This is a genomic window from Streptomyces lusitanus, from assembly GCF_042647945.1.
Taxonomy (GTDB): domain Bacteria; phylum Actinomycetota; class Actinomycetes; order Streptomycetales; family Streptomycetaceae; genus Streptomyces; species Streptomyces pseudogriseolus.
The window spans coordinates 1-111,543 of sequence record NZ_JBHRWL010000033.1 but is presented as its reverse complement, the minus strand read 5'-3'; the positions used below and the strand labels follow the sequence as shown (position 1 = coordinate 111,543).

The 111,543-nt window shown below is 71.3% G+C and carries 108 protein-coding genes, 2 tRNA genes and 4 pseudogenes (1 of these 114 only partly in view); 74 read left to right on the top strand and 40 right to left on the bottom strand.

What is annotated here, in order from left to right; all coding sequences use genetic code 11:
• From ACFOSY_RS32395 to ACFOSY_RS32385, 3 genes are all read right to left on the bottom strand, one after another.
• Window positions 1-137: the beginning of a TerD family protein gene (locus tag ACFOSY_RS32395; RefSeq protein WP_394313893.1), read on the bottom strand. It extends 448 nt beyond the left edge of the window; 137 of the gene's 585 nt are visible here — the first part of the coding sequence; it begins with the start codon at window positions 135-137; the stop codon falls past the left edge of the window.
• 125 nt (window positions 138-262) lie between these two features.
• On the bottom strand, window positions 263-1,030 hold the full coding sequence (locus tag ACFOSY_RS32390; protein ID WP_394313891.1) for a polysaccharide deacetylase family protein: 768 nt from the start codon (window positions 1,028-1,030) through the stop codon (window positions 263-265).
• 243 nt (window positions 1,031-1,273) lie between these two features.
• Window positions 1,274-1,444 (bottom strand): hydrophobic protein, encoded by a 171-nt coding sequence (locus tag ACFOSY_RS32385; protein WP_394313889.1) that lies wholly within the window; start codon window positions 1,442-1,444, stop codon window positions 1,274-1,276.
• A gap of 136 nt (window positions 1,445-1,580) precedes the next feature.
• Between ACFOSY_RS32385 and ACFOSY_RS32380 the strand changes: the two genes are divergently transcribed.
• Window positions 1,581-1,754, top strand: coding sequence for a CsbD family protein (locus tag ACFOSY_RS32380; RefSeq protein ID WP_394313887.1), 174 nt, complete (start codon window positions 1,581-1,583; stop codon window positions 1,752-1,754).
• 405 nt (window positions 1,755-2,159) lie between these two features.
• On the opposite strand, the gene ACFOSY_RS32375 is transcribed toward ACFOSY_RS32380, so the two are convergent.
• Complete coding sequence (locus ACFOSY_RS32375; protein WP_394313885.1) at window positions 2,160-2,894, bottom strand: translation initiation factor IF-2; 735 nt, start codon at window positions 2,892-2,894, stop codon at window positions 2,160-2,162.
• A 368-nt stretch (window positions 2,895-3,262) separates the two neighbouring features.
• Between ACFOSY_RS32375 and ACFOSY_RS32370 the strand changes: the two genes are divergently transcribed.
• Window positions 3,263-3,928, top strand: a complete 666-nt coding sequence (locus ACFOSY_RS32370; RefSeq protein WP_394314482.1) for a fascin domain-containing protein — start codon at window positions 3,263-3,265, stop codon at window positions 3,926-3,928.
• Between the two features lie 177 nt (window positions 3,929-4,105).
• Window positions 4,106-4,609 carry a lamin tail domain-containing protein gene (locus tag ACFOSY_RS32365; RefSeq protein ID WP_394313883.1) on the top strand — a complete coding sequence of 168 codons (504 nt, stop codon included), beginning with the start codon at window positions 4,106-4,108 and terminating at the stop codon, window positions 4,607-4,609.
• A gap of 79 nt (window positions 4,610-4,688) precedes the next feature.
• On the opposite strand, the gene ACFOSY_RS32360 is transcribed toward ACFOSY_RS32365, so the two are convergent.
• A complete protein-coding gene (locus ACFOSY_RS32360; protein WP_394313881.1) occupies window positions 4,689-6,596 on the bottom strand; it encodes a TerD family protein in 1,908 nt (635 codons plus the stop codon).
• 207 nt (window positions 6,597-6,803) lie between these two features.
• Between ACFOSY_RS32360 and ACFOSY_RS32355 the strand changes: the two genes are divergently transcribed.
• Entirely contained in the window at window positions 6,804-7,085 is a 282-nt protein-coding gene (locus ACFOSY_RS32355) for a hypothetical protein (protein ID WP_394313879.1), read from the top strand.
• The gene (locus ACFOSY_RS32350) at window positions 7,082-7,480 is read left to right on the top strand and encodes a PIN domain-containing protein (RefSeq protein WP_394313876.1); all 399 of its coding nucleotides are present in this window, start codon (window positions 7,082-7,084) and stop codon (window positions 7,478-7,480) included. The genes ACFOSY_RS32355 and ACFOSY_RS32350 overlap by 4 nt, the downstream gene beginning before the upstream one ends.
• Before the next feature lie 65 nt (window positions 7,481-7,545).
• Here the strand turns inward: ACFOSY_RS32350 and ACFOSY_RS32345 are convergent, their stop codons facing one another.
• Complete coding sequence (locus ACFOSY_RS32345; protein ID WP_394313874.1) at window positions 7,546-8,265, bottom strand: 8-oxoguanine DNA glycosylase OGG fold protein; 720 nt, start codon at window positions 8,263-8,265, stop codon at window positions 7,546-7,548.
• A gap of 80 nt (window positions 8,266-8,345) precedes the next feature.
• Window positions 8,346-8,837 (bottom strand): annotated as a pseudogene (locus ACFOSY_RS32340) (HAD-IA family hydrolase); the annotation flags it as partial.
• Window positions 8,838-9,146: 309 nt separating this feature from the next.
• Between ACFOSY_RS32340 and ACFOSY_RS32335 the strand changes: the two are divergent.
• Together ACFOSY_RS32335 and ACFOSY_RS32330 are read left to right on the top strand one after the other, a co-directional pair.
• Complete coding sequence (locus ACFOSY_RS32335) at window positions 9,147-10,403, top strand: hypothetical protein (RefSeq protein WP_394313872.1); 1,257 nt, start codon at window positions 9,147-9,149, stop codon at window positions 10,401-10,403.
• A gap of 128 nt (window positions 10,404-10,531) precedes the next feature.
• Window positions 10,532-11,098, top strand: coding sequence for a DM13 domain-containing protein (locus tag ACFOSY_RS32330; RefSeq protein ID WP_394313870.1), 567 nt, complete (start codon window positions 10,532-10,534; stop codon window positions 11,096-11,098).
• A 31-nt stretch (window positions 11,099-11,129) separates the two neighbouring features.
• On the opposite strand, the gene ACFOSY_RS32325 is transcribed toward ACFOSY_RS32330, so the two are convergent.
• Complete coding sequence (locus ACFOSY_RS32325; RefSeq protein WP_394313868.1) at window positions 11,130-11,651, bottom strand: nitroreductase family deazaflavin-dependent oxidoreductase; 522 nt, start codon at window positions 11,649-11,651, stop codon at window positions 11,130-11,132.
• 171 nt (window positions 11,652-11,822) lie between these two features.
• On the opposite strand from ACFOSY_RS32325, the gene ACFOSY_RS32320 reads away from it, so the two are divergent.
• A complete protein-coding gene (locus ACFOSY_RS32320) occupies window positions 11,823-12,911 on the top strand; it encodes a PP2C family protein-serine/threonine phosphatase (RefSeq protein ID WP_394313866.1) in 1,089 nt (362 codons plus the stop codon).
• Between the two features lie 38 nt (window positions 12,912-12,949).
• Window positions 12,950-13,486: a MarR family winged helix-turn-helix transcriptional regulator gene (locus tag ACFOSY_RS32315; protein ID WP_394313863.1), complete on the top strand. Its 537-nt coding sequence runs from the start codon at window positions 12,950-12,952 to the stop codon at window positions 13,484-13,486.
• A gap of 63 nt (window positions 13,487-13,549) precedes the next feature.
• Here the strand turns inward: ACFOSY_RS32315 and ACFOSY_RS32310 are convergent.
• Window positions 13,550-13,624, bottom strand: a tRNA-Trp gene (locus tag ACFOSY_RS32310).
• 323 nt (window positions 13,625-13,947) lie between these two features.
• Here ACFOSY_RS32310 and ACFOSY_RS32305 point away from each other — a divergent pair.
• The gene (locus tag ACFOSY_RS32305) at window positions 13,948-14,406 is read left to right on the top strand and encodes an SRPBCC family protein (protein WP_394313860.1); all 459 of its coding nucleotides are present in this window, start codon (window positions 13,948-13,950) and stop codon (window positions 14,404-14,406) included.
• 101 nt (window positions 14,407-14,507) lie between these two features.
• Here ACFOSY_RS32305 and ACFOSY_RS32300 read toward each other — a convergent pair whose 3' ends face one another.
• Both ACFOSY_RS32300 and ACFOSY_RS32295 read right to left on the bottom strand, forming a co-directional pair.
• A complete protein-coding gene (locus ACFOSY_RS32300; protein WP_394313858.1) occupies window positions 14,508-15,359 on the bottom strand; it encodes a hypothetical protein in 852 nt (283 codons plus the stop codon).
• Between the two features lie 404 nt (window positions 15,360-15,763).
• Window positions 15,764-15,907, bottom strand: a pseudogene (locus ACFOSY_RS32295) (GntR family transcriptional regulator); the annotation flags it as partial.
• A gap of 72 nt (window positions 15,908-15,979) precedes the next feature.
• Between ACFOSY_RS32295 and ACFOSY_RS32290 the strand changes: the two are divergent.
• A complete protein-coding gene (locus tag ACFOSY_RS32290; RefSeq protein ID WP_394313855.1) occupies window positions 15,980-16,372 on the top strand; it encodes a VOC family protein in 393 nt (130 codons plus the stop codon).
• A 46-nt stretch (window positions 16,373-16,418) separates the two neighbouring features.
• Window positions 16,419-16,609: pseudogene (locus ACFOSY_RS32285) on the top strand (tyrosine-type recombinase/integrase); the annotation flags it as partial.
• 76 nt (window positions 16,610-16,685) lie between these two features.
• Here ACFOSY_RS32285 and ACFOSY_RS32280 read toward each other — a convergent pair.
• Both ACFOSY_RS32280 and ACFOSY_RS32275 read right to left on the bottom strand, forming a co-directional pair.
• Window positions 16,686-16,997 (bottom strand): hypothetical protein, encoded by a 312-nt coding sequence (locus tag ACFOSY_RS32280; RefSeq protein WP_394313853.1) that lies wholly within the window; start codon window positions 16,995-16,997, stop codon window positions 16,686-16,688.
• A gap of 111 nt (window positions 16,998-17,108) precedes the next feature.
• Window positions 17,109-17,182, bottom strand: a tRNA-Gly gene (locus ACFOSY_RS32275).
• Between the two features lie 593 nt (window positions 17,183-17,775).
• On the opposite strand from ACFOSY_RS32275, the gene dcd reads away from it, so the two are divergent.
• Together dcd and ACFOSY_RS32265 are read left to right on the top strand one after the other, a co-directional pair.
• Window positions 17,776-18,351 (top strand): dCTP deaminase, encoded by a 576-nt coding sequence (dcd, locus tag ACFOSY_RS32270; protein ID WP_394313851.1) that lies wholly within the window; start codon window positions 17,776-17,778, stop codon window positions 18,349-18,351.
• Window positions 18,348-18,845 carry a phosphoribosyltransferase gene (locus ACFOSY_RS32265; RefSeq protein ID WP_394313848.1) on the top strand — a complete coding sequence of 166 codons (498 nt, stop codon included), beginning with the start codon at window positions 18,348-18,350 and terminating at the stop codon, window positions 18,843-18,845. Before dcd ends, ACFOSY_RS32265 begins: the two co-directional genes overlap by 4 nt.
• A gap of 74 nt (window positions 18,846-18,919) precedes the next feature.
• Here ACFOSY_RS32265 and ACFOSY_RS32260 read toward each other — a convergent pair whose 3' ends face one another.
• The 3 genes from ACFOSY_RS32260 to ACFOSY_RS32250 form a co-directional block, all read right to left on the bottom strand.
• Entirely contained in the window at window positions 18,920-22,171 is a 3,252-nt protein-coding gene (locus ACFOSY_RS32260; RefSeq protein ID WP_394313846.1) for an FG-GAP-like repeat-containing protein, read from the bottom strand.
• Between the two features lie 203 nt (window positions 22,172-22,374).
• Window positions 22,375-23,388 carry a Yip1 family protein gene (locus tag ACFOSY_RS32255; RefSeq protein WP_394313844.1) on the bottom strand — a complete coding sequence of 338 codons (1,014 nt, stop codon included), beginning with the start codon at window positions 23,386-23,388 and terminating at the stop codon, window positions 22,375-22,377.
• Window positions 23,389-23,589: 201 nt separating this feature from the next.
• Window positions 23,590-25,872 carry a (Fe-S)-binding protein gene (locus ACFOSY_RS32250; RefSeq protein WP_394313842.1) on the bottom strand — a complete coding sequence of 761 codons (2,283 nt, stop codon included), beginning with the start codon at window positions 25,870-25,872 and terminating at the stop codon, window positions 23,590-23,592.
• 305 nt (window positions 25,873-26,177) lie between these two features.
• Between ACFOSY_RS32250 and ACFOSY_RS32245 the strand changes: the two genes are divergently transcribed.
• The 7 genes from ACFOSY_RS32245 to ACFOSY_RS32215 all read left to right on the top strand — a co-directional run bounded on the left by ACFOSY_RS32245 (window position 26,178) and on the right by ACFOSY_RS32215 (window position 34,028).
• A complete protein-coding gene (locus ACFOSY_RS32245; protein WP_394313840.1) occupies window positions 26,178-27,215 on the top strand; it encodes an undecaprenyl/decaprenyl-phosphate alpha-N-acetylglucosaminyl 1-phosphate transferase in 1,038 nt (345 codons plus the stop codon).
• A gap of 93 nt (window positions 27,216-27,308) precedes the next feature.
• On the top strand, window positions 27,309-29,153 hold the full coding sequence (gene dnaK / locus ACFOSY_RS32240) for a molecular chaperone DnaK (protein ID WP_394313838.1): 1,845 nt from the start codon (window positions 27,309-27,311) through the stop codon (window positions 29,151-29,153).
• Entirely contained in the window at window positions 29,150-29,821 is a 672-nt protein-coding gene (grpE, locus tag ACFOSY_RS32235) for a nucleotide exchange factor GrpE (protein ID WP_394313835.1), read from the top strand. The genes dnaK and grpE overlap by 4 nt, the downstream gene beginning before the upstream one ends.
• A 36-nt stretch (window positions 29,822-29,857) precedes the next feature.
• Complete coding sequence (gene dnaJ / locus ACFOSY_RS32230; protein ID WP_006134639.1) at window positions 29,858-31,030, top strand: molecular chaperone DnaJ; 1,173 nt, start codon at window positions 29,858-29,860, stop codon at window positions 31,028-31,030.
• A gap of 4 nt (window positions 31,031-31,034) precedes the next feature.
• Window positions 31,035-31,487: a heat shock protein transcriptional repressor HspR gene (locus tag ACFOSY_RS32225; protein WP_006134641.1), complete on the top strand. Its 453-nt coding sequence runs from the start codon at window positions 31,035-31,037 to the stop codon at window positions 31,485-31,487.
• A gap of 272 nt (window positions 31,488-31,759) precedes the next feature.
• Window positions 31,760-32,866: a sugar ABC transporter substrate-binding protein gene (locus ACFOSY_RS32220; RefSeq protein ID WP_394313831.1), complete on the top strand. Its 1,107-nt coding sequence runs from the start codon at window positions 31,760-31,762 to the stop codon at window positions 32,864-32,866.
• Window positions 32,867-32,996: 130 nt separating this feature from the next.
• A complete protein-coding gene (locus tag ACFOSY_RS32215) occupies window positions 32,997-34,028 on the top strand; it encodes a helix-turn-helix transcriptional regulator (RefSeq protein ID WP_394313828.1) in 1,032 nt (343 codons plus the stop codon).
• On the opposite strand, the gene ACFOSY_RS32210 is transcribed toward ACFOSY_RS32215, so the two are convergent.
• Window positions 33,991-34,989, bottom strand: coding sequence for a helix-turn-helix transcriptional regulator (locus ACFOSY_RS32210; protein WP_394313826.1), 999 nt, complete (start codon window positions 34,987-34,989; stop codon window positions 33,991-33,993). The two genes, ACFOSY_RS32215 and ACFOSY_RS32210, sit on opposite strands and share 38 nt — an antisense overlap.
• Window positions 34,986-35,981 carry a helix-turn-helix transcriptional regulator gene (locus ACFOSY_RS32205; protein ID WP_394313825.1) on the bottom strand — a complete coding sequence of 332 codons (996 nt, stop codon included), beginning with the start codon at window positions 35,979-35,981 and terminating at the stop codon, window positions 34,986-34,988. The genes ACFOSY_RS32210 and ACFOSY_RS32205 overlap by 4 nt, the downstream gene beginning before the upstream one ends.
• 155 nt (window positions 35,982-36,136) lie before the next feature.
• Between ACFOSY_RS32205 and ACFOSY_RS32200 the strand changes: the two genes are divergently transcribed.
• Together ACFOSY_RS32200 and ACFOSY_RS32195 are read left to right on the top strand one after the other, a co-directional pair.
• Window positions 36,137-36,292 (top strand): hypothetical protein, encoded by a 156-nt coding sequence (locus ACFOSY_RS32200; protein ID WP_394313822.1) that lies wholly within the window; start codon window positions 36,137-36,139, stop codon window positions 36,290-36,292.
• 2 nt (window positions 36,293-36,294) lie between these two features.
• Window positions 36,295-36,630 (top strand): Rieske (2Fe-2S) protein, encoded by a 336-nt coding sequence (locus ACFOSY_RS32195; RefSeq protein WP_006134649.1) that lies wholly within the window; start codon window positions 36,295-36,297, stop codon window positions 36,628-36,630.
• Window positions 36,631-36,856: 226 nt separating this feature from the next.
• On the opposite strand, the gene ACFOSY_RS32190 is transcribed toward ACFOSY_RS32195, so the two are convergent.
• On the bottom strand, window positions 36,857-37,273 hold the full coding sequence (locus ACFOSY_RS32190) for a pyridoxamine 5'-phosphate oxidase family protein (RefSeq protein ID WP_394313820.1): 417 nt from the start codon (window positions 37,271-37,273) through the stop codon (window positions 36,857-36,859).
• A 131-nt stretch (window positions 37,274-37,404) separates the two neighbouring features.
• Here ACFOSY_RS32190 and clpB point away from each other — a divergent pair, with 131 nt between their 5' ends.
• From clpB to ACFOSY_RS32175, 3 genes are all read left to right on the top strand, one after another.
• Complete coding sequence (gene clpB, locus ACFOSY_RS32185; protein WP_394313818.1) at window positions 37,405-40,002, top strand: ATP-dependent chaperone ClpB; 2,598 nt, start codon at window positions 37,405-37,407, stop codon at window positions 40,000-40,002.
• A 211-nt stretch (window positions 40,003-40,213) separates the two neighbouring features.
• The gene (locus tag ACFOSY_RS32180) at window positions 40,214-40,744 is read left to right on the top strand and encodes a YbjN domain-containing protein (RefSeq protein WP_048457056.1); all 531 of its coding nucleotides are present in this window, start codon (window positions 40,214-40,216) and stop codon (window positions 40,742-40,744) included.
• Window positions 40,745-40,916: 172 nt separating this feature from the next.
• Complete coding sequence (locus ACFOSY_RS32175) at window positions 40,917-41,363, top strand: Uma2 family endonuclease (RefSeq protein WP_394313814.1); 447 nt, start codon at window positions 40,917-40,919, stop codon at window positions 41,361-41,363.
• Here ACFOSY_RS32175 and ACFOSY_RS32170 read toward each other — a convergent pair.
• Both ACFOSY_RS32170 and ACFOSY_RS32165 read right to left on the bottom strand, forming a co-directional pair.
• Window positions 41,360-42,010 carry an SCO4225 family membrane protein gene (locus tag ACFOSY_RS32170; protein ID WP_394313812.1) on the bottom strand — a complete coding sequence of 217 codons (651 nt, stop codon included), beginning with the start codon at window positions 42,008-42,010 and terminating at the stop codon, window positions 41,360-41,362. The genes ACFOSY_RS32175 and ACFOSY_RS32170 overlap by 4 nt on opposite strands.
• Window positions 42,011-42,075: 65 nt before the next feature.
• The gene (locus ACFOSY_RS32165; RefSeq protein ID WP_394313807.1) at window positions 42,076-42,570 is read right to left on the bottom strand and encodes an ATP-binding protein; all 495 of its coding nucleotides are present in this window, start codon (window positions 42,568-42,570) and stop codon (window positions 42,076-42,078) included.
• A gap of 177 nt (window positions 42,571-42,747) precedes the next feature.
• Between ACFOSY_RS32165 and ACFOSY_RS32160 the strand changes: the two genes are divergently transcribed.
• From ACFOSY_RS32160 to ACFOSY_RS32145, 4 genes are all read left to right on the top strand, one after another.
• Window positions 42,748-43,662 carry a helix-turn-helix domain-containing protein gene (locus ACFOSY_RS32160; protein ID WP_394313804.1) on the top strand — a complete coding sequence of 305 codons (915 nt, stop codon included), beginning with the start codon at window positions 42,748-42,750 and terminating at the stop codon, window positions 43,660-43,662.
• Window positions 43,619-43,750, top strand: a complete 132-nt coding sequence (locus ACFOSY_RS32155; protein ID WP_394313802.1) for a DUF397 domain-containing protein — start codon at window positions 43,619-43,621, stop codon at window positions 43,748-43,750. The genes ACFOSY_RS32160 and ACFOSY_RS32155 overlap by 44 nt, the downstream gene beginning before the upstream one ends.
• A gap of 436 nt (window positions 43,751-44,186) precedes the next feature.
• On the top strand, window positions 44,187-44,552 hold the full coding sequence (locus ACFOSY_RS32150; protein WP_189405462.1) for a hypothetical protein: 366 nt from the start codon (window positions 44,187-44,189) through the stop codon (window positions 44,550-44,552).
• A complete protein-coding gene (locus tag ACFOSY_RS32145) occupies window positions 44,549-44,884 on the top strand; it encodes a type II toxin-antitoxin system PemK/MazF family toxin (RefSeq protein ID WP_228730907.1) in 336 nt (111 codons plus the stop codon). Before ACFOSY_RS32150 ends, ACFOSY_RS32145 begins: the two co-directional genes overlap by 4 nt.
• Before the next feature lie 7 nt (window positions 44,885-44,891).
• On the opposite strand, the gene ACFOSY_RS32140 is transcribed toward ACFOSY_RS32145, so the two are convergent.
• Window positions 44,892-46,085, bottom strand: a complete 1,194-nt coding sequence (locus ACFOSY_RS32140) for a pyridoxal phosphate-dependent aminotransferase (RefSeq protein WP_394313800.1) — start codon at window positions 46,083-46,085, stop codon at window positions 44,892-44,894.
• 842 nt (window positions 46,086-46,927) lie between these two features.
• Here ACFOSY_RS32140 and ACFOSY_RS32135 point away from each other — a divergent pair.
• The 21 genes from ACFOSY_RS32135 to ACFOSY_RS32035 all read left to right on the top strand — a co-directional run bounded on the left by ACFOSY_RS32135 (window position 46,928) and on the right by ACFOSY_RS32035 (window position 68,032).
• Entirely contained in the window at window positions 46,928-47,461 is a 534-nt protein-coding gene (locus ACFOSY_RS32135; protein ID WP_394313798.1) for a DUF2617 family protein, read from the top strand.
• Between the two features lie 59 nt (window positions 47,462-47,520).
• The gene (locus ACFOSY_RS32130; protein WP_394313796.1) at window positions 47,521-49,227 is read left to right on the top strand and encodes a polyamine aminopropyltransferase; all 1,707 of its coding nucleotides are present in this window, start codon (window positions 47,521-47,523) and stop codon (window positions 49,225-49,227) included.
• Window positions 49,228-49,313: 86 nt separating this feature from the next.
• Window positions 49,314-50,306, top strand: a complete 993-nt coding sequence (locus ACFOSY_RS32125) for an SRPBCC domain-containing protein (RefSeq protein ID WP_394313795.1) — start codon at window positions 49,314-49,316, stop codon at window positions 50,304-50,306.
• Window positions 50,307-50,389: 83 nt separating this feature from the next.
• A complete protein-coding gene (locus tag ACFOSY_RS32120) occupies window positions 50,390-51,178 on the top strand; it encodes an aldose epimerase family protein (protein WP_394313794.1) in 789 nt (262 codons plus the stop codon).
• A gap of 10 nt (window positions 51,179-51,188) precedes the next feature.
• The gene (gene pyrE / locus ACFOSY_RS32115) at window positions 51,189-51,737 is read left to right on the top strand and encodes an orotate phosphoribosyltransferase (protein ID WP_394313792.1); all 549 of its coding nucleotides are present in this window, start codon (window positions 51,189-51,191) and stop codon (window positions 51,735-51,737) included.
• Between the two features lie 157 nt (window positions 51,738-51,894).
• On the top strand, window positions 51,895-52,926 hold the full coding sequence (gene fbaA / locus ACFOSY_RS32110; protein ID WP_394313789.1) for a class II fructose-bisphosphate aldolase: 1,032 nt from the start codon (window positions 51,895-51,897) through the stop codon (window positions 52,924-52,926).
• A 118-nt stretch (window positions 52,927-53,044) separates the two neighbouring features.
• Complete coding sequence (locus tag ACFOSY_RS32105; protein WP_394313786.1) at window positions 53,045-54,514, top strand: MFS transporter; 1,470 nt, start codon at window positions 53,045-53,047, stop codon at window positions 54,512-54,514.
• A 17-nt stretch (window positions 54,515-54,531) separates the two neighbouring features.
• Window positions 54,532-54,945, top strand: coding sequence for a DUF3151 domain-containing protein (locus ACFOSY_RS32100; RefSeq protein WP_006135091.1), 414 nt, complete (start codon window positions 54,532-54,534; stop codon window positions 54,943-54,945).
• A gap of 165 nt (window positions 54,946-55,110) precedes the next feature.
• Window positions 55,111-55,941, top strand: coding sequence for a tryptophan 2,3-dioxygenase family protein (locus ACFOSY_RS32095; RefSeq protein WP_369157010.1), 831 nt, complete (start codon window positions 55,111-55,113; stop codon window positions 55,939-55,941).
• Window positions 55,934-57,166, top strand: coding sequence for a kynureninase (kynU, locus tag ACFOSY_RS32090; protein ID WP_394313783.1), 1,233 nt, complete (start codon window positions 55,934-55,936; stop codon window positions 57,164-57,166). The genes ACFOSY_RS32095 and kynU overlap by 8 nt, the downstream gene beginning before the upstream one ends.
• Window positions 57,167-57,566: 400 nt before the next feature.
• Window positions 57,567-58,436 (top strand): alpha/beta hydrolase, encoded by an 870-nt coding sequence (locus tag ACFOSY_RS32085; protein WP_394313781.1) that lies wholly within the window; start codon window positions 57,567-57,569, stop codon window positions 58,434-58,436.
• Between the two features lie 167 nt (window positions 58,437-58,603).
• Window positions 58,604-59,620: an alpha/beta hydrolase gene (locus ACFOSY_RS32080; protein ID WP_394313778.1), complete on the top strand. Its 1,017-nt coding sequence runs from the start codon at window positions 58,604-58,606 to the stop codon at window positions 59,618-59,620.
• Window positions 59,617-60,804 carry an acyltransferase family protein gene (locus ACFOSY_RS32075; RefSeq protein ID WP_394313775.1) on the top strand — a complete coding sequence of 396 codons (1,188 nt, stop codon included), beginning with the start codon at window positions 59,617-59,619 and terminating at the stop codon, window positions 60,802-60,804. The genes ACFOSY_RS32080 and ACFOSY_RS32075 overlap by 4 nt, the downstream gene beginning before the upstream one ends.
• A complete protein-coding gene (locus ACFOSY_RS32070; RefSeq protein WP_394313773.1) occupies window positions 60,797-62,155 on the top strand; it encodes a sensor histidine kinase in 1,359 nt (452 codons plus the stop codon). Before ACFOSY_RS32075 ends, ACFOSY_RS32070 begins: the two co-directional genes overlap by 8 nt.
• A complete protein-coding gene (locus ACFOSY_RS32065) occupies window positions 62,152-62,814 on the top strand; it encodes a response regulator (protein WP_394313771.1) in 663 nt (220 codons plus the stop codon). The genes ACFOSY_RS32070 and ACFOSY_RS32065 overlap by 4 nt, the downstream gene beginning before the upstream one ends.
• Window positions 62,815-62,842: 28 nt before the next feature.
• Window positions 62,843-64,285: a sensor histidine kinase gene (locus ACFOSY_RS32060; RefSeq protein WP_394313769.1), complete on the top strand. Its 1,443-nt coding sequence runs from the start codon at window positions 62,843-62,845 to the stop codon at window positions 64,283-64,285.
• Window positions 64,282-64,947: a response regulator gene (locus tag ACFOSY_RS32055; protein ID WP_394313767.1), complete on the top strand. Its 666-nt coding sequence runs from the start codon at window positions 64,282-64,284 to the stop codon at window positions 64,945-64,947. The genes ACFOSY_RS32060 and ACFOSY_RS32055 overlap by 4 nt, the downstream gene beginning before the upstream one ends.
• Before the next feature lie 32 nt (window positions 64,948-64,979).
• On the top strand, window positions 64,980-65,414 hold the full coding sequence (locus ACFOSY_RS32050) for a VOC family protein (RefSeq protein WP_394313765.1): 435 nt from the start codon (window positions 64,980-64,982) through the stop codon (window positions 65,412-65,414).
• A gap of 53 nt (window positions 65,415-65,467) precedes the next feature.
• Entirely contained in the window at window positions 65,468-66,691 is a 1,224-nt protein-coding gene (locus ACFOSY_RS32045) for a cytochrome P450 (protein ID WP_394313763.1), read from the top strand.
• An 87-nt stretch (window positions 66,692-66,778) separates the two neighbouring features.
• The gene (locus ACFOSY_RS32040) at window positions 66,779-67,375 is read left to right on the top strand and encodes a Uma2 family endonuclease (RefSeq protein WP_394313761.1); all 597 of its coding nucleotides are present in this window, start codon (window positions 66,779-66,781) and stop codon (window positions 67,373-67,375) included.
• 72 nt (window positions 67,376-67,447) lie between these two features.
• Window positions 67,448-68,032 carry a Uma2 family endonuclease gene (locus ACFOSY_RS32035; RefSeq protein WP_394313758.1) on the top strand — a complete coding sequence of 195 codons (585 nt, stop codon included), beginning with the start codon at window positions 67,448-67,450 and terminating at the stop codon, window positions 68,030-68,032.
• 9 nt (window positions 68,033-68,041) lie between these two features.
• Here ACFOSY_RS32035 and ACFOSY_RS32030 read toward each other — a convergent pair whose 3' ends face one another.
• Together ACFOSY_RS32030 and ACFOSY_RS32025 are read right to left on the bottom strand one after the other, a co-directional pair.
• A complete protein-coding gene (locus ACFOSY_RS32030; RefSeq protein ID WP_394313757.1) occupies window positions 68,042-69,646 on the bottom strand; it encodes an ABC transporter permease in 1,605 nt (534 codons plus the stop codon).
• The gene (locus ACFOSY_RS32025) at window positions 69,643-70,539 is read right to left on the bottom strand and encodes an ABC transporter ATP-binding protein (protein WP_394313755.1); all 897 of its coding nucleotides are present in this window, start codon (window positions 70,537-70,539) and stop codon (window positions 69,643-69,645) included. The genes ACFOSY_RS32030 and ACFOSY_RS32025 overlap by 4 nt, the downstream gene beginning before the upstream one ends.
• A gap of 114 nt (window positions 70,540-70,653) precedes the next feature.
• Here ACFOSY_RS32025 and ACFOSY_RS32020 point away from each other — a divergent pair, with 114 nt between their 5' ends.
• Both ACFOSY_RS32020 and ACFOSY_RS32015 read left to right on the top strand, forming a co-directional pair.
• Window positions 70,654-71,151, top strand: coding sequence for a GbsR/MarR family transcriptional regulator (locus tag ACFOSY_RS32020; protein WP_394313752.1), 498 nt, complete (start codon window positions 70,654-70,656; stop codon window positions 71,149-71,151).
• A gap of 52 nt (window positions 71,152-71,203) precedes the next feature.
• Entirely contained in the window at window positions 71,204-71,815 is a 612-nt protein-coding gene (locus ACFOSY_RS32015) for a Uma2 family endonuclease (protein WP_394313750.1), read from the top strand.
• A gap of 1 nt (window position 71,816) precedes the next feature.
• On the opposite strand, the gene ACFOSY_RS32010 is transcribed toward ACFOSY_RS32015, so the two are convergent.
• Entirely contained in the window at window positions 71,817-72,689 is an 873-nt protein-coding gene (locus tag ACFOSY_RS32010; RefSeq protein WP_394313748.1) for a diacylglycerol kinase family protein, read from the bottom strand.
• Between the two features lie 186 nt (window positions 72,690-72,875).
• Between ACFOSY_RS32010 and ACFOSY_RS32005 the strand changes: the two genes are divergently transcribed.
• Window positions 72,876-74,159, top strand: a complete 1,284-nt coding sequence (locus tag ACFOSY_RS32005; RefSeq protein ID WP_006135111.1) for an adenylosuccinate synthase — start codon at window positions 72,876-72,878, stop codon at window positions 74,157-74,159.
• Between the two features lie 111 nt (window positions 74,160-74,270).
• Window positions 74,271-74,561, top strand: coding sequence for a hypothetical protein (locus tag ACFOSY_RS32000; RefSeq protein ID WP_394313744.1), 291 nt, complete (start codon window positions 74,271-74,273; stop codon window positions 74,559-74,561).
• Window positions 74,562-74,564: 3 nt separating this feature from the next.
• Here the strand turns inward: ACFOSY_RS32000 and ACFOSY_RS31995 are convergent, their stop codons facing one another.
• From ACFOSY_RS31995 to ACFOSY_RS31985, 3 genes are all read right to left on the bottom strand, one after another.
• On the bottom strand, window positions 74,565-75,215 hold the full coding sequence (locus ACFOSY_RS31995) for a hypothetical protein (RefSeq protein ID WP_394313741.1): 651 nt from the start codon (window positions 75,213-75,215) through the stop codon (window positions 74,565-74,567).
• A gap of 71 nt (window positions 75,216-75,286) precedes the next feature.
• On the bottom strand, window positions 75,287-76,057 hold the full coding sequence (locus tag ACFOSY_RS31990; RefSeq protein WP_394313739.1) for a GntR family transcriptional regulator: 771 nt from the start codon (window positions 76,055-76,057) through the stop codon (window positions 75,287-75,289).
• Window positions 76,058-76,233: 176 nt separating this feature from the next.
• A complete protein-coding gene (locus tag ACFOSY_RS31985) occupies window positions 76,234-77,589 on the bottom strand; it encodes an aspartate aminotransferase family protein (protein ID WP_394313737.1) in 1,356 nt (451 codons plus the stop codon).
• A gap of 197 nt (window positions 77,590-77,786) precedes the next feature.
• Between ACFOSY_RS31985 and ACFOSY_RS31980 the strand changes: the two genes are divergently transcribed.
• From ACFOSY_RS31980 to ACFOSY_RS31965, 4 genes are all read left to right on the top strand, one after another.
• A complete protein-coding gene (locus ACFOSY_RS31980) occupies window positions 77,787-78,392 on the top strand; it encodes a type 1 glutamine amidotransferase family protein (RefSeq protein ID WP_394313735.1) in 606 nt (201 codons plus the stop codon).
• Window positions 78,389-78,859: a MarR family winged helix-turn-helix transcriptional regulator gene (locus ACFOSY_RS31975; RefSeq protein ID WP_394313733.1), complete on the top strand. Its 471-nt coding sequence runs from the start codon at window positions 78,389-78,391 to the stop codon at window positions 78,857-78,859. The genes ACFOSY_RS31980 and ACFOSY_RS31975 overlap by 4 nt, the downstream gene beginning before the upstream one ends.
• Window positions 78,860-78,945: 86 nt before the next feature.
• On the top strand, window positions 78,946-80,904 hold the full coding sequence (locus tag ACFOSY_RS31970) for a serine/threonine-protein kinase (protein WP_394313731.1): 1,959 nt from the start codon (window positions 78,946-78,948) through the stop codon (window positions 80,902-80,904).
• A gap of 136 nt (window positions 80,905-81,040) precedes the next feature.
• The gene (locus ACFOSY_RS31965; protein WP_394313728.1) at window positions 81,041-82,750 is read left to right on the top strand and encodes a substrate-binding domain-containing protein; all 1,710 of its coding nucleotides are present in this window, start codon (window positions 81,041-81,043) and stop codon (window positions 82,748-82,750) included.
• A gap of 288 nt (window positions 82,751-83,038) precedes the next feature.
• Here the strand turns inward: ACFOSY_RS31965 and ACFOSY_RS31960 are convergent, their stop codons facing one another.
• Window positions 83,039-83,746, bottom strand: a complete 708-nt coding sequence (locus tag ACFOSY_RS31960) for an SLATT domain-containing protein (protein WP_394313725.1) — start codon at window positions 83,744-83,746, stop codon at window positions 83,039-83,041.
• Window positions 83,747-84,067: 321 nt separating this feature from the next.
• Between ACFOSY_RS31960 and ACFOSY_RS31955 the strand changes: the two genes are divergently transcribed.
• The 3 genes from ACFOSY_RS31955 to ACFOSY_RS31945 all read left to right on the top strand — a co-directional run bounded on the left by ACFOSY_RS31955 (window position 84,068) and on the right by ACFOSY_RS31945 (window position 85,742).
• Window positions 84,068-84,409: a YbaB/EbfC family nucleoid-associated protein gene (locus ACFOSY_RS31955; protein WP_394313723.1), complete on the top strand. Its 342-nt coding sequence runs from the start codon at window positions 84,068-84,070 to the stop codon at window positions 84,407-84,409.
• Between the two features lie 81 nt (window positions 84,410-84,490).
• Window positions 84,491-85,090 (top strand): recombination mediator RecR, encoded by a 600-nt coding sequence (recR, locus tag ACFOSY_RS31950; RefSeq protein WP_031066804.1) that lies wholly within the window; start codon window positions 84,491-84,493, stop codon window positions 85,088-85,090.
• The gene (locus ACFOSY_RS31945; protein ID WP_394313718.1) at window positions 85,083-85,742 is read left to right on the top strand and encodes a DUF5063 domain-containing protein; all 660 of its coding nucleotides are present in this window, start codon (window positions 85,083-85,085) and stop codon (window positions 85,740-85,742) included. Before recR ends, ACFOSY_RS31945 begins: the two co-directional genes overlap by 8 nt.
• 33 nt (window positions 85,743-85,775) lie before the next feature.
• Here ACFOSY_RS31945 and ACFOSY_RS31940 read toward each other — a convergent pair whose 3' ends face one another.
• Window positions 85,776-86,048 (bottom strand): hypothetical protein, encoded by a 273-nt coding sequence (locus tag ACFOSY_RS31940; RefSeq protein ID WP_394313716.1) that lies wholly within the window; start codon window positions 86,046-86,048, stop codon window positions 85,776-85,778.
• A 97-nt stretch (window positions 86,049-86,145) separates the two neighbouring features.
• Window positions 86,146-86,619 carry a hypothetical protein gene (locus ACFOSY_RS31935; protein ID WP_394313714.1) on the bottom strand — a complete coding sequence of 158 codons (474 nt, stop codon included), beginning with the start codon at window positions 86,617-86,619 and terminating at the stop codon, window positions 86,146-86,148.
• Window positions 86,620-87,209: 590 nt separating this feature from the next.
• Between ACFOSY_RS31935 and ACFOSY_RS31930 the strand changes: the two genes are divergently transcribed.
• The 4 genes and pseudogenes from ACFOSY_RS31930 (at window position 87,210) to ACFOSY_RS31915 (ending at window position 91,607) form a co-directional block, all read left to right on the top strand.
• Window positions 87,210-88,487, top strand: a complete 1,278-nt coding sequence (locus ACFOSY_RS31930) for an aspartate kinase (RefSeq protein WP_394313711.1) — start codon at window positions 87,210-87,212, stop codon at window positions 88,485-88,487.
• A complete protein-coding gene (locus ACFOSY_RS31925; RefSeq protein ID WP_394313709.1) occupies window positions 88,487-89,563 on the top strand; it encodes an aspartate-semialdehyde dehydrogenase in 1,077 nt (358 codons plus the stop codon). The genes ACFOSY_RS31930 and ACFOSY_RS31925 overlap by 1 nt, the downstream gene beginning before the upstream one ends.
• A gap of 398 nt (window positions 89,564-89,961) precedes the next feature.
• Window positions 89,962-90,576, top strand: a pseudogene (locus ACFOSY_RS31920) (SigE family RNA polymerase sigma factor); the annotation flags it as partial.
• 77 nt (window positions 90,577-90,653) lie between these two features.
• A complete protein-coding gene (locus tag ACFOSY_RS31915) occupies window positions 90,654-91,607 on the top strand; it encodes a hypothetical protein (protein ID WP_394313708.1) in 954 nt (317 codons plus the stop codon).
• 10 nt (window positions 91,608-91,617) lie between these two features.
• Here ACFOSY_RS31915 and ACFOSY_RS31910 read toward each other — a convergent pair whose 3' ends face one another.
• The 3 genes from ACFOSY_RS31910 to ACFOSY_RS31900 all read right to left on the bottom strand — a co-directional run bounded on the left by ACFOSY_RS31910 (window position 91,618) and on the right by ACFOSY_RS31900 (window position 94,037).
• Window positions 91,618-92,088, bottom strand: coding sequence for a hypothetical protein (locus ACFOSY_RS31910; protein WP_394313706.1), 471 nt, complete (start codon window positions 92,086-92,088; stop codon window positions 91,618-91,620).
• An 80-nt stretch (window positions 92,089-92,168) separates the two neighbouring features.
• Complete coding sequence (locus tag ACFOSY_RS31905) at window positions 92,169-93,071, bottom strand: hypothetical protein (protein WP_394313704.1); 903 nt, start codon at window positions 93,069-93,071, stop codon at window positions 92,169-92,171.
• A 126-nt stretch (window positions 93,072-93,197) separates the two neighbouring features.
• Window positions 93,198-94,037, bottom strand: coding sequence for an SURF1 family protein (locus ACFOSY_RS31900; protein WP_394313702.1), 840 nt, complete (start codon window positions 94,035-94,037; stop codon window positions 93,198-93,200).
• 233 nt (window positions 94,038-94,270) lie between these two features.
• Between ACFOSY_RS31900 and ACFOSY_RS31895 the strand changes: the two genes are divergently transcribed.
• Window positions 94,271-96,118 (top strand): S9 family peptidase, encoded by a 1,848-nt coding sequence (locus ACFOSY_RS31895; protein ID WP_394313699.1) that lies wholly within the window; start codon window positions 94,271-94,273, stop codon window positions 96,116-96,118.
• 506 nt (window positions 96,119-96,624) lie between these two features.
• On the opposite strand, the gene ACFOSY_RS31890 is transcribed toward ACFOSY_RS31895, so the two are convergent.
• Window positions 96,625-98,514: an NAD-binding protein gene (locus ACFOSY_RS31890; RefSeq protein ID WP_394314480.1), complete on the bottom strand. Its 1,890-nt coding sequence runs from the start codon at window positions 98,512-98,514 to the stop codon at window positions 96,625-96,627.
• Between the two features lie 727 nt (window positions 98,515-99,241).
• Here ACFOSY_RS31890 and ACFOSY_RS31885 point away from each other — a divergent pair.
• Window positions 99,242-100,447 carry a cation:proton antiporter gene (locus ACFOSY_RS31885; protein ID WP_394313697.1) on the top strand — a complete coding sequence of 402 codons (1,206 nt, stop codon included), beginning with the start codon at window positions 99,242-99,244 and terminating at the stop codon, window positions 100,445-100,447.
• 3 nt (window positions 100,448-100,450) lie between these two features.
• Here the strand turns inward: ACFOSY_RS31885 and ACFOSY_RS31880 are convergent, their stop codons facing one another.
• The 3 genes from ACFOSY_RS31880 to ACFOSY_RS31870 form a co-directional block, all read right to left on the bottom strand.
• Window positions 100,451-100,945, bottom strand: coding sequence for a cation:proton antiporter regulatory subunit (locus ACFOSY_RS31880; RefSeq protein ID WP_394313694.1), 495 nt, complete (start codon window positions 100,943-100,945; stop codon window positions 100,451-100,453).
• A 219-nt stretch (window positions 100,946-101,164) separates the two neighbouring features.
• Window positions 101,165-102,337 carry a serine hydrolase domain-containing protein gene (locus ACFOSY_RS31875; protein WP_394314478.1) on the bottom strand — a complete coding sequence of 391 codons (1,173 nt, stop codon included), beginning with the start codon at window positions 102,335-102,337 and terminating at the stop codon, window positions 101,165-101,167.
• A 71-nt stretch (window positions 102,338-102,408) separates the two neighbouring features.
• Window positions 102,409-103,752, bottom strand: a complete 1,344-nt coding sequence (locus tag ACFOSY_RS31870) for a transcriptional regulator (RefSeq protein ID WP_394313692.1) — start codon at window positions 103,750-103,752, stop codon at window positions 102,409-102,411.
• Window positions 103,753-104,007: 255 nt separating this feature from the next.
• Between ACFOSY_RS31870 and ACFOSY_RS31865 the strand changes: the two genes are divergently transcribed.
• The 4 genes from ACFOSY_RS31865 (at window position 104,008) to ACFOSY_RS31850 (ending at window position 107,023) form a co-directional block, all read left to right on the top strand.
• Window positions 104,008-104,499, top strand: a complete 492-nt coding sequence (locus ACFOSY_RS31865) for an ATP-binding protein (RefSeq protein WP_394313690.1) — start codon at window positions 104,008-104,010, stop codon at window positions 104,497-104,499.
• Between the two features lie 280 nt (window positions 104,500-104,779).
• Window positions 104,780-104,947 carry a hypothetical protein gene (locus ACFOSY_RS31860; RefSeq protein WP_394313688.1) on the top strand — a complete coding sequence of 56 codons (168 nt, stop codon included), beginning with the start codon at window positions 104,780-104,782 and terminating at the stop codon, window positions 104,945-104,947.
• 88 nt (window positions 104,948-105,035) lie between these two features.
• Window positions 105,036-106,232 (top strand): JmjC domain-containing protein, encoded by a 1,197-nt coding sequence (locus tag ACFOSY_RS31855; protein WP_394313686.1) that lies wholly within the window; start codon window positions 105,036-105,038, stop codon window positions 106,230-106,232.
• Entirely contained in the window at window positions 106,166-107,023 is an 858-nt protein-coding gene (locus ACFOSY_RS31850) for an aldo/keto reductase (RefSeq protein ID WP_394313683.1), read from the top strand. Before ACFOSY_RS31855 ends, ACFOSY_RS31850 begins: the two co-directional genes overlap by 67 nt.
• On the opposite strand, the gene ACFOSY_RS31845 is transcribed toward ACFOSY_RS31850, so the two are convergent.
• Window positions 107,011-107,868 (bottom strand): hypothetical protein, encoded by an 858-nt coding sequence (locus ACFOSY_RS31845; protein ID WP_394313681.1) that lies wholly within the window; start codon window positions 107,866-107,868, stop codon window positions 107,011-107,013. The two genes, ACFOSY_RS31850 and ACFOSY_RS31845, sit on opposite strands and share 13 nt — an antisense overlap.
• 488 nt (window positions 107,869-108,356) lie before the next feature.
• On the bottom strand, window positions 108,357-108,686 hold the full coding sequence (locus ACFOSY_RS31840; RefSeq protein ID WP_394313678.1) for a hypothetical protein: 330 nt from the start codon (window positions 108,684-108,686) through the stop codon (window positions 108,357-108,359).
• 773 nt (window positions 108,687-109,459) lie between these two features.
• On the opposite strand from ACFOSY_RS31840, the gene ACFOSY_RS31835 reads away from it, so the two are divergent.
• Both ACFOSY_RS31835 and ACFOSY_RS31830 read left to right on the top strand, forming a co-directional pair.
• Window positions 109,460-110,599: a DUF262 domain-containing protein gene (locus ACFOSY_RS31835; protein ID WP_394313676.1), complete on the top strand. Its 1,140-nt coding sequence runs from the start codon at window positions 109,460-109,462 to the stop codon at window positions 110,597-110,599.
• A 7-nt stretch (window positions 110,600-110,606) separates the two neighbouring features.
• Window positions 110,607-111,329: a HEPN domain-containing protein gene (locus tag ACFOSY_RS31830; protein WP_394313673.1), complete on the top strand. Its 723-nt coding sequence runs from the start codon at window positions 110,607-110,609 to the stop codon at window positions 111,327-111,329.
• Window positions 111,330-111,543: the final 214 nt, after the last annotated feature.

The window sequence follows — 111,543 nt, the reverse complement described above, 5'->3', positions numbered from 1 at the left end:
TCCGTACCGGTCTTGCGGCGCAGCTTGCCCAGCACTCCGCCGCTGGCGCCTGCGGTCGGGTCCCAGGAGACACCGATGGAGAGGTGCGTGACCCCGTCCAGGTCCGCGGGGCCGTCTTCCTTGGTCAGCGTGATCATTGAACGAGCCATCCTTCGTCGACGGGTGTACGGCCTTGAGTCTGCCTGGCAACGGTCCATCCTGAACAGGCGGGTCTGCCCGGAAACGCGAGCGTTGCGGGCGGCCGGCGCGCCAGGGCGGGCGGTCAGCGCACCGGGAAGCCGAAGGAGTAGCCCTCTTCCTTCAGCCAGGGCAGCACGCGGCGCAGCGCCTCGACGGTCTGCGCGCGGTCGCCGCCGGCGTCGTGGAAGAGGATCGTCGGCCCGTTGGACAGCTCCCGCTGCACGGTCTCGACGATGGCGTCCGCGCCCGGCTGCTCGAAGTCCTTGGTGTCCACGTTCCAGCCCAGCGGGCGCATGCCGCGGGAGGCGGCGACCGCGCGGCTGTGCGGGGTGAACGCCCCGCCGGGCGCCCGGTAGTAGAGGGGACGGACGCCGCCGGACGCCTCGGTGATCATGCGCTCGGCGTCGAGGATCTCCTTCGACTGGTACGCCTCGGACTTGCGGTCCATGGAGGTGTCGTGGGAGACGGAGTGGTCGCACAGCACGTGCCCCTCCGCGACGATCTCCTTGACCAGGTCGGGGTGGGCCTGCGCCTGGACGCCGGTCAGGCAGAAGGTGGCCTTCACGCCCTCCTCGCGCAGCAGGTCCAGCACCTGGGGCGTCCAGCGCGGGTCGGGTCCGTCGTCGATGGTGATGTTGACGCCGCGCGGGCCCGCGTCGGAGGCGTGCGCGATCGTGGGGGAGACCCGCTTCACGGCGGCCGGCTTCGCGGACGCGTTGGCTCCCGGGTCGCCGCTCACGACGTCGGCCTGGGCGGTGTACACCGAGGCGCCGACGGCGAGCACCGTCACCCCGAGCGCGGCCCCGACCACCTTGCCGTACCAGCTCCGTCCACCGCCGTGCCGCGCCATGTCCCGCCCCGCTTTCCCTGTCGCTCGTCGTCGCCCGCCCGTGTCCCGGAACTCCCGGAACTCTGCGGACCACTGGACAGGACGGGACGCGGACGTCCCCGGATGCGTCCGTTACGGATCACGGACATATCCGGGGACGTTCGCGGACAGAACGACGGGGCGGGGCGTCCGCGACGGACCGGGGGCCCGGTCACCGCGGTGACCGGGCCCCCGGGGGCTGGTGAGGCGTCGGGACGCGGCGCGTCACCAGCGGTACCAGCGGCCGCGACCACCGCCCGAGTGGCTGGAGCGCATGACGAAGCCGAGCAGCCAGACCACGAGGACCGCGATGGCGATCCACCACAGGATCTTCACGGCGAAGCCGGCGCCGAACAGGATCAGGGCAAGAAGCAGAACGAGCAGCAAGGGAACCATAGTTATCGACCTCCTGCCGCACCGTTTGCCCTCGACCCACAGCCGTACACCTCCCCGCCGCCTTGTTTGTGAAGGAGAAGTGGGGGCACTCGTGAGCCACGACGCAGTGCCCGAACGCTACAGGGAGGCATGTTCCGTGAGTGCCGGTGAGAAGGCCAAGGCGAAGACCGAGCAGGCGCAGGGCAAGGCCCAGGAGGCCCTGGGACGCGCCACCGGTGACGACCGCATGGAGGCGGAGGGCCAGGCCACGAAGAGCAAGGGCGACGCCCGCCAGGCCAAGGAGAAGACGAAGGACGCGTTCAAGCACTGACCCTGCTTCCACACGTTTTACCCGCCCGCGTGGGGCCGCCCCGGATGTGCACCGGGGCGGCCCCACGCGGGCGCGTGCGTCTCAGGTGCGCCGGGCGGCGAGCCGGTACACGCCGTAGGCGATGCCGAGGACGACGTCGACGGCGGCCCAGACGAGGAAGACGATCTGGACGGCCAGGAAGACCCAGAGGAACACGCGGCGCCTCTTCCCGGGCGGTGGCTGGGGCGGCGGACCGAACCCGGCCGGAGCCGGCCGACGGTGGTTCCCGGGCGGGGCCGGCTGCGGTGAACGCGGCCCCCGGTGCGGCTCCTGAGCGCGGTGTCGTCGGCCCATGACACCCTCCTCGTCCTGCCGGCACTTCAGCATGCGCCCGCCGGGGCACGACCGCTCGACGAGGAGCCGTGATCAGTGCGGCGGTGGCGCCGGGTGCAGGGCGTTGTCGGCCGAGCAGCCGCCTTCGCCGGGCATGCGTTGGATGCGGGAGGGCATCCAGACGTTCGTCTCGCCGGGTTCCACGACGGCCAGGACGCAGTCGATCGGTTCGTACCGGTACATCGGCGGGGAGAGAAGGATGCCGACGCGTCCGTCCTCCGTCTTCACCTCCGTGGTGATCTCCGGATCCATGTCCAGCCCGTCCAGCACCCGCCGTACCTCGGCCTCGTCCACGCGGCCGCCCGCCGGGACGCGCGGCAGCTTCGCCTCGAGCGCCGCGTACGGCACCTCGGGCGGCTCCGGAGGCGGCGGGAAGCGGAGGGGAGGGCCGTCGGGGCAGTCGATGTCCCGTGCCTCCTCGCCCCACTCCAGCGACGGGGACACCCGCACGGTGAAGCAGCGCCGTACGGTGACCGTCTGCGGGTCGAGTCCCGACTCGGGCGCCGAGCCGGACGTGCGGACGATCAGCTCCACCCCGTCCCCGTCGTTCGTGGCGGTGCCCGTGACCCGCAGCACCTCCACCCCGTCCAGGACCGACGCCGCATAACCCACTTCATCGGCCGTGCGCGGCAGTTGACTGTCCAGGCGCTTGCCGACGTTCGTGGCTTCCTCGCGCGCGGCGTCGGTCGCCTTCTCGTCGCCCGACTGGATCACCCCGCACCCTGTCAGGGCCAGCAACACCGGTGCGAGCAGCAGAAGTCGACGCATGCGCTCACCCTCCCCCGCGCCCCGCACGACGCACATCCGTTCAGCTACTCAGATCCCAACCGTGACGTCGGCCCCGCCTCGGCCTCGCCGCCGTAGCGACCCTGAACACTTCGGGAAGGGTCGTGATCGAAAGGTGAACCCCCACGCAAATGGACACGAAGTCACTTCCGGAACACACGCCCCCCTTGTTTCCATGATCTCTGCCGCGTCACAAGACGCGGGGGACCGCCGACGTGCCTGGGGAGAGGCGCCGACCGCGGTCCGCAAGGGGGGGCGAGAGATACGGGAAGGGGCTCCTGCGCGGCCCCGCCGTCTCGCCGCACCCGGATTCCGTTCCGAGAAGGGTGAGGAAAACAGCCATGAGACGTGTGACCCCCGTACTTCTGCCCCTCGCTGCCCTGCTGGCCGCCTCCGCGTGGACCGCGCCGACCGCCGGGGCGACCCCGTCGGCCGCCGGCCCGTCGGTGACCGTCCCCAGCGGCTGGGAGAAGGTCGACGCGGACGAACTGTCGGCCGTCGCGCGCGACGCCGACGCCCGTGAGGCGCCGCTCGCCGCCGGCGACGGCGTCTCCGCGCAGGCCGAGGAGCCCGAGCTGCTGGCCGTGCAGTCGCTGGTCAACGACCGTTTCGTCGCCACGGAGAAGTCGTACCCGGCGCCCAACACCGGTGTCCTCCGCGCCCGCTCGGACGCCTACAACGGCTCCTGGGAGGGCTTCGCCTTCGAGTGGGACGAGGCCACCGCCACGTACGCGCTGAAGTCCCTGGCCAACAACCGCTATGTGGCGGTCGAGAAGAACTACACCGGCAACGCCCAGAACGTGCTGCGCGCCCGCTCCACGAGCGTGGGCGGCTGGGAGCGGTTCGCCCTCTACTACAACGAGACCGAGGACCGTTACGCGTTCCAGTCCACGCTGAACGGCCTCTTCGTCACGATGGAGAACAGCTACACCGGCTCGCTCCAGTACGTGCTGCGCGCCCGCTCCACCGACATCGGCGGCTGGGAGCAGTTCGCCCTCTGGGGCATCGAGGGCTGACAGCCCCGACGCACGGTCCCAGCGGTCCCGCCCACCCCTCGTCCCGGGGTGGGCGGGACCGCGCGTTGGGGCGCGTGGATACATGGGCGATTACATGTTCTTCACATCAGCATCATCATATGAACACCTCTCGGTATGCTCCGGATGCTCCATCCGCACCACTGAGGGGGGAACCTCATGCGCATCCGGCGCACCCTGACCGTCACCGCCACCACCGCGGCCGTCGCCGCGCTCGCGTTCACGGGGGCCGTACCGGCGCAGGCGGCCGAGTACTCCTCGGTCCTGAAGATCAAGGGCGTGCGGTACGACGCCCCCGGCCGGGACTCCAACAAGTGCTCGGGCGGGAACACCAGGAACGAGTACCTGACGATCAAGAACTACTCGAAGAAGACGAAGGTCAACCTGAAGGGCTACAAGGTCAGGGACCGCGTCGGCAACACCTTCGTCTTCCGGTCCAACCACATCCTCGAGCCGGGTGACTACGTCCACCTGCGCGGCGGCCGGGGCACCGACTCCGACGGCGGCAATGTCGTGTACCGCCAGAACTGCAACTTCATCTGGAACAACGACAAGGACACGATCTACCTGTACCTGCCGACCGGTAGGCCCGCCGACATCCACGCCTACACCAGGTCGGCGAACGACAGGGACGGCAACGGCTACATCACGTACCACGGCTGACGGCACGCCGGCCTGCACACGGCGGAAGGGGCCCGGGGCGGACACCGCCCCGGGCCCCTTGCGTGCCTGACCCCGGCGTTCAGTCGGCGACGTCCACCCCGTACCCGCGGGCGAGGGCGTCGAGGCCGTGGTCGTAATCCTGGCCGACGGCGCGGAGACGCCAGAGCGGGCCACGGCGGTAGATCTCGGCGAGCAGCAACGTGCGTTCGGTGGTGGCGGCGTCCAGCGTGGCCCGGGCCACGGGCGCCCCGCTGCTGCCGGGGGCCGCCCCGATCTGGATCGCGCCGACCGTGCCGAAGGTGGCGGCGCCGTCGACGGCCGCGGCGACGACGACCTTCCGCGTCGCGGGCGGCAGGGACGCCAGGTTCAGGGCGATGGTCTGCTCGGCGGGCCCGCCGGTCAGCAGACGCACCGTCCCGGCGGGGTTCTCCGGGGCTCCGTAGAACACGAAGTCCTCGTCGAAGGCGACCTGCTCGTCCTCGTCGAGGAGGAAGGCGACCACGTCGATCGCGCAGTCGGACCGCGACGCCCAGCCTGCGGTGACGTACCACTCCGGCGCGGGCCCGGCCTGCGGCATGGGCAGGTCGACGACACCGCCCCTCGGCAGCACCTGCGGCTCCTGGGACCTGGGCGCCGCGGAGGGCCGGTCCGCCGGGGTGGGGGCGTCCAGCCAGTGCGGCTCGTGCACGGGCAGTTCGAGCGCGCCGATGCGCTTCATGCGCCGGTCCTTCTCCCCTCCCGGCAGGAGGACGACGTCGGTGACGCTGGCGGAGAGGTTGATCGCGGCGGACCCGCCCAGCTCGACGACCCGGACACGGGCGGCGGCGGCCTGGGCGTGGACGCCGCCGAGCACGAGCACGCGGTGTCCGGCGAGCGGTTTGTCGGCGGCGCGGGGGGAGGGCTTCGGGCGGCGGGGTGAGGGGACGGCCGGGGAGGGGACGGCCACGGAGGTTTCTGTGACCGGGGCCTGGTCTGTGGCCGGTACCGGGACCTGGTCCGTTGCCGGCGCGGTCACCGGAGCCGCAGCCGGAGCGGGCACCGGGGCGGAAGGCGAGGTCGTGCCCGCGTGGGCCGTCCCCGGCCGTACGTCGTCGAGCAGCCGCAGGAAGGTCGGCTCGTCGATGACCGGCACGCCTTCGGCGAGGGCGCGTCGGGCCTTGGCCGAGGTGGACGCGGGCTCGTTGGTGACCAGCACACTGGTGTGCCGGCTGACCGAGCTCATCATGTTCAGCCCGGCGGCGACCGCCCGCCCGACCAGCTCCGCGCGTGCGTGGGCGGTCTCCCCTGTGATGGCGACCTTCATCCCCTGCTGGAGCGGACCGCCGGGCGTCAGACGCCCAGGATTGCGGTAGGCGCACGGCGTCTTCGGCGGATTCGGGGTGAACTGGGACTCCGCGCGGGGCGGGCAGGTCACCAGCGGCAGAGGAAGGTCGAGCCGGGCCGCCTCACGCAGGGACGCCCGCAGCACGCCGGCGAGCACCCGGGTGTCGTCGAGCGCGTCGTGGGCGCGCTGCTGGGGGATGCCGTAGTGGGCGGCGAGGGTGCCGAGCTTCATGTCGTCGGTGGGCGGGTCCACCTGACGGTTCAGGGCGAGGGTGCACAGCCGCTGCGACACGGGGAGCCACATCCGGGCCCGGGCGAACTCGTGGGCGAGGAAGTCGTAGTCGAACTGGGCGTTGTGGGCGACGAGAACCCGGTCCTGGAGCATCGCCCCGATCCGCCCGGCCACCTGGTCGAAGGTGGGCGCGCCCTCCAGCACGTCCGGGGTGAGCCCGTGCACCTCGACCGGCCCCGGGTCGCATCCCGGATTGACCAGCGTCGAGAACTCCCCGGTCTGCTCACCGTCGGGCCCCACCGTGATCACCGCGACGGACAGCACCCGGTCCCGCCGCGGCACGAGCCCCGAGGTCTCCACGTCGACCAGGGCGAAGTCGTAGGCGTAGTCGCCCGTGACGGGCACGTCCGGAAGGCGGGAGGCGAGAGTCATGCCGCACAGCATGATCGGATATGCGCCGCTCCTTCAACCTAGATGGTGATATCCGCACACGGGGGAGGGGGGAAGGGGCGAGGTAGGGCGCGGCACATCACCGCGTATCCGCCGGAAATGAACAGAATCGCACGTACGCGCCTGAGAGCCGGCCCTCTGCCGGCACAGGTGCCGCCGTTGTGCTATTCCTCATGGCATACTTGGAGTGTGACTGACGACGACGTCGACTTCCAGCCCGGTGACGGCCCCACCAGCGGCATCTCCGTAACCCTCACCGCCGGGACTCTCCAGGCCATCCGTGAGCGGGTCGGCAAGCGAGGTGTCTCGGCATACCTGGAGAAGGCGGCCCAGCGGCAGATTGAGCGCGACAACCTCGACGAGCTGATCGCAGATTTCGACAAGGTGCACGGCCCTGCCGACCCCGAGGCCGTGGCGGCCAAGCGTGCCCGGCTGACCGGAAGTGCCGGGAACGCCGGGGCGGCCGCGTGAGCGGTGCCCTTGTCCTGGACAGCGAGGGCCTGGCGAAGGCCGTGCAGCGTGACCGGGAACTCCATGAGTGGTTGACGGCGGCTCGCGACGCGGACCTGCCTGTGATCACCTCGGCGGCCGTGCTGGTCGAGGTGATCCACCCGAAGATCAACGACGCGGCACTGAAGTGGACTCTGTCCCGCTTGAGCGTCGAGCCGGTGACGCAATCCGTCGCGCAATCCGCCGCCGCCTTGCTCCGGGCGGCGGGACTGCACGGCCACAAGTACGCCATCGACGCCATGTTGTGCGCGACCGCCTTGCAGCATCCGGGCCGCGTGACGATTTTGACGTCGGACGTGGAAGACATCGGTCTGCTCACCGCCGGGCACCCGCGCCTGAGCGCGGAGAAGGTCTGAGTCTCGACGCCGCAGGGAAAGACGGTGCCCGCCGACGGACCTGCCCGCATCCGGGCGACGCTCACCTACTTGCGTGCCTGACCGCCGCCCGAGTCGAACAGCCAGCGCTCGATCTCATCGACCCCGACGTCCCGCCCGAGCCGCTCGCTCTCCTCGGCGGCCCAGCGGGCCAGAAGCGTGCAGTACCGCCCGTAGGTGCGTGTCGGCCAACGGCCGTTCCCGAGCGAATCCCACCCACAGGACTTCTTGAGCGTCGCGGCCACGCGCGAGTCAAGGATGGCGCAGGGATGACGGACCGAGCCCGCGCCGGCGAAGTACAGAAGCTTGGTCGAGAACGCGGGGCCCAGGTAGCGAACGGCGCTGCGGCCTTCCGGATGCATCACTTCGTAGGCCTGCGCCGCATCCACAGGGGCGGCAGCGAGAGCCGACCGCAGCGTCTTCACGACATGGGTTGTGTCATGTGCCACGGCTCGAATACGCCTCCGATTGAGCCGAAGCTTCATGCCGCTGCCCCAGGCGAGGACACGCCATGTGAACCGAAGAAGCTCCTCGTCGGACAGCGCAGGCAGCTTCGCTGCGTCGGTGAACAAGTCGCCGCGACGGAGGTGCATGACCCGCCGACCGGTGACAGGCGCTCCAGGCAGACGCACGGCGGCAACCTCGGCATTCCACCAAGCCGCGGCTATGGGAACGGCGTGGTCGTTGACCCTCTCCGTCCGGGGCGCGCGAAGAGCCTCTCGACAGGCGGTCGGCAACGGCAAACGGGACAGGTCGGTGGGCGCCATGCGGCAATCCTGCCGCGCCGGGACGACAAGCACCCCCGGCATCGCCGGCGCGGAAGCGATCCGTCGGCTGGACGTCGCCCCTAGACGAAAGGCGCGGCGCTCACGCCGAGCAACGCCTCGAGCTCGGCCACGGTTGCGGCTTCGTCTGTCGCGAGGACGGTGGTGATCCCCAGGGCCTCGGCGGGGGGCAGATTCCGAGGGTGGTCGTCGACGAACACGCAGGCCTGCGCGGGCAGCCCGAGACGCTCCAAGGTCAGCTCGTAGATGGCAGGGTCGGGTTTCGCGACGCGGACCTGTTCGGAGATGACGTGCACGTCGAACAGGTCCCAGATCCCTGCCCGCCTGTACGGGTTGAAGGGGTCCGTGCCGAAGCTGTTGGACAGGAGAGCGAGACGGTACCCCGCGTTCTTGGCCGCGCGTGCGAGCGCGGCCATGCGTCGGGCTGGGGACACCGCCGCCCAGGCGCGCCCCATCAGGTTGTCCGGTGCGACATGCGCACCGAGGAGGGCTGCGGTGCGCATGTTCCACTCCGCCTGGTCGATCTCACCGACTTCCAACGCCGCATACAACCGTCCCCTCCCTCGGCCTCACGGACGTCACCACGCACGCCACCCATTCACCCTCACGTATGTACGAAAACGACCACCGGCATGTCCCGGTATCAGAGATCATCTGATGACATGAGCCAGAGTGAGTCGCATGGGTAAGCGCCAGCGCCGGCGCCGGCGGGAACAGGCGAAGAAGAAGCTGACCGCTCCCTCTCCCCTCGTCATCGAGTTCCCACCCGGCGAGCCGCGCATCCGTGCCGTCATCAAGGCCGACTGCCCCCAGCAGGCACAGGAAGTCGCCGCCCAGTACTGGGAGATCACGGAGGAGGGCACATGGCCCGCGCGGTGGGCAGCATCGGTGACCAGCAATGGGCCGCGGCGACGGCCACGTCCGTCTCGCACGCCGTCCTGCTCAACTCGCTCTGCCTGCACTGTGATGAACCCCTCCGAGTCACCAACCGGTCGTGGGCCGTCAGGGTCGGCGGCAGGTACTTGGACCGGCTCAATGACCGATACCTGTGTCCGGAGTGCAGCGACGTCCAGCGGCAGGACGAGGAACGTGAGCGTGAGCAAAGCCTGCGGGCGGCGCGCGCCGAAGCGGAGCGGAAAAGGCTGAAGGCCGAGGAAGAGGCGCGGACCGTCGCCGCATTCCTCGCCGGCGAACAGGCGAAGGACGGATCGACGAGCCATCTGCCCTACCGCCGTCCGACCGCTCTCGCCCTGTACCTGGTCCTGGTCAACCACGCCGTCCACAACCCCGGCAAGCCCTTGCCCAGCGTGGCCGACCTGGGAGCCCTCGGATGGACGGGCGACACGGAAAGGGACACAGAGGCCCTCTTCGACATGTACCGCGCCCACCTCATCGCCATCTCCTCCGAGACACCGAGGCAGGCATTCGACATCTCCGACGAGGACGGCGAACTTCGCTTTTTTGCTACGGAGCTGAAGTGGCGCCTGGTGGGCGGCGGCCCGATGGTCACGGCCCACGAGCGCGCTGTCAGGACGCACTTCATGACCGCTCCCGGCCAGGAAGCTCACGACGACCGTCAGGCACTGGCCGAGCTCGTCGACCGCATGGAGGTCATCAACGTCATCTCCTACCTCGACGGCCTTCTGACCAAGAAGTACGACTACCCCGCCGTGCCGGAAGGGCGGCGCCAGGAACTGGCCGACGTCGTCAGGAAGGGCTTCGCGGCGGGTTTCACGCCGGGGCAGATGATCTGCTTCGCCTGGCGGGCAGCGGACTCGGCCGCGGCCTGGAAGGAGCGCAACGCGCACATGGGCCCGCCCGAGGCGTCCTCCGGTACGGTCACCATCCTCAACAGCAAGATCGACACCGCGATCGAGGTTCACCACGCCGTCCCGGAGTACGACCCGCCGCGCTGGCACCAACAGCCGGTCGGGCTGGCCGTGCTCAGGCAGTTGGACGCCGAGGTCAAGCGAGTCCGGGACCGCTCCGTGATCAGCGCCTGCGCCCAGTGCGACCACCAGGGCCTGCGTGAGACGGACACGGGAGCCCTGGTCCGCTGCGTCCACACGGCGGCCGTCCCTGAGCAACCCGAAGCACAGGAGTATCCGGCCGAAGCCTGACCAGCGGCCGGGCACGCGCACGCGGACACCCCGGCGACGTAAGCCTTTCGTCATCCGTCTCGGAGCACGGACCGCCCCCGTACGGCCGTTGAATGAAGCGGAGGAAGCACTCAGGGAGCGAGGCGAGCATGGCGCGTGGACGCGGGCGGCTGAGCAGGCCGCTGGTCATCGGGGTACTGGTGGCGGCGGTCGCCGGTGTCGGACTGGGGCTGTACTGGTTCCAGCCGTGGAAGCTGTGGCAGGACGAAACCGTGCGGGAGGCCCTGCCGGGTGTCGTGACCCCGGCCTCGACGACCCCTCCGGCCGGAGCGCCGTCCGCGTCGCCGGCGCCGCCTCCCCGGCCCCGGACGCTTGCGGACGGCGAGCTGATCAGCCACGAGCACGCCACCTCCGGCCGTGTGCGGCTGCTCCGGCTCGCCGACGGCTCCCACGTCGTACGGCTGGAGGACCTCGACACCAGCAACGGCCCGGACCTGCGCGTGTGGCTGACCGACGCGCCGGTGAAGGAGGGGCGGGCCGGCTGGCACGTCTTCGACGACGGGGCGTACGTGAGCCTCGGCAAGCTCAAGGGCAACAAGGGCAGCCAGAACTACACCGTGCCCGCCGGCACCGACCTCTCCCGGTACACCAGCGTGACCATCTGGTGCGACCGCTTCGACGTGTCCTTCGGCGCGGCCGAACTGGCCCGCGCCTGACGCCCCGTTCACGGGGGCCCGGGTGCCCGGTTCACGGGGGCCCGGGTGCGTCCCGGTCGTCCCGGCCGGCGGCTTCGAGCCGAACGAAGGGGATGGCCTTTCCCGCCTCGCGGAACGACGCCTCACCGCCGTCGACGGGAAGCCCCATGAAGCCGCACAGGCGGCGGGCGGTGCGGGGGTGCCGGCGCGCGTAGTCGGCCATGATCCCGGCGCCGTCCTCGGACGGCAGGAAGCGCGCGGTGACCGCGTGCGGCCGGTTGCCGAAGCGGATCAGGGTCTTCGGCTGGGCACGCAGGTTCAGATACCAGTCGGCCCGCGGGCCGAAGCCGGAGGCCACGGTCCAACTCGCCTCGGCCGGGTCGTGGGACACGACCTCGAGGACCGTCATGCGGTCGAGGTTGGAAACCCGGCCGGTGTGGTGCAGCAGCAGGAGCCGCTTTCCGAAGAGGGAGCCGAGTCCGGCGCGATACGCCAGGATCGGCAGGCGCAGGGCCAGGCGTCGCCATCCCGCGGGAGGTCCGGGACGGCTGTGCGCGGTGTCTTCGTCGGTCATGGCCGGACCTTCCACGTGTCGGGAATGTCGTCTCTCGGACTCGATTGGATAAAGACCCCGGAACGGGGAGCCTGTCGCGGAAGCCACCTTTGCATAGTCTAAAGGTTGGGGGAGGGAGCCTGCGGGGAAGACCGGCGGCTCTCGACAGCCGCGACATCGCAGGAGTGCCGCATGACCGAACGGAAGCCGCCGTCCAGCTGGACGCTGCTGTCCCGTATGCCGGTGGTGGTGATGGCGGTGGTCGCGGTGACGGATGTCGTGGCGGGTCCGAGTGTCGGCTTCCTGCCGCTGGTCTCCCTCGGACCGGCCTTCGCCGGCCTGGTCGGGGGATGGCGCCGTACGGCCTGGTTCGGGCTCGCGGCCCTCGTCCTGTGTGTCGCGCTCGGGCTGTACGACGGGCTGTTCGACGGGCGCCGGGGATATACCGCGCTGGCCTCGGTGGCCGGTGTCACCGGTGTGGGTGTCGCGGCCGCGGTGATGCGCTCGCGCCGGGAGGCGGAGCTGGCCAGTGTGCGGTCGATCGCGGAGGTCGCCCAGCGGGTGCTGCTGCGGCCGGTGCCGTTGACCGCGGGCCCGCTGCAGGCGGCGGTCTCGTACACGTCGGCGGTCGCCGAGGCCCGGATCGGAGGCGACCTCTACGAGGTGGTGGCCTCCCCGCACGGCGTGCGGGTCATCGTCGGAGACGTCCAGGGCAAGGGCCTGGCCGCGGTGGAGACGGCGGCCGTGGTGCTGGGCGCCTTCCGGGAGGCGGCGTACGACGAGACCGACCTGTCGGGGCTGGGCGACCGCCTGGAGCGAAGTGTGGCCCGGGAGCTGGAAGGGGAGAAGTTCGTCACCGCGATCCTCGCCGAGATCGGCACGGCTCACGAGGCGGTCTTCCTCAACTACGGGCATCCGGCCCCGATGCTCGTACGCGCGGACGGCACGGTCGACTTCCCGCAACCGCACTCCTTCGCGCTGCCGCTGGGCCTCGGCGCGCACGGCAGCGAGGACCCGAAGCCCTACCGGGTGGGCTTCGCCCCGGGTGAGCAGCTCCTGCTGTACACCGACGGCGTCACCGAGGCCCGCGACGGGCAAGGCCGCTTCTACCCCGTCGGTGAGCGGGCCCACCTGCTGAAGGACCCGGACGCGCACCGAGCCCTGGAAGCCCTGCGGGAAGACCTCGCCCAGCACTCCGTCGGACCGCCGCACGACGACGCCGCGATGCTCCTGCTGCGCTACCTCGGGCACGGGGAAGGAAGATCTGCCCCCACCCCATGACTGAGCGGGCACTCCCGCACGCACGGTAGAAAGGACGCATGCCGGAGCGTGAGCCCCCCGCGGGGACGACGGACGACGTGGACCTGGTGACCCGGTCGGTGCTGACCGCGTCGCGCCTGCTGGTGGGGATCTCGGCCCGCTCTCTCGCCGCTGTCGAGGAGCGGGTGACGCTGCCGCAGTTCAGGATGCTCATGGTGCTGTCCACGCGCGGCGCCACCAAGCTCGTCACGCTGGCCGACCTCCTCCAGGTCGCCCCGTCCACGGCCATGCGGATGGTCGACCGGCTGATCGCCGCGGGGCTCGCCGACCGGAAGCCCAACCCCGGCAACCGCCGGGAGACGCTGCTCCAGCTCACGGACGAAGGCCGCCGCACGGTCGCGGACGTCACCGCCCGCCGTCGCACGGCGATCGCCGAGATCGTGGAACGGCTCACCCCGACACAGCGACTGGCCCTCATCGAGGCTCTGGCGGCCTTCAACGAAGCCGGAGGCGAGCCTCTCGCTCCGGCACGGGACGACACGGAGCCGCATCCGCTGGGATGGGCGATGGACATGCCCGCCGCCGGCGAGGGCTGATCCTGGTCGAGTCCGTCGCCGACTCGTTGCTCTCCGGGCCCAGTCGCTTCGGTGAGGCACGGGCGAAACCGGCCGGATTCGAACCGGCGTCCTCGCGATTGTGGAGACCGCGCGCGACGACCTCTGCGCTACGGCTCCGCCCGGCGAGGATCCTAGCCCGTCGCATACCGGCGCAGCAGCAGCACAGTAAGGGTCGGTCAGCTGTCGACACCGCCTGACCGCGCGGGACCGGGCGGCCACCTGGTGATGACCCTGGACGGCATCGGCGACGCCGTCCACACCGGCCTGGACATCTCACGCTGGGACCTCCGGTCGGCGACCAGGGCCCGCCCGGGGCAAGTTCAGGTGTGAGCGGGCGGAGGGTACGGTGCGGTGCCGGGACGCGGGGTTGCAGCGCCCTGTACCGCCGCCCGGGTGGGAGGATCACCGCGCCGGCGCGCCGTTTCGAGGAGGGGGCCGAGGTGCCGTCCACCGAGCTGAAGCACACGTTCCGTATCGCCGCGCCGCCTGAGGCGGTCTTCGCGCACCTGGCCGAGCCGTCGCACTACGTCGGCCTGTCGCCGCTCGTCGTCGCCGTCCGCGATGTGCGCCGCGACGGCGGCACCGTGCACTACACGGCCGTGGAACGTTTCCGCTTCCTGGGCGTCGTGCGGCACGACAACCTCATCGACGTCACGCTCACCGCCGTCCCGGACGGCCTCCCGCACTCCGCCGAAATCGTCGGCGAGGTCCGCAGCCCCGCCCGGGTCCGCATGAGCTACCGCTTCACCATCGACCGCCACGAGGCCGGCAGCGTCGTCACCGACATCCTGCGCCTACGGACGCCCCCAGGCCTGCTGCGCTTCGCCGCCTCCCAGGCGGGAGCGGTCCAGCGGACCCGAGCCCGTGTCCTGGCGGACCGTCTGGCCCGACCCGCCTGACGGCTGCGCTCAGGGTCCTGTACCTGTCGCCCGGGCGCGACGAAGAAGGCCGGAGACGGTGCCGGCGGGTCAGGTGCTCATGCTCCCGCCCCTGGGGCCGCTCAGCTTCCCTGTGCGCCGTCCGCGAGCGCGATGGTGTCTTCGCTCGGCGGGATCTTGATGGACACGGGTTGATTGATATCGAGGAAGGTGATGGTCAGGTCGAGTGGCCCGCCGCCGGTGCCGGCCTGCTTGTCATCGGACGCGGCGGGCATGCGGAACTGCTTGGCATGGTCGTCACTGTCGATCCACAGGTCCATGGTGAGTGTGTCGGAGACGCCCAGCCCCATGAACTGATCGAGGCTCTGGATCAGTCGCTCCCGGGTCGCTTCGTCCACGGCGCCTTCACGGGCGGCAAGCAGGCCGCGGCTGGTGACCGTTCCCTTGTAGTGCCTGGTCCTGGTGCCGTCGACCGTCTCCGTCCCGATCATCCGCAGGTCCTTGGACCCGGTCAGGAGTGTGGACTGCAGGACAGGGCTTCCCTCGATCTGGCGAGGCAGTACGCCGTAGGACTGGTTGTCCACCACACCGCGTCCCCATGCGGCAGGGTCGGCTCTGAACCAGCTCTTGCCGCCGAGCTTCTCGGAGTCGACCGCACTCCCGCGGACGTACATCACCTCGTCCACGAACCGGACCTTCAACCGGCTGTCCCCGCCCTGGTCGGCAGCGGTCATCTTCAGGCTCATGGCCAACGGTTCCGTGTTCATGGAAGCCTCGGCCTCCAGACGGCCCTTCTCCGGCACGGTCCCGGTGATCCGATAGTGGAGCGACCTGATGTCCTCGGAGTTCGCCGCCGCCTTCGCCACGGCCGTCGCGGGGGTCACCTTGGGCGGGTCTTCATTCGCGGAATCACTCCCGGAGCTTCCTCCGCAGGCAACCGTTCCCCCGGCGAGCAGCACGGCGGCGAACACCACGCTCGTCACCCTGCGCGGTACGGAACCACGCGCTGAAATCCCCACGATCCCCCCCGGAATCAGGTGGCTGGCCCATGGCTGACCCACGCCAAGGCTGTGAGCCTATCCGGGCAGGTGTCCTGTGATCCGCTGGGTTCATGCAAGGCATGCGTGACAGACCACACACGCGGCGTTGGACGTCAGCGGAGCCCCGGGACTGGGCATGCCTCCAACGGTTCCTCGGGCCGGTCCGCCCACCTCCACCACGCGTGCCGATCGGCGCACCGCCAGAGGGACCGGCAAGCTCTCCGGCCGTCGTCGTCCCGTCCGGACAGCACGAGACCGCCCGGCATCAGGAGCTGGCTGCACTCAGGACAGGACGGGGAGTCGTCGACCATACGACGAACCCTAAGCGGGGCCATCACTCGATTGATCGGAATCTCGTGGACGATCTCGCAGAGAGCGGCGGGCACGATGATGTCCGTGGTCTCCAAGGGTTGCCCCTGGGACGCGCCCTTCTGGATGCCCAGGAGCGAGGCCTCCTCGGCGGTCGCTTGCGATCCACGCGGTGTCCCGGGGACACCACGCCGCTTACGCACTTCCGATGGCGTCCGCCGCTACGCTCGGTGAGGATCACCCGCATGGTTTCGACAGTGGTGAACATGACAGTGGACTGTGCGAACGCTTACCAACTGGCCCAGTTCTGGAGTGAGGTGACCGGTCGTCGGCTCGACCCCGAGGACGAACCGGGCGACGACGAGACGGAGATCATGCTGCCGGGCGGCCTGGCCCTGCACTTCAACGAGGTACCGGAACCGAAGGCAGGCAAGAACCGGCTCCACCTGTGCTTGCGTCCCGACACCTCGCGGGACGCGGAGGTCGAACGGCTGCTGGCGCTGGGCGCCTCCCTGGTCGCCGATCACCGAAAGCCCAACGGCTGGGGGTGGGTCGTGCTCGCCGACCCGGAGGGCAATGAGTTCTGCATCCTCCTGGCCGAATCCGAACGAGCCGCACTGGTTCCGGTGTCCCCGTAGTCCAGTAGTGGGTGCTCCTGCGTGCAGCGCAGAGACGGCCCGAGCGGATATGGGGGCTTCGTTCCGGCGCAGTACCTTCGGGCGGAAGTGGCGGCGGGCGCGGAAGGTCTAGGGATGCCTGAGGGCTTGAAGGCGGCGCTGATCTACGAGCACTCCGACGACGAGCGACAGCAGGAAGTCTCTGCGGGGCTCGACGCGACTGTCCGCAAGGCACGTCAGGCCGCACGGGAATCCGCTGACGTGCCAGATACGTCAAAGAAGCGCCAACTCGCCAAGGCGCATGGTTCCGGACGCTTGGCGGACACGACGGTAGTCAGATGCCGGCGAATGCGGACAGCAGAGTGTCGGTTCGGAGCTGGAGCTCAAACGTCTCGACTCCGGTGACACTGACGGACATCACCTCGCTGCCGACAGAGCGGGCGAGGCCGACTTCCAGGGTGGCGCTCGCGCCGGCGAGCGGATACGAGTACCAGCCGTCGGACTTCTCGTCGTCGGTGTCCCGGACACCGTCTTCGATGGTGTCCCAGTCGGTGTCGTCGAATGCATAGTCGACGTAGCGGGACAGCAGCTCCAGGAAGGCGCGCAGGTTGCGATCCATGATCCATCCGGCGATCTGCTTGCTCATGTTCTCCCCCAGCGATCCAGGCGATCAGTGTTTCTGGCGCGAATCCGGCACGCGGCTACTGATCACAGCGCACAACAAAAGGGCCCAGGTCTCCGACCTGGGCCTTCTTCGTGGAGCGGGTGACGAGAATCGAACTCGCGCTCTCAGCTTGGGAAGCTGATGTTCTACCATTAAACTACACCCGCGCAAGATCCAAACCCTCCCCACCGGGAGTGATCCGGACGCTCGCTCACTCTACCTCATCGCAGGCCCCCGGTGTCCAAGACCCGGGGGCCTGACGGTGTTTCATGGTGTGGAAGCGGCTGCGGCGGGCATGCGGCGGGGCGTACCGTGTGGCCGTCGGCGGGCGTCCGGGGTGCCGCCTGGAGGGTCGTTCCATTCATCCCGTAACGTGGCTTTTGTCGTCAGGGCAGCAAGCCAGACGCGGCTCTTGGGGAAGGGACTCTTGGACTTGATGGAGCGCACCGTCGTCCGCTGTGCCGATGGGCACGTATTCACCGCCGCCTCGTTCCCGATGCAGCAGGCCGAGCGCCTCGGCCCCGGCCGGCTGCTGCGGTGTCCGCGCTGTGCGCGGCTTCGCAGCGTCGTGCCGGTGACCTTGCAGAAGCGGTAACGGAAAACACGCACGCGGGCAGCCGCCGAGCAGGCAAGCGGCAAGCCAGCGGCAAGGCATCAGCAAGACAGCGGCAAGGAAGCGGCGGGAAACCGCAGACAGAGGGCACAGGCGCGTGCGGCGGCCGGATTCGGTCGCCGCACGCGCCTTGCGTATTCTCGGGGCGTGCTTCTCTCAGACAAGGACATCCGGGCCGAGATCGACGCCGGGCGGGTGCGGATCGATCCCTACGACGCATCCATGGTGCAGCCGTCCAGCATCGACGTACGTCTCGACCGCTACTTCCGGGTGTTCGAGAACCACCGCTACCCCCACATCGACCCCTCCGTGGAGCAGGTGGACCTCACCCGGCTCGTGGAGCCGGAGGGGGACGAGCCGTTCATCCTGCATCCGGGCGAGTTCGTGCTGGCCAGCACGTACGAGGTCATCACGCTGCCCGACGACCTCGCCTCGCGGCTGGAGGGCAAGAGCTCGCTGGGGCGGCTCGGGCTGGTGACCCACTCCACCGCCGGGTTCATCGACCCCGGGTTCTCCGGGCACGTGACGCTGGAGCTGAGCAACCTCGCCACGCTCCCCATCAAGCTGTGGCCCGGTATGAAGATCGGACAGCTCTGCATGTTCCGGCTCAGCTCGCCGGCCGAGCACCCGTACGGCAGTGAGCGGTACGGCTCCCGCTACCAGGGGCAGCGCGGGCCCACGGCCTCGCGGTCCTACCTGAACTTCCACCGGACGCAGGTGTGAGCGGCATGCGGGAGAACCTCAGCTACGAGCAGTTCGGCGTCGCCGTGCGCGAGCTCGCGCAGACGATCGCCGACGACGGGTATCAGCCCGACGTGGTGCTCAGCATCGCCCGCGGCGGGGTCTTCGTCGCGGGAGGGCTCGCGTACGCGCTCGACTGCAAGAACATCCACCTGGTCAACGTCGAGTTCTACACCGGCGTCGGGACCACCCTCGAGATGCCGGTCATGCTCGCGCCCGTCCCCAACGCGATCGACTTCACCGACAAGAAGGTGCTGATCGCCGACGACGTCGCCGACACCGGCAAGACCCTCAAGCTGGTCCGCGACTTCTGCCTCGACGCCGTCGCCGAGGTGCGCAGCGCCGTCATCTACGAGAAGACGCAGTCGCTGGTGAAGTGCGAGTACGTGTGGCGGCGGACCGACGAGTGGATCAACTTCCCGTGGAGTGTTCAACCGCCCGTCGTACGCCGGGACGGGCAGGTGCTCGACGCCTGAGGGCGGCCCCCGGCCCGGACGCCGGAACGTCACGCCGGGGGCCGCCCCCGTCCACCCGTCTCACCGCCCTCGGGTCAGTACAGGCCCTTGAACGTGTTCCACCCGCCCGAGCCGACCAGCACCCGGCTGCTGTACGAGCCGGCGCCGGTGGACGCGTACCGCCACAGCTTCCCGGCGGTGTCGCGGGCCAGCAGGTCGGTGCGGCCGTCGCCGGAGAGGTCGCCGGTGCCGACGAGGGCGGAGTAGGCGTTCCAGCCGCCGCCGACCCGCTCCCGCCTGGTCACGCTGCCGGCGGCGGTGCCGTAGTACCGCCACAGGACGCCGGCGGAATCCTGGCCGAGCAGGTCGCCGCGGCCGTCGCCGTTCAGGTCACCTGCGCCGGTGATCCACTTGTACAGCTTCCAGTTCGTCTGGATCTTCACCCGGGCCTTGAGGTGGTGGTCCGCCGTGCCCGCGTAGAAGTAGATGTCGCCGGTGGTCCTCTGGCGGGCGATCAGGTCGACGCGGCCGTCGCCGTTCAGGTCGCCCGGCGACGTCAGCTGGTCGTACTGGCCCCAGCCCAGGCCGATCACCGTGTACGGCGAGGTGGCGCCGACGACCTTGCCGCAGCCGGGGCGGTAGGCGCGCAGCTCGTTGCCCACCCGGACCAGCACGTCGGCGCACCGGTCGCCGTCCACGTCGCCGACGGGCACGAGCACCGTGCCGGCGGGGAACGCCCCGGCGGTCCCGGCGGTGCGGGAGGTCACCCCGCCGGTGCCGTTGCCCCGGTACATCCACACGACCCCGGCGGAGTCCGTCGCCAGCAGGTCGCCGAAGCCGTCGTCGCCCGCCAGGTCCCGCCACACGGCGGCGCCGCCGGTGACCGGCACGGTCCCGGAGACGGACAGGTCGGCGCCGGCGCCGTCGGCGGGCTTCGCGGTCAGGGTCCAGGTGTAGCGGCCGTTCGGGACGTACCGCCCGGCCGCGTCCTTGCCGTCCCAGGAGGCCGACAGGAAGCCGCGCACCTCGCCGCCGGTCAGGGTGCGCACGGTCGTGCCGCTCGCCTTGTTCCTCAGGGTCAGCGTCCAGGAGGCGGCGGGCTTCGACAGCCACCAGCGCGACGTCCAGGTCTCCCCGGCCTTGACGGCCAGGGTGGACGACGTCTCCGCGTCGATGACGGCGATCGCGGAGGCCGGGACGCCCGACGGGACGATCCGCACCCGGCGGTCGGCGCCGACGTAGGCGACGTGGCCGCCGAAGCGGTCCACGGTCCAGCCGGCCCGGGGCACGGTCCGGTCGCCCAGCTCGGCGGCGGTGACGAGCACGCGCCGGGGCAGGTCCGCCTCGGTGGCGCCGGCCTGGAGGCCGCCGTGCAGGTCGACGAGGGTCAGGCCGGTCGTGTCCGACTGGCGGACCAGGTAGCCGTCGCCGAGGAGCGCCTTGTCGGTGCCGAGCTTCAGGGAGCGCTTGGCCTGCCGGTCGTAGACGCCGCCGCCCCGGTAGTTGGGCCAGGAGTCGTCGCACTGCCAGTACACCCAGCGCCCCACGGCCTGGAGTTCGCGGGGGACGCAGCCGGCGTCGAAGGTCTCGCCGGCGGCGCCCGTCGACAGGTTCTTCGCCGTCACCGTGGTCGGGAGGTCCTGGCCGGGGTCGTCCCAGCTGCCGGTGGCGCTCCACAGGGTGTTGCCCCAGACCGCCGACGCGACGATGTCCCGCTTCTCGAGGACGCTGCCGGTGTCGCCGTCCTCGAAGCGCAGGACGGCCTGCGAGCCGCCCCAGGCCTGATTCACCACGCCGTACCGGCCGGACAGGTCGACGAGTTCGGGGCTGCCGAGTCCGGAGGTCACCCGCGGGCCCCAGGCGGGGTCGCCGTTGCGGTGGAGCATGGTGACGTCCTGCTCGGTGGCGGCCTCGCGACCGTGGTGCCCGTCGCCGGAGGCGAACATGGTCACGCAGTAGCCGTTCTCGCTGTCGCCGCAGTCGCTGTCGCGGCCGCTGACGAGGCCGTCGACGGTCGAGTTCAGCTCCTCGGGGCGGCCGGAGGTGGTCAGCCAGGTGCTGCGGTAGGCGCCGACGTAGGTGCCCGGCATGTAGAGCTTGGAGTCGTCGGCGGTGGTGAGGATGCCGCTGCCCAGCGAGATGCCGTACGGCTGGGCCTCCCGGTCCTCGATGTCCGCGACGCGCCTGCGGGTGACGCTGCCGTCGGCGGCGGGCGTGAGGAGGTAGTAGCCCCAGTCGAGCGGGCCGTCGTCGGTGTCGTTCTCGGCGCCGGTCACCAGCAGGGAGCCGTCGGGCGTGCGGTGCAGCGAGGGGGAGGCGACGGTCAGCAGGGACTGCCAGTGGCCGTCGGTGTCCTCCAGGGCGAGGTGGTTGCCGCGGTACTCGTTGTCGCCGGGGTTGGGCGGGGTCACGGTGGCGAAGCCGCCGGCGAAGGGCAGGATCGTGTCGCCGTAGGCGCCGACGTCACGCAGGTCGAGGGTGGTCGGCTCCGCCTCCAGGTCGTCGCGGCGGTACACCTGGGCGGCGTAGGACTCCGGGGCGCCGAGGTGGAAGACGGTGTCCTGGTCGAAGGTGACGCTCTCGCCGTGCGGGGAGAGGGTCTTCACCGTGCCGGTGGCGAGGTCGACGACCCACCACCCCTGGGACATGGTGGTGTCCTCCCACTTGATGCCGCGGACGGCCACGGACCGGGAGTCGCCGCTGCCGACGCTGAGGTTCCAGCCTTCCGGCAGGCCTTCCAGCTTCTGGTCCCGCACCTCGCCGTTCTCCAGGCGCAGCAGATGCAGATTCGTTTCCGCGTTCTCGGGGCCGGTGCGGGTGACGACGGTGTCGCCGTACGTCGCGACGTACGACTGGCCCTCCGGGATCGGGACCGTGACCGTCGGTCCGTCGCCTGCCCGCTGCTGGAGCGTCACGTGCGGGGACGGGGACGTCGCGTGAATGGCGACGGTGTCGGAGCCGTGGCCGAATTCCCCGGGGTGGCCGGAGATGCGGAGGTCGTCCACGTCGTAGGTGAAAGGCTTCGGCAGCCGGTGGTCGAGGACGGTCGTGGCGCCGGTGGTGTAGTCGATCCAGCGGAGGCGGTCGTCGCCCTCCTGCGCGGTCAGGAAGCCGGTCTCGCCGGTGTTCAGGACGACGGTGGCGCGGGGCACGAAGCGGGCGCCGGGGCTGATGACGACGGGTTCGGCGGACGCCGTGGTGGTGCCGGCGGCCGTGGTGGTGCCGGCCGCGGTGGCCGTTCCCGTGGCGGCGCCGATGCCGGCGGTCACGGCGAGCGTGACGGTGAGAGCGATACGGCCGAGCGCACGCCGACGGCGCACGGCCCGCTTGTCCAGCGGACGATTCACGTGTGAGGTCCCTCCCCAGGGCGCTGCGCAGGGGGGCGTTTCACGATGTCGCCGCTCGTCCTGCGCGAGCAGGGCGACAGTAGCAGCAGGTGATCACGGAACGGCAGGGGTGGGCCCCCGGCGTGACGTGCACACCGGGGGCCTGATCGGGCAGGTCAAGGAGCCGGACCGGGCCGGACCGGGAGGTCCAGGGGCCGGCAGGTCTAGAACGTGCCGAGCTTCACGATCGACAGCAGCGCGATCAGCTGGATGGACGACGCCCCGAGCGCCTTCGGCCAGGGCAGGTCGTGCGAGCGGCTCACCATCAGGGTGAGGAGCGCGCCGCCCGCCACCCAGGTGGCCCAGCCGAGCAGCTGCACGAACATCGCGTCGCCGCCCGCGAACATGGCGAAGACCAGGCGCGGGGCGTCGCTGAGGGACATGATCAGCATGGACAGGCCGACCGTGGGCTGCCAGGCGCCGTTGCCGCCGAGCTGGCGGGCCAGCGTGTGGGTGACCACACCGAGGACGAACGCGCTGATCACCATCGCCACGGCCGTCGTCAGCACGATCGGGATCGCGTTGGACAGCGTCGCGTTGATGGCGTCCTCGCGGGCGCCGTCGAAGCCGAAGACGGCGAGCAGACCGTAGAGGAAGGTGACGATGAGGGCGGGGCCCCACATCGTGTAGTCGCGCATCCGCAGGAACGTCTGCTGCGGCGACAGGACGACGCCCTTCAGCAGGTCCTTCCAGTGCAGCCGGGGGCCGACCGGGCCGGGCGGCGGCGCCTGGTAGGCGTCGTCCTGGTGGTACGGGTCGTCGATGGAGAAGGCCTGGGTGTGACCGGGGTTGTTGGCCGCGTACGGGTCGTGCGGGGCGCCGTGCGGTGCGGCGGGGTAGCCGCCGTCGCCGAAGTACTCCGGCTCGCCGTGCCCACCGTGACCGCCGGGGCCGCCGTAGCCGCCCGGTCCGCCGTGACCGGCGTGCGGCTGCGGCCAGGGGCTTCCGCCGCCCGTGCCCTGTCCGTAGGTCGGCGGCTGCGGCGCCGGCGGGTAGCCGTACGACGGCGGTGCCTGCCGCCCGTGCGGGGGGTGGGGCGGTCGCCCCTGGGGGGCGCCGTCGTTGTTCCGTCCGCGTCCGATCCTGAATCCAGCCACGTCCCTGAAAGTACCTGGTCCCGGACGGCCGTGTGCCGGGGCCCGGCCACGCGGCAGGGCATTGCTGCCGAGCTGTGACATCCCCTAAGGGGAGTACCCCGATCCGTACTCAGGGCGGCCCGTCGGGCACCGCCACGGCGGCCGGACACGCACCGCCACGGCGGCCGGACACCCACCGCCACGACGGCCGGACACCCACCGCCACGGCGGCCCGACAGCCACCGTCGCAGCGGAGTACGCCGAAGGGGCCGCCCCTCAGGACGGCCCCTTCCGCGCCAGGCGTTACTTCACCGGCTCCGGCTCGGGAGCCGGCTCCGTCTCCTCCTCGCCCGCCGGGTCGATCGGGGTCTTGACCGACTCCAGCAGCAGCTGGGCGACGTCGACGACCTGCGTCGACTCCTTGGCCTTGCCGTCGTTCTTCTTGCCGTTGACCGAGTCGGTCAGCATGACCAGGCAGAACGGGCAGGCGGTGGAGATGATGTCCGGGTTCAGGGAGAGGGCCTCGTCGACGCGCTCGTTGTTGATGCGCTTGCCGATCCGCTCCTCCATCCACATCCGGGCGCCGCCGGCGCCGCAGCAGAAGCCGCGCTCCTTGTGGCGGTGCATCTCCTCGTTGCGCAGGCCCGGGACCTTGCCGATGATCTCGCGCGGGGGCGTGTAGATCTTGTTGTGGCGGCCCAGGTAGCACGGGTCGTGGTAGGTGATGAGGCCCTCGACCGGGGTGACCGGGATCAGCTTGCCCTCGTCCACCAGGTGCTGGAGCAGCTGCGTGTGGTGGATGACCTCGTAGTCGCCGCCGAGCTGCGGGTACTCGTTGCCGATCGTGTTGAGGCAGTGCGGGCAGGTGGCGACGATCTTCTTCGCCGACCGGGGCTTCGCCGACTCCGGCGTCACCTTGCCGTCGTCGTCCATCTCCTCGCCGAACGCCATGTTGAGCGCCATGACGTTCTCCATGCCGAGCTCCTGGAACAGGGGCTCGTTGCCGAGGCGGCGGGCGGAGTCACCGGTGCACTTCTCGTCGCCGCCCATGATCGCGAACTTGACGCCCGCGATGTGCAGCAGCTCCGCGAAGGCCTTGGTGGTCTTCTTGGCGCGGTCCTCCAGGGCGCCGGCGCAGCCGACCCAGTACAGGTACTCGACCTCGGTCAGGTCCTCGATGTCCTTGCCGACGACCGGGACCTCGAAGTCGACCTCCTTGAGCCATTCGAGGCGCTGCTTCTTGGCCAGGCCCCAGGGGTTGCCCTTCTTCTCCAGGTTCTTGAGCATCGTGCCCGCCTCGGACGGGAACGCGGACTCGATCATCACCTGGTAGCGGCGCATGTCGACGATGTGGTCGACGTGCTCGATGTCGACGGGGCACTGCTCGACGCAGGCGCCGCAGGTGGTGCAGGACCACAGGACGTCCGGGTCGATGACGCCGTTCTCCTCGGCGGTGCCGATCAGCGGCCGCTCGGCCTCGGCGAGCGCGGCGGCGGGCACGCCGGCCAGCTGCTCCTCGGACGCCTTCTCCTCGCCCTCCATGGTCTTGCCGCCGCCGGCCAGCAGGTAGGGGGCCTTGGCGTGCGCGTGGTCGCGCAGCGACATGATCAGCAGCTTGGGGGAGAGCGGCTTGCCGGTGTTCCAGGCGGGGCACTGCGACTGGCAGCGGCCGCACTCGGTGCAGGTGGAGAAGTCCAGCAGGCCCTTCCAGGAGAACTGCTCGACCTGGGAGACGCCGAAGACGTCGTCGTCACCGGGGTCGGTGAAGTCGATCGGCTTGCCGCCGGAGGTCATCGGCTGGAGGGCGCCCAGGGCGGTCCCGCCGGTGGCCTCGCGCTTGAACCAGATGTTCGGGAAGGCGAGGAAGCGGTGCCAGGCGACGCCCATGTTGGTGTTGAGCGAGACGACGATCATCCAGATGAACGACGTCCCGATCTTGATCATGGCGGTCAGGTAGACCAGGTTCTGGAGCGTCCCGACGGACAGCCCGTCGAAGGCCTGGACCAGCGGGTACGAGGCGAAGTACGACGCGTCGTAGCTGTCGACGTGGTGCAGGGCGCCCTCGAGGCCGCGCAGCACGTAGATGGCGAGGCCGATGGTGAGGATCACGTACTCGACGAAGTACGCCTGGCCGGCCTTGGAGCCGGTGAAGCGGGACTTGCGGCCGGGCCGGCCCGGCAGGCTGAGCAGGCGGATCACGATCAGCACCGCGATGCCCAGGACCGTCATGACACCGATGAACTCGGTGTACATCTCGAACGGCAGGAAGTCGCCGATGACCGGCAGCACCCAGTCGGCCTGGAAGAGCTGGCCGAAGGCCTGGGCGAGGGTCGGCGGCAGGGTCAGGAAGCCGACGGCGACGAACCAGTGGGCGACGCCGACGATGCCCCACCTGTTCATGCGGGTGTGGCCGAGGAACTCCCGCACCAGGGTCACACTGCGCTGGTAGGGGTTGTCGGTCCGGGTGCCGGCCGGGACGGGCTGGCCCAGCTTGAAGTACCGGACGAACTGGCCGATCGCGCGTGCGAGCAGCGCAACGCCGACCACGGTCAGGACCAGCGACACGATGATCGCGGCGAGTTGCATGGGGGCTCCTCGGGCCTGCGAGGGTTTCAGGAGGGATGTGGGGACTTCGCCGGGGGCTCCACCACGGCTTCCCCGAGATTACTAAGCGGTAACTTATGTAGTCCGTCTGAGACTACCCCCATCTCAGGCCGCACTGTAGCCGGGCGCGGGGTGATCTGAATCGCTGAGGGTTGCCTATGGAGGGCGCCTCGAGGGGCGCCCCGGACGGTGTCCCGGACGGTGACTCGGGCGGAGTCCCGGATGGCGTCCGGGATCCGATCGTGTTATTCACGCCAAATCGTGCCATACGCCCCTAACTTATATCCGTGCTCTACGGGATCGCCGCCGCCGCCACCGCACTGCTGCTCTCCGCCTTCCTCACCGGAGTGCTGCGGGTCCCCGCCCTGCGTCTCGGGATCACCGACCGCAGGCGGCGCCGGCCCCTGCCGCTGTCCGGGGGAACGGCGGTCGCGCTGGCCACCGCCCTGGTCGCGGCGGCCGCCGACGCCACAGGCCTGGTGCCCCTCGGCGCCGGGGTCGGCCGGGTGGTGGTGGCCGCCGGCTGTGTCGCCCTGCTCGGGCTGGCCGCCGACCTCCGGCGGCTGCGGTGGTGGGTCACGCCGGCCGGTACGGCGGTCGCCGCGGGCTTCGTCGTGCCGTACGAGGAGACCGGCGTGGCCGCCGGGGTCGCGGCGGTCGGGTGGATCGTGGTCGCGACCGTCGCCTTCCGGGGGCTGGACCACGCCGACGGGCTGGCCGGGACGGCCGGCGCGGTGGGCGCGTTCGGGCTCGCCGCCTGTGCCACGGCGGAGCTGATGGACGGGCCGGCCGCGCTGCTGGGCGTGCTGGCCGCCGCGCTCGCCGGCTTCCTGCTGCACAACTGGTTCCCCGCGCAGGCGGGCCTCGGATCCGGCGGCGCGCTGTTCACGGGGTTCGTGCTGGCCGCGTCGGCGGTGTTCGTACGGGCCGGGCAGGGAATCGGCGCCGGGGCCGCCGTGCTGTACGCGCTGACGGCCCTCGGGTGTGCGGACGCCGTTCTGGTGGTACTCGGGCGGCTGCTCGACCGCCGTGCGGTGACCCGCGGGCGGCCGGACCACTTCGGGCACCGGCTGCGGCGGCTGGGTCTCGCTCCCCGCGCGGTGCCGGTGCTGCTGGGCGCCGGGTCCGCGGCAGCGGCGGTTGTCGCGGTGTGCGTGCACACCGGCAGGCTGGCCCCCGGTGCGGTGGGGTGGGTCGCGGCGGCCTCCGCGGTGCTCGTCCTGATGCTGGTGCGGCGTCCCGTCACCCCTGTTTTCCGTCCGCGTCAACGTGTCGCCAGTGCGTCGTCGCAGGTCAGCGAACGGTTGCGTGTAAGGAGCGGATAAGAGTTGAGTCGGCTCGACTCAGCTCTGTTGACCCGGCGGCGGCCGTCATGCATGCTTGAGTCTGTTCCACTCAAGTCAGCTGGAGGAATCGAAATGGCACGTGCGGTCGGCATCGACCTGGGCACGACTAACTCCGTCGTCAGCGTTCTGGAGGGCGGCGAGCCCACCGTCATCACCAACGCCGAGGGCGCCAGGACCACGCCTTCCGTCGTCGCCTTCGCCAAGAACGGTGAGGTGCTGGTCGGCGAGGTGGCCAAGCGCCAGGCCGTGACCAACGTCGACAGGACCATCCGGTCGGTCAAGCGCCACATGGGCACCGACTGGAAGATCAACCTGGACGGCAAGGACTTCAACCCGCAGCAGATCAGCGCCTTCGTGCTGCAGAAGCTGAAGCGGGACGCCGAGGCGTACCTGGGCGAGAAGGTGACCGACGCGGTCATCACCGTCCCGGCGTACTTCAACGACGCCGAGCGCCAGGCGACCAAGGAGGCCGGCGAGATCGCCGGTCTGAACGTGCTGCGCATCGTCAACGAGCCGACGGCCGCCGCCCTGGCGTACGGCCTCGACAAGGACGACCAGACGATCCTCGTCTTCGACCTCGGTGGCGGTACCTTCGACGTCTCCCTCCTGGAGATCGGCGACGGTGTCGTCGAGGTGAAGGCCACCAACGGTGACAACAACCTCGGTGGTGACGACTGGGACCAGCGCATCGTCGACTACCTGGTCAAGCAGTTCCAGGCCGGTCACGGCGTGGACCTGGCCAAGGACAAGATGGCGCTCCAGCGTCTGCGCGAGGCCGCCGAGAAGGCGAAGATCGAGCTGTCCTCGTCCACCGAGACCTCGATCAACCTCCCCTACATCACGGCCTCCGCCGAGGGCCCCCTGCACCTCGACGAGAAGCTGACCCGCGCCCAGTTCCAGCAGCTGACCGCGGACCTGCTCGAGCGCTGCAAGACCCCGTTCAACAACGTGATCAAGGACGCCGGCATCTCCGTCAGCGAGATCGACCACGTCGTCCTGGTCGGCGGTTCGACCCGTATGCCCGCCGTCGCCGAGCTGGTCAAGGACCTCACCGGCGGCAAGGAGGCCAACAAGGGCGTCAACCCGGACGAGGTCGTCTCCATCGGCGCCGCGCTCCAGGCCGGTGTCCTCAAGGGCGAGGTCAAGGACGTCCTCCTGCTCGACGTCACCCCGCTGTCCCTCGGCATCGAGACCAAGGGCGGCATCATGACCAAGCTGATCGAGCGCAACACCACGATCCCGACCAAGCGCTCCGAGATCTTCACCACGGCCGAGGACAACCAGCCGTCGGTGCAGATCCAGGTCTACCAGGGCGAGCGCGAGATCGCCGCGTACAACAAGAAGCTCGGCATGTTCGAGCTGACCGGTCTGCCGCCGGCGCCGCGTGGCGTCCCGCAGATCGAGGTCTCCTTCGACATCGACGCCAACGGCATCATGCACGTCACGGCGAAGGACCTCGGCACCGGCAAGGAGCAGAAGATGACCGTCACCGGCGGTTCGTCGCTCCCGAAGGACGAGGTCGAGCGGATGCGCCAGGAGGCCGAGAAGTACGCGGAGGAGGACCACGCCCGCCGCGAGGCCGCCGAGACCCGCAACCAGGGCGAGCAGCTCGTCTACCAGACCGAGAAGTTCCTCACGGACAACGCGGACAAGGTGCCCGGCGAGATCAAGACCGAGGTCGAGGCCGCCGTCGCCGAGCTGAAGGAGAAGCTCAAGGGCGAGGACACCGCCGAGATCCGCACGGCCACCGAGAAGGTCGCCGCCGTCTCGCAGAAGCTGGGCCAGGCGATGTACGCCGACGCCCAGGGCGCGCAGGCCGCGGGCGGCGCCTCCGACGGCGCCGGTGAGGCCAAGGCCGACGACGACGTCGTCGACGCCGAGATCGTCGACGAGGACCGCAAGGACGGTGCGGCGTGACGGAAGAGACCCCGGGCTTCGACGAGCAGCAGCCCGATGTCCCTTCCGGCGCACCGTCCGACGACGCCGAGCCGCAGGCCGCCGCTCCCTCCCCCGAGGAAGAGGCGGCCCCGGCCGGGGACACCGAGCAGAACGCCGCTCTGGTGGCCCAGCTGGACCAGACCCGCACCGCGCTGAACGAGCGCACCGCGGATCTCCAGCGCCTCCAGGCGGAGTTCCAGAACTACCGCCGCCGTGTCGAGCGGGACCGGGCAGCCGTGAAGGAGACCGCCGTGGCGAATCTCCTGACCGAACTGCTCCCGGTGCTGGACGACATCGGCCGCGCGCGGGAGCACGGCGAGCTGGTCGGCGGCTTCAAGTCGGTCGCGGAGTCGCTGGAGACCACGGCGGCCAAGCTGGGCCTCCAGCAGTTCGGCAAGGAGGGCGAGCCCTTCGACCCGACGATCCACGAGGCCCTGATGCACTCCTACGCGCCGGACGTCACCGAGACGACGTGCGTGGCGATTCTCCAGCCGGGGTACCGCATCGGCGAGCGCACCATCCGCCCCGCGCGGGTGGCCGTCGCCGAGCCGCAGCCCGGCGCGCAGACGGTGAAGCCGGCCGAGGAGAGCACCGAGGCGCAGGCCGACGCGGAGAACAAGGAGAGCGGTGGCCCGGAGGAGGGCTGACGTAAGAGCTGACGCAGGGAAGGAGGGACGTCGGGGATGAGCACCAAGGACTTCATCGAGAAGGACTACTACAAGGTCCTCGGCGTCCCCAAGGACGCCACCGAGGCCGAGATCAAGAAGGCGTACCGGAAGCTCGCCCGCGAGTTCCACCCGGACGCCAACAAGGGGAACGCCAAGGCGGAGGAGCGGTTCAAGGAGATCTCCGAGGCGAACGACGTCCTCGGCGACCCCAAGAAGCGCAAGGAGTACGACGAGGCGCGCGCGCTGTTCGGCAACGGCGGTTTCCGTCCGGGGCCGGGCGCGGGCGGCGGCTCGTTCAACTTCGACCTGGGTGACCTCTTCGGGGGTCAGGCCGGCGGCCAGGGCGGCTTCGGCGGCGGGCTCGGTGACGTCTTCGGGGGCCTGTTCAACCGGGGCGGCCCGGGCGCCGGCACGCGCACCCAGCCGCGCCGGGGCCAGGACATCGAGTCCGAGGTGACGCTCAGCTTCACCGAGGCGATCGAGGGCGCGACGGTCCCGCTGCGGATGTCGTCGCAGTCGCCCTGCAAGGCCTGTTCGGGCACCGGCGACAAGAACGGCACGCCGCGTGTGTGCCCGACCTGCGTCGGCACCGGCCAGGTGGCGCGGGGCTCCGGCGGCGGCTTCTCGCTGACCGACCCCTGCCCGGACTGCAAGGGCCGCGGTCTGATCGCGGAGGAGCCCTGCGAGGTCTGCAAGGGCAGCGGCCGGGCCAAGTCCTCGCGGACGATGCAGGTGCGCATCCCCGCGGGGGTCAGCGACGGCCAGCGGATCCGGCTGCGCGGCAAGGGCGCGCCCGGTGAGCGGGGCGGCCCCGCGGGCGACCTGTACGTCGTCGTGCACGTCGGCGCCCACCCGGTGTTCGGCCGCAAGGACGACAACCTGACGGTCACGGTGCCGGTGACGTATCCCGAGGCGGCCCTCGGGGGCGAGATCCGGGTCCCGACGCTGGGCGGTCCGCCGGTGACGCTGAAGCTGCCGCCGGGCACACCCAACGGGCGCACCCTGCGGGCGCGCGGCAAGGGAGCGGTCCGCAAGGACGGCACGCGCGGCGATCTGCTGGTCACCGTCGAGGTGAGTGTTCCCAAGGACCTGACGGGGAAGGCTCGTGACGCCCTGGAGGCGTATCGCGAGGCGACCGCGGACCAGGATCCGCGGGCGGAGCTGTTCCAGGCCGCGAAGGGAGCTTGATGCGATGGACGGCCGTCGACGCAACCCGTACGAACTGACCCAGGACACCCCGGTCTACGTCATCTCGGTGGCGGCCCAGCTCTCCGGCCTGCACCCGCAGACGCTGCGTCAGTACGACCGTCTGGGGCTCGTGTCGCCGGACCGTACGGCGGGCCGGGGCCGGCGTTACTCGGCCCGTGACATCGAACTGCTCCGTCAGGTGCAGCAGTTGTCGCAGGACGAGGGCATCAACCTGGCCGGAATCAAGCGCATCATCGAACTGGAGAACCAGGTCGCCGCCCTCCAGGCCCGTGTGGCCGAACTGGAGGACGCGCTCGACGGCGCGGCGGCGGCCATGCGGCAGCGCGAGGCCGCCGTGCACGCCTCGTACCGCCGTGACCTGGTGCCTTATCAGGAGGTGCAGCAGACCAGCGCGCTGGTGGTCTGGCGCCCCAAGCGCCAGCAGCAGTCCGACTGACCGCGCGCGACGCCGGGAAGGGCCCGTGGGTTCGCAGAACCCACGGGCCCCTTGGCTTATGTACGACCACACCTGTGGCTATGGTATGCCTGCGTGTCCAGGTGATCCCCGCGGCGTGTCCGCGAGACTTTCACGAGTTCAGCGCTCCGTGTCGTGTTCATCTCGTTAAGTGGCTGCCTCTTGACTCGATGGACGCCGAAGCGTTGTCTTTTCAGTCACATGGGCCGCAAAGCTGTGCCCACGTCCAAAACGCACCTGAAGTGAGCCCTCGCATGCGTCGTATCGCCATATCCGTGGCCGCCGTCTCCATGTCCGTCACGCTCGCCGGCTGCGGCATGCTCGACGCGACGGGCAGCAGCGACGACGCGAGCCCCGCCAAGGGTGACGACATCACGGTGGGCCTGCTCCTCCCGGAGAAGGCCAACACGCGCTACGAGCAGTTCGACTACCCCATCTTCAAGAAGAAGGTGGAGTCGCTCACCGACAACAAGGGCAAGGTCGAGTACGCCAACGCCGAGGCGGACGCGGACAAGCAGGCCGGCCAGATGCAGCGCATGATCGAGAACAAGGTCGACGTCATCGTGCTGGACGCGGTGGACGCGCACGGCATCGCGGAGAGCGTCGCCAAGGCCAAGGACGCCGGCATCCCGGTCATCGCCTACGACCGGCTCGCCGAGGGCCCGATCGACGCGTACATCTCCTTCGACAACGCCCTCGTGGGCGAGGTGCAGGGGCGCTCCCTGCTGGAGGCGCTCGGCGGTGACCTGAGCATCACCGACAAGATCGTGATGATGAACGGCTCGTCCACCGACCCCAACGCCAAGCAGTTCAAGGCCGGCGCGCTGTCCGAGCTCAAGGGCAAGGTCACCATCGCCAAGTCCTTCGACACCAAGGACTGGGACCCCAAGAACGCCGAGAAGAACATGGCCGAGGCGATCGACGAGATCGGCCTGGACAACATCGAGGCGGTCTACTCCGCCAACGACGGCATGGCGGGCGGCATCGTCAAGGCGCTGCGCGCCGCCGGCGAGACCAAGCTGCCGCCCATCACCGGCCAGGACGCCGAACTCTCCGCGGTGCAGCGGATCGTGACCGGCGAGCAGTACATGAGCGTCTACAAGTCCTACCCGGAAGAGGCCGAGAACGCCGCCGAGATGGCCGTGGCGCGGGTCCAGGGCCGGGACATCCAGTTCGACGCGCTCACCCGGGACCGCGTCGACAGCCCCACCGACCAGGACATTCCGGCGCAGCTGGTGCCGGTGGTCGCGCTCACCCAGGACAACATCGAGGACACCGTCATCGCCGACGGCTTCTTCCAGGTGTCCGACATCTGCACCGCCGAGTTCAAGGACGCGTGCGCGGAGATCAACCTCAAGTAGGCCCCGTACGAATTCGGCCACCGGCCGGTCCTGGAGGCCGGCGCGGTGGTCCGCCCCGTGTTGCACAGCAGGTTCCGGCCGCGCATAGTTGCGGCTGCGGAAGGACGCTGAACCGGGGGTGGGATGGGCGATGGCCGGGCACGGGGCGGACGAGCATCCGCACGGTGCTGACCGACTGTGCGAGGCCGGGGACCGCGTGTACTCCCGGGCCGTACGGCGCGGACGGCTGCCGCGCCGGGAGGCCGAGCGGGTGCCCTGCCTGCTGGAGCTGGCCCTGCTGCACCCCGACCCGGACGACATGGACTGGCTGGTCCCCACCTCCCCGCAGGAGGTCATGACCCGGCTGCTGCGCGGCATGTACGACGAGGTGAGTGCCAGTCAGCGCCGGGTCGGCTCGGCGGTCGCCGCCTTCGAGTGGTACGCCGGTCTCGGCCGCCAGGTGCCGGCCCCGGGGGCGTCGGCGGAGGGCCCGGCGATCCGTGTGCTGGACGGACTGGCCCGGATCCAGGCCGCGATGGACGAGGCGACGCAGGCCTGCACCAGCGAGGTGCTCACCGTGCAGCCCGGCGGCATCCGGCGCGAGGCCGAACTGTCCGAGGGCCTGCACCGGGCGATGGCGCTGCGCGGGCGGGGCGTGCGGATGCGGGACCTCTACACCCATGTCGCCCGGCACGGGCACGGGCTGCTCAGCTATCTGGAGCTGATGGGCGACGCGGTGGAGGCGCGCACGCTGGACGAGGTCGTGGAGCGGCTCATCCTCTTCGACCGCACGGTCGCCTTCATCCCCGCCAACGCCGAGCGCACGATGGCGCTGGAGCTGCGCCACCCGGCGCTGGTGGAGTACCTGGGCACGGTCTTCGAGCGGCTGTGGCGGCTCGCCATCCCGCTGACCGCCCCGCTCCCGGACACCGGCATCGAGGGCATCTCGCACCGCGAGCAGTCCATCGCCGCGCTCCTCGCGGAGGGCCACCAGGACGCGGTGATCGCGGAACGCCTCGGCATCAGCGTCCGCACCTGCCGGGCCCACATCGCCCGCCTCTCCGAGACGCTGGGGGCGGTGAGCAGGACGCAGCTGGGGGTGCGGATCGCGCAGGCGGGGCTGGACAAACCCCGCGGCCCCGCGGTCACTCTGTCCGGTCGAGAATCCCGGACTGCCCGATGAGGTAGCCGAGTTGGGCACGGCTCTGACTGCCCAGCGTCGCGGCGAGCTTGGCGATGTGGACGCGTGCGGTGCGGACGTTCATGCCCAGCCGGTCGGCGATGACGGCGTCGGTGTGCCCCTCGACCAGAAGCCGCGCGATGGCCCTCTGCCGGGCGGTGACACCGCCCAGGGAGGGCGGCTGGACGGTCTGGGGATGCATGGGGGTGGCGAGGCGCCAGAAGCGGTCGAACATGTTCACCAGGTAGTCGACGACCGCCGGGTGCCGGATCTCCAGCGCGATGTCGGAGTGCCCCTCCTTGTCACCGGGAATGAAAGCGACCGCCCGGTCGACGATGATCATGCGGCGGGTCACCTCGTCCAGGGTGCGGGCCTGGGCGTCACCCCTCAACTGCTCGTACCGGGCGACGACCAGGGGGATGTGCCGCTGGGTGTGCGGGTAGATCACGCGGATCTTGCCGCCGCGGTCGAGGAACTGCTGGTCGCGGACCATGGCCGCGGCCTGGGCCGTTCTCGCGTACTCGGACGTCTGGTAGTTGTTGGGCGGCTGGATGCAGAGGACTTCGCTCGAGCCTTCCGCGAGTGCCTGCGCGATGGCGCCGTTGATCCGGTCCAGGCCGCTGAGCAGGGAGAGTGTGGGCGTGCCGGCCACCTCGTCGGGCCCGTCACCGGTGCGCATGAGCGCGTGGAAGGTTTCGGTCAGCCACTCCTCCCGGCGCCGCTCCACCGCGATGCGCTCTCCGGAGAGGCGCAGCAGCCGTTGGAGGGCGACCGCCGGCGGCAGCGGCTCCAGGGCGTCCAGGTCGTCCACGGCGGGCCGCAGCAGACCGAGGTCGACCGCGCAGGGAGCCGTCCGGGCCTCGTCGGCGTTCAGCCGGCCTTCGCGCAGCGCCCGCTCGTACAGCCCGGTCCCCGCCGGGCACAGTTCGTCCGCTCCGTGCTCCGTGTGCGGCGCGCCGGTCACCGGGGGATGCCGTCCTCGTCGAGGATTCCGGACTGGGCGATGAGATAACCCAGTTGGGCGCGGCTGCCGCTGCCGAGAGCGGTGGCCAGCTTCGCTATGTGCGCCCGGCAGGTGCGGACGTTCATGCCGAGGCGACGGGCGATCGCTTCGTCCACGTGACCTTCCACGAGCAACTTGGCGATGGAGTGCTGGATCTCGGTGATGCCGTCGGGTGCGGTCTCGTAGGGGGCACCGGCGGTCAGCGGAACGGCCCGGCTCCACATGAACTCGAAGACCTTGATCAGGTAGCGCACCAGCCCCGGGTGCCGGAGCTCCAACGCCACTTGGCGGTCTTCCCGGATGGGGATGAAGGCGACGCTCTCGTCGCAGATGATGAGCCGCTCGACGAGCTCGTCGATGGTGCGGTACTCCACCTTGCCGTCGGTGAAGTGGTCGATGTAGGCCAGCCGGTCGGGACTGAAGCGAGCGGTGTGCTGATAGAGGGTCCGTATGCGTACTCCGCGCTCGATCAGCGGTCTGTCCCTCTCCAGTGCCTCCAGCAGGCGGTTCTCGGGGCGGCGGTGGGCACTCGGCTGCACCGTCAGCATCTCGGAGTGGCACTGGGAGATCGCCAGGTCGAGGGCGGAGTTGATGCGGTCGAGGCCCTCCAGCACCGTGATGGAGTGGGTGGGGCTGGTCTCCTGTGTGGTGATGTCCATGAACGGTTCGAAGGCCTCGGCGAGCATGATGGACATGCGCCGCTGCTCGGTGATCTCGCGTTCGATGGGGTTGAGCCGCTGTGCCAGGGCCACCGACGGCGGTACGGGCCGCAGCCGCGTGGGGTCGTCGGGGTCGGGGTGGAGGAGGGCGAGTTCCATCAGGCAGGGGGCGGGCTCGGCGTCCGTACGTGAGATGCGTCCGGCACGGAGAGCGTCCGCGTAGAGGCGGCTCCCCTCCGGGCACAACTCGGTCACGGAATGGGGATGTGTCGCCTTAGTCCCATTTTTAGCCAAATCTCCACCCCCCAGGGTCCTGAACGTGCAGGAACATGATGCACCGATTGTGTGGCCATGACGTGCCTGAATGAGCCATCGTCTTATCTGACGGGGGAAGAGGGGACCTTCAAGTGAGGACGAAGCCGACTATGCGTAAGAGAATGCTTCGCTCGGTGCTTGTCGCCGCCTTCTCCGCCGTTGTGGCCTTCGGCACCCTGGCCGGCCTCTCCGACGCGGAGAGCGACGCACACCATGTGGGCAGCGCTCTGTCTTCCCTGGCCGTCGACCAAGAGCCGCTGGCCTTCCCGGCCGACAGCACCTGGGATTGATGATGACCACACCACCCGACGACCGTTCCTTCCGGCGCGAGATGGCGACCGCCTACCGGTCGGGATGGCACTTCATCGACCTGGTCACCGCCATCCCCCACAGCGGTGACTCGTTGATGGTGACCGTCTTCGGTGAGCCCGTGGTCGTCACCCGCGAGGAGGACGGCGACGTACGGGCGTACCGGTGCCTGCGCCGGCCCAGGGGGGCGCCGAAGCCCGTCCGGTGTGCCATCCGGTACGGCATGATCTTTGTGAACCTGGACCAGCGGGACCACCGGCAGGTGGAGTCCGACTCCCCGGCCCCGCGGACCATCTCGGCCACCCCCCGCAGTGCCTGACGCGATTCCCCCGTCGTAAAAGATCGCGCAGGTGCTTCCCCCCGCAGCGGCGTCACCGTGACCTGAACACGGTGACGCCGCTGCAGTTTCCGGGGACATTTCCGGGTATCGCCCGGATCGGGTGATGGCCGGAAGCCATCGCTTCCCGTGCGAATCGAGGCGCCTTCCAGCGCGCCTCCTGGCCGCCCGCGGCAGCGCGCCTCCTGGCCGCCCGCGGCAGCGCTCCTCAGCCGCGCCCCATCGCCCGCGTGAGCGCGATCTCGATGACGACCCGGTCCGGGTTGGGACCCGGCATCCGCCCGTACCGCTCCGCGTACCTGCGCACCGCGTCCTCGACGCGCTCCGCCTCCGTGCGCACCCGCGCGCGCCCCTCCAGCGTCGCCCACCGCCTGCCGTCCACCTGGCAGACCGCGACGGGCGCGCCCTCGTCCCCCGCCGCCCGCACATGGCGGGCCTTCGCACTGGTCCGGTTGGTGATCACCCGGGCGAGCCGCTGCCCGGGGTCGTAGGTGACGCCGACGGGTACCAGGTGCGGGGTGCCGTCCGGACGGAGCGTGGTCAGCGTGCACAGGTGCCGCTCGCGCCAGAAGCTGAGGTACGAGGCGTCCGGATCGCCCGGATCCACCGAATACGTGAGGGTCATGACCCGGAACTTAGCCCTGAGGCCCTCGCGGGTATCACCTTGAGTGGAATAGACTCAAGTTTGTGGACGTTGGCGGAGTCAGCCACGCACACGCAGAGGGTCACGAAGGGCACAAGGAGGAGAACGGACACGTGGACGCCGAGCTGACCAACCGGAGCCGGGACGCACTGGCCGCCGCCGGCAACCGGGCCGTGACCGAGGGACACCCCGACCTCACCCCCGCGCACCTGCTGCTCGCCCTGCTCGCCGGGCAGGAGAACGAGAACATCACGGACCTGCTCGCCGCGGTCGACGCCGACCAGGCCGCCGTACGCGCCGGGGCCGAGCGTGTCCTCGCCGGGCTGCCCAGCGTCACCGGATCGACGGTGGCGCCGCCCCAGCCCAACCGTGAGCTGCTCGCCGTCGTCGCGGACGCCCAGTCCCGCGCGAAGGACCTCGGCGACGAGTACCTGTCCACCGAGCACCTGCTGATCGGCATCGCCGCCAAGGGCGGGGCCGCCGGGGAGGTACTGTCCCGGCAGGGCGCCACCGCGGACAAGCTGCAGGAGGCCTTCCAGAAGGCGAGGGGAGCGCGCCGGGTGACCACTCCCGACCCGGAGGGCCAGTACAAGGCCCTCGAGAAGTTCGGCACCGACCTGACCGCCGCCGCCCGCGAGGGCAGGCTGGACCCCGTCATCGGACGGGACCAGGAGATCCGGCGGGTGGTGCAGGTGCTGAGCCGCCGTACCAAGAACAACCCCGTGCTGATCGGTGAGCCGGGCGTCGGCAAGACCGCCGTCGTCGAAGGGCTCGCCCAGCGGATCGTCAAGGGCGACGTGCCCGAGTCGCTGAAGAACAAGCGGCTGGTCGCGCTCGACCTGGGCGCGATGGTCGCGGGCGCCAAGTACCGCGGCGAGTTCGAGGAGCGGCTGAAGACCGTGCTCGCGGAGATCAAGGACTCCGACGGGCAGATCATCACCTTCATCGACGAGCTGCACACCGTCGTGGGCGCGGGCGCTGGCGGCGACTCCGCCATGGACGCCGGCAACATGCTGAAGCCGATGCTCGCCCGCGGCGAGCTGCGCATGGTCGGCGCCACCACCCTGGACGAGTACCGCGAGCGGATCGAGAAGGACCCGGCGCTGGAGCGGCGCTTCCAGCAGGTGCTGGTCGCCGAGCCGTCCGTGGAGGACTCCATCGCGATCCTGCGCGGCCTCAAGGGCCGCTACGAGGCGCACCACAAGGTGCAGATCGCCGACAGCGCCCTGGTCGCCGCGGCCACCCTCTCCGACCGGTACATCACCTCCCGCTTCCTCCCCGACAAGGCCATCGACCTGGTCGACGAGGCCGCCTCCCGGCTGCGCATGGAGATCGACTCCTCGCCCGTCGAGATCGACGAGCTCCAGCGCGCCGTGGACCGGCTGCGCATGGAGGAGCTGGCGCTGAGCAAGGAGACGGACCAGGCATCCAAGGAGCGCCTGGAGAAGCTGCGCCGCGACCTCGCCGACAAGGAGGAGGAGCTGCGCGGCCTCACCGCCCGCTGGGAGAAGGAGAAGCAGTCCCTCAACCGGGTCGGTGAGCTCAAGGAGAAGCTGGACGAACTGCGCGGCCAGGCCGAACGCGCTCAGCGCGACGGCGACTTCGACACCGCCTCCAAGCTGCTCTACGGCGAGATCCCGGCCGTCGAGCGCGACCTGGAGGCCGCCTCCGAGGCCGAGGAAGAGGTCGCGAAGGACACCATGGTCAAGGAGGAGGTCGGCGCCGACGACATCGCCGACGTCGTCGCCTCCTGGACCGGCATCCCGGCCGGCCGCCTGATGGAGGGCGAGACGCAGAAGCTGCTGCGCATGGAGGACGAGATCGGCAGGCGGCTGATCGGGCAGACCGAGGCCGTGCGCGCCGTCTCCGACGCGGTGCGGCGCTCGCGGGCGGGGGTGTCCGACCCGGACCGGCCCACCGGCTCCTTCCTGTTCCTCGGCCCGACCGGCGTCGGCAAGACCGAGCTGGCCAAGGCGCTCGCGGACTTCCTCTTCGACGACGAGCGGGCGATGGTCCGCATCGACATGTCGGAGTACGGCGAGAAGCACAGCGTGGCCCGTCTGGTCGGCGCGCCCCCCGGCTACGTCGGCTACGAGGAGGGCGGCCAGCTCACCGAGGCGGTGCGGCGCCGGCCGTACAGCGTGGTGCTGCTCGACGAGGTGGAGAAGGCGCACCCGGAGGTCTTCGACATCCTGCTCCAGGTGCTCGACGACGGCCGCCTCACCGACGGCCAGGGCCGCACGGTGGACTTCCGCAACACCATCCTGGTGCTGACGTCCAACCTGGGCAGCCAGTACCTGGTCGACCCGCTGACCGGCGAGGCGGAGAAGAAGGAGCAGGTCCTGGAGGTGGTCCGGTCCTCCTTCAAGCCGGAGTTCCTCAACCGTCTGGACGACCTGGTCGTCTTCTCCGCGCTCTCCAAGGCCGAGCTGGAGCGGATCGCGAAGCTCCAGATCGACGCGCTGGGCCGTCGGCTCGCCGAACGGCGGCTCGCCCTGGAGGTCACGCCCGAGGCGCTGCAGTGGCTGGCCGAGGAAGGCCTGGACCCGGCGTACGGCGCGCGGCCGCTGCGCCGTCTGGTGCAGACCTCGATCGGCGACCGGCTCGCCAGGGAGATCCTGTCCGGCGAGATCAAGGACGGCGACACGGTCCGGGTGGACCGTTTCGGTGACGAGCTGATCGTCGGCCCGGCCACGGGCAAGACGCTCTGAGCCGCTCGGGGAGCCGCTGGAGTCGCGATTCCGGTTCCCGGGCCCGATGTGACGTGCGGATTGTCCGTACGCACGTTGGGCCCGGAGCCTTTCCGGGTACCCCGCACCTGACCGGATCGAGTCAGCCCTCGGCTGACAGGCCCGTCGGGGCTTGCCACCCCCCTCCCCGCATGGGGGAGGATGGCGGGATCCGTACGAAGGGAAATTCACGGTGACCATCGACCCGTCCTCGATTCCGAATTTCGGGGGCCAGCAGCCGGAGCCGCAGCCCCAAGGACCGGCGGGCCCCGTCGTCCCGGATCAGGACCTGGTGAAGCAGCTCCTCGACCAGATGGAGCTCAAGTACGTCGTCGACGACGAGGGTGACCTCGCGGCGCCGTGGGAGCAGTTCCGCACGTACTTCATGTTCCGTGGGGAAGGCGACCAGCAGATCTTCTCCGTCCGGACGTTCTACGACCGGCCGCACCAGATCGACGAGAAGCCCCAGCTGCTCGAGTCCGTCGACGACTGGAACCGGCGCACGCTGTGGCCCAAGGTGTACACGCACACCCATGACGACGGCACGGTCCGTCTCATCGGTGAGGCGCAGATGCTGATCGGCATGGGCGTGAGCCTGGAGCACTTCGTCTCCTCGACGGTCAGCTGGGTGCGGGCCGCCATCGAGTTCGACAAGTGGCTCGTCGAGCAGCTCGGCCTGGAGCAGGAGATCAACGACGCGGACAAGCCCGACGACGACGCGTAGGCGCGTATGCGCGTTCGCGCGCGAGAGCGGCGGTGCCGGCCAGGCGCGCGCCGCAGGGAGCCCAGCCCGGCCCGAAGGCCGGCCCACGCGGCCGGTCACGGTGCCGGGCTCTCTCATGTCCGGACGTGACACTGCCCGTCGTAGCCTGACCCCACACGGGAAGGAGCCGTCCATGAGCGTCGACGCGATCGTGCACACCGAGTCCAGCACCATCAGGTCGATGCAGATCGACTCCGCTCTCACTCTCGGCCGTCACGCGAAGAACTCCGCCCCCGACTTCGCGATCCTGCGTGAGGACGCGCGCAAGGAAGGCAAGCGCTACAGCTTCGAGGACGTTCTGCTGATCTCCGAGGTCGTCTCGACCTCTTCCGCACGCAAGGACTACGACGACTGCACCGCGAAGTACGGTCGCTACGGCATCCCGGTCTACCTGATCGTGGACCCCTACGCCCAGGAAGTCGTCCTTCACACCCAGCCGACCGCCACCGGCTACATCGCGGCGCACACGCACAAGTACGGCACCGGCAAGCTTCCCGTCCCCCTGGCCGACGGCCGCACCTTCACCCTCGACCTCGATGAACTCCCGCGCCCGGAGTCCGAGGCGGACGCCTGCGGCTAGCGGCTCAGCGGGTTCCCCACCCTGTGGGCGAGGCGCCCGATCAGCACGGCGTTGACCAGGCCCGCCAGGACCACGCCGGCGGTGAAGACGAGCGTGCCGAGCCAGGGGAGCGAGTACTCGGCGGGCGCCGACACCGCCAGGGCGACGAAGCTGAGCGGCGCCGCCGCGAGGATGGGCCAGATGCCCGCGAACCCGGGGTCGGGCGACAGCAGCACGGCGTACAGGAAGGTGCCCAGGGCCGCGGCGACCACGGCGACGTAGGCCCGCGCGGGCCAGTTGTCCACGGCGGCCGCGAGCGGCGTCCGCCGGACCGGGTGCGCCGACGGCGCGGGTCCCGGTCTGCGGGCGAGCGCGCCGAACGCGGCGGCGTTCACCAGGGCGCACAGCAGCAGCCAGCACCCGTACAGCACGGCCGCCGTCACCCCGGCCGCCCCGCCTCCCGCGCCGCCGGCCCCGAAGGGGAGTACCACCGGCAGGAACGACAACGGCGCGGTCAGCACCGCCGGCGCCATGGCGTACGGGCTGTCCGGGGCGATGAGCAGCACAGCGACGCCGAGGGCGACAAGGCCCAGGTAGGCGCGGGCGGGCAGGCTGTCCGTGGCGAGTGCGAGGAAGTGCCGCACACGGCGGCGGGGAGAGGTCGGCATGGGAGGCCCTTCCTGGAGCGGGTACGGTCGGTGACCACCACGGTGACCGGCGAGGCCGGGCCTCGTCATGAGTACCGGTACTCACCGCCGGCGCGACGGCACCCATCCGGCCGGCCCCGGCCGCCCAGCGCGCACTCCGCCCACACCGTCTTGCCCACGGGTTCACGCGGCTCCCAGCCCCAGCGCTCGGCCAGGACGTCCACCAGGAACAAGCCCCGGCCGGACTCGCCCTCGGGCGGCACCAGGGGCGTGGCCGCGGCCGGCTTCTTCCCGCCGGCCGCGTCCGCCACCTCGGCCCGCACCAGGCCCGCCGCCTCGTCCAGCACGAGCCGCAGACCGAAGTTCCGGCCCGGCACCCGACCGTGCCGCACGGCGTTCGCCGCCAGCTCCCCGACGACCAGGGCGACCGTGCACGACGCGTCCGACTCCGGCGGGTGGCCCCACGCCTCCAGGCACCGCACGGCGAACCGCCGGGCGAGCCGCGCGCCGTGCGGCGAGGAGGGGAACTGCGCGGCGGCCGTCGGCAGTTCCCGGTCCGGGGCAATGGTTCCAGTGAGCACGGCGTGGTCCGTCCTTCTCCGTCGAGCCGGTTGATCTCGTGACGTGCACGAGTCGTCGCTTTCCGTGGTCAAGGGTCGTCGGCGCGCCCTACTCTCAAAAGGGGGCGCGGGCTTACCTTTCAGCCCATAAGGAACGGAAGTGACGCTTTGGCCAACGGAATTGATCCCAGTACGTCGATGGCCGCGCTGTTCGGCGCGCGGGTCCGCAGACTGCGCACGGCGGCCGGGCTGACCCAGGCCGAACTCGGCGCGCTGACCCACGTGGTGAGCACGCGGATCACCCAGATCGAGCGAGCCTCGGGAGCGAAGCCGACGCTGGAGCTGGCGCGGGCACTGGACGCGGCGCTGAGTGCGGACGACCTGCTGGTCGAGCTGTGGCCGTACGTGTACCGGGAGGCGTTCCCGGACTGGTCACGGAAGTTCATGGAGTACTCGGAGCGGGCGGTGGGCGTACGGCAGTACGCGGCGCATGTGGTGCCGGGTCTGTTGCAGACGGAGGACTATGCGCGGGCCGTCCTGGGCCTGGACGCCCTGCTCACCAGTGAGGAACAGTTGGAGGAACGCGTCGCAGCCCGCATGGGACGGCAGGACCGGCTGGCATCACCTGACCGGCCGGAGCTGTGCGTAATCCTGGACGAGGCGGTGCTGAGACGTCCGATCGGCGGCCCCGCGGTGATGCGGAAGCAACTGAGGCGGTTGCTTGACGCCGCCGAGGAACGGCATATCACCGTGCAGGTGCTGCCGTTCGACCAAGGCGGGCACGAGGCCATGGGCGGCTCACTGACGGTGCTGTTGCTTCCGGACGGTTCGGAGGTGGCCTACACGGAAGGCGCGGACTACGGCCAACTCATCGAGGAACCGTCCAACATCGGGCGCTACAAACTGATTTACGATCGCCTCAGGGCGGCAGCCCTGCCCCCGATCATGTCGCTCGACATGGTCCGGTCCGCGATGGAGGGCAACTACCGTGGAGCGAACGTCCCGTCCCGATCTGAGCGTCGTCGCGTGGCGCAGGAGCAGCTACAGCAATCAAGCAGGGGGCGACTGCGTGGAGGTGGCCGACGGCCTCCCCGGCCTCGTCCCCGTCCGTGACAGCAAGGCCCCGCAGGGGCCGGCCCTCTGCTTCGAGCGGGCGTCCTGGGCCGCCTTCATAGGCGACCTGAAGTCCCCCCGTTCCTGAGCGCAGCGGCCCACCGCTCCCTCGTCCACGAGGGGCCGGTGGGCCGCTGACCTGCCCGAAACCACGCCGGACGGCGCGCTTCACTCGTGCGGGTGACCGGCTTGCAGGCGCGGAATTCGGGCCGTTAGGTTCGCCGCTGCAAGCGCAGACGGTACTCACGGCAGGGCTTCCCGGCCGTTTCCAGACCCGTCCGGCGGGCATCCTCGCGTTCCGCATCCGGGAAATCCGCCTGCGCGCGCCGCCGCCCCCGCAGTTCCTCGGCCGTCCAGCCGAGCCGCCCTTCCAGACCTGCGAAGGCTGCGACCGCGCCTTCCGTGCCCCGCAACCGGGCCAGTGCCGTGATTGCCGCTCGGTGCGGAGCGTGAGCGCTTGACCGGCCCGGACGCACGGAGGAAACTGGATGTATTACATCTGTCATACACGAGGGGAGGCGAGGATGGCCGCCAAGACACAGCGAAAGGGCCATGCCGCGACCGCCACACCCGGGAACCGCGTCTCGGCCGGGCCCCGGACGTCGCAGGCGCGGCGCAAGCAGGGTGACAGCGGCGCGACCAGCGTGGCCCAGGTGCGGCTCCGCCCCGACGAGTTGGCGGATCTGCACCAGGTGATGCGGACGCTCCAGCTCGGCTCGCTCTCCGAGGCGCTGCGTGAGGGCCTGCGCCTGCTTTCCCGGGAGGCCGCCGAGGTCGCCGCTTCCCAAGAGATCCGCGACTTCTATGACGGTGCCCAGGCGCCTACTCCCGAAGGCGTCCGGCCGGCCACGGAGGACGAACTGGCGGCGGCGGACGAGACCGAGTGGTGACCGTCGGTTCGCCGCTCCGGGGTGAGGTGTGGGGGTGCGCGCTCCCCGCCCCCGTCGGCCCGCACCCCGTGGTCGTCCTGACGGTCAACAGGATCGCCGAGCCGCTGTCGGCCCTGACCGTCGCCGTGATCACGGGGACGCCCGGCCCGGCCTCCACGCATGTTCCGGTCGGGCCCGACTGCGGGGTCACCAAGTACGACGAGTCCTACGTCAACTGCACGGACCTGCACACCGTGGACAAGCCGAGGCTTCGCCGGCGCCTCGGCCTGCTGGCGCCGAGCGAGCTGCGCAGCGTGGAAGAGCGCCTGCGCGTCATCCTCGGGCTGGTCTAGGCGCAGATCAGCGGGTGCCCGCGCTCTTGAGACGTGCCGCCGCCTCCTCCAGGACGTGCCGCTGCTTGCAGAAGGCGAAGCGGACGAAGGGGGCGCCCATGTCGCGGTGGTCGTAGAAGACGGCCGTGGGGATGGCGACGACGCCCGCGCGTTCCGGGAGGGCGCGGCAGAAGGCGATGCCGTCGGACTCGCCCAGGGGGCGGATGTCGGCGGTGATGAAGTAGGTGCCGGACGGGCGGTACACCGTCAGGCCGGCCTCCTCCAGGCCCGCCGCCAGGACGTCCCGCTTGGCGAGCATGTCCGCGCGGAAGCCGGTGAAGTACGACTCCGGCAGGGCGAGCGCCTCCGCGACCGCGTACTGGAACGGCCCCGCGGAGACGTAGGTGAGGAACTGCTTGGCCGAGCGGACGGCCGTGACCAGCTCGGACGAGGCGGTGATCCAGCCGACCTTCCAGCCGGTGAAGGAGAACGTCTTGCCCGCGCTGGAGATGGTGACCGTGCGGTCCCGCATGCCGGGGAAGGACGCCAGGGGGATGTGCTCGGCGTCGTCGAACACCAGGTGCTCGTAGACCTCGTCGGTGACGACGAGAAGGTCCCGCTCGACGGCCAGCTCGGCGATCGACGCCAGCTCCTCGCGGGTGAGGACGGTGCCGGTCGGGTTGTGCGGGGTGTTGATCAGCAGCAGCCGGGTGCGGTCGGTGACGGCGTCGCGCAGCTCGTCCAGGTCCAGCCGGAAGCGGCTCCCGTCCGGCCGGAGCGTGACGGGGACGCGGGCGCCGCCCGCCATGGCGATGCAGGCCGCGTAGGAGTCGTAGTACGGCTCCAGGGCGATCACCTCGTCGCCGGGCTCGACGAGCGCCAGCAGCGAGGCGGCGATCGCCTCGGTCGCGCCGGCGGTGACCAGCACCTCCGTGTCGGGGTCGACGGACAGGCCGTACCGGCGCTGCTGGTGCGCGGCGACCGCGGTGCGCAGCTCGGGGATGCCGGGCCCCGGCGGATACTGGTTGCCGCGCCCGTCGCGCAGCGCCCGCACGGCGGCCTCCCTGACCTCCTCGGGGCCGTCGGTGTCGGGGAATCCCTGCCCGAGGTTGATGGCCCCGGTGCGCAGGGCCAGGGCCGACATCTCGGCGAAGATCGTCGTCCCGAACTCCGCGAGCCGGCGGTTGAGAAGAGGGCGATCACTGGAGGTCATGCGGGCCATCCTCCGCCGGATCGGGGGCGTCCTCAAGCATGGGCCGGCCGACGCGTCGCCCTCCGCGCCGGGGTGGCGGGCGATGACGAACCTCTGGAGTTGCTCAACTCTGCTTTGGCCCGGAAACGGGGAGGGCATGTCCCGGTCACACCGTGAACCGGGCACCCACGGGGGGATGCCGCGGGGGATCACGGGGGAACGGGAAGGAGGGTGGCGCCATGCTGGTCGGCATCATCCTGGTCGTGGTGTTCGTCCTGCTCGTGACGTACGCCGTGCGGGCGTCCCGGGGCGCCGGGGCGTCGTCGGGGGGCAGCGGCTACTCCGGGGGAGGCTCCGGCGGGAGCTCCGGCGGTTGGTGGGCCGGTGACGGCGGGAGCAGTTGTGGATCGTCCTCCGGTGGAGGCTCGTCCTGCGGAGGCGGGTCGTCCTGCGGAGGGGGCGGATGCGGCGGTGGAGGCGGCTGACACGGGGCAGCGCGGCTCCACTTCGGGAGAACGCATCCGCGGCAGCGGGGTCCGCACCTGGGGCGGGCCCCGCTGTGGTGTCTCCGGAGGGGATGAACCCTCCGGTTCCGGATACCGAGTTGTGCGCCGGATCGCGCCGAAACCCGGGGCGTACGCCGTAGTTGAACACGTGAGCTGGGGAGCCCCCAAGGGATGGAAAGCTGACGAATTTGGGTAAAAACGCTGTGGTGGCGGCACAGTTCATGATTCCCTATAAATCACCAGCGCAGCCATCGGATCTCCCCGCGGACCTCTTTCCGGCCGGGCGACCGGGCTGACGGGCCGAGTCCCCGGTCCCCGGGGTGCGCGGACCTGTATCTCTCTCCTGTGTGCTTGCGGAGCCGATCCATGCTCACGACCCTGAACACCGCCTATTCCGATACGCGCGCGGCCGATCTCGCCTGGGCTCTGGGCCGCGAGGCGCTTCCGGCGCTGGCCACCCTCGACCTGGAACTCCAGGGAGCGAAGCTCCAGTTGCGGCTGCTCGGCGCCTCCCACCAGGTGCTGCTCCAGGAGGAGCGGGGCCTGTGCTCGGAGACGGTGGCGTGCATCCCGGGCAGCAGTACGCCACTCCCGCTGGGTGTGGCCAAGCGGGTGGACGACTGGGAGTACGAGTTCGCCGCCCGGGTGGAGGTCCTCCCTCCGGGCGCCTTCGCCGGCCGGGCGCAGGAGCTGCTCGCCCTGGTCTCCGACCATCCGCAGGGGCTGGCCGGGGTCTTCCCCGGCAGCCCGCACGCGTTCACGGCGATGCTCGCCCGCTGTCACGAGGGCCAGTTCCACTGGCGTACCTGGCACGCCTACCCGCAGGACGGCCAGCTCGTGGCCACCCGGACCCGGGTCGGAGCGCGTGTCGCGGCGCACGCCGGTGCGGTGCGGGCGTAAACAAAAATCACGCGTGTGGGTGACGTTGTGCGATGAGTGCGTGACGTAACGTCCCTGAGGTGATCGATCCGCAGGCCTCCGCCCCGCCAGGCTCCCCGCAGCCCTGGGACGGGCCGGACGGCCCCCGGCGGGACGGTGCCGGTGACGCGGTGAGCGCGGGCGAGCCGGCGAGCGCGGTGCCGCTGCCCGTGCGGCAGGGCACCGGGCGGTGGCTGGTCCTCGCCGGGGTGTTCGTCTGCGCGGCCTGTGGACTCGTGTACGAGCTCGAACTCGTCGCGCTCGCCGCCTACTTGATGGGCGACTCGGTCGCCCAGACGTCCGTCGTGCTGTCCGTCATGGTCTTCGCGATGGGCATCGGCTCGCTCGCCGCCAAGCGGCTGCGGCGGCGCGCGGCGGCCGGGTTCGGCGCGGTCGAGGCGGCGCTCGCGCTGGTCGGCGGGTGCAGCGCGATGGCGCTGTACGCGGTGTTCGCGTGGACCGGCGACTGGGGCGGGGTGTGGGCGAGCGGCCCGCGCTGCCTGCTCGTCGCGTTCTCCCTCGCCACCGGGCTGCTCATCGGCGCCGAGGTGCCGCTGCTGATGGAGCTGATCCAGCGGATCCGCCGGCAGGACGCGGGCGGCGCGGTGGCCGACCTGTCCGCCGCGGACTACGTGGGTGCGCTGGTCGGCGGACTCGCCTTCCCCTTCCTGCTCCTGCCCGTCCTGGGCCAGTTGACGGGCGCCCTCATCACCGGCGCGGTCAACGCGGTCGTCGGCGGCGCGCTGGTCCTCGGTCTCTTCCGGCGCGACCTCACCCCGCGCGCCCGCCGCCTGCTGCTCACCGCCAACGTGTGCGTGCTCGCGCTGCTCGCCTCGGCGGCCGTCCTCGTCGACGACTTCGAACGGGCCGCCCGGCAGGCGCTGTACGGCCCGGACGTACGGGTCGCCGTGCACACGGACGTGCAGGAGGTGCTGCTCACCGGCGGGCGGCACGGGCGGCCGCTCAACCTGTTCCTCGACGGGCGGCTGCGGGTCGACGGACGGGACGAACGCCGGTACCACGAGGCCCTCGTGCACCCCGCGATGACCGGACGCCACGCGCGCGTGCTGGTCCTCGGCGGCGGTGACGGGCTCGCCGTCCGCGAGGTGCTGCGCCATCCCGGCGTACGGCGGGCGGACGTCGTCGCGCTCGACGCGGGCCTGGTGCGGCTGGCCCGCACCGACCCCGCGCTGTCCCGGCTCAACGCGCACTCCCTCGACGACCCGCGCGTCCGCGTGATCACCGCCGACGCCTTCGACTGGCTGCGGACGGCGCCCGCCGCCGCGTACGACGTCGTGGTGGCGGACCTGCCGCACCCCGCGATCACCGCCAGCACCAAGCTGTACGCACAGGAGTTCTACGGGCTGGCCCGGCGGGCGCTCGCCCCGGGCGGGCGGCTCGTGGTGCACGGCGGGGCGGTGGAGTCCCGGCCGCGCGACTTCTGGACCGTCGACGCCACCCTGCGCGCGGCCGGGCTGCGCACCACCGCGTACCGGGTGCGCGGCCGGCGGACCGCGTTCGCCGCCGGACCCGACCGGGGGCCCGTGGACACCGCCGGCGCCCACCGCGACTGGGGGTTCCTGCTGGCCGCCGACCGGCACACCCCGCGCCCCCGCCTCGACCCGGCCGGCCCCCGGCCCCGGACGCTCACCGACGCCGCCCTCGCCGCGGACGTCCGGGCGGCGGAACGCACCCGCGTCCCCGGACTCCCGCCGTCCACGCTGGTCCACCCCCGGTACGGCGACTGAGGGCCGTAGCGCGCACGGCACCGACGCGCCGCGACTTCTCGCGGACGGGGGTGCGGTACGGCGTCGCGTGGGTAGGCTCCGCACTCATGGAGCACGAGGTGTTCGTTCCGGTCGAGGCGGAGCGGCTCAGGGAGGTGCTGGACGACCCCGCACGGGTCGCCCGGGCGGTGCCCGGGCTCCAGCACGACGCCGGTGCGGAGCCGGTCACCGGGCGGCTGAAGGTGCGGATCGGCGGCTCCTCCATCACCTACCGGGGCACGGTACGGGTGTCCGCGCGGGACGACGGCTCCTACGCCGTCGAGGGCGAGGCGGCCGAGGCCCGCGGGAACGGGACGGTACGGCTCGCGCTGCGGCTGACCCCGCGCGCCGAGGACACCGGCACGGCACTCGTCGTCACGGGGACCGCCACGGCGGACGGCCGCGTCACGGAACTCCCGCAGGACGCGGTGGCCTCGGCGGTCACCCGCCTGCTGAACCGCTTCGCGGAGAACCTGGGAGCGGCGGCGGAGGAAGCCGCGGAGGCGCCCGCGCCCCCCGAAGGCCCGGAGTCCCCCGAGTCCCCGGAACACCTCGGGGCCGGCGACTTCGAGCCCGGCGTCACGACGGACTTCGAGACCACCCCGGACGCGGACGACCCGGCCCCGCCACCGGAACGGGCGAGCGCGGCCGCCTCCGGCGAGGACGAGCCGACGCCCGCCGCGGACACGGCGCCCGACGAACCCGCCCCGCAACCCCCGGACGCGGCGCCCGACGAATCCGCCCCGCAACCCCCGGACGCGGCGCCCGACGAACCCGCCCCCGAGCCCCTGGACGCGGGGTTCCCCGCCGGCATCGACGGTCGCCCCCTCCCCGGCGACGACGGCGACGACTCCCTCGCCGAGGCCGCGCACGCACGGCGGACGATGATCGGCCGCAGCGCCGAGGAGGTCGACCACGCACCCCCGCGCGGCCGCTACGCCCCGGTCCCCGCACCCCAGACCGTCACCTCCCCCACCCCCCTCCGCTGGGCCGCGCCCGCGGCGGCCCTGGCGGTCGCCTCGGCGGTCGTGGCGATCAGGGCCCTGCGCCGCCGCCGCTGAGGCCGGCCGGGCAGCGGCGGTACCCGATCTCCCGCGCCCTGCGCGGGCCCTCGCCCCCGTGATCGCCACAGTAGGGTCGAGGCGTGAGTAACGAACACATCACGCTGACCGCGGGTGACGCGGAGGTGGACGTGCTGCCGGGGAACGGCGGGCGGGTCGGGGGGCTGCGGCTCGGGGGTGTGGAGCTGTTGCGGCAGGGGGAGCGGTACGGGTGTTTCCCGATGGTCCCCTGGTGCGGGCGGCTGCGCGACGGGCGGTTCCGCGACGGCGCCACCGTGCAGCAGATGCCGCTCAACGCGCCCCCGCACGCCATCCACGGCACCGCGCGCAACGCCCCCTGGCGCACCGCCCGCAAGAGCGGCGACGACGCCGTGCTGACGTACGACCTGGTGGATCCGTGGCCGTACGCGGGGCGGGTCACCCAGCAGGTGGCGCTCACCGAGGAGTCGCTGACGCTGACGATGGGCGTGGAGACGTACGAGTCGTCGTTCCCGGCGCAGATCGGCTGGCACCCGTGGTTCAACCGGAACCTCGGCGGCGAGGACGTGCGCATCGACTTCGCGCCCGCCTGGCAGGAGGAGCGCGGGGAGGACCACCTGCCGACCGGACGGCGGATCGACCCCAAGCCGGGCCCGTGGGACGACTGCTTCGGGATGCCGGACGGCGTGGACGTCACGCTCACCTGGCCGGGGCAGCTCCAGCTGAAGGTGACGAGCCGCGTCGAGTGGGTCGTGGTCTACGACGAGCAGGCAGAGGCCGTCTGCGTGGAGCCGCAGACGGGGCCGCCGGACGGGCTGAACACCCACCCGCGCCTGGTCACACCGCTGGAGCCGCTGGAGGCCACCACGACCTGGACCTGGACCCGGCTTTAAGCTGACAGGCATGACGGACACGCGTGGCGCGCTGCTGCAGCAGATCAAGGACAAGGCCGTGGTGCACGGCAAGGTGACCCTCTCCTCGGGTCTGGAGGCCGACTACTACGTCGACCTGCGCCGCGTCACCCTCGACGGCGAGGCCGCCCCGCTGGTCGGGCAGGTGCTGCTGGACCTGACCGAGGAGCTGGAGTTCGACGCGGTGGGCGGCCTGACCATGGGCGCCGACCCGGTCGCCGCCGCCATGCTGCACGCCGCCGCCGCGCGCGGCCGCGGGCTGGACGCGTTCGTCGTGCGCAAGGCAGCCAAGGCGCACGGACTTCAGCGCCGCGTGGAGGGCCCCGACATCAAGGGCCGCCGCGTCCTGGTCGTGGAGGACACCTCCACCACCGGCGGCTCCCCGCTCACCGCCGTGGAGGCCGTGCGCGAGGCCGGCGCGGAGGTCGTGGCCGTGGCGACCATCGTCGACCGGGCCACCGGCGCCGCCGAGAAGATCCGCGAGGGCGCCGGGGTGCCGTACCTGTTCGCCTACTCCAAGGACGAACTCGGCCTGGACTGACCGGCCCCGCCGACCCCGCCGACCACAGGGCGGACAACGGCATGGACGTTCGGGCCGAGTCTGGAAGGATGTGACCGACAATGACGTCGCATCCAAGGTTCCAGGTCAGGGCCGACAGTACGCAGCACCCCACACCGCACTCTTAAGGAGCGGACAGATGCCCATCGCAACTCCCGAGGTCTACAACGAGATGCTCGACCGGGCGAAGGCGGAGAAGTTCGCCTACCCGGCCATCAACGTCACCTCGTCCCAGACCCTGCACGCGGCTCTGCGCGGCTTCGCCGAGGCGGAGAGCGACGGCATCGTGCAGATCTCCACGGGCGGTGCCGAGTTCCTGGGCGGCCAGCACAGCAAGGACATGGTGACCGGCGCCGTCGCGCTCGCCGAGTTCGCGCACATCGTCGCCGAGAAGTACGACGTCAACATCGCCCTGCACACGGACCACTGCCCGAAGGACAAGCTCGACGGCTACGTGCGCCCGCTGCTCGGGGTGTCCGAGGAGCGCGTCAAGGCCGGCCGCGACCCGCTGTTCCAGTCGCACATGTGGGACGGCTCGGCGGAGACCCTCGCCGACAACCTGAGCATCGCCCAGGAGCTGCTGGAGCGCGCCCAGGCCGCCAAGATCATCCTCGAGGTGGAGATCACCCCGACCGGCGGCGAGGAGGACGGCGTCTCCCACGAGATCAACGACTCCCTCTACACCACGGTCGACGACGCGATCCGCACCGCCGAGGCCCTCGGCCTGGGCGACAAGGGCCGCTACCTGCTCGCCGCGTCCTTCGGCAACGTGCACGGCGTGTACAAGCCGGGCAACGTCGTCCTGCGTCCCGAACTGCTGAAGGAGCTCAACGAGGGCGTCGCCGCCAAGTACGGCAAGCCGGCCGGCTCCCAGCCGTTCGACTTCGTGTTCCACGGCGGCTCGGGCTCCACCGAGGAGGAGATCCGCACCGCGCTGGAGAACGGCGTCGTCAAGATGAACATCGACACCGACACCCAGTACGCGTTCACGCGTCCGGTCGCCGACCACATGTTCCGCAACTACGACGGCGTCCTGAAGGTCGACGGCGAGGTCGGCAACAAGAAGACCTACGACCCGCGCACCTGGGGCAAGCTCGCCGAGGCGTCGATGGCCGCCCGCGTCGTGGAGGCCTGCAAGCACCTGCGCTCCACGGGCACCCGCATCAAGTAACCCGCGCGCCCGGCCCGCGGCGCCCGGCCCGCGGCGCCCGGCCCGCGACGCCCGACCCGCGCGCACGCGTCGAGCCCGGCACCTGCCCAGGTGCCGGGCTCTTCCGTATGCTCCGGGTATGTCCGACGTCCGGCTGTCGTCCCCGCAGGGCAGGTGGATCCTGTTCACCACGGTCCTCGGCTCCGGCATGGCCCTGCTCGACTCGACCGTCGTCAACGTCGCCCTGCCGCGCATCGGCGAGGACCTCGGCGCCGATCTCGGCGCGCTCCAGTGGACCGTCAACGCCTACCTGGTCACGCTGGCCGGGCTGATCCTGCTGGGCGGGGCGCTCGGCGACCGGTTCGGGCGGCGCCGGGTGTTCGTCGTGGGCGTGCTGTGGTTCGCCGCCGCCTCCCTGCTGTGCGGGATCGCGCCGAACGCGGCCATGCTCAACGCGGCCCGGGCCCTCCAGGGCGCGGGCGGTGCGCTGCTCACGCCCGGCTCGCTCGCGCTGATCCAGGCGTCCTTCCACCCCGACGACCGGGCCCGCGCGGTCGGTCTGTGGTCCGGCTTCGGCGGGATCGGCGCGGCCGTCGGCCCGTTCCTCGGCGGCTGGCTGGTGGACGGGCCCGGCTGGCGCTGGGTGTTCCTGATCAACGTGCCGTTCGCCCTGCTGTGCGCGCCGGTCGCCGTGCGCCACGTGCCCGAGTCGTCCGGCGGCCGGGCGGAGGGGCGCTTCGACGTGTTCGGCGCGGCGCTCGGCGCGGTCGCCCTCGCGCTGGTGACGTACGCGCTGATCGGGGCGGGTGACGGGTCGCCGCTGGTCGCCGTGTCCGCGGTGGCGGGGCTCGCCGCCGCCGTCGGGTTCGTGCTGGTGGAGAAGCGGCGGCCGGGCCCGATGATGCCGCTGGAGATCTTCTCCTCCCGCCAGTTCTCGGCGGTCAACGGCGTCACCCTGTGCGTGTACGCGGCGTTCGGCGGGTTCTTCTTCCTCGCCGCGCTCCAGCTCCAGGTCGTCGTCGGCTGGTCCGCGCTCGCCGCCGGCACCGCGCTGCTGCCGACGACCGCCCTGATGCTGCTGCTGTCCGCCCGCTCGGGCGAGCTGGCCGACCGGATCGGGCCGCGCCTGCCGCTCACCGTGGGACCGCTGCTGTGCGCGGCCGGGGTGCTGCTGATGCTGCGGGTCGGGCCGGACGCCGCGTACGCGGCCGACGTGCTGCCCGCGCTGCTGGTGCTGGGCCTCGGCATGGTCACCCTGGTCGCGCCGCTGACGGCGTCCGTGCTGGCGTCCGTGGACGTCGCGCGGGCGGGCCTGGCCAGCGGGGTCAACAACGCCGCCGCCCGCGCCGCCGGACTGCTGGCGGTGGCCGCGCTGCCGCTGCTCGCCGGGATGGGCCCGGAGGCGTACCGGCAGCCGGCGGCGTTCGACGCCGCGTTCGACCGGGCGATGCTGCTGTGCGCGGGCGTCCTGGCGATCGGCGCGGTCCTCGCCGCGGCGACCGTGCGGCGTCCCGCGCCGGGCTGCCGTCGCCCCGAGTGCCGTTCCCACGGCAGCGTGGCCGTGCCCCCGCTGGAGGCGGACCCGCGGCGGGGGAGCGGCGCCCTGTGATGTACGAGACTGGAGCCATGTCCATTCACGAGAACCTGCTCGGGGGCCCGCCCCCGACCCACCTCCCCGACGACCCGGAGCCGCGCGAGCTGCTGGCGTCCGGCGCCACCCCCGCCGACGTCGCGGGCCGGTACCCCACCTCCTCGCTGGCCTGGGCGCGCCTCGCCGACGAGGCGTTCGAGCGGGACAGCGTCGTCGAGTCCTACGCGTACGCCCGCACGGGCTACCACCGCGGCCTGGACGCGCTGCGCCGCAGCGGCTGGAAGGGCCACGGCCCGGTGCCGTGGGAGCACGAGCCGAACCGCGGCTTCCTGCGCGCCCTGCACGCCCTCGCCCGCGCCGCGCAGGCGATCGGCGAGCAGGAGGAGTACGAGCGCTGCACCCAGTTCCTGAAGGACTCCTCGCCGACGGCGGCCCAGGTCCTGGGCTGATCCGGCCGGAAAACGGAAGGTGATCACCGCGGGGTTCCGCCTGCTCGGCGGGCGGGCCTTGCGGTGGTGGGGGACGATTGCGCAGGATGCACCGTGGGGACCGGGGCCCCCGTGCCGGTAACGGCAGGGGCGGACCGCTACCCGGAGTACATGCAGGAGACAGCGATGTCCCACGAGGCTCACGAGCCCGAGACCCCGCATCTCGACTTCCAGGGCACGACGCCCTACGAGGACTACGTCAAGGCCGACGTCCTCACCCACCTCCAGCACACCCTCTCGGACGATCCCGGAGAGATGGTCTTCCTGGTCACCACCCAGGTGATGGAGCTGTGGTTCACCGTGATCGTGCACGAGTGGGAGACCGCGGCGCAGGCGCTGCGCCGCGACGACGTGCCGACCGCGCTCGACGCGCTGCGCCGCTCACGGCGCGAACTGGAGGCGCTGAACGCCTCCTGGAAGCCGCTGGCCGGACTCACCCCGGCGCAGTTCAACTCCTACCGCAGCGCCCTCGGCGAGGGCTCCGGGTTCCAGTCGGCGATGTACCGGCGCATGGAGTTCCTGCTCGGCGACAAGTCCGCGTCGATGCTCGTCCCGCACCGGGGCGCCCCGCGGGTGCACGCCGAGCTGGAGAAGGCCCTGCACGAGCCCGGTCTGTACGACGAGGTGCTGCGGTTCCTCGCCCGGCGCGGCCACCCCGTGCCCAAGGAGGTGCTGGAGCGCGACGTGTCGCGGAAGTACGAGCCGTCGCGTGAGGTCGAGGAGATCTGGACGGCCGTCTACGCGGGCGACGAACGGGACGAGGTGGCGCGGCTCGGCGAGGCGCTGACCGACGTGGCCGAGCTGGTGTGGCGCTGGCGCAACGACCACCTGGTCGCCACCCGCCGGGCCATGGGGGCCAAGACCGGAACAGGAGGGTCCGCCGGAGTGGCGTGGCTGGAGAAGCGGGCGCAGAAGAGCGTCTTCCCCGAGCTGTGGACGGCGCGGTCCTATGTCTGAGCTGACCGAGAAGGCCGGGAAGCTGGACGCGGTGGACGAACTCGCCGCCAAGCGCGCCGAGTTCGTGCTCGACGGACCCGAAGGCGCGGTCTACCTGGACGGCAACTCGCTGGGCGCGCTGCCCGTCGGCGTGCCCGGCCGGGTCGCGGACGTGGTCGGCCGCCAGTGGGGCGAGATGCGCATCCGCTCCTGGACGGAAGAAGGCTGGTGGACGGCGCCGGAGCGGATCGGCGACCGGATCGCCCCGCTGGTCGGCGCGGCGGCCGGGCAGATCGTGGTGGGCGACTCCACCAGCGTCAACGTGTTCAAGGCGCTGGTCGGCGCGGTGCGCCTGGCGCGGGAGACCGGTGCCGGGCGGGACGAGATCCTGGTCGACGCGACCACGTTCCCCACGGACGGCTACATCGCCGGGTCCGCTGCCCGCATGACCGGCTGCACCCTGCGCCCGGTGACACCCTCGGAGGTGCCGGACGCGCTCGGGGAGCGCACGGCGGCCGTGCTGCTCAACCACGTGGACTACCGCACCGGCCGGCTGCACGACCTGCCGTCGCTCACGGCGGCCGTGCACGCGGCGGGCGCGTACGCCGTCTGGGACCTGTGCCACAGCGCGGGCGCGCTGCCGGTGGGCCTGGACGCGCACGGCGTGGACCTGGCCGTCGGCTGCACCTACAAGTACCTGAACGGCGGGCCCGGTTCGCCCGCGTACCTGTACGTGCGGGCGGACCTTCAGGACCGCTTCGACTCGCCGCTGCCCGGCTGGAACTCGCACGCGGAGCCCTTCGGGATGCGCTCCGAGTACGAACCGGCCGAGGGCGCGGTGCGCGGAAGGGTCGGCACCCCGGACATTCTGTCCATGCTCGCCCTGGAGGCGGCGCTCGAGGTGTGGGACGGGGTGACGGTCGAGGCGGTGCGTGCCAAGTCCCTCGCCCTGACCGACTTCTTCCTGGAGTGCGTCGGGGAGTACGTCCCCGAGGGCCGGGTGGAGTGCCTGACCCCGGTGCCGCACGCGGAGCGGGGCAGCCAGGTCGCCCTGCGCTGCGCGGGCGCCGGTCCCGTGATGCGGCGGCTGATCGAGCGGGGCGTGGTCGGCGACTTCCGCCACCCGGACGTGCTGCGCTTCGGCTTCACCCCGCTGTACGTCGGTTTCGCCGACGTGGAGCGGGCCGCGCGGGCGCTCGCCGAGGAGCTGTCCGAGGCGACGGCCCAGCAGTCGCACCGGGTGTGACCCTACGGTGGCCGTGGCTGGGCGCGCCTCCAGGGGCGCGGGGAACTGCGCGCTCAGCCACGACGTGCCCGCACCCGGCGTACAACAGGTACTGGCACCCCGGTGGCCGTGGCGCAGGCGCCTCCGGGGGCGCGGGGAACTGCGCGCTCAGCCACGACGTGCCTGCACCCGGCGTGCAACAGGTACTGGCACCCCGGTGGCCGTACGGAGGTATGGCGCAGGCCTGCTGGAGGGTGCCGCCTGCGCCCACCCGTGCCGCCCCAGCGGCACGACTGCCCGCAGTCGGCGGGCGAGGCGTCCCGGTGCGAGGGGTGGCCGCGGTGCTGGTACCGTCCCGCCCGAACGGCCGCGTCACTGCCCGGTCCGGTCGAACCACGTTGCATCGCTGAGAGGTTGGAGCATGACGGACGACGTCGCAGCCGCCCGGGCCGCCGCCGAGGAGAGGTCGGCCTTCTCCCACCCGCCGGTCGATCCGGACGTCACGGCGGCCTACGGCGACGATCCCGACCACGTGATCGACTTCCACGCGCCGCGCGGCGGGACGGGACCCGCGCCCGTGGTCGTCGTGCTGCACGGCGGCGCCTGGCGCGCCGCCCACGACCGGCGTCATGTCGGCCCGTTCGCGGCGTTCCTCGCGCGGCGCGGCTTCGCCGTGGCCGTCGTCGAGTACCGGCGCGGCGCGGCCCGGGCGGACGGCGGCGGGCCGGTGGCCGGGCGCTGGCCCGACACCTTCGACGACGTCGCCGCCGCGCTGGACGCCCTGCCCGCGCTGATACGGGAGCACCTCCCGGCGGGCGACCCGCGCCGCATCGTCCTCACCGGCCACTCCGCGGGCGGACACCTGGCCCTGTGGGCCGCCGCCCGGCACGTCCTGCCCGCCGGTTCGCCCTGGCGCACCGACGCCCCGGCACCCCTGCGCGGGGTCGTCGCCCTCGCCCCCATCGCGGACCTGGAGGTCGCCGACAAGCTCGGCGTGTGCGGCGGCGCGGCCCGCGAACTCCTCGGCGGCGACGACCACTTCGCCGAGCGCAGGCCGCACGCCGACCCGGCGCTGCTGCTGCCCACCGGCATCGCCACCACCCTCGTCCAGGGCCGCGCCGACACCGTCGTCCCGCACGCGGTCGCCGAGTCGTACGCGGACGCGGCGGCCAAGGCCGGCGAGGTCGTCGGGGTGACCCTGCTGCCGGACGTCGGCCACTTCCCGCTCATCGATCCCGCGGCGGACGCCTGCGCCGTCGTCGCGGAGGAGATCGCCCAGCTCGCCTGGTGAGCACGGCGGCCCTCAACTCCCCCGTCGACAGGCTCCGTCATACCCCTAGTACCTGAGAGCTACCCCGCGGATGAGTCCCCCGGCGGGACGCGGGTTACCGACTTCGCTCCGTAACTTCGTTGCCTGACACGCCTGATGGCCGGGCGTGCGGGAGGGAAGCGACGGCGATGGAGCAGGGGTGGGAGCGGGGGACGCGTGACGCCGGACCGGGCGGGGCGGAGGGTCCGGCACGCCGTCCGGCGGGACGGCTGAGGCGCGGGCTGCTCGCCCTGCTCGTCGCCGCCGCCGTGGCCGTGCCCCTCGCCGGGGCCGCGCGCCCGCAGGTGCCCGCGCCGCCGCCCGCCCGCATCCCGCCCCCGGCCGTCGCCGGTCTCGACGCGACCTACGCCGCCCACCGGGCCAACGCCGCCGAGGCGGCCCGCACGGCCGCCGACCACGGCTACCGGGACCGCGCCGCCGCCGAACGCGTGCTGGCCACACGCCAGTTGCTGCACTTCGACGGGCGCGGCGCCGGGCTGGTCACCGAGGTGCTCGGCGACCTCGCGCACGCCGGCCGGGTCGCCGTCCTGGTGCCCGGCTCCGACACCGGCATCGACACCTACGGCCGGTTCCGCGCCACCGCCGTCGCCCTGCACCAGCGGCTGACGCGGGAGGCGCCCCCGGGGGTGCGCACGGCGGTCGTGGCCTGGCTCGGCTACGAGACGCCCGGCACGTTCAGCCCCTCGGTCGCCACCACCGGCCGCGCGGAGGACGCCGCCCCCGAACTCCGCGAACTCGTACGGGATGTGAGGTCCGTCGCCGCACCTCGCGCGCGTGTCTCCCTGCTGTGCCACTCCTACGGCTCCGTCGTCTGCGCGCGGGCCGCCGCCGGACTCGACGTCGACGACCTGGTGTTCCTCGGCAGCCCCGGCACCGGCGTCGACACGGCCCCCGGCCTGCGCACCCGCGCCCGGGTGTGGGCCGCGCGCGGCGCCGGCGACTGGGTCGAGCACGTGCCGCACCTCGACGCCGGCCTGTTCGGCACCACCGTCGGCTTCGGCACGGACCCCGTGTCCCGCGCGTACGGCGCCCGCGTCTTCGCGGCCGGCGACGGCGGACACAGCGACTACTTCGCCCCCGGCTCCCCCTCTCTGGCCAACCTGACCCGCATCGTCCTCGGCCGTCTCCAGGAGGTGACCCGATGACCCGCCTCACCGCCGCGGCACGCGACACCGCCGCCCGCATCGACGCGGCCACCCCCGCCCACCGCGACCGCGCCGTGGACGCCCTGCGGGCCTTCGCCGTCGCCGGGGTGGTCCTCGGGCACTGGCTGGTCACCGCGCTGGTCGCGGACGGCCGCACCCTGCGCGCCGCCAGCCCGCTCCAGCACATGCCCTGGCTCGCGCCGGTGTCCTGGGCGTTCCAGACCCTCGCCGTGTTCTTCCTGGTCGGCGGGCATGTCGCGACCCGCTCGTACGCCTCGGCGCGGGAGCGCGGGGTGCCGTACCGGCGGTGGCTGCACGCCCGGCTCGCACGGCTGTTCGGGCCGGTCGTCGCCGTCCTCGTCCTGTGGACGGTGGTGACGCTCACGCTGCTGCTGTCCGACGCCGAGTACGCGACCGTGCGGACGCTGGTGAAGCTGGCGCTGTCCCCGATGTGGTTCCTGCTGGTCTTCGCCGCCCTCACCGCCGCGACCCCGCTGGTCGCCCGGCTGCATCCGCTGTGGCCGCTGGCCGTCGTCCTCCACGTCGACGTACTCCGCTTCGGACTCGGCGCCCCCGACGGACTCGGCTGGCTCAACCTCGCCGCGGGCTGGCTGGTGCCGTACACGCTCGGCGCGGCCTGGACCCGGGGCGAGCTGGAGAGCCGCAGGCCGGGATGGGTGCTGCTGGCCGGGGGGACGGCGGCGACGGCCGCGCTGGTCGTGTGGGCGGGGTATCCGGCGGCGATGGTCGGAGTGCCGGGCGCCGAGGTGTCCAACCTGAACCCGCCGACGCTCGCCGCCGTCACCTTCGGCCTCGCCCAGTGCGGGCTCGCGCTGCTGCTGCGGGACCGGCTGCGCCGCGCGATGCGCCGGCCCCTCGCCTGGGCGGCGGTGGCGCTGGTCAACCTGTCCGCGATGACGGTCTTCCTGTGGCACCAGACCGCCCTCATGGCCACCACCGCCACGCTTGCCCCCGCCGGCCCGCTGCCCGGCCTGCACACCGTCCCCGACGGCCTCGGCTGGGTCGCCGCCCGGCTGCCCTGGCTGATCGTCTTCGCGCTCGCCCTGGCCGTGTGCGGGGCGGCGTTCCGCACCTGGGAGCAGGGCGGTGGCCGGCGGCGCGCACGGCCGTCGAGAGTGGTCCGCGCGCACCGCCCGATGACCGAGAGGACCCCTCATGTCTAGGCTGAACGGCGTGGTGGACATGGGGGTGGAGCACATACGGCGGTGGCTGGGCGTCCTGCGGGACGACCTGGTGACCACACGGGTCGATCCCCTGCCGCCGTCGACCTGGCTGCGGTGGCTGCCGCACGGCATGGTGTGGCTGGTCGCCATCGGCGTGTTCGCCGGGGACCTCGCGCAGCTCATGGAGTCCGGCCGGCTCGACTTCAGCATCGCCTTCCCCGTCGCGCTCGGCCACAGCGGCGCGATGGCGCTCGCGCTGTGGCGGCCGGTGCCCGGCTGGTGGCTGTCGCTGGCCGCGACGGTGGTGGGCGCACTCGCGGTGCGCGCCGAGATGGTCGTCGGCGACGGCGACTCGTTCACCTGGCCGTGGTCGGCCGCCGGGATGATCGGGCACATCCTCGTCATGCTGCTGCTCGCCCTGCGCGTGCCCACCCGGGTGTCCGTGGAGGCGCTGGCCCTGACCGCGCTGGTCACCTGGGTGCTGCAAGGGCTGATCGGCGCGCGGGACTACGAGTCCACCGGCCAGCTCGCGGTGATCCTCTGCACCGTCGTGGTCGTCCTCGGCTCCGCCCTGCGCGGCCGCCGCGAGGCCCGTGCCGAGCTGGGGCGGCAGGCCACGCTCACCGCCGAGGAGCGGGCCCGCCGCACCTTGCTGGAGGAGCGCGGCCGCATCGCGCGGGAGCTGCACGACGTGGTGGCCCACCACATGTCGGTGATCTCCATCCAGGCGCAGGTCGCCCCGCACCTCGTGCAGGACCCGTCCGACGAGCTGAAGGAGAACCTCGCCGGCATCCGGCAGAACGCCGTCGAGGCGCTCACCGAACTGCGCCGCGTCCTCGACGTGCTGCGCTCCGAGCACCCCGCCGCCGACGACGGCCGGGACCACGACCCGGCCGACGGATCCGGACGCGCCCCGCACGCCCCGCAGCCCACCCTCGGCCGGCTGGCGGCGCTGGTGGAGAACACCCGCGCCGCCGGACTCACCGTGACCACCGAGGTCACCGGCGAGCGGCGCCCCCTGCCGCCCGGCGTCGAACTGTCGGCGTTCCGCATCGCGCAGGAGGCGCTGAGCAACGTGCTGCGGCACGCGCCCGGCGCCACCGCGCACGTCACCCTCGCCTACGGGCCGCGCGCCCTGAGGGTGGAGGTCGTGAACACCGCGCCCACCCGGGAGCCGCCGCCGTCCTCCGGGGCCGGACACGGGCTGCTCGGCATGCGGGAGCGGGCGGTCATGCTGGGCGGCACGCTCACCGCGGGCCCCTGGTCCGGGCGCGGCTATCGTGTCGAGGCCCGCCTCCCCGTGCCCGCACCGCCCGCCACCGGCCCCCTCACCCAGGAAGGCACCGCGTGATCCGCGTTCTGATCGCCGACGACCAGCAGATGGTGCGGCAGGGCTTCACCGTGCTGCTGAACACCCAGCCCGACATCGAGGTCGTCGGCCAGGCGGTGAACGGCCTGGAGGCGGTCGAGCAGGTCGGCGCACTCGCCCCGGACGTCGTCCTGATGGACATCCGCATGCCCGAACTCGGCGGGATCGAGGCCACCGCCCGCATCACCGCCGCCACCCCCGAGGTGAGGGTGCTCGTGCTGACCACCTTCGACCTCGACGAGTACGTGTACGAGGCGCTGCGCGCGGGCGCGTCCGGCTTCCTCCTCAAGGACGCCTCCGCCGAGCAGCTCGCCGAGGCGGTGCGGGTGGTGGCGGCCGGGGACGCGCTGCTCGCGCCGGGCGTCACCCGCCGGCTGATCGCCGAGTTCTCCCGCCTCGACCCGCGGCCCCGCACGCCCCCGCGCCGCAAGGTGGGCGACCTCACCGAGCGGGAGACGGAGGTGCTGTCGCTGATCGCGCAGGGCCTGTCCAACGCGGAGATCGCCGTACGGCTCGTGGTGGCCGAGCAGACCGTGAAGACGCACGTCGGCCGGATCCTGGTGAAGCTGGGCCTGCGCGACCGCACGCAGGCGGCGGTGTTCGCCTACGAGTCGGGGCTGGTCCGTCCCTCCGGTTACTGACCCCGCACATACCGTCGAGTAGCCCCTCGTGGCCTGCGTAGTACCTGAGACGGACGCCCCGGAACCCGTCTCGGCGGGGACGACCGGACTCACCCGGTCGGCCTACCGTGTGAGCGTGACCGAGACGACGCACCAGCAGCCCGCCGGAGCCCCGCGCGCCGGGGACGGGCACCGCAGCCCGGAGTACCGGCTGGCCCGCAACTCCCTGCGGGGCCTGCGCGAGGACCTCTTCCTCGACCCCTTCGCCTACCGTCCGCTGCCGCCCCGGCGCACGGACGGTCCGTTCGTCCGCCGGCTGCCCGAGCGGATGCGCTCCGCCGCGGAACGGCTCCCGCACGTGCTGGTGGGGGGCATCGCGCTGCTCACCCTGCTGATCGGTGCCGTCTCCGGCAGCGAGCCCGGAGGGGACGCCCCGGCCCTGCTGACCGGTCTGCTGTGCGCGCTGCCCGTGGCCGCCACGCTGACGCGGCCGGTCGGCGCCTTCTGGCTGTCCATCGCGGCGAGCCCGGTGACCGCGCTGCTCAACGGCGGCGGATACGACTGGCCCTGGATGCCCGGCGCGTTCGTCAGCCACCTCACCGTGCTGGTGGTGGTCGCGCTGCGCACCCGGCCCCGCACCGCCGTCTGGATGTGGGTCGTCACCGCCGCGTACGCCGTCCTCGCGGACGTCTTCATGGGCGGCTCCTACTACTACACCAACGGCGGGCCGATGCTGATCACGTCGGCGTTCGCCCTGCTCGTCGTCTGCCTCTGGCACGTCCGGCACACCGCCCGGCAGGAGGTGACCGCCCAGCAGACGGTCACCGAGCAGGAACGGTCCCGGCGCACCCTGCTGGAGGAGCGCACCACCATCGCCCGCGAGCTGCACGACGTGGTCGCCCACCACATGTCGGTGGTCGCCATCCAGGCCGAGGCCGCGCCGTACCGGGTGGAGAACCCGCCGCCGGAGCTGGAGCGCGCCTTCGTCACCATCCGGGAGAACGCGGTCGCCGCCCTCACCGAGCTGCGCCGCATCCTGGGCGTCGTCCGCGCCGAGGACTACGAGGCCCCGGACGCCCCGCAGCCCACCCTCGCCGACCTGGACGCCCTGCTGGTCAACGTGCGGGACGCCGGGCTGACCGTGGAGAAGGCCGTGACCGGCGCGGTGCGGGAGCTGCCGCAAGGCGTGGAGCTGTCGGCGTACCGGATCGTGCAGGAGGCGCTGAGCAACAGCCTGCGGCACGCGCCCGGCGCGGACGCCCGCGTGGAGATCGGGTACGTTCTCGGCGGCCTCGGCATCCGGGTCGTCAACGGCCCGATGCCCGAGCCGAGCCTGGTCAAGCCCTCGCCCGGAGCCGGACACGGCATCACCGGCATGCGGGAGCGGGTCGCCATGCTGAACGGCGAGATGACCGCGGGGCCGACCGAGGACGGCGGCTACGAGGTCGCGGTGTTCCTGCCGGTCACCGCGGCGGACAAGGGTGACGCATGACCATTCGCGTACTGATCGCGGACGACCAGATGATGGTGCGCGAGGGTTTCTCGGTGCTGCTCAACGCCATGCCGGACATCGAGGTCGTCGGCGAGGCCGTCAACGGCCGGCAGGCGGTCGAGAAGGTCCGCGAGCTCGCCCCCGACGTCGTCCTGATGGACATCCGCATGCCCGAGCTCAACGGCATCGAGGCCACCCGCGAGATCGTCGCCGCGGACGGCGCGGCGAAAGTGCTGGTGCTGACCACGTTCGACCTGGACGAGTACGTCTACCAGGCGCTGCGCGCCGGCGCCTCCGGCTTCCTCCTCAAGGACGCCTCGGCCCGTCAGCTCGCCGACGGCGTCCGGATCGTCGCGGCGGGTGAGGCGCTGCTCGCCCCCTCGGTCACCCGGCGGCTGATCACCGAGTTCTCCAAGCTGTCCGACGCGCCCCGCGTGCTGCCGTCCGCGCAGGCCGCGTACGGGGACCTGACCGAGCGGGAGACGGAGGTGCTGGTGCTGATCGCGCAGGGGCTCTCCAACGGGGAGATCGCCGGGCGGCTGGTGGTCGCCGAGTCGACGATCAAGACGCACGTCAGCCGCATCCTGGTGAAGCTGGGCCTGCGCGACCGCACCCAGGCGGCGGTGTTCGCCTACGAGGCGCGTCTCGTCACGCCGGGCTGAGCCCGGGGCCCGCGCGCCCTAGGGTGAGGCGCATGGAACAGCGCATCACCCTGATCACGCTGGGAGTCACCGACCTCGCCCGCTCGAAGGCCTTCTACGAGGCCCTGGGCTGGCGGGGCCAGGAGGTCCAGGAGACCGTCTTCTTCCAGGCGGGCGGTCTCGGCCTGGTCCTGTGGGGCCGGGACAAGCTGGCACGGGACACCGGACTCGCACCCGGGACCGCGGGCGGGTTCGGCGGCATCGTCCTCGCGCACAACGTCCGCTCCGACACCGAGGTCGACGAGCTGCTCGCGGCGGTGGACCGGGCCGGGGGCACGGTCACCAAGCCGGCCGTCGTCAACGACATCGGCTTCTACTCCGGCGCCTTCACCGACCCCGACGGCCACGCCTGGGAGGTCGCCCACAACCCCGGCCTCCCGCTCGCCGAGGACGGCACGGTCACCCTCCCCGACTTCGGCGCCGCCTGACCGACGCCCGGCACCCCTGGTCAGAGGGCGGGGCGGCGGTCTACCGTCCGTCCATGGCAGCTCCTTCCGACCTCGCTTTCGACCCGTGGGACCCCGCGTTCGTCGCCGACCCCTACCCCGCCTACGCCGAACTGCGCGCACAGGGCCGGGTGCGGTACTTCGAGCCCACGAACCAGTGGCTGGTCGCGCACCACGCGGACGTCTCGGCGCTGCTGCGCGACCGGCGCCTGGGACGGACGTACCAGCACCGCTTCACCCACGAGGAGTTCGGCCGCACCGCCCCGCCGCCGGAGCACGAGCCGTTCCACACCCTCAACGACCACGGCATGCTCGACCTCGAACCGCCGGACCACACCCGCATCCGCCGCCTGGTGTCGAAGGCGTTCACCCCGCGCACGGTCGAGCAGCTGCGGCCGTACGTGCGCGGGCTCGCGGACGACCTGGTCTCCGCGCTCGTCGAGGCGGGCGGCGGCGACCTGCTGAAGGACGTCGCCGAGCCGCTGCCGGTCGCGGTGATCGCCGAGATGCTCGGCATCCCGGAGGCCGACCGGGCGCCCCTGCGCCCCTGGTCGGCGGACATCTGCGGCATGTACGAGCTGAACCCGTCCGAGGAGACGGCGGCCAGGGCCGTCCGCGCCTCGGTCGAGTTCTCCGACTACCTGCGCGACCTGATCGCCGAGCGCCGCGAGCACCCCGGCGACGACCTGATCTCCGGCCTGATCGCCGCCCACGACGAGGGCGACCGGCTCACCGAGCAGGAGATGATCTCCACCTGCGTCCTGCTGCTCAACGCGGGCCACGAGGCGACCGTGAACTCCACGGTCAACGGCTGGTGGGCGCTGTTCCGCCACCCCGACCAGCTCGCCGCCCTGCGCGCGGACCACTCCCTGGTCCCCACGGCGATCGAGGAGCTGATGCGCTACGACACCCCGCTCCAGCTCTTCGAACGCTGGGTGCTCGACGAGATCGAGATCGACGGCCAGGTGATCCCGAGGGGCGCGGAGATCGCGATGCTCTTCGGCTCCGCCAACCACGACCCGGCCGTCTTCACCGACCCGTCCCGCCTGGACCTCACCCGCCGCGACAACCCGCACATCTCCTTCAGCGCCGGCATCCACTACTGCATCGGCGCACCCCTGGCCCGCATCGAGCTGGCGGCGTCGATGACGGCCCTGCTGGAGAAGGCCCCGACGCTGCGACTGGCGGCGGAACCGACGCGGAAGCCGAACTTCGTGATCAGGGGGCTGGAGGGGCTGGCGGTGGAAGTCGGCCGGTGATCACCCGTTCGGCTGATCATGGCGCGCATCCGCCGAGCGCTCGCCCGGGAACCGAGAAGCTGGTGAGCGCCTGCGAAGGAGGGCACCATGGCGGTTATGCCGCAGCACATGGCTCAGATGTCCGTGGAGGAGTTCGAGGAGCTCGCTGCCCACGTGGCCAAGAAGTTCGACGCCGTCAGGTTGGAGTTCATCAACGGACGGGTCGGGATCAAGGGCATGACGGACGGCAACCACAGCGAGGTCATCCGCTGGCTTCAGGAGTGCTTCCTGCTGACCGGCAGCGGGCTGTGGCTCTACGGAGGCGGGGAACTGGGGCTGCGCATCGAGAAGTACCGCAAGGGCCGGGCGCTCCCGGACGCGGTACTCGCCCCCCGCGGGACATTCGCGGGGAAGGGGGACTGGGCCGACACACAGGGCGTGATCATGACGGTCGAGGTCACGTCCTACGACGCGGACACCCACCGCCGGGACCGTGAGGAGAAGCCCGCCGGGTATGCCGACGCCGGTATTCCGTACTACCTGCTGATCGACCGCGACGACTGCTCCGTCACGCTCTTCAGCGTTCCGGTTCCGGGCGAGGGCTACAGCAGCACGGTGCGGAAGTCCTTCGGCCAGAAGCTTTCCCTGCCGGAACCCCTCGGCATCGAACTCGACACCGAGGAGCTCAAGCAGTACGCGGACTGACCGCCTCCGGCGTCCGACGCGGATGGCTGGTCACGCTGCTGCCCGCTTGCGGAGAGAGGCACCACGACGGTCATGGCAGAACGCGCGTCAGCCCAGGTGGCGGTGGACATGTTCGAGCGGATCGCCGAGTTCGCCGAACGTGAGGACGAGACCGTCAGGTTCGAGTTCATCAACGGACGGATCGGGCTCAGGAAAGGAACCGACGGCAGTCACACCACGATCGTCATGTGGTTGGTCCGCCAGTGCATGCAGGCCAGGCCCGAACTCGATCTCAGCCCGGTGCAGGGGCTGAAGGTGGAGTCCTACCGCAAGGGCCGGGCCCTGCCGGACGCGGTGCTCGCCCCTGTCGCCCACTTCGCGGGGCAGGGGGACTGGGCGGACACCGAAGGCGTGCTGATGACGGTGGAGGTCACCTCCTTCGACTCGGACACGCACGATCGCGACCGCGTGGAGAAGCCCCAGGCCTACGCCGAATCCGGGATCCCCGTCCACCTGCTGATCGACCGCGACCGTCGCTCCGTCCTCGTGCACAGTGACCCGGACCCGGTGGTCGGCTACCGGGACGTCCAGAAGCGCCAGTTGGGCGACAGGGTCGTGCTTCCCGAGCCCGTCGGTATCGAATCCGACGCCGAGGAGCTCAAGCCGTACATGGACTGACGACCCCGGTCACGCCGTCATGTCCCTCCGCCGCAACCCGGCCAGCCCCGCCACCACCAGCCCTGCCGCGAGAGCCGTGAGGACCAGCACCGGGGGCCACTCCATGCCCCCGCCCGGCAGCTTCGGCAGATGACCGAAGGGGGACAGGTCCAGCACCGCCTGCGGCACATCCAGCGCCGGGCCGACCCAGCCGATCAGCAGCGCCGCACCGGCCACCCCCCACGCGCCCATGGCCGCCCCGGGCGCCACCCCGTACAGCAGCACCGCGACCCCGCCGATCACCCACACCGCCGGGATCTGCACCAGGCAGGCGCCGAGGATCGCCCCCGTCCGCTCGCCGTGGCCGAGCGCGAGACCCGCCCCCGCGAGCAGCATCAGCAGCGCCGACCCGCCGAACGCCACCATCAGGTGACCGGCCGCCCAGCGCAGCCGTCCGACCGCCCCCGCGAGCACCGGCTCCGCGCGGCCCGAGGTCTCCTCGCCGTGCAGCCGCAGCACCGACGCCACGACGTACAGCGCGGCCACCAGGCCCAGCATCCCGGCCATCGCCGCGAGGAACGCGTCCGTCAGCCCGGCCTCCCCGCCCATCCGCTGGAAGATCTCCCGGGCGCCCTCGTTGTCGCCGAGCAGGTCGGCCGCACCGTCCGCCATCCCGCCGTAGACCAGCCCCGCCAGCAGGAAGCCGATGCTCCAGCCGAGCACGGAGCCTCGTTGCAGCCGCCACGCCAGCGCCCCCGCGCCGCCCAGCCGCCCGGCGGCGGGTCCCGGGCGGCTCGGCAGGAAGCTCATGCCGAGGTCCCGGCGCCCGGCGAGCGCGTACGCCACCGCCCCCTGCACCAGCGCCGCGCCCGCGAGCAGCCCGAGCACCCACCACCGTTCCCCGGCGAACGCCCGCAGGTTCGTCAGCCAGCCGAGCGGGGACGCCCAGGTCAGCGCCGACGAACCGTCGTCCGTCGCCGAGTCGCCGGCCGCGCGCAGCACGAACGCGGCACCCAGCACCGCCGCCGTCAGCCCCCGGGCGAGCCGGGCGCTCTCCGTCAGCTGGGCCACGATCGCCGCCGTCGTCGCGAAGACCATGCCCACGCAGGCGATCCCGAGCCCGAACGCGAGCGCTCCCACCGCGCCCTGACCGGCCAGCCCCGCCGTCACCAGCAGCGCCAGCGCCCCGTTCGCGACGGCCGCCGCGAGCAGCGCCGCCGTCAGCGAGGCCCTGCGGCCCACCATCCCGGACGCCACCATCTCCTGACGCCCGCTCTCCTCCTCGTCGCGGGTGTGCCGGACGACGACCAGCAGACCGACCACGGCGGCCAGCGCGCCCGCGTACACCCCGACCCGCCAGGCGGTCAGCGCGCCGAGGGAGTCGCCGAAGACGGGGCCGACCATGGCGCGCAGGGAGCTGTTGGTGGCCATCTGGCCTACGAGGTCGGCGCGTTCGGCCGGGGTGCCGTACAGGCCCTTGAGCGTGCCTGGCATCGACAGCACCATCAGGGCGTTCACCCCGACCCAGAGCGGGATCATCACCCGGTCCCGGCGCAGCGCGAACCGCAGCAGGACGCCGGTGCCGGCGAGCTGCCGTGCGCTCGCGGGCCGTACGGCGAAGGAGGCGGCGCTCATCGGACGGTCACCTCGTCCTGGTAGTGCCGCAGGAACAGCTCCTCCAGCGTGGGCGGGGTGGAGGTGAGCGACCGTACGCCCGACTCGCTCAGCGAGCGCAGCACCGCGTCCAGCTTGTCGGTGTCGACCTGGAGCCGGATACGGCGGCCCTGGACGTCGAGGTCGTGCACGCCGGGCAGCCCGGCGAGCCCGTTGGGCGGGCCGGCGAGTTCGGCGCTGACGCTCGTCCGGGTCAGATGCCGCAGCTCGGCGAGCGAACCGCTCTCCACGGTGGCGCCCTTGCGGATGATGCTGACCCGGTCGCAGAGCTCCTCCACCTCGCTGAGGATGTGCGAGGACAGCAGCACGGTCCGCCCGCGCTCGCGCTCCTCGGCGACACAGCGCTGGAAGACCTCCTCCATCAGCGGGTCGAGCCCGGACGTCGGCTCGTCGAGGATCAGCAGGTCGACGTCGGAGGCGAACGCGGCGACCAGGGCGACCTTCTGCCGGTTGCCCTTGGAGTACGTGCGGCCCTTCTTCGTCGGGTCCAGCTCGAACCGCTCGATCAGCTCGGCCCGGCGCTGCGGGTCCAGGCCGCCGCGCAGCCTGCCGTACAGGTCGATGACCTCGCCCCCGGACAGGTTGCGCCACAGCGTCACGTCACCGGGGACGTAGGCGATCCGGCGGTGGATCTCCACGGCGTCCGTCCAGGGGTCCCGGCCGAAAACCTGGGCGGCGCCGGAGTCGGCGCGCAGCAGGCCGAGCAGGACACGGATGGTGGTGGACTTCCCGGAGCCGTTGGGCCCGAGGAAGCCGTGGACCTCGCCGGTCTCGACGGTCAGGTCGAGACCGGCCAGTGCGTGGGTCCGGCCGAACGACTTGTGCAGTCCGGACACGGTGATGGCCTTCGTCATGCTCCGGAACGTACGCTTCTTTCAGAAATTTGTGAAGTTAAGGAAGCGTATAAATCGACGGCTAGACTTGATCCACGACATCCACGGCGCCTGAGCAGGGGAGATGATCGGATCATGACGGAACCGAGCGGGACGGCACGGGACCCGGAGGCGGTCTCCCGGTTCGTCGAGCACTTCGCGGCGCAGCTGGTCGAGGCCGGGATGCAGCGCATGCCCTCCCGCGTCTTCGGCGCCCTCCTCGCCTCCGACGCCGGGGCGCTGACCTCCGCCGAACTGGCCGAACAGCTCCGGATCTCACCGGCCGCGGTGTCCGGCGCCGTGCGCTACCTGGCCCAGGTCCACATGGTGTCCCGCGAGCGGGAGCCCGGCTCGCGCCGCGAGCGCTACCGGGTCCACGGCGACCAGTGGTACGAGGCGCTCACCAACCGCGAGGCCGTCATCAAGCGCTGGGAGGACGCGCTGCGGGAAGGCGTCACCAGCCTGGGCGCGGACACCCCGGCGGGGCGCCGGCTGGCGGAGACGCTGGCCTTCTTCGAGTTCGTGGAGAAGGAGGTCGAGGCGATGATGGAGCGCTGGCGGGCCCATCGCGACGAGCGGTTCGGACAGGAGTAGTCGTTCAGTTACACTGAGTTGCGGCTGGTCCGTCACCGGGGGAGGGCGCATCATGACAGTCATGGCAGAGCGACCGACGACACACGGCACCGAGCCCCACAGCTTCGAGGACCTACTGAGGACACTCGACGAGCTGAACGTGCCCGACGGCTACAAGGCCGAGATCATCAGGGGGAACATCGTCGTGTCACCGTGGCAGAAGGCGTACTACCTCAGGGCCATGGATCTGATCTGCGACCGCGTGCGTCCATACCTGCCCGAAGGGCACCGGATCAGCGGGCTCCCGGCACTGTACGTGTTCCGCGAAGGGGAGCGTGCGTATGGTCCGGATGTTCACGCGGCACATGAGTCGGCGCGTGAGAGCACCAGCTACCACCTGGACGGTGAGGCTCTCTCCTTCGTCGCGGAGTTGACCTCGACATCGACGCGCAGTGCAGACCTGAACGACAAGGTGATGGTCTACGGCAAGGCGGGTGTCCCCGTCTATCTCCTCCTCAACATGCAACGTGAGGAGGCCACTGTCTACTCTGTCCCATCGCCCCAGGTCGGATACGAGAAAAGTCTCACCAAGCCGTTCGGTGAGAAGCTTTACATCCCTGACCCGTTCGGTTTCGCTCTCGACACCACCGGCTTCCATGCCCCCGAAGGGGCAGCCGAAAGCTGACCTACCGCGCCGGCATCGTCAGCCCCCACGCCCCCTCCCGCACCTCCCACGTCCGCGTCCGCACCGGCCCCGAGACGACCGCGTCCGCGCGATAGCGGAAGTGCGCGCCCGACACGGTCACCGTACGGCCCTCCGCCAGCAGCGGGGACGCCTCCGCGCCCACCGACACCGGCCGCACCTCGACCCGAGCCGTCCCCGGCACGCCGGGCATCACCGAGACGCCCTCCACCGGCTGCCCCAGGTCGACCAGCGTCTCCCCGTCGACCTCCACCCGCAGCCGCGCCGGCCCCGACCCGGGGACGTCGGCCGTCCCCGGCGGCCGGGCCGGCACCAGCGTCCGCACCAGCGAGCGGCATGTCCGCAGCCACGGGCGCCCCCCGTCACCGCCCGCCTCCCGCAGCCGCGCCGTGCGCCCGAGCGGCGGGATCCGCAGCGCGCCGAGCACCACCCCGTCGCTGTCGTCCACCAGCAGGTCCATGCGCCGCTCCGCCCCGTCCAGCACGGCCCGCGCCGCCGCCACCGCCCCCGTGGGCACCCCCAGTGCCCGGGCGAGGGAGACGGCGCCGCCCACCGGCACCAGCGACAGCACGCACCCGGCCAGCTCCCGCTGCCGGTGCAGCAGCGTCACCGCCCGCACCAGGGCCCGGTCGTCGCCGATCACCACCGGGCGGCGTGAGCCGCGCCGCGCCAGCGCCCGCGCGAACTCCTCCGGATCGTCCGGCAGGCACACCTTCATCCCCGCCGCACCCGCGTTGAGCACGTCCTTCGCGATCCGGACCGATTCGCCGTCCGCCCGCCGGGCGACCGGATCGATGACCACCAGGAGCTGATCGGACGTCGCGGAAGAAGTCCCGGATGTCGCCACCTCGGCCATGCCTCGCTTCCTCGGGTAGCATCTTTGTGCAAGAGCCCCTTTGCGCTATTGCGCCAGGGGCTTCGTCTATTCCGGGGCATCCGGTCCGACGGTTGGCGGCCAACGGTGGTCGCGGTGCACGCGGCGGAGATCCTCCGTGTGCGCCCCTGACCTTGGACATGCCCCGCCCGGAAGGGGTGTACGCGCGTGCCCGCACTTGTGCTGCTCGGTGCTCAGTGGGGTGACGAAGGCAAGGGAAAGGCGACGGACCTGCTCGGTGGTTCCGTCGACTATGTGGTGCGCTACCAGGGCGGCAACAACGCCGGCCACACGGTGGTCGTGGGCGACCAGAAGTACGCCCTGCACCTGCTCCCTTCCGGGATTCTCTCCCCCGGCTGCACGCCGGTCATCGGCAACGGCGTCGTCGTCGACCCGTCGGTCCTGCTCTCCGAGCTGAGCGGTCTGAACGAGCGCGGCGTCGACACGTCCAAGCTCCTGATCAGCGGCAACGCGCACATCATCACGCCGTACAACGTGACGGTGGACAAGGTGACCGAGCGTTTCCTCGGCAAGCGGAAGATCGGCACGACCGGCCGCGGCATCGGCCCGACCTACGCCGACAAGATCAACCGCGTCGGCATCCGCGTCCAGGACCTGTACGACGAGTCGATCCTCACCCAGAAGGTCGAAGCGGCCCTCGACGTCAAGAACCAGATGCTCACCAAGCTCTACAACCGCCGCGCGATCGCGGTCGACCAGGTGGTCGAGGAGCTGCTGGGCTACGCCGACAAGCTCGCCCCGTACGTCGCCGACACCGTGCTGGTGCTGAACGAGGCGCTGGAGCAGGACAAGGTGGTCCTCTTCGAGGGCGGCCAGGGCACCCTGCTCGACATCGACCACGGCACGTACCCCTTCGTCACCTCCTCCAACCCGACCGCGGGCGGCGCCTGCACGGGCGCGGGCGTGGGCCCGACGAAGATCAGCCGGGTCATCGGCATCCTCAAGGCGTACACCACCCGCGTCGGCGCCGGACCGTTCCCGACGGAGCTGTTCGACGAGGACGGCGAGGCGCTGCGCCGCATCGGCGGCGAGCGGGGCGTCACCACCGGCCGTGACCGCCGCTGCGGCTGGTTCGACGCGGTCATCGCCCGCTACGCCACCCGCGTCAACGGCCTCACCGACTTCTTCCTCACCAAGCTCGACGTCCTCACCGGCTGGGAGCAGATTCCGGTGTGCGTGGCGTACGAGATCGACGGCAAGCGGGTCGAGGAGCTGCCGTACTCGCAGACGGACTTCCACCACGCGAAGCCGGTCTACGAGATGCTGCCGGGCTGGAGCGAGGACATCAGCAAGGCGAAGACCTTCTCCGATCTGCCGAAGAACGCCCAGGCGTACGTGAAGGCCCTGGAGGAGATGTCCGGCGCCCCGATCTCCGCGATCGGCGTGGGCCCGGGCCGCACGGAGACGATCGAGATCAACTCGTTCCTGTAGGCCACACCTCAGGACAGCCGCCCTGTGCACCGGCGCCCGCGCGGGCGCCGGTGCACAGGCATAGCCTGAAGGTGTCCCTCCACGTGCGTCGACCAGAAGAAGGTGAGTGCGATGCGCGTGATGATCAAGGCGATGCTGGACACGGAGAAGGCGAACGAGGTCCTGCGCAGCGGGAAGATGCCCGCGCTGATGAAGGAGACCGTGGAGCGGCTGCACCCCGAGGCCGCCTACTTCGGGCCGTTCGGCGGCCGGCGGACCTGTCTGCTGGTCCTCGACCTCCAGGACAGCTCGCAGGTCGCGGCCACGGCCGACCCCCTCTTCTCGCAGTTCGACGCCGAGGTCGAGATGACCCCGGTGATGACCATGGAGGACCTGGAGAAGGGGCTCTCCCAGGTGCGGTGACGCTCAGCTGAAGACGATCATCGACCCTTGCGCCAGGCTCCGCGTCGCCGCCGCGTGCAGACCGAGCCAGACGTGGCGTTCGCGGGCGAAGGGGCTGGGGTCGTACGGCGCGGGGCCGGCCGGCTCCTCCAGCTCGGTCGGGGCCTGCGGCGGCTCGGGCGGGGCCGGCGGGTTCGCCGGGTCGATGCCGATCGACGGGGCGACCAGCTCCAGTTCGCGCAGCAGCGCGTGCGAGGAGCCCAACGGGCCGCCCCCGGCGAGGAGTTCGTCGCTGGACAGCGGGCTCGGGAAGTCCACCGGCACGTACGCGCCCGCGTGGTCGTAGTGCCACACCAGGTGCGACTGCTGGGCCGTCGCCTCGAACATCTCCAGCAACTGCTCGTAGTCACCGCCCAGTTCGTCCACCGGGGTGACCGGAAGGCCGCACACCTGGAGCAGGTACACGCGCCGCAGGAAGTGCAGGGCGTCGTAGTCGAACCCGGCGACCGGCGCGACGTCCCCGGTCAGTCCCGGCATGTACTGGTACACCGGCACCGGCGGCAGTCCCGCGTCGGCGAGCACCGTGTTGTACTGCGCGAGTTCCTCGGCGAAGGGGTTGTCGGGCGTGTGGCACAACACGTCGACGAGCGGTACCAGCCACAGGTCACAGGCCAAAAGAGGACTCCTCGCATCGCGCGGTCGTCGGGTGGGACGTCCGGGTCCGGGAAGACGGTTCGGGACAGGGGTCAGGGAAGCGTATCGGCGTCCCGGGCGGGCGGATCCTCCTGTGCGGGCCGTCGTACAGGTCCCTTACCCGCCGGCTCGGGCGTCAGCCCCTCGACGAGGGACAGGGAGTACGCGGTGTACGCGTCGAGGATGGCCCGCGCGGCGGCGGCGTCGCCCGCGGTGAGGGCGTCCACCAGCTCGGTGTGACGCGCCCACAGCCGGCCCCGCGGGTCGGGCAGCCGGCGCAGGTGCTGCACCACGTACACCCACATCTGCACCCGCAGCCGGTGCAGGAAGTCCGTGAGGTACGGATTGCCGAACGCGGACGCCAGCTCCTTCCAGAACCGCAGGTCGTAGCCGATCAGCACGGTGACCTCGCCGGCCAGGGCCGCGCGCCGGGCCTCCTCGCCGCGCCGGCGCACCCCGGCGAGATGCGCCGCCAGCCGGGGCTCGTCGGGCCGCAGATGCGGGGTGTCGCCGTGGGTGAGCGCGTGGAACATGCCCTCGGTGACCAGGCTGCGCGCCTCGATCATGCCGCGGAAGTCGTCGGCGGAGTACTCGTGCACCCGGAAGCCCCGGTGCTGGTCGGCGTCCAGCAGCCCCTGCGCCGACAGGTCGACCAGCGCCTCGCGGACGGGCGTCGCGGAGACCCCGTACTGGTCGGCGATCTCCTTGACGGTGAACTCCTGCCCCGGCTGGAGCCGCCCGGCCAGCACCTCGTCGCGGAGCGCGTCGGCGATCTGCTGCCGCAGGGTGCTGCGGGTCACGGCGACGGTGCCGGGGCGGGACATGGTCGGGGCGTCTCCCTCATCGCGTTCGAGTGGCGTGCTCGCAAAAGTCCACGGGCACGCCACCTTACGCGGTCCGGAGGCGACGCCGGATGTTCGAACGGGCGCGGGGCGGAGACCCGCCACGCGCCCGTCCGGGACCGGTCACCCGACCGGTGAGGACCGCCCCGCCCCGCCGGTCACCTCACGTACTCGTCGGCCACCGACAGAGCCGCGTCCAGGGCCGCCAGGCCCTCCTTCAGCTCGGCCTCGCTCGTGTTGAGCGGCGGCACCACATGGGTGCGGTTCATGTTCACGAACGGCCAGATCCCGGCCTTCTTCGCGGCGGCGGCGAACGCGGCCATCGGGGCGTTCGCCTCGCCGGACGCGTTGTACGGCACCAGCGGCTCCCGGGTCTCCCGGTCGCGCACCAGCTCCACCGCCCAGAACATGCCGGTGCCGCGCACCTCGCCCACGCTCGGGTGGCGCTCGGCCAGCTCCCGCAGCCCGGGTCCGACGACGGACGCGCCGAGGGCGGCCGCGTTCTCGACGACGCCCTCCTCCTCCATCACGTTGATCGTCGCGACGGCGGCGGCGCAGGCCAGCGGGTGCCCGGAGTAGGTCAGGCCGCCCGGGTAGGGGCGGGTGGCGAAGGTGGCGGCGATCTCCGCGGAGATGGCGACGCCGCCCAGCGGCACATAGCCGGAGTTCACGCCCTTGGCGAAGGTCATCAGGTCCGGCACGACGTCGTACAGGTCGGCCGCGAACCAGGTGCCCGTCCGGCCGAACCCGGCCATCACCTCGTCGAGGACGAGGACGATCCCGTGCTTGTCGCACAGCTCGCGGACGCCGGCGAGATAGCCGGGCGGGGGCGGCATGATGCCGGCCGTGCCCGGGATGGTCTCCAGGATGACCGCGGCGATCGTCGAGGGCCCCTCGAAGGCGATCGTCGTCTCCAGGTGCTCCAGCGCCCGCGCGCACTCCTGCTCCTCGGTCTCGGCGTAGAAGCGCGAGCGGTACAGGAACGGCGCCCAGAAGTGCACGACCCCGGCGGTGCCGCTGTCGGAGGCCCAGCGGCGCGGGTCGCCGGTGACGTTCACGGCCTGCTGGGTGCCGCCGTGGTACGAGCGGTACGCGGAGAGCACCTTCGGACGGCCGGTGTGCAGCCGGGCCATGCGCAGGGCGTGCTCCACGGCGTCGGCGCCGCCGTTGGTGAAGAAGATCTTGTCCAGGTCGCCGGGGGTGCGCCCGGCGATCAGCCGCGCCGCCTCCGAGCGCGCCTCGACGGCGAAGGCGGGCGCGAACGTCGTCATACGCGCCGCCTGCTCCTGGATCGCGGCGACGACCTTGGGGTGCTGGTAGCCGATGTTGGTGTAGACGAGGCCGCTGGTGAAGTCCAGGTAGCGGCGGCCGTCGTAGTCCCAGAAGTACGACCCCTCCGCCCCGGCGACGGCGAGCGGGTCGATGAGCTCCTGCGCGGACCAGGAGTGGAACACGTGCGCACGGTCGGCGGCCTTGACGGCGGCGCCGGCCTCGGGATCGGGCTGAGGGGTCATGCGCCCGAGGGTAGGCGGGGCCGGCGGGCGGGCGACATCGGCGGCCTGTCTGCGGACGGGAGCTTTCCGCGACAAGGTGTCGACAGGAGCGCTCGATCAGGAGCGTGGGTCAAGGGCGCGGGTCGGGGGCAGTAGACAGGACGCTGTCATCGTGACAAGATGCTGTCATCTGCTGGCGTACCCCTCAGGGAGCGGTCATGACCCGCAAGCCCGTGCATCTCGCCCTCTACGACACCTTCGCCGACTGGGAGACCGGTCACGCCACCGCGCACCTCGCCCGCGCCGGCTACGCGGTACGGACGGTCACCCCGGCCGGGGAGCCCGTCACCGGCATCGGCGGACTCCGCGTCCTGTCCGACCTCGCGCTCGACGAGCTGCGGCCCGAGGACAGCGCGCTGCTGATCCTCCCCGGCGCCGACCGCTGGGACGAGGGCGACGACCTCGCCCCCTTCGCCCGCACCGCCCGCGCCTTCCTCGACGCCGGTGTGCCCGTCGCCGCGATCTGCGGCGCCACCGCCGGACTGGCCAGGGAAGGGCTGCTCGACACCCGCGCGCACACCAGCGCCGCCCCCTTCTACCTCGCCGCGACCGGCTACGCGGGCGGCGACCGGTACGTCGAGGCCGACGCGGTCACCGACGGCGGTCTCGTCACCGCCGGGCCGACCGAGCCCGTCGCCTTCGCCCGCGAGATCTTCCGGCTGCTCGGCGTCCACGACGACACGGTGAACGACGCCTGGTACCGGCTGTTCCACGACTCGGACCCCGAGGCGTACGCCGTCTACGCGCAGGCCACGGCGCGGTGAGCCGGGAAGAACAGGACCTGCTCAGCCGGGGCGCGCTCGGCGCCTTCCGGCTGAACGGCCAGTTCCTCGCGGTCGCCGAGGAGCTGGCCCGGCCCGCCGGGCTCACCGCCGCCTGGTGGCAGGTGCTCGGCGCGGTCCTCGGCGAGCCGCTGCCGGTCTCCGGGATCGCCAGGGCCATGGGCATCACCCGGCAGAGCGTGCAGCGCGTCGCCGACCTGCTGGTGGAGCGCTCACTCGCCGGGTACCGGCCCAACCCGGCCCACCGCCGCGCCAAACTCCTCGCCCCCACGCAGGAGGGCCGCGCGGCGATCAGCCGCATCGACCCCGGCCACGCGGCCTTCGCGCAGCGGCTGGCACAGGCGTACGAAGCGGCGTACGGGGAGGCGGAACTCGCCCGCGCGGTGGAGGCGCTGGAACGCCTGTCCACGGTGCTGGACACGCTCGGACCGCCTGTTACGGAACCGTAGACAACGCCCGGCGCACCGGGTACCGGGCCGCCACTATCCTCGATCCGTTGCTCACTGCGGGGGTGCGGGGGGAAGGCGGCGCGGCGATGGACCAGCTCGGAATCGGGGATCCGCAGACGATCGGCGGCTACCGCCTGCTCGCACGGCTGGGCGCCGGCGGCATGGGGCAGGTCTACCTCGCCCGCTCCGACCGGGGACGCACCGTGGCCGTGAAGCTGGTCCGCGAGGAGCTGGCCCGGCAGGAGGAGTTCCGCGCCCGCTTCCGCCAGGAGGTGCGGGCCGCCCGGCAGGTCGGCGGGCACTGGACCGCGCCCGTGCTGGACGCCGACACCGAGGCGGCCGTGCCCTGGGTGGCCACCGGGTACGTCGCCGGGCCGAGCCTCCAGCAGGTCGTCGGGCACGACCACGGGGCGCTGCCCGAGCGCTCGGTGCGCATCCTCGCCGCCGGTCTCGCGCACGCCCTGAAGGACATCCACGCGGCCGGGATCATCCACCGCGACCTCAAGCCGTCCAACGTGCTCGTCACCATCGACGGGCCGCGCGTCATCGACTTCGGCATCGCCCGCGCCCTGGAGACCGTGACCGACGGCGGGCTCACCCGCACCGGCGCGCTCGTCGGCTCGCCCGGCTTCATGGCGCCCGAGCAGGTGCGCGGCGACCGCATCACGCCCGCGTGCGACGTGTTCTGCCTCGGCTCGGTGCTGGCCTACGCGGCGACCGGCGCGCTGCCGTTCGGCGCCGCCAACAGCGGGGTGCACGCGCTGATGTTCCGCATCGCGCAGGAGGAGCCCGACCTGACGCAGGTGCCCGAGGGGCTCGCCGACCTGGTGCGGGAGTGCCTGCGCAAGGATCCGGCCGCGCGGCCCTCGCTCGACGAGGTGCTGGCCCGCACGGGCGCGGAGGACACGGTCGCCGACGGCCGCTCCCGCGACCCGTGGCTGCCGGGCGCGCTGGTCGCCCAGCTGGGGCGGCACGCGGTACGGCTCCTCGACGCGGAGGACCCGCAGGCGTCGCCAGGTTCCGGGGCGCCGGGGGCCGGCGCGCCGGGGGCTGGGGAGCCGGGCGCGTCTGCGGACTCCGTGGGCGCCGATCCCGCGCCGCCCGAGCAGCACGCGCGCGCCGCCGACGACGGCGCCGTCCCGCCTCCGGACGCGCCCGCCCCGCCCCCGCCGGGCCCGCCCGGCGTCAACCACCTGCCCACCGTCGTCGTCGGCCAGGGCGGCGAGCCGGCCCCGCCACCCGCACCGGCGCCGGGCGCGGGCGCGTACGGGGCGGGCGCGTACGGCGGAGGCGCGTACGGCGGGGACGCCTACGGCCCAGGCGCCCACGGGCATCCCCAGCAGCACCCGCAGCCGCCCGCGTACGGCTACCCGTACGGCGGCCACGGCGCGAACGGCACCCCGCCGTACGGCCCGCCGCCCTTCCCCGCGCAGCCGCAGCCGTACGGCCCCCCGCAGCAGCCGCGCCGCGACAACCGCTCGACCGCGCTGCTCGTGGTGATCGCGCTGGTCGTGGCGCTCGCCGCGGGCGGCAGCGTGTACGCGCTGATGAGCGGCGCCCGGGGCGACGACCGCGCCGGCGGCGACCCGTCGACGCCCGCCGCGCCCAGCACGCCGCAGAACACGAGCGAGGGGGGCACCGCCGACGACGCGCCGCCCGCGCAGTCCAGCCCTCCGACCAGTGACGCGCCCGAGGACGGGACGGTCCCGGCGGAGTTCCTGGGCAGCTGGTCCGGCTCCATCGACAACGACAGCGGCTCGCACAGCCGCCGCCTCACCGTGCAGCAGGGCGAGGTCGGCGACACCGTGATGTCCCTGGTCGCCGACGGCCCCGCCGGCAGCGGCACCTACCACTGCGTCTTCGAGGCACGCCTCACCGGAACCTCCGGCGGCCGTCTCCAGCTCGGCCCGTCCAGCGTCACCACCGGCGAACCGCGCAGCGCCTGCACCCCCGGCGCCGCCAGCGAGATCACCCTCCTCCCCGACGGCTCCCTGCGCCGCGTGAGCGACGGCACCGGCGAGCAGCTGACGTACACCCGCGACTGAACGGCCGCCCCGCGCCGGGTGGTTGAACGTTCGGCGAACCCCGGTGAACTTACGGGGACGCGCACCGCCGCAGCCCCCGTGCGGCCGTACGGTGACCACCTCGGCGGACGGGCGGGTCGGTTGCGGGGGCGGCGCGATGGAGTGGCTGAGCGCGGAGAACCTGGTGGCCGTGGCGACGGCCCTCCTCGGCATCGTCGCCTCGGCCGTCATGGTCTGGTACGAGCGGCGGGTGCCGCGCCGCAGACGCATCGGCTACCGCGTCCAGCTGGACGCCCCGATCGGCGACGACGGCCGGTCGGGCCGCCCGGTCAACCGCAGGGTCGGCTGGTTCGACACGGCGGCGGGCATGACGGACGCGAGCATGGTGCTGCTGCGCATCGAGAACGACGGCTGGGAGAGCATCGGCCGCGAGCACTACCAGAACCCGGGCACGCACGGCATGACCGTGGAGTTCGAGGGGCGCACCATCCTCGGGGTGTCGGTCACCCAGCCGACCGCGACCAGCCATCTCGTCGAGCACTTCACCGCCGAGCGGGGCTTCGGCTACCAGGGCGGCACCCTCCACCTGCCGCGCGTGCCCCTCAACCGGGGCGCCTACTTCAAGCTGCTGGTGCTGCTCTCCGGCGGCGGCGTGAACGACGGCATCGAGCTGCGCTGCGACCTCAGCGACGGCGAGGTGCACCGCAACCGCAGCGCCACCCCGGACGAGAAGGCCCCGCTGTTCAGCCGGGCGGCCCGGCTGATCACCATCACCCTCACGCTGTGCGTGGTGGCGCTCGCGGTGATCGTCGTCGCCCAGGACGACTCCCCGCCGCCCATCGGCTGCGAGGGCGGCACCCTCACCCTCACCGGCTCGACCGCGTTCGCGCCCGTGCTGCGGGAGGTGGCCGAGGCGTACGAGGAGGACTGCGCGGCGGACGACCCGCGCATCGAGGTCGACGCGCACGGCTCGACCTCGGGCATCCGGCGGCTGCTCACGGCGGGCGCGGAGACCGGTCACGGCTCGCCGCCCCTGATCGCCCTGTCGGACGGCCCCAAGCCCGCCGGGACGCCGGAACTGCGGGAGAACCGGATCGCGGTGTCGGTCTTCGCGCTGGTGGTGCACGAGGGCGTGGACCTGCGCGGGCTGACCACGGCGGACGTACGGCGCCTGTACCGGGGTGAGATCACGAACTGGAAGCAGCTGGGCGGCCCCGACCTGCCGGTCACCCTGGTCAGCCGGGACGCCAACTCCGGCACCCGGCAGGTGTTCCAGCGGCGCGTGCTGGGGCGGGGCGAGATCGCCAACTCCTCCGTCGACTGCGTCCACAAGGACGACCCGACCGCCCCGGTCGTCCGCTGCGAGCTCGGCTCCACGGAGGAGGTGCTGAAGACGGTCGCCGCCGTGCGCGGCGCGGTCGGCTACAGCGAGCTGAATCTCGCGACCCGGGCGGAGGGGGTGCGCCGGCTGGACCTGGACGGGCATCCGGCGTCCCTCGACGCCATCGAGTCCGGCACGAGCGCGTACCCGTACCAGGAGATCGAGTACGCCTACACGTACGGCCGCCCGCCCCGGGACTCCCTGACGTCCAGCTTCCTGACCTACCTGGCCCGAGGACTCGGCCAGGACGTCATCCGCACCCAGAACCACGTCCCGTGCGCAACCCCGGCGGGAACGAGGCTGTGCGCCCCGGCCGCGGGCAGCCCTCCAGCGGGCCTGCGCCTCACCCCGTACGGCCACTGGGGTGCCAACAACTGTTGTACGCCGGGTGCGGGCGACGTCGTGGCTGGTCGCGCAGTTCCCCGCGCCCCTGAGGGGCGCGCCGCCGTCTGCGGGCAGTCGTGCCGCTGGGGCGGCACCCTCTAGCGGGCCTGCGCCTCACTCCCGTACGGCTACTGGGGTGCCAGTGCCTGTTGCACGCCGGGTGCGGGTACGTCGTGGTTGATCGCGCAGTTCCCCGCGCCCCTGGGGGCGCGTCCAGCCTGCGGGCAGTCGTGCCGCTGGGGCGGCACGGGTGGGCGCGGGCGGCACCCCTCCAGCGGGCCCGCGCCGCACCCCTGTACGGCTACTGGGGTGCCGGTACCTGTTGTACGCCGGGTGCGGGCACGTCGTGGCTGGGCGCGCAGTTCCCCGCGCCCCTGGGGGGGGGCACCCTCACCGCGCCTCCGGCGGCCGCTGTCGCGGCATGTTCGGCCGCGCCCCGTTCGGCGCAGCCGAGAACCGCCCCGCCGACACGGCCGACTCCGACCGCCCCGCCCCGCCGTGCGCCCCCCGCACCCCCAACGGCACACCCCCGCCCCCGCCCCGGAACTCCAGCATCCAGTCCGCCGTCTCCACCCGTACCAGCTCCGTCACGTCCTCCGTGAACCGCCGCAGCACCCCCAGACACCGCTCCGCCGCCTCACTCGCCGTGCCCTCCGCAGGCCCCAGCACCTCCCGCACGCACTCCGACGCCCAGTCGAACTGGAACGCCTGGAGCCGCCGCTGCACCGCCTGCGCGGTCGCCACGTCCCGCATCCACCCGGACGTCATCCCGAAGAACCGGTCGCCCGCCACGCACGCCACGGCGAGCAGCAGCGCCAGATACCCCCAGGGCGTGACGCCGTCCGCCGCCCCGGTCAGGTCCAGCAGCGGCAGCGCGGCCCCGGCCAGCGCGCCCACCGCGGTGCCGGCCCGCAGCGCCCACGCGCACCGCCGCTTCCACACCCGGTCCTCGAGGTACCACACGGCGGTGTCCAGCGCGCCGCGCTCCACCCACCGGTACAGCTCGTCCAGCCGCGCGGCAGGCTCGCCCCAGTCCCCGAGCGGGAACGCCCGCCCGTCGTGAGGCCGGCCTTCGGGCTGCATCTCCGGCTGACCCACCCGGTATCTCCCCTCCTGAAGCGACCTGACCGACCGCGCGCGCACGCACCGTGCGCGGTCGGCCGGTCACGCGTGGTGCTCGCGCGCCGGGCCCTTCCTACCGCCCAACGGGTGGGCGCGTCGGGGGTTCGCGCGCTTTTACGCCCGGAAGGGGGCCGTGATCAGGTATAGGGCCTCCGAGGGGACTCACCCGAAAGAGTGCCGGGGCGACGGCCGTCCCGAGCACGTAGGCTCGTGCCGAGCGGTGCGACCGTCGCACCGCCCGGACCGACACGCAGCGACCCGACGTACCGACCCGACGCAGCGACCTAGGAGCGAATCGTGATCCCCGGTGGTGGCCAGCCCAACATGCAGCAGCTGCTCCAGCAGGCCCAGAAGATGCAGCAGGACCTGGCCAAGGCCCAGGAGGAACTGGCGCGCACGGAGGTCGAGGGCCAGGCGGGCGGCGGTCTGGTGCGGGCCACCGTCACCGGCTCCGGCGAGCTGCGGGCGCTGAGGATCGACCCGAAGGCGGTGGACCCTGAGGACACCGAGACCCTCGCGGACCTGGTCGTCGCGGCGGTCCAGGCGGCGAACGAGAACGCGCAGACGCTCCAGCAGCAGAAGCTCGGCCCGCTGGCCCAGGGCCTCGGCGGGGGCGGCATCCCGGGCCTGCCCTTCTAGGCGAAGCCGCCAGGGCTTCTGTGCGGGGCCGCGGGCCTCTACCGTACGTAGTGAAGGAACATCAGGAAGGACGGCAGTCCGTTGTACGAAGGCGTGGTCCAGGACCTCATCGACGAGCTGGGGCGGCTGCCCGGCGTCGGTCCCAAGAGCGCGCAGCGGATCGCCTTCCACATCCTTCAGGCGGAACCGGCGGACGTACGGCGTCTGGCGCAGGCGCTGACGGAGGTCAAGGCGAAGGTCCGCTTCTGCGCGGTGTGCGGGAACGTCGCGCAGGAGGAGCGGTGCGGCATCTGCCGCGACACCCGGCGCGACCCGGCGGTCATCTGCGTCGTGGAGGAGCCCAAGGACGTCGTCGCGATCGAGCGCACGCGTGAGTTCCGCGGCCGCTACCACGTCCTCGGCGGCGCGATCAGCCCGATCGACGGGGTGGGCCCCGACGATCTGCGCATACGGGAACTTCTCGCGCGGTTGGCCGACGGGACGGTCACGGAGCTGATCCTGGCCACGGACCCGAATCTGGAAGGCGAGGCCACGGCCACGTACCTCGCCCGCATGATCAAGCCCATGGGCCTGAAGGTCACCCGCCTGGCCAGCGGCCTCCCGGTGGGCGGCGACCTGGAATACGCGGACGAGGTCACGCTCGGCCGCGCCTTCGAGGGGAGACGACTCCTAGATGTCTGACGCCACGCTGCACGCGACCGAGCAGAACCCGGACGACTTCGCGGTCCAGATCGCCGACCAGATCGAGAGTTTCCTGGTCGCCGTCACGGAGGTCGCGAAGGGCGACGAGCCGGACTCGGCGGTGCCCTTCCTGCTGCTCGAGGTCTCCCAGCTGCTCCTGGCCGGGGGCCGCCTCGGCGCCCACGAGGACATCGTCCCCGAGGAGCGCTACGAGCCGGACATGGGCCCGGAGCCGGACGTGGACGAGCTGCGCGAGAACCTGGCGCGGCTGCTCGACCCGATCGACGTCTACTCCGAGGTCTTCGACCCCTACGAGCCGCGCAAGGCCCCGGTCCCGGCCCGTATCTCCGACGACCTCACCGACGTCATCACCGACCTGCGCCACGGCATGGCCCACTACAAGGCGGGCCGCACGTCGGAGGCGCTGTGGTGGTGGCAGTTCTCCTACTTCTCCAACTGGGGCTCGACGGCGTCGGCGGCCCTGCGCGCCCTCCAGTCGGTCGTCGCCCACGTCCGCCTGAACCAGCCCCTCGCCGAGCTCGACGGGCTCGACACCGACCAGGGCATGGGCGACGAGACCCTCGAGGTCGAGGCCGGCAAGGTCATGGCCGAGGAGATCGGCACCCCGCTGGGCGTGCGCCCGGTCACCTGACGGACCCGGCGCGCCGACGGGAGGGCGGAGGGCTCAGCCCCAGGGGAACCCTTCGTTGATGCCGAACAGCACAGTCATCAGCGCCAGCAGCCCCAGCGGGACGACGACGAACGCCGCTTCCGGGCGTTCCCGTCTGACCGCGTGCCAGAGCAGAGCGACGACGGGCCCGGAGAGCCCCGCGCCCATCAGCGCCCAGCCCGCGTCACCGCTGCCGACGACGTTGAACGCCACGAACGCCGCCAGGACGAACAGCGCGGGTGAGGCCCAGAGGTGCCGCAGGGCGCGCGGCGCTTCGGAGTTGGCCATGGACGTGTTTCCTTCCGCGTGAGGATCCGGCGTGCCGGAACCGCGTCCGCGTCGGTTCCGGCACACCACACCCGCGTGCGCGACGAGTCGCGGTCCCTCAGAGGAGGCTGCGGATGTACGAGTACAGCTGGTACTGCGCCTCGGCGCCGGCCGCGACCCAGGCGATGCGCACCGGGTGGTACCAGGGCAGGCCGTCCATGTACGAACGGAACTTGCCCCAGTTCGACTTGGCGGCCTTGACCGCGCCGTTGTAGACCTTGCCGCCGTGCTTCTTCAGCAGCTTGTACAGGGCCTTGGCGGCGGCGCCCACGGCGCCGCGCGCCTGCACGTCGGTGGCGGTGCCGTTCGCCACGGCGCGCAGCGAGGCGGTGTCGCCGGCCGTCAGCTGGGCCGACACCGTCGGGTTGGCGAGGACGGCGCGGGCGTCGGCCGCGGACAGCGTCACCTGGGACGAGGCCGCCGGACGAGCGGACGCGGTGGCCTGGGACGCCTGCGCCAGGCTCGCGCCGGCGCCGACGGTCACGGCGGCCACGGCCGAAACGGCGGCGAGGCGCAGCGTATTGCGGGTCATGTACGATCTCCCTTGTGTTCAATCACAAGGGGAGGAAGCCCAAAAGGGCGACCTGGACTGGCGTGGAAACCGAAATGGTCCCCCCGCGGACTTTCTCCCCCGATTAATTCCCCCGGACCGTCGCATCGACCGGCGATGAGGGTCCGCGCGCCTCAACTGGGCTGGTCAGGCCCGGTGATCGGCGCCGCAGGAACATAACACGATGGATGATCATTCCGCCACTGTCCGGTTTTGCACGCAGTCCGCGACGCGGAATTGGTTCGATTTTGAATTCAACGAGTCAATGACCGTGACCGTGTATTCCCGTGCGGCCGCACGGCCGATTCCGTGAGCTTTCGAGTCGAGGGGCGAGTCGTCACCCCCCGGCCGGACACCGGCCGAGGGTCTCGTCGACCCGGCCCGCGTGTGACGCAGGGCACTTTCCGAGTGGCTCGCGTCGGGTTGGGCATGAGCCCCCTGCGAGGGCGCCGGGAGTCTCACCATGCGATATCGCGAAGGGTGGATTTTCGGACGCCGATAGACTGAGCGGACCGCAGTGCACACATATGTGGGCGGACTGTGGACAACGACGGACTGAGCGAGGAGCGCACGTGGGCCTTGTCGTGCAGAAGTACGGAGGCTCCTCCGTAGCCGATGCCGAAGGCATCAAGCGCGTCGCCAAGCGGATCGTGGAAGCCAAGAAGAACGGCCACCAGGTGGTCGCCGTGGTTTCCGCGATGGGCGACACGACGGACGAGCTGATCGATCTCGCCGAGCAGGTTTCCCCGATCCCTGCCGGCCGCGAGCTCGACATGCTGCTGACCGCCGGAGAGCGGATCTCCATGGCCCTGCTGGCCATGGCGATCAAGAACCTGGGCCACAACGCCCAGAGCTTCACCGGCAGCCAGGCAGGTGTCATCACCGACTCCGTCCACAACAAGGCCCGCATCATCGATGTCACGCCGGGCCGCATCCAGGCCTCGGTGGACGAGGGCAACATCGCCATCGTCGCCGGGTTCCAGGGCGTCAGCCAGGACACCAAGGACATCACCACGCTCGGCCGCGGCGGCTCCGACACCACCGCCGTCGCCCTCGCCGCGGCGCTGGACGCCGAGGTGTGCGAGATCTACACGGACGTCGACGGCGTGTTCACCGCCGACCCGCGCGTGGTGAAGAAGGCCAGGAAGATCGACTGGATCTCGTTCGAGGACATGCTCGAACTGGCCGCCTCCGGCTCCAAGGTGCTGCTCCACCGCTGCGTGGAGTACGCCCGCCGGTACGACATCCCGATCCACGTCCGCTCGTCCTTCAGCGGACTTCAGGGCACGTGGGTCAGCAGCGACCCGATCGAGCAAGGGGACAAGCAGGTGGAGCAGGCTCTCATCTCCGGTGTCGCACACGACACCTCCGAGGCCAAGATCACGGTCGTCGGCGTGCCCGACAAGCCCGGCGAGGCCGCGTCGATCTTCCGCACCATCGCGGACGCGGAGATCAACATCGACATGGTCGTGCAGAACGTCTCCGCCGCGTCCACCGGCCTGACGGACATCTCCTTCACCCTGCCGAAGTCCGAGGGCCGCAAGGCCATCGACGCCCTGGAGAAGAACAAGGGCGCCATCGGCTTCGACTCCCTGCGCTACGACGACCAGATCGGCAAGATCTCCCTGGTCGGCGCCGGTATGAAGACCAACCCCGGGGTCACCGCCGACTTCTTCACCGCGCTCAGCGACGCCGGCGTGAACATCGAGCTGATCTCGACCTCCGAGATCCGCATCTCGGTCGTCACCCGCAAGGACGACGTGCCGGAGGCCGTGCGCGCCGTGCACACCGCCTTCGGTCTCGACTCCGACAGCGACGAGGCCGTGGTCTACGGAGGCACCGGCCGCTGATGACCGGTACCGCCGGACCCGGACGTTCCGGGCGGCCGACGCTCGCGGTCGTGGGAGCGACCGGGGCGGTCGGCACGGTCATGCTCCAGATCCTGTCCCAGCGCGCGGACGTCTGGGGCGAGATCAGGCTTGTCGCCTCCCCGCGCTCGGCCGGCCGCAAGCTGGCCGTGCGCGGCGAGGAGGTCGAGGTGATGGCGCTCACCGAGGAGGCCTTCGACGGGGTCGACGTCGCCATGTTCGACGTGCCCGACGAGGTCTCCGCCGAGTGGGCGCCCGTCGCCGCCGCGCGCGGCGCGGTCGTCGTCGACAACTCCGGCGCCTTCCGCATGGACCCGGACGTCCCCCTGGTCGTCCCCGAGGTCAACCGGCACGCCGTACGCAACCGCCCGCGCGGCATCGTCGCCAACCCGAACTGCACCACCCTGTCGATGATCGTCGCGCTGGGCGCGCTGCACGCCGAGTTCGGCCTGCGCGAGCTGGTCGTCTCGTCGTACCAGGCGGTCAGCGGCGCCGGTCAGGCCGGCGTGCGGACGCTGCGCGAGCAGCTGTCGCTGGTGGCCGGCACGGAGCTGGGGACCAACCCCGGCGACGTACGGCGGGCCGTGGGCGACAACACGGGGCCGTTCCCGGAGCCAGTCGCGCTGAACGTCGTGCCGTGGGCCGGCTCGCTGCGCGAGGACGGCTGGTCGTCCGAGGAGATGAAGGTGCGGGACGAGTCCCGCAAGATCCTCGGCCTGCCCGCCCTCCCGGTCGCCGTCACCTGCGTGCGCGTCCCCGTGGTCACCGTGCACTCCCTCACCGTGCACGCCCGCTTCGAGGGCGAGGTCACCGTCGACAAGGCGCGTGAGATCCTCGCGACCGCCCCCGGCGTCGTCCTCTTCGACAACCCGGCCGCCGGGGAGTTCCCGACCCCCGCCGACGTCGTCGGCACCGACCCCACCTGGGTGGGCCGGGTGCGCCGGGCCCTGGACGACCCCACGGCGCTGGAGCTGTTCGTGTGCGGGGACAACCTGCGCAAGGGCGCCGCGCTGAACACCGCGCAGATCGCCGAGCTGGTGGCGGCGGAGCGCGGCTGAAAGGTCTGGATCATCGAGCATTCATTTGTAGGATCTGTGAGGGACTTGTGAGGCGGACCCGTCGGTCCGAACCACTTGAACATGCAACTTCCTGGGCCGAGGATTGCAGACGAGGTTTCACCTCCCCGCCAGCCGCAACCGAGCGGAGGGCGGGGAGCGTCTTTGCGGTCACCCTCTCCGGGGCGTGGGGACGCTGCTTCCCAGACGTGGGGACGTCTGGAGCCGGGCGTGGGGACGTCCGTTCATAGGAAACACAGGGGAAGAGCGGGACGCATGAGGGCATTCGAGGTGCTGTCGGTGGTGCTGCCTGACGCGGGTGGGCGGTGGACGGCACCGGTCGGCGCACACGTGACGCCCGGCACGTACAACCCTTACGGGGAGAAGCGTGTCCAACTGGCGTGGCAGAGGTTCTCGACTTCACAGCGCCCCGCGGCACGGCTCTCCGGCCGCCCCGCGGCACGCTCCGGCCCCGCGTGGCCGGTGCGTCCGGTGGCATGCCGGTGATCGCGCCCATGCCCGCAGCGCGTCCCGCCCGCATCCCCGGTCAGCGCGACAGCGCCGACGACACGGTGGCGGCCGGCACCACCGTCGACCACCTCACCGAGACCTACCGCGCGCACTACCGCTCGCTGCTGGGACTCGCGGCGCTCCTCCTCGACGACACGGCCTCCTGCGAGGACGTCGTCCAGGAGGCGTTCATCCGCGTCCACTCCGCCCGCAAACGCGTCCGCGACCCGGAGAAGACCCTGGCCTACCTGCGCCAGACGGTCGTCAACCTGTCCCGTTCCGCGCTGCGCCGCCGCATCCTCGGCCTGAAGCTGCTGTCCAAGCCGATGCCCGACATGGCGAGCGCGGAGGAGGGCGCCTACGACCAGCTCGAACGCGACTCCCTGATCAAGGCGATGAAGAACCTCCAGCGCCGCCAGCGCGAGGTGCTGGTGCTGCGCTACTTCGCCGACATGACGGAGGCGCAGGTCGCCGAGACGCTCGGCATCTCGCTCGGCTCGGTCAAGGTGACGAACAGAGCCCCGAAGGGCTCGACTCGGACGAGCTGCATCTGCGCACCCTCCTGCACCAGGCCGTCCAGGACGTGGAGCCGAGCGACGGCACCCTGGACTACCTGCGCCGGGCGGTCCCCGCCCGCCGCGCGCGCAAACGCCAGGCACTCGTCGGCGCGGCGGCGGCCGCGCTCTTCCTCGGCACGGCCGTCCCCGCGGTGGTGCACGTCTCCGCCACCTCCGGCTCGGACGCGAACCCCTCGGCCGTCGGCCACGCCTCGGAGGCTCAGGGCGGCACCGGTCAGGGCAAGGACCCCGGCAGAGGCGAGACCACCGCAGGCGGCGCCTCGAACGAGGTCGGCGGCGACGAGAAGGACCCCGCCAAGGAGGGCGACAAGGCCGGCCAGAGCAGCGGCACGAGCACAGGCGCCTCCGAGGGCGGCGAACCCTCGGCCGGCGTCACGGCGGACGCTCCCGCCTGTACCGCCGCCCAGCTCGGCCCGGCCATCGCGACCAGCGCCGCCCCGGACACGGCGGGCGCGGTCTACGGCTCCTTCCGGGTCACCAACGTCTCCGGCGCGAGCTGCGTCGTCGACAACGCGGGCACCGTGAGCGTGACCCCGCAGGGCACGGCCGACGCGGCGAAGATCGGCACGGCCCGGCATGTCGCGGGCGACGCGGCGGCGGCCCTGCCCGACCCCTCGCTCGAGGCGGCGACCGTGGTCCTGGAGCCGGGCGGCGCGTACGAGGTGCAGTTCGCCTGGGTGCCCTCGGAGACCTGTCCGGTCCCCGGGGACACCACGGGCGGCGGCACCGGCGGCCCCTCGGCGGACCCGACCCCGACCGAGGAGCCGACGAACACGACCGGCGCGTCCACGGGAACCGGCACCGGCACGACGACGCAGATGCTGCGCCAGGACGGCGGTACCGAGGGCAGCGTGGAGGTGACCTACACGGCGGCCACCGGCTCCGGCTCGGCCACCGCGACGGTCACCAACGCCTGCGCGGGAACCGTCTACTGGACGGGCCTGCTGGCCCAGGTCTAGGGCCTGAGGGTCACACCGCGAGGAACGAGCAGGCGGTCCTGTCGACCCAGCGGTGCGAGCCTATGGAGTTGTTGACGGAGCCGAAGGTGCTGTCCCCGAGCCAGTAGTCGTCCCTGAGATCCCGGACGAACCCCTCGGCGCGGGTGAGACAGATGTGGAAGTTGCTGTCGCCTCCCGTCCCCAGGAAGAACTTCACCTCCGAGTAGTTCCCCTTGTTGACGAGGGAACTGGCGCGGCCCTTGTCGCTGCCGCGGAAGGAGCCGGCGCTGTCGCCCCAGTTCAGGTCGTTGCCCTTGGCCATCCCGAGATAGCCGTCGCAGTTGACCTTGTCGTAGGCGGACATGTAGCCGCTGACGGCGTTCTCGTAGTCGTCCCAGCAGGTCCCCGGGGTCTCGGCCGAGGCGGTGGGCGCCAGGCCGAGGACCGCGACGCCGGTCAGGGCGGCCACGGCGGCAGCCGAACCGAACTTGTGCTTGCGCATGCCGAATCTCCTCTTCAACAGGTGTGTGTGGTGCGTGCCGTCCGCCGGTCGGATACGCATCCGGCCGCCGGAGTTCAGGGTCAGGACAGGGAGTCCTGGCGGGCCTGCCGCAGGGCGTGCAGGCGCATCTTCCGGTAGGTGTCCCACTGGTCCGCGTAGGGCTTCAGGGTCCTGGCCCGGTACTCGCGCTCCAGCTCGCGGACCGCCGTGCCCAGGGAGGACTCGCCGGCGCAGGTCGCCTCGGTGACGGCGAGCTTCCTGTCGAAGGCGTCGGCCTCGGCGTCGGGCATCCGCTCGACGGCCGCCGCCCTCCGCTGCCGGAGGTCGTCGGGGCTGTCGAAGGGCCGCCCCGCGCTCCTCATGCAGGCGGCCCACCGCCCGAGCGCGTGCGTGAAACGCCGGTCCCGCTTGAGGTCCTGGGCGTACAGGGGGAGCACGCTCTCCACGGTCCGGCGGGCGGTGTACCAGGTCTCGGCGTCACCGTAGAGCGCGGCGCGTGCCTCGTTGACGCATCCGCCGCGCGGGGTCTCCACCGTGCCGAGCGGCCCGGGCAGGTCGACCCTCATCAGGTCGTGGTGGTCGCCGTCGAGAGCGCGCGTGTACCGGGCGCGCTCCTCCCGGGGGAGCCGGTTCTGGTACCGGACGGTCCGGTGGGCGGTCCTGATCCTCTCGGCGCGCCTTTCGAACCCGCGCCCGTATCCGTAGGTCCGGGCCCACCGCACGGACTCGACGACGTAGTTGCCCGACTTCCGCTCGTCGACGCCGGGCACCGGGAACTCCCAGTAGGGGAGCCCGTGGTCCTTCATGCAGGCCGCGACGAGCTTCTGCTCGGCCCGCTCGATCTCGACGGCTTCCTCGCTGGTCAGGTCGCGTACCGTCGCTCCGGCGACGGCCTCCCACGGTCGCGGTTCCGGTTCCTCGGCGCATCCTGCGAGCAGGAGCGAAACCGTCAGCGTGAGCGTGACCCCGTACTTCCGCCTCACCGATGTGCACCCTTCCCCGTTCCGGCCGGCGGCTCGGGACGGGAGGTGTCTCCCCTCCGCCCGGCCCCTGACGGAACCTATGGGTGCGGTGGTCCGCGCACTGTGTCGTGCGTGCGGGAAGGTTGGTCAGTTGTGCACGCGGCTGGGCACGGGGCCCGGAGCGGCCTCCGCCCCCGCCTCGTCCGCCTTGTCCGCGTCGTTCGCCTCGTCCGGCAGGATCCCCAGCTCCGCGTCGCGCGCGAGCTCCACCTCGCGGCGGAACAGCCGGAACCACATGAAGATCGCGAAGCCGACGAAGGCGAACCACTCGGCGGTGTAGCCGAGGTTCTGGAACGCCTTCAGGTCGAGGCCGGTGCCGCCGGGCGCGGACGCCGGGACCGCGCGCATCCCTGAGTCGCCGCGGTTCAGCGTGACCCAGGCGTCGTAGACGTCGTACGGGACGAGGTTGATGAGGGACGCGGCGCTGATCGCGGCGGTCTGGCCCTCCGGCAGGCCGCTGCGGGCGCTGACGCCGTTGCTGCCCGGGGTCTCGGAGGCCTGGAGCGCACCGGTCACGGTCACCTCACCGGCGGGCGGCGCGGGCGCCTTCGCCGGGTCGGGCTCGCCGGGCAGCCAGCCGCGTACGACGGGCAGCGCGCGGCCGGTGCCGGTGCGCAGCAGGGTCAGGACGTAGTAGCCGTCCTTGTCGTCGAGCATGCGGCCGGGGACGAGAAGCTGGGTGTCGTACCGGCCGGTCGCGGTGGCCTGTTTGCCGGACGTGGCCTTGGTCACGGGCAGCAGGTCGTCCAGCGGCCGGGGCTTCTCCTTCTTGGCGTCGGCGACCTGCGCCTCCGCCTGGCGGTGGTTGTCCACCCGGTCCTCGAACCGGCCCAGCTGCCAGGACCCCATGAACACGCAGAACGGGATCGAGAGCAGCAGGAAGACGTTGATCGCCCACCAGCGGGGGGTCAGCAGAAACCGGTACACGCCCTCAACGGTACGGGCCCGCGGACGGTTCCCGTCCCGCGGGGGTCGTCTGCGCGGCGGTCCTCTTCGGTCCCCGACGGCGCTCGGCGGGCCGGTGCGAGCGCCTGGTGGCGGGTGGCGCGCGGTGCGTTCGTCACATCGTGTGAGAGGTCCGGTGGAAGTTCCGGAGGAAGTTGTCCACAGGCTGGGGACCGAGGACGCGCGATGCCCGTCCGGACGGGCAGTATGGGGTCATGACTGAGAGCAACGGGTCCGACGCGCCGGACCGGGCGGACCACCAGACCGAGCGAGTGCAGCAGACCGGGGAGATGCCGGACTGGGAGAAGCGCTTCCGCGCGCCCCGGGTGTCCCTCCCCGACTGGGCGGAGGACGCCCCCGACCGTTCCCTGTTCGTGTCGAACGCGACAGGGACGTACGAGCTGTACGCCTGGGACCGGGCGACCGGTGAGCAGCGCCAGGTGACGGACCGGGCGAACGGCACGACGGACGGGGTGCTCTCGCCGGACGGCGAGTGGATCTGGTGGTTCGACGACAAGGACGGCGACGAGTTCGGCGTCTGGCGCCGGCAGCGGTTCTCCGGCGGCGAGGACGAGCTGGCCGCCCCGGGCCTGGACCCGTCGTACCCGGCGGGCCTCGCGCTGGGCCGCGACGGCCGCACGGCGGTCGTCGGGCGCTCCACCGACGAGGACGGTACGACGATCCACCTGGTGCGCACGGGCGAGGCGCCGGTGGAGCTGTACCGGCACCGGGAGTCGGCGGGCGTCGGCGACCTCTCCCACGACGGTTCGCTGATCGCCGTGGAGCACACGGAGCACGGGGACGCGATGCACTCCGCGCTGCGGGTGATGCGCCCCGACGGCTCGACGGTCGCCGAGCTGGACGACACCCGCGGCGGCACCGAGGAGCTGGGCCTGGAGGTGCTGGGCTTCGCGCCCGTGGCGGGCGACACCCGGCTGCTCATCGGCCACCAGAGGCGCGGTCGCTGGGAGCCCCTGGTGTGGGACGTGGCGACGGGCGAGGAGACCGACCTGGAGCTCGACCTGCCCGGCGACGTGAGCGCCGAGTGGTACCCGGACGGCAGCGCCCTTCTCATCGCCCACGGCTTCGAGGCGCGCGGCGAGCTGTTCCGCTACGACCTGGCCGGGCGCCGGCTGGAGAAGATCCCCACGCCGCGCGGCGCGGTCTCCGGCGCGACGGCCCGGCCCGACGGCAGCGTGGAGTACCTGTGGTCGTCGGCCGCGCAGCCGCCGGCGGTCCGCTCCACGTCCGGCGGTGTGGTCCTGGACCCGCCCGGCATGAAGTCGCCCGGTTCGGTGCCGGTGGAGGACGTGTGGGTGGAGGGTCCGGGCGGCCGTATCCACGCGCTCGTGCAGAAGCCGGCCGGCGCGACCGGTCCGCTGCCGACCGTCTTCGACATCCACGGCGGTCCCACGTGGCACGACAGCGACTCCTTCGCGGCCGGCCCGGCCGCCTGGGTCGACCACGGCTACGCGGTGGTCCGCGTCAACTACCGCGGCTCCACCGGGTACGGCCGCGCCTGGACGGACGCCCTGAAGCACCGGGTGGGCCTGATCGAGCTGGAGGACATCGATGCGGTCCGCGAGTGGGCCGTCTCCTCCGGCCTGGCCGACCCCGGCCGGCTGATCCTCACCGGCGGCTCCTGGGGCGGCTATCTGACGCTGCTGGGCCTCGGCACGCAGCCGGACCACTGGGCGCTGGGCATCGCGGCGGTCCCGGTCGCCGACTACGTCACGGCGTACCACGACGAGATGGAAGCGCTGAAGGCGATGGACCGCACCCTGCTGGGCGGCACGCCCGAGGAGGTCCCCGAGCGCTTCGAGGCGTCGTCCCCGATCACCTACGTCGACCAGGTCAAGGCGCCGGTCTACATCTCGGCGGGGGTGAACGACCCGCGCTGCCCGATCCAGCAGATCGAGAACTACGTGAAGCGGCTGGAGTCCCGCGCCGCGGTCCACGAGGTCTACCGCTACGACGCGGGCCACGGCTCGCTGGTGGTCGACGAACGGATCAAGCAGGTTCGCCTGGAGCTCGATTTCGCGGCGCGGCATCTGCCGAAGTGACGGGGCGTCCGCGCGCCGGGGGAGAGGCCGGGGGTGTCGCTCGGCGCGCGGGTGGGCTTCGGGGGTGGGGCTGCCTCCCCTGGCTGCCCCCCCCGCCACCCCGGTGGCCGTACGGAGGTGGGGCGCGGGCCCGCTGAGGGGTGCCGCCTCGCGCCCACCTGTGCCGCCCCAGCGGCACGGATGCCCGCAGGCAGCAGGCGCCTCAAGGGGCGCGGGGAACTGCGCGACCAGCCACGATGTGCCTGCACCCGGCGTGCGACAGTCCCCGGCAAAACCTGTCCACGGTGGCCCGGGCCCACCGAGGAGGCCGGGGTCACCCCCGGTGCGTCGGGGAGGGCAACTCACCCCGGTCCGCTGGTCCGCCGGGGGTGGCCCGGCCTACCCCGGTCCACCGGGAGAGCCCAACTCACCGCGTCTGCGGGGGCGCCTCGGCCCACCCCGGCCCACCTGGGGCACCCCGGCCCACCCCAGTCCAACGGGAGAGCCCGGCCCCCCCGGGGCCGGAATCATCGCGGAGTCCGCGTCCGCCTTCCCAGCAGCTCCGCCAGCCCCCGGCGGGTGGCCGCCAGGACCACCCGGTCGCCGGCTTGCAGGACGTACGTGTCCGGCAGGTCCCACACCAGGCCGGATCCCGGCGGTTCGGCCCCGGCCCCGGCCCCGGCGCCGGAGCCGCGGGCCGCCGTGTCCAGGGCCAGCACCCGCCAGGCGCCCGGCCGGAACGCCTCCGCGACCGTGCGCCCCTCCAGCTGCGGATGCCCGTCGACGACGACCGCCGCGAACAGCAGCACCCGCCGCTCCACGGGGATCGCGCCCAGGATCTGCCGCCCCATCATCGCCCCGGCGAAGGCGGGCGCGGCCAGGTGGGACACGCTCCGGCTCCGGGTCAGGGCGGCCGGGTGCGCGGTGCGCAGCGTCCGGTACACGGCCTTGGCGAAGTCGTCGTCGTACAGCCGCAGCACCGCCCGCAGGTCGGGGCGTAGCGACCGGGCGTAGAGGACGGCCTCCAGGTTGGTGGTGTCGACGCTGGTCAGCGCGAGCAGCGCGTCCGCGCGGTGGATCTTCGCCGACTCCAGGACGCCCTCCTGCGTGACGTCCCCGACCACGACCGGCACCCGTAACCGCCGGGCGACGGCCATGCCCCGGGCCTCCGGGTCGCCCTCGACGCACACCACGGGGATGTGCAGTTCGCGCAGCCGGGTCAGCACCCGGGTGCCGATCTTGCCGAGCCCCAGCAGCACCACGTGCCCGCTCAGTCCGCGCGGCGGCTTCCGCAGCGCGGACGCCGTGCGGAAGGTGCCCAGCGCCTCCAGCACCGCGGCCAGCAGCACCGGCAGCAGCAGCAACCCGACAAGACCGGACAGCAGTTGCAGCACCTGCTGCCCGGCCGGAGCCTCGACGGCGGGCTCGTTGATGGCGAACAGGTCCAGCAGCGTGACGTAGATGGCGTGCAACGGAGGGTCGTCGGTCACCAGGATCAGCGCGACCGCGAGCGCGACCACCGCGGCCACCAAACCCGCCAGTGACCAGCGCAGCCGTGCCGAGAACAGCGAGGCGAACGGCATCACCCCGGCCCGCCGGGCCGTCAGCGGGGGACCGGAGTAGGACACCTGCTCCAGCACCACCGTGCCGCGCCCGGTCGCCGCCGCCACCGCCTCCGCGTCCGGCAGCAGTTGGGGACCCTGGTCGCCGCTGTCCTCCGAGCCCTCGACGCCCCCGGGGTCGTTGCTGGTCGCGGACAGCAGCGCCAGTGTGCACAGGCCCGGGTCGGCCACCTCGCCGGGCCGCGGCGGCCGGCGCTCCACCGCACGCAGCAGCAGGCCTTCCGCGTCGACGACCTTGCTGGTGCCGACGAGGGCGGAGGCGACCAGGGCGGGCGCGGTGGTGTCGGCGTCGGACAGGACGGTGGTCGCGATGTCGGTGCCGTGGCCGCCGCGGCCCGCACTCGGGTCACCGGCCAAGCCGGCGGCCTGGTCGAGGAGTTCCTCGATGTGCTGGCCGAGCCGCCGGTTGTAGAGCCGCAGCACCAGACGCAGCCGGGGGTTGAGCCGGCGGGCGGTCAGCGCGGCGCGGATGTTGGTCTCGTCGTCGTCGTAGACGAGGGCGAGCGCGGCGGCCCGGTCGACGCCGGCGTCGGCGAGCACGGCCTCCGTGGCATCGGCGGCCTCCATCACCCGTTCGCCGGGGACGAGGGTGTCGTCGGAGCCGCCGGCGCCGCGGTTGACAGCGGTCACCATCCGGCCGAACAGCGCGGCCGACGCGGCCCGGGCGCGTCCGGCCATCGGCTGGGGCGGGATGCGCGCCGAGGGCGGCACGACGAGGACCACCTGTTCCCGGTACACGCTCCGCAGCTCGGAGGCGAGCCGGTGCGCCAGCCCGTCGTCCCCGCACACCACCATGTGGGCGGACGGGTCGCTGGGCGGGGCGGGGTTGGGAAGGAGGCTCACCACAGGGCAGAAGACTGCCGGATCATGGGCCGTGGTTCCAGGGCGGCCGGTCCGACGGGGGCCGGTCGAGGCCGCATCGCGGCCGGATCGCGGCTCGGTCGCGGCTCGGTCGCGGCCCGATCGTGGTCCGATCGCGGTCCGGTCGCGGTCCGGTCGTGGTCCCCGAGGTTTACGCACCTCGTACATGTATGCGACATACACGAAATTTGTCGTACGGTAAACTTTACCGTGCCTTGGCACTCTGCTGAGCTGCCGCACACTCGGTCCGCGCGAAGCGAGGCGGACCCGGATGCGAGGGGGGACGTGACATGAATCGACGCGCAGTACGACGTGACACGAACCGGCCCGTGCGCATCGACATCACCCCCCGCGACAGCGTCCCCGAACCCGGCGCCACAGTCTCCGGCGCCTGACCCGCCGCCCCTCCGCACGGGGCGCGGCACCCCGCACCGCACGCCATGGCCCGCTCTCCGAGCCCGGGCCTCAAGGCGTAGCGCCGTACGCGGCACCGTACGCGGACCAGGACCACCCGCCGCCACCCTCACCGCACGTGCGGATCCCGCGCGCGACCCGGCGCGACCATCACACGCCCGGGCGCCCCGCTGTCCGCCGCCACCCCCACCACGCCTCTCCAGGCACTGACGCCGCCGTCACCGACCCACCCGGAGGACCGACGCCCGTGCACAACACCGCCACCATGCTCATCGAACTGGGCGCGATCATCCTCGCCCTGGGCCTGCTGGGCCGCCTCGCCGGACGGGTGGGCTTCTCGCCCGTCCCGCTCTACCTGCTGGGCGGACTCGCCTTCGGCACAGGCGGCATCCTGCCGCTGCGGGCCGTCGAGGAGTTCACCGCCGTCGGCGCCGAGATCGGCGTCGTCCTGCTGCTGCTCATGCTGGGCCTGGAGTACAGCGCGTCCGAGCTGGTCACCAACCTGAGGACGCAATACCCGTCGGGGGCGGTGGACTTCGTCCTCAACGCGGTGCCGGGCGCCGTGGCGGCGTTCGTCCTGGGCTGGGGACCGGTCGCGGCGGTCGCGCTGGCCGGAGTCACCTGGATCTCGTCCTCCGGGGTGATCGCGAAGGTCCTCGGCGACCTGCGCCGGCTGGGCAACCGCGAGACACCGGTGGTGCTCGGCATCCTCGTGATCGAGGACCTGGCGATGGCGGTCTACCTGCCGATCCTCACCGCGGTGCTGGCGGGCGCGGGCCTGGCGGGCGGCTCGGTCACCCTGCTGATCGCGCTCGGCACCGTCGGCGCGGTGCTCTACCTGGCGCTGCGTCACGGACGCCTGATCAGCCGCGCGGTGTCCTCGGACAACGCGGAGATGCTGCTGCTGGTCGTGCTGGGCCTGACGCTCCTCGTGGCGGGCCTCGCTCAGGAACTCCAGGTGTCGGCGGCGGTCGGCGCGTTCCTGGTGGGCATCGCCCTGTCCGGAGAGGTCGCCGAGGGCGCGAGCAACCTGCTCACGCCGCTCCGGGACCTGTTCGCCGCGGTCTTCTTCGTCTTCTTCGGCCTGTCCACGGACCCGGCCGACATCCCGCCGGTCCTGGTCCCGGCGCTGCTGCTGGCGATCGTCACCACGTGCACGAAGGTCGCGACGGGCTGGTACGCGGCCCGACGCGCGGGCATCAAGGGCGGAGGCCGCTGGAGGGCGGGCGGCACGCTCGTGGCACGCGGCGAGTTCTCGATCGTCATCGCGGGCCTCGCGGTCGGCGTGGAGCCCCGCATCGGCCCGCTGGCCACGGCGTACGTGCTGATCCTGGTCGTCGCCGGCCCGCTGACGGCCCGCTGGACGGAGCCGCTGGCCCGACGGCTCACGGGCGGCCGCCCGAAGACGCCGCCGCAACCGGAGCGGGCGACGCCGGAACCGGCACAGGTCTGAGGACTACGGGCCGGTCCGCCCGAGGATGCCGGCGGCGACACCGACACCCTCACGCGTGCCGATGACGATGAGGGTGTCACCACCGGCCAGCCGGAAGCCGGGCCCGGGGGAGGGAATCGCCTCGGCACGGCGCAGCACGGCGACGACGGACACCCCGGTCTCGGTACGCATCCGGGTGTCCCCGAGCACGCGTCCGTCCCACGGGGAGGCCGAGGGCACCTCGATCCGCTCGGCGACCAGCCCCAGCTCGGCCGTCGAGAGCAGGTTGGGGGTGTGGTGCGAGGGCAGCAACGCGGAGACGACGGCGGCGGCCTCGTCGGCGTCCAGCTCCAGGGACACAGCGGTGTCATCGCAGTGATCCCCGCGGTAGACGCTCAACGTCCGGGAACCGTCAGGACGGGCGACCACGGCCACCCGCCGCCGCTCCCGCGTGACAAGGTCGTACCGCACCCCACCCCCGGGCAACGGAGTACGCCCCACCCGCCCGACACCGCCCATGCCAGTTCCCCCTGCACCGCCTCGACAGCCGCACGGTACGGCCCACGACCGACGGCACCTTACGGGACGGGGGCGGGGGCATCTATGCCTGTGTTCGCAGGCCGCTACCACGACGAGCAGCGCATGCACGTCGGATAGCCGCGAGCTGCGGGCGTCACGGAGTAGGGCGCCGAGCAGGGCCATCCGTACGACGAGGTTGCGGCGGCCGACCTGTGACTGCTAAGTCAGCGACTTCCGCACCGCGTCGACCAGCGAGGCAGCACGCGCGTCCTCGCCGCCACCGATGACGAGGTTCATCGTGTAGGAGAACGTAACGCCGTGTTCCGGATCGGCGAAGGCCAGTGATCCTCCTCGTCCAGTGTGGCCGAAAGAGCTTGGCCCGATCAACGGGTTGTTCTCGGTGGACAGCATGTACCCGGCGCTGAAGCGGCTGGGGATCAGCATGACCTGGTCCTTTCCGCTGACCTCCTCCTGGGTCGCCAACGCCAGGGCGACCGGGGAGAGCAGGCGCACGCCGTCCACCTCACCGATCAGCGCTGCGTACATGCGGGCGAGAGCGCGTGCGGTGCCGATGCCGTTGGAGGCCGGGAGTTCCGCGGCCTGGACCTCCGGTGAGTCGAAGTCGATCTCGGGCGGGTCGGTGACGGCGTACGCCCGGTTGCTGAACGAGTTCGGGTCCCGCCAAGCGGCGACCTGCTCGCGGAGTTCCTCGGGGACCGACTCGGTGGGCACGGTGGTGAGGTCGACGGCCGGTCGCTGGTGCACCATGCGGCTGACTCGGTCCCCTTCGCCGGCGGGCAGGCCGATGAAGAAGTCCAAGCCCAGTGGGGCCGCGATTTCGTCGGCGAAGAAGCGGCCGGGTGAGCGGCCGGACACCCGGCGGATCACCTCGCCGACCAGCCAGCCCCAGGTACGGCCGTGATATCCGTGCGCTGTGCCCGGAGTCCAGAGGGGGCGCTGGGCGGCCAATGCTGCCGCCATCGGATGCCAGGCCAGCGCGTCTTGCAAGGGCACCGGCTGATCCAGCGCGACCAGGCCGGCCTGGTGGGACAGGAGCCAGCGCATGGGGATGTCAGCCTTGCCGTTCGCGGCGAACTCCGGCCAGTACTTCGCGACGGGCGCGTCCAGGTCGAGAGCACCGCGCTCGGCCAGCATGTGCGCCATCGTCGCGGTCGCGCCTTTGGTCGCCGAGTAGACCAGCTGCAGCGTGTCCCGCGTCCAGGGACGACCGGTTCCGGTGTCGGCAACGCCACCCCACAGGTCAACCACCGGCCGGCCGTCCCGGTACACGCACACCGCCGCGCCGAGGTCTCCGTGCCGGACGAAGTTCTCCATGAACGCCGCGCGGACCGGCTCGAACCCGGGGGCAACCTCACCATGGATGGTCGTCATGCCGGCCATCCTGGCAGTCCCGTCGCCCACTTCACGAGACGGGCTCGTCCCATGCGCTCAGTCGGTAGCGTTCAAACGGCGACGGACAGTTCCCGCAGGCGCTCGCGGAACTCGCGGACGGGAGATACGGACTTGTGCGGCTCCAGCCGTGTGGAGAACTCCTTGAGGCGGTCCAAGGCGCGTATGGAGCTGACGCTGTCCTCCAGGAGCCCCGCGCCGTAGTTCGCGGCGTCCAACGCACCCTCCAGGTCGCCGCCGGCGAGCCGCGCCTCAGCGAGGCGGCTGGACCGTACCGCCTTGTCCCGAGGGGCGGCTCTCGTCACGGAGGTCTCCAGGGAGCTTGTCGCGCGTTCCACCTGTCCTGTACGCAGCAGGACCTTGCCTTCGGTCGACCGCAGTTGTGCCTCGCCGAACCAGTTGAGCCAGTCGGGGGTGTCGTCCGACGCCTGCCGCTCCCACAGAGAAGTGGCGCGGTTGAGGGCGGTGCCTGCCTCGCTGTGGTCGCCGTCGCGTGAGAGAGCCTCTGCCTTGTGCAGGTAGAGGAAGGACTGGGTGCAGGGCGACAGAGAGCGTGGCGCGTTGTCGATGGCGGTCGAGATGAGGTTGACACGCTCGGCGGTTCGCCCGGCCTCGGAGACGTGCACCCCCATCTCCGCGAGGATGAAAGCGCCGAAGGCGTCGTCGCCGGCGGTGCGGGCGCTGCGCAGGGCGCCGACGTAATAGCGCTGCCCTGCGGATCGTAGGCCGGCGTCGTAGGCCATCCAGCCGGTCAGGTGTGACACACGCGCCGCCAGCGCGTACAGCCGGAGCCTGACTGCGTCGGTGCAGCGGCCACCTTCGAGGAGACCGCTGACCAGAGCAAGATCGCCTCGTGCCTGTTCCAGCAGTCGAGCGCCGCCAAGCTGGTCGTCGAGCGTGCGGAGAGTGCTGATGCGCTGCTCGATCGTCGAGATCATCGTGTCTGTGACCCGGTCACCGTTGAGCGCCGCGGCCATGGCGGAGGGCGCGTCCGCCCAGCTTGCCGCGAGACCGGTCAGGGCGGCGCCAGTGATGGTGAGGAAGCTTCTGCGATCCATCCGTCCACTTCCCACCAGGTCGGACAACGCCTCGACGGTACCGGCCTCAGTCCAGGGAGCGGTGAGCCCGGTCACCTCCCAGACGGGCAGCCAGCGGGGCCATGCCTCCGCACGTGCCTGCTCGTGAGGGACGCCCAGCAGGTCGGCGAGGACGCGTTGGGCGTCCGCGTCCGGCTCCTGGCCTTGTGCCCACTTCCATACGGTCGTCCGGTTGGTCGCGAGCGGGATACCGAGCTTCCGCCCGTGATCCTGCATGAGTCGGGCGAATTCGGCCTTGCCCCATCCACGCGTCTGGAGGAGAAAGGTCAGCGGGTGGACTGCTAACAGCTCGGTAGGCACGTCATCACTCCCGTCGTCCTCTCCGTGCGTAGTTGGAAGGCTACTTCGCGTGGCCGAGTGCGGGGGAGGGCGTCGTCCCCAGGAGGAACCCCCTAGAAACGTTCCGGAGCGCCCGACAACGCCGTTGACTGAGTATCAGCCGCCGGCGAGCGAACTCAGGTGAACGCTTGCGGAGCGGTTCCTCAGATCGGCGGCTCCATTCCCGTGCCCCCGTCCGGGATGGAGCCGCTCTCCAGCTCTTCGGAGGCGTCCGCCATGCCCACGCTCGAAGTCCATCGGTTCGTCCTCGCCGGTATCGAAGCCGAGGTGCCCCTGGCTCGGCGCGAAATCATCGACAAGGTACGCGCTTGGAGCGTGCCGCTGGACGAGGAGACTGCCGACGCCATCCGACTCGTCGCCTCTGAGCTCATCACCAACGCCGTGGTCCACGGGGCTGGGCCGATCACCGTCACCTTGTCCAACCGACCCGGTCGCTTGGTGATCGATGTCCTCGACGGCGACCCATCGGTTCCGCGGACCGGGTGTGCCCAAGCGGATGACGAGAACGGGCGCGGCCTGGAACTGGTCCGGCTACTCGCGGCGCACTGTGCCTGGGAGCCCGTCGGCCCCGGTAAGCGGGTGTGGGCCGAGATGCCGCTGCCCAAGGTGGCGGAGGCGAGCACTGGTGTTGGTCCGCGCGGCTTCGCGATGAGGGCCAAGCGCCGGGTCGGAGCCGAGCCCGCGTCGTCGGCTTTGACAGTCGGGTGACGAGGAAGCATGCGGCACGAGTGGCCCGTCTCCCGACCGCGACTGGTTTCCGCGTGCCTGTACGAGCTGGGCCGGCGCGTCCTGGAAGCCGACGTGGGTCAGGACGCGGCCGCCCTGCCGACGAGTGGCCGTTCGGCGTGGCCGTAGACGCAGGGCACGCAGCTCACCGTGCCACCCGATGACCGTCGCCTCACGGTCACCCAGCTCTCGCACGGCCGTGAGGCCGCCATGACCTCCCGCCGGAACCCCGGCGAGAGACCCGAAGAGGAAGGAGTACGAGGTGGAAGAGCGCACGACACCACCTCCGGCCGGTAACGGCCTTCTGATGGCGGTCGAAGAGCTGACCGCCGTCCACGACCGGTACGACAGCCTCCGGTCCGACAACGCCGGAAGTTCCGGCGACGCGCCGTGGCCGGGCGGCGACGGCAACCTGCACGACAGCGAGTAGGCACGCACCAAGCGGCTGGGGTCGGCACGACTGGTCGCGTCGGCCCCGCCGTGTCCGCATCAGGTGACCACCCTCTTGGAGGCACAGCGTGGAACATCAGTTGATCAGTGCGATCGAAACGGCACTCGGGTGGAGCGGAGCCGAGGAGCTGGGCAAGGGCTTCGCACGGGGCGGTCTGGACGACCCCGCGCTCCTCTCCCGCCTTCTGACGCCCAACCGGCTGCTTGACATCGCCATGCGCAGGAGCCTGAACCGTCCGCAATTCCGCTGCTTTCAGAAGGGTGTGGAGGTGCACCCGGCCGTCTACTACACCGACAGCGTCAGCCCTCGGGGTCAGAGCATTCCCATGGTCAACATGCGCAGCCTCGGCAACCTTCTTCGAGATGGCGCGACGCTCATCCTCGACCAGGCCAACGTCTTCGACCCGACGATGGAGGTCGCGTGCCGGGCGTTGCAGTGGTGGGCCCACGAGCGCGTGCAGGTCAACGCGTACCTGACGACGAACGACGCCGCCGGCTTCCCCCTGCACTGGGATGATCACGACGTCGTGATCGTGCAGCTCGCGGGTGAGAAGGAGTGGGAGGTGCGCGCGGCTTCCCGCAAGGTCCCCATGTACCGGGACTCCGACCCCAACAACACCCCGAGCGACGAGATCATCTGGTCCGGCGTGATGAGGACCGGTGACGTCATGCACATCCCCCGAGGCCACTGGCACCAGGCGACCCGGACCGGCAGCGGCTCGGGGAAAAGCCTTCACGTCACGTTCGGCATCACCAAGCGCACCGGCGCCAGCTGGCTCACCTGGCTTGCCGACTGGTGCCGCGAGCGTGAGATCTTCAGGCACGATCTGGACCGCTGGAACATCCTCGACAGCGCGGCTCTGGCCGAGGCCGCCACGGCACTGCTCGGCGAGCGCTCCCCGGCCGACTACCTGGCCGCGTACGAGCAGGAGACGACCTTGCCTCGACATGTGCCGTTCCTCGACATCCTCGGGCCACTCGACGCCGTGGTGTGCACCACCCACTTCCCTCCCCGGATCCAGGAGAGCGGGGAGATCGTCGATGTCATGGCCTCGGGCAAGAAGCTGACGCTCTCGGCCAAGGCCCTGCCGGCGCTGCGTCTGCTGTTGAGCGGTAGGCCGGTCGTGCTGGAACAGGCCGCGGTCGCTGTCGGAGCGGAAGTCGTGGAGGTCGCAGAGATCCTGGTGGAGGAGGAACTGTGCGCGGTACTGACCCCCGAGTTGTCCTCGGGCTACACCGGTCTCGTCACGAACGCCGGCTCCTGACCGGGGCGCTGGATCTGGGCGTCACCGCCCTCGACACCAGCACCAACTACCTCGGCTTTCGCTCGCACCAGGTCCTGGCTCGGACAGCCGGTGATCTGCTGCCGAAGTTCACGGTCTCCACGAAGGTCGGCTACTTCCCGGCGGCCGACGGGGCGGTGCACTCCCTGGATCCCGTGCGGCTGACCGCAGCAGTGGAAAAGGCGGCCAAGGACCTCGGGCGGGAGCCGGACCTGGTGTTCCTGCACAACCCGGAACACTCACTGCGGAAGCCCGTCCCGCACCACAGGGATCTGCTTGCAGCGGCGTGCGCCGTCCTGGCGGACGCCCAGAAGAAGGGGCTGTGCGACGCCTGGGGGGTCGTGTCGTGGGATCCGTCCCCGCTGCTGCGCCTGGTCGACGTGACCGTGCCGAAGCCATCGGTTCTCATGGTGCGCGCCGGCTTGCTGGTTGGCGCCAGAACGCTGGACGCAGCGGACACCCTCATCAATGCGTGGGGTCTGGGTTGTGGCGAAGTCTGGGGGATGAGCCCTTTCGGGGGCAGCACCAGCGCCTCGGTGTGGGACAGGCTGGACCCGCGCCTCTTCCTCCAGGAAGGCGGCAGACTCTCCCGCATCCAGGCAGCATTCAGAGCCGCCTACCACCTTCCGCGGGTCGACTCCATCGCCGTGGGCACCGACGAGCCGACCCACCTGGAGGAGCTCGTCGGAGCCCTGGCGGGCCAGGTGGAGGAGCGGACCGTCCAGGAGTACCGGAAGCTCCTCCGTGACCGCTTGTGTGATCAGCCCGCCTGAAGCTCCTCGATGACCTGCTCGGCCATGCGCCGCGCGCGCTCCAACCGAGGATCCTCCGGATGCGCGTACGGTGCGAGGATCTTCGAGCAGACGAAAAGCGTCATCAGCTTGCCGTCCCGACTCCCGAAGTCCCGCCTACGCTCCTGCCGTACGCGATCGGCCAGGGACGGGACGGCAAGCGAACTCGCCCACAGCGTGGCGGAGTCCAGTCCCTGCGGAGCGTTCCCCCAGTCCTCCCAGTCGAAGAGACTGAACACCGGGGCCGTCACGTTGGCCCAGTTCAGGTCGGCATGGGCCGGAACCCAACGCTGGACGGTCGTATCGAAAGTGTCGGGAAAGACGGCCCGGATGGCGTCGGTGACCAACGCCTGGGTGATGGTCTCGGTGTCGGGTGTGGCGACCCGCCTTGTCCGGTGCGCTGCCAGCGCGTCGAGAGAGGCGTTCAACCCGTCCCACCACTCGTCGGAGAGTTCAGGGGCCTCACTGAGAACGGCGTTTCCGACTGGGGCGGAGACCAGCAGATCAGTCTCGTCGGCCCGCCACATCACCGGTTCGTCTGCGTCCCGCCAGACCACGCATCCCCACCATGCCGGCTGGGCGACGCCATCCAGGCGGGCGGCGCACTCCGCGCCGTTCCATCCTTGGTCACCGATCTTGTCGAGCAAACGCCGCTCGATGCGGACCCAAGTATCGCGGTCGGTCCGTGCTCCTACGGACCGACGCTTGCGCACCACCGTTTCCGGTAGAAGGCGCACCTGCAGAGACCGGGCAACGCGATCCAGAACCTCGTCAACTGGCTGCACACGTAGGTCGACAGCCTGACTCGTGGAGACCGGGAGCGTCATACACGGACCGTAGCAGCGAAGCAGCGCAAGGTGGTCAAACACGATGAATGGCCGCTACGTCGGTTGCAGCCATTACCTTACAGAATGAATCGTATGCACCCGTTTGCTGTGACCGTCAGACGAGGATGAGCAGCGCCCACGTAACGGGAGGTGGCTCGCGCCTCTGCGGCACGGTGTGTGACGGGCGTGCACTGCCGTGCGGATACGGCATTGGGTCTGCTGGACACCCTGTGACGGGTCGTGGGCGCGATGGGTCACGCAGGCAGACGCGCAGACTAAACAGGTGAGGCACCCACTCAATTGAGTAGGTGCCTCACCTGGTACTACGGCGTCGGGGTGGCGGGATTTGAACCCACGACCTCTTCGTCCCGAAGCAACTTGGCTGAGTGCTCTGCACTGGACTGGTGTGGCACTCACCTGCGCTGATGGTCCGCGGACGTCCGCGCCCGTCCGCCGTTGTTCGTGGGCGTTGTCACGCAGTTAGACACTCATGGCTGCGGCGCAGCTTGCTTCGCTGCCGTGTTTCGGGCGTGAGCCTCGCGTCGCAGTCGGCGTTCGTAATCCTCGATCTGGCGAGCTATGGGGATGCTGGTGGCAGTTCGGATCAACCGCTCGTTTTCACGATCCACTAGGAAAGGACCGTTGCCTCCCAACCGAGGGCGCTGTCCGTTCTGACCGTCCCAGACTGCCCCCCAGTAGAAAATCCACCCGAACGGCAAGGACTCCACGCGCAGGATTTGAAGGTCGTACGTGACGTGGCTCCGTACGTCGTCGATCTCGGCAAGCACCAGTCGGCGCGCGTCCTCCTCGGTCAGCATCATCCGATGATGACATGGGGCCTTCACGTGCTGGCCCGCGTACACCCGCTTCAGGAGAGAGGCTGGGTGATCTCGCGCCTGAGCTGCGGCTTCGCCGGCCGAGGAAGCGGGAGGCTACTCGGCCGTAGGGCACCGGTGTTAACCGCGGCTGACCCCTGCATCTGGCACGGTTGTGGCACGAACCTCAGCCGACGACAGTCAGCCACGACGGCGGGTGCGCCGACCGACCAGGCGCGCGTATGCCTCGCTGTACCCCCATCGGCGTTCACCACGCTGCCCGTGTCCGTCGATCAGAGCACGCCACGATGGCTGGCGCGTGATGACGGTGCCTGAGCCTATAACTTTGGGAAGTTGAGTTCTCCGGGCTTAGGCATGGCTGTACCAGTGTCGCAGATCGACTCGGGTGACCTGCGGGTGTCGGCTGCCACACCTGTCGGCGGTGGTCATCGCTGGTCGCCTTTGAGCGTCCTCGGACGGCCCAGAGACGGCCCAGGGACGATCACTCGTTCACGGCCCGGCCTCTCCAGTGGAAGGTGTCGGGTGTCGTGCACTCTGCCACCCGGCTGCTTCTGCCCGCACCACACGAAGAGCGTGTTGGCCTCGCACTCACTCGCTCAAGAAGCCAGCTCCTCCCGTCGAAACCAACGCCTTCGTACACGGCTCCTGCCGGCGTGCCACGTCGCGCGCTGAAGTTCTCAACTCCTACTGCGCTGGCGCCTTTGATGCTCTAGGCTGTTGGCCACTTTTGATGGGACATCAGACGGCAGGGGAGCATGGAGCAGATGGAGTTCGAATCTAGCAGCGGCCGGGATATCGAGGAATCTGAGGCACAACTCGACTCAGAATACGAGGAAGATCCGGTTGGATTCTGGGAAGCCAAGCAGAGAGACCTTCTCACCAGTGTCCTGGACTACAACCTGCGCTCCCTGACGGACTTGGTAAAGAATAAGCAGATTGACCTATCCCCTAACTACCAACGCCGAAACAGGTGGAAGGATGACCGGAAGTCTCAACTGATTGAGTCCTTCTTGATGAACGTGCCGATCCCAAATATTTTCTTGAACGAGGACGCCTACGGGCACTACTCCGTCATTGACGGAAAGCAGCGACTGACAGCTATCAGTGACTTCCTGTTCGGTCGTTTTGCACTTACAGGATTGAAGGTTTTCGGGGAAGCCAATGGCCTGCGGTTCGATGAGTTGCCCACGACGCTTCAAACCATCCTTGAGACGCGCGCAAATCTACGAGCCGTTATCATCCTTCGCCAGTCTGACCCTGATATCAAATATCAGGTTTTCCAGCGCTTGAATACTGGCGGGATTCGACTCAATCCCCAAGAAATCAGAAACAGCGCCTGGCCTGGCAAGCTGAACGATATGATCCTCGAGGAATCCACCTCGAGCGAGTTTCACAAGCTGCTTGGGATCAAAGATCGAAATCGATCTGCCATCTACAGTGAGATGCGCGACGCCGAGTTCGTTTTGCGGTATCTCACATTCCGTGAAAACTGGGCAACTTTCGCTGGCGGAATGGGTCGGAAGCTCGACACCTATATGGCTACGCACCATAATATGCCAGCAGACCAGGTAGAGGACGCTCGCTCACACTTTCGCGCTGCCGTAAGGAAGGCCAGGGCGGCCTTTGGCGAGAATGCCTTCCAGCGATGGTCACCTGAGAAGCAGTCCTGGCGTCGACAGGTACTCGCATCCCTGTACGACGCTGAAATTTTTGCCGTTGACCAGTTCCCCGAAGGGGTATTGCGAGAACGCAGCTCGGACATCGTCTCCGGAGTGCAAGACCTCTTCTCAGACGCAAAATTCCGGCGAGCCGTCGATGCCGCCACCAACACCCCTAGCTATTTCCGTGATCGAATCACCATGATGCGGGATATGATCAGCGAAAAGGTCGGTTGATGCCGCAATGGGGGCGCTGGCTACATTCCATGCTGGGGCGCAAGCTGTTCAAGCGTTGATCTCCCTGGAGTCTGTGTACCCGGATCCACCTGACAGTATCGAAATGCCTAAGGTATCCGCGCTTCGAGGTGCCTGCACGGTGCTTACCGTGGCATCTTTCGAGAAGTTCCTTCGAGACCTCTTCGAGGAGGAACTAGACCGCATTCGGGCGGCAAAAATACCAATGGGGCTACTCCCTAAAAAGCTTCAGGTTGAGGCTTCCTTCGCTTCGCTCGAGCTTGCTATCAAAGGGGACTTCTCAACCAGGGGACTGGACCGTGAACTACGGTTGGCCAACGTGTTGACGGCAGCAAAGCTCTTGGCCAAAGACAGCTTTGAACCTAAGGCCCTAGCTGCAACAAACAGCAATCCCGACTCAGCTTGCGTTAAGCGCATGTTCAAAGCAGTCGGAATGTCCGATATTTTCCGCGCGTGTAGTGATGACTTTACGAAGCATTGGGGACGGCAAGAAGTTTCTGGATTCGCAAGCCAAAAGCTTGATAGCATCCTCGACTCTCGACACCAAGTGGCGCATACAGCCCAGGCTATGCACATTTCCAGGCCTGAACTCAGCTACAACCTGCGGTTCATTGAGGTCCTAACTCGAGTACTTCACATGCGATTGAGTCAATACGTTGATGAGATCATCACTAGCGCTCTGACCCCGACTGTAGATTCCTCCGGCCGTTAGCTATAGGTCGGCGGAGTCTTAATGGTCGAGTCAAGGGCCTCTGATGGGCCGCTGGGTGCTGTCAGGCGTCGGTGTCGGCGGCCTCTTCGAGCAGGTCCATGGCGCTGTTGTGGAAGCGGCGCTCGGCGTCCCGGCATGGGGCGGTGAAGAAGGCTCGTTGGGCTTCGGCAAGATCGCAGTTCAGCAGGCCCATGTTCACGAATACGGCTTCCAC

Excerpts from the sequence above, each read along its gene's own strand:
- ACFOSY_RS32330 (WP_394313870.1), top strand. The coding sequence starts at position 10,532 with ATGGCGCGTGGACGCGGGCGGCTGAGCAGGCCGCTGGTCATCGGGGTA.
- ACFOSY_RS31875 (WP_394314478.1), bottom strand. The coding sequence starts at position 102,337 with ATGACGACCATCCATGGTGAGGTTGCCCCCGGGTTCGAGCCGGTCCGC.
- ACFOSY_RS32070 (WP_394313773.1), top strand. The coding sequence starts at position 60,797 with ATGTCTAGGCTGAACGGCGTGGTGGACATGGGGGTGGAGCACATACGG.
- ACFOSY_RS32325 (WP_394313868.1), bottom strand. The coding sequence starts at position 11,651 with ATGACCGACGAAGACACCGCGCACAGCCGTCCCGGACCTCCCGCGGGA.
- ACFOSY_RS31865 (WP_394313690.1), top strand. The coding sequence starts at position 104,008 with ATGCCCACGCTCGAAGTCCATCGGTTCGTCCTCGCCGGTATCGAAGCC.
- ACFOSY_RS32045 (WP_394313763.1), top strand. The coding sequence starts at position 65,468 with ATGGCAGCTCCTTCCGACCTCGCTTTCGACCCGTGGGACCCCGCGTTC.
- ACFOSY_RS32025 (WP_394313755.1), bottom strand. The coding sequence starts at position 70,539 with ATGACGAAGGCCATCACCGTGTCCGGACTGCACAAGTCGTTCGGCCGG.
- ACFOSY_RS31980 (WP_394313735.1), top strand. The coding sequence starts at position 77,787 with ATGACCCGCAAGCCCGTGCATCTCGCCCTCTACGACACCTTCGCCGAC.
- ACFOSY_RS32080 (WP_394313778.1), top strand. The coding sequence starts at position 58,604 with ATGGAGCAGGGGTGGGAGCGGGGGACGCGTGACGCCGGACCGGGCGGG.
- ACFOSY_RS32150 (WP_189405462.1), top strand. The coding sequence starts at position 44,187 with ATGGCCGCCAAGACACAGCGAAAGGGCCATGCCGCGACCGCCACACCC.
- ACFOSY_RS32095 (WP_369157010.1), top strand. The coding sequence starts at position 55,111 with ATGTCCCACGAGGCTCACGAGCCCGAGACCCCGCATCTCGACTTCCAG.
- dnaJ (WP_006134639.1), top strand. The coding sequence starts at position 29,858 with ATGAGCACCAAGGACTTCATCGAGAAGGACTACTACAAGGTCCTCGGC.
- ACFOSY_RS32345 (WP_394313874.1), bottom strand. The coding sequence starts at position 8,265 with ATGGCGCCCACCGACCTGTCCCGTTTGCCGTTGCCGACCGCCTGTCGA.
- ACFOSY_RS32010 (WP_394313748.1), bottom strand. The coding sequence starts at position 72,689 with ATGGCCGAGGTGGCGACATCCGGGACTTCTTCCGCGACGTCCGATCAG.
- ACFOSY_RS31840 (WP_394313678.1), bottom strand. The coding sequence starts at position 108,686 with ATGCTGACCGAGGAGGACGCGCGCCGACTGGTGCTTGCCGAGATCGAC.
- ACFOSY_RS32335 (WP_394313872.1), top strand. The coding sequence starts at position 9,147 with ATGGCCCGCGCGGTGGGCAGCATCGGTGACCAGCAATGGGCCGCGGCG.
- ACFOSY_RS31940 (WP_394313716.1), bottom strand. The coding sequence starts at position 86,048 with ATGGCCAACTCCGAAGCGCCGCGCGCCCTGCGGCACCTCTGGGCCTCA.
- ACFOSY_RS31845 (WP_394313681.1), bottom strand. The coding sequence starts at position 107,868 with ATGACGCTCCCGGTCTCCACGAGTCAGGCTGTCGACCTACGTGTGCAG.
- ACFOSY_RS32015 (WP_394313750.1), top strand. The coding sequence starts at position 71,204 with ATGACAGTCATGGCAGAGCGACCGACGACACACGGCACCGAGCCCCAC.
- ACFOSY_RS32250 (WP_394313842.1), bottom strand. The coding sequence starts at position 25,872 with ATGCAACTCGCCGCGATCATCGTGTCGCTGGTCCTGACCGTGGTCGGC.
- ACFOSY_RS32055 (WP_394313767.1), top strand. The coding sequence starts at position 64,282 with ATGACCATTCGCGTACTGATCGCGGACGACCAGATGATGGTGCGCGAG.
- ACFOSY_RS32220 (WP_394313831.1), top strand. The coding sequence starts at position 31,760 with ATGCGTCGTATCGCCATATCCGTGGCCGCCGTCTCCATGTCCGTCACG.
- ACFOSY_RS31895 (WP_394313699.1), top strand. The coding sequence starts at position 94,271 with ATGACTGAGAGCAACGGGTCCGACGCGCCGGACCGGGCGGACCACCAG.
- ACFOSY_RS32320 (WP_394313866.1), top strand. The coding sequence starts at position 11,823 with ATGACCGAACGGAAGCCGCCGTCCAGCTGGACGCTGCTGTCCCGTATG.
- ACFOSY_RS32170 (WP_394313812.1), bottom strand. The coding sequence starts at position 42,010 with ATGCCGACCTCTCCCCGCCGCCGTGTGCGGCACTTCCTCGCACTCGCC.
- ACFOSY_RS32050 (WP_394313765.1), top strand. The coding sequence starts at position 64,980 with ATGGAACAGCGCATCACCCTGATCACGCTGGGAGTCACCGACCTCGCC.
- ACFOSY_RS32125 (WP_394313795.1), top strand. The coding sequence starts at position 49,314 with ATGGAGCACGAGGTGTTCGTTCCGGTCGAGGCGGAGCGGCTCAGGGAG.
- ACFOSY_RS32040 (WP_394313761.1), top strand. The coding sequence starts at position 66,779 with ATGGCGGTTATGCCGCAGCACATGGCTCAGATGTCCGTGGAGGAGTTC.
- ACFOSY_RS32030 (WP_394313757.1), bottom strand. The coding sequence starts at position 69,646 with ATGAGCGCCGCCTCCTTCGCCGTACGGCCCGCGAGCGCACGGCAGCTC.
- ACFOSY_RS32365 (WP_394313883.1), top strand. The coding sequence starts at position 4,106 with ATGCGCATCCGGCGCACCCTGACCGTCACCGCCACCACCGCGGCCGTC.
- ACFOSY_RS32100 (WP_006135091.1), top strand. The coding sequence starts at position 54,532 with ATGTCCATTCACGAGAACCTGCTCGGGGGCCCGCCCCCGACCCACCTC.
- ACFOSY_RS31935 (WP_394313714.1), bottom strand. The coding sequence starts at position 86,619 with ATGACCCGCAATACGCTGCGCCTCGCCGCCGTTTCGGCCGTGGCCGCC.
- ACFOSY_RS31910 (WP_394313706.1), bottom strand. The coding sequence starts at position 92,088 with ATGCGCAAGCACAAGTTCGGTTCGGCTGCCGCCGTGGCCGCCCTGACC.
- ACFOSY_RS32140 (WP_394313800.1), bottom strand. The coding sequence starts at position 46,085 with ATGGCCCGCATGACCTCCAGTGATCGCCCTCTTCTCAACCGCCGGCTC.
- ACFOSY_RS32020 (WP_394313752.1), top strand. The coding sequence starts at position 70,654 with ATGACGGAACCGAGCGGGACGGCACGGGACCCGGAGGCGGTCTCCCGG.
- ACFOSY_RS32190 (WP_394313820.1), bottom strand. The coding sequence starts at position 37,273 with ATGACCCTCACGTATTCGGTGGATCCGGGCGATCCGGACGCCTCGTAC.
- ACFOSY_RS32255 (WP_394313844.1), bottom strand. The coding sequence starts at position 23,388 with ATGTCACAGCTCGGCAGCAATGCCCTGCCGCGTGGCCGGGCCCCGGCA.
- ACFOSY_RS31830 (WP_394313673.1), top strand. The coding sequence starts at position 110,607 with ATGGGGGCGCTGGCTACATTCCATGCTGGGGCGCAAGCTGTTCAAGCG.
- ACFOSY_RS32375 (WP_394313885.1), bottom strand. The coding sequence starts at position 2,894 with ATGCGTCGACTTCTGCTGCTCGCACCGGTGTTGCTGGCCCTGACAGGG.
- ACFOSY_RS32290 (WP_394313855.1), top strand. The coding sequence starts at position 15,980 with ATGGTTTCGACAGTGGTGAACATGACAGTGGACTGTGCGAACGCTTAC.
- dnaK (WP_394313838.1), top strand. The coding sequence starts at position 27,309 with ATGGCACGTGCGGTCGGCATCGACCTGGGCACGACTAACTCCGTCGTC.
- ACFOSY_RS32175 (WP_394313814.1), top strand. The coding sequence starts at position 40,917 with ATGAGCGTCGACGCGATCGTGCACACCGAGTCCAGCACCATCAGGTCG.
- ACFOSY_RS31890 (WP_394314480.1), bottom strand. The coding sequence starts at position 98,514 with ATGGTGGTGTGCGGGGACGACGGGCTGGCGCACCGGCTCGCCTCCGAG.
- ACFOSY_RS31985 (WP_394313737.1), bottom strand. The coding sequence starts at position 77,589 with ATGACCCCTCAGCCCGATCCCGAGGCCGGCGCCGCCGTCAAGGCCGCC.
- ACFOSY_RS32160 (WP_394313804.1), top strand. The coding sequence starts at position 42,748 with ATGGCCGCGCTGTTCGGCGCGCGGGTCCGCAGACTGCGCACGGCGGCC.
- pyrE (WP_394313792.1), top strand. The coding sequence starts at position 51,189 with ATGACGGACACGCGTGGCGCGCTGCTGCAGCAGATCAAGGACAAGGCC.
- ACFOSY_RS32075 (WP_394313775.1), top strand. The coding sequence starts at position 59,617 with ATGACCCGCCTCACCGCCGCGGCACGCGACACCGCCGCCCGCATCGAC.
- ACFOSY_RS32215 (WP_394313828.1), top strand. The coding sequence starts at position 32,997 with ATGGCCGGGCACGGGGCGGACGAGCATCCGCACGGTGCTGACCGACTG.
- ACFOSY_RS32390 (WP_394313891.1), bottom strand. The coding sequence starts at position 1,030 with ATGGCGCGGCACGGCGGTGGACGGAGCTGGTACGGCAAGGTGGTCGGG.
- kynU (WP_394313783.1), top strand. The coding sequence starts at position 55,934 with ATGTCTGAGCTGACCGAGAAGGCCGGGAAGCTGGACGCGGTGGACGAA.
- ACFOSY_RS32280 (WP_394313853.1), bottom strand. The coding sequence starts at position 16,997 with ATGAGCAAGCAGATCGCCGGATGGATCATGGATCGCAACCTGCGCGCC.
- ACFOSY_RS31965 (WP_394313728.1), top strand. The coding sequence starts at position 81,041 with ATGGAGTGGCTGAGCGCGGAGAACCTGGTGGCCGTGGCGACGGCCCTC.
- ACFOSY_RS32315 (WP_394313863.1), top strand. The coding sequence starts at position 12,950 with ATGCCGGAGCGTGAGCCCCCCGCGGGGACGACGGACGACGTGGACCTG.
- ACFOSY_RS31925 (WP_394313709.1), top strand. The coding sequence starts at position 88,487 with ATGACCGGTACCGCCGGACCCGGACGTTCCGGGCGGCCGACGCTCGCG.
- ACFOSY_RS32035 (WP_394313758.1), top strand. The coding sequence starts at position 67,448 with ATGGCAGAACGCGCGTCAGCCCAGGTGGCGGTGGACATGTTCGAGCGG.
- ACFOSY_RS32360 (WP_394313881.1), bottom strand. The coding sequence starts at position 6,596 with ATGACTCTCGCCTCCCGCCTTCCGGACGTGCCCGTCACGGGCGACTAC.
- ACFOSY_RS31970 (WP_394313731.1), top strand. The coding sequence starts at position 78,946 with ATGGACCAGCTCGGAATCGGGGATCCGCAGACGATCGGCGGCTACCGC.
- ACFOSY_RS32085 (WP_394313781.1), top strand. The coding sequence starts at position 57,567 with ATGACGGACGACGTCGCAGCCGCCCGGGCCGCCGCCGAGGAGAGGTCG.
- ACFOSY_RS32000 (WP_394313744.1), top strand. The coding sequence starts at position 74,271 with ATGCGCGTGATGATCAAGGCGATGCTGGACACGGAGAAGGCGAACGAG.
- ACFOSY_RS31945 (WP_394313718.1), top strand. The coding sequence starts at position 85,083 with ATGTCTGACGCCACGCTGCACGCGACCGAGCAGAACCCGGACGACTTC.
- ACFOSY_RS32105 (WP_394313786.1), top strand. The coding sequence starts at position 53,045 with ATGTCCGACGTCCGGCTGTCGTCCCCGCAGGGCAGGTGGATCCTGTTC.
- ACFOSY_RS31990 (WP_394313739.1), bottom strand. The coding sequence starts at position 76,057 with ATGTCCCGCCCCGGCACCGTCGCCGTGACCCGCAGCACCCTGCGGCAG.
- ACFOSY_RS32135 (WP_394313798.1), top strand. The coding sequence starts at position 46,928 with ATGCTCACGACCCTGAACACCGCCTATTCCGATACGCGCGCGGCCGAT.
- ACFOSY_RS32195 (WP_006134649.1), top strand. The coding sequence starts at position 36,295 with ATGACCACACCACCCGACGACCGTTCCTTCCGGCGCGAGATGGCGACC.
- ACFOSY_RS31880 (WP_394313694.1), bottom strand. The coding sequence starts at position 100,945 with ATGGGCGGTGTCGGGCGGGTGGGGCGTACTCCGTTGCCCGGGGGTGGG.
- ACFOSY_RS32385 (WP_394313889.1), bottom strand. The coding sequence starts at position 1,444 with ATGGTTCCCTTGCTGCTCGTTCTGCTTCTTGCCCTGATCCTGTTCGGC.
- fbaA (WP_394313789.1), top strand. The coding sequence starts at position 51,895 with ATGCCCATCGCAACTCCCGAGGTCTACAACGAGATGCTCGACCGGGCG.
- ACFOSY_RS32225 (WP_006134641.1), top strand. The coding sequence starts at position 31,035 with ATGGACGGCCGTCGACGCAACCCGTACGAACTGACCCAGGACACCCCG.
- ACFOSY_RS31835 (WP_394313676.1), top strand. The coding sequence starts at position 109,460 with ATGGAGCAGATGGAGTTCGAATCTAGCAGCGGCCGGGATATCGAGGAA.